Annotated in this window: 118 protein-coding genes, 2 pseudogenes and 1 riboswitch (1 of these 121 running past the window's edge); of the genes and pseudogenes, 31 read left to right on the forward strand and 89 right to left on the reverse strand. The window is 42.3% G+C overall.

The genetic code is table 11. The features are described from left to right. The 15 genes and pseudogenes from ABGU93_RS10935 to ABGU93_RS11005 all read right to left on the reverse strand — a co-directional run. A partial coding sequence (locus ABGU93_RS10935) for a recombinase family protein (RefSeq protein WP_347413493.1) occupies window positions 1–832 on the reverse strand: 832 nt, incomplete at its 3' end. Further along, entirely contained in the window at window positions 829–1,224 is a 396-nt protein-coding gene (locus tag ABGU93_RS10940) for a recombinase family protein (RefSeq protein ID WP_347413494.1), read from the reverse strand. The genes ABGU93_RS10935 and ABGU93_RS10940, both read right to left, overlap by 4 nt. Continuing rightward, window positions 1,178–1,306: pseudogene (locus ABGU93_RS10945) on the reverse strand (HTH domain-containing protein); the annotation flags it as partial. The pseudogene ABGU93_RS10945 and the gene ABGU93_RS10940, both read right to left, overlap by 47 nt. Window positions 1,307–1,741: 435 nt before the next feature. Further along, complete coding sequence (locus tag ABGU93_RS10950; RefSeq protein WP_347413495.1) at window positions 1,742–2,656, reverse strand: ketopantoate reductase family protein; 915 nt, start codon at window positions 2,654–2,656, stop codon at window positions 1,742–1,744. 222 nt (window positions 2,657–2,878) lie between these two features. After that, the gene (locus ABGU93_RS10955; protein WP_347413496.1) at window positions 2,879–3,358 is read right to left on the reverse strand and encodes a hypothetical protein; all 480 of its coding nucleotides are present in this window, start codon (window positions 3,356–3,358) and stop codon (window positions 2,879–2,881) included. Window positions 3,359–3,565: 207 nt separating this feature from the next. Then, on the reverse strand, window positions 3,566–3,829 hold the full coding sequence (locus ABGU93_RS10960) for a DUF6429 family protein (protein ID WP_347413497.1): 264 nt from the start codon (window positions 3,827–3,829) through the stop codon (window positions 3,566–3,568). Between the two features lie 109 nt (window positions 3,830–3,938). Next, complete coding sequence (locus ABGU93_RS10965; protein ID WP_347413498.1) at window positions 3,939–5,609, reverse strand: SWIM zinc finger family protein; 1,671 nt, start codon at window positions 5,607–5,609, stop codon at window positions 3,939–3,941. A 128-nt stretch (window positions 5,610–5,737) separates the two neighbouring features. Next, a complete protein-coding gene (locus ABGU93_RS10970) occupies window positions 5,738–6,292 on the reverse strand; it encodes a hypothetical protein (protein WP_347413499.1) in 555 nt (184 codons plus the stop codon). 2 nt (window positions 6,293–6,294) lie between these two features. After that, the gene (locus ABGU93_RS10975) at window positions 6,295–7,965 is read right to left on the reverse strand and encodes a recombinase family protein (protein ID WP_347413500.1); all 1,671 of its coding nucleotides are present in this window, start codon (window positions 7,963–7,965) and stop codon (window positions 6,295–6,297) included. A 62-nt stretch (window positions 7,966–8,027) separates the two neighbouring features. Then, window positions 8,028–8,198, reverse strand: coding sequence for a hypothetical protein (locus ABGU93_RS10980; protein ID WP_263992343.1), 171 nt, complete (start codon window positions 8,196–8,198; stop codon window positions 8,028–8,030). 107 nt (window positions 8,199–8,305) lie between these two features. Then, complete coding sequence (locus tag ABGU93_RS10985) at window positions 8,306–8,662, reverse strand: type II toxin-antitoxin system PemK/MazF family toxin (RefSeq protein ID WP_263992344.1); 357 nt, start codon at window positions 8,660–8,662, stop codon at window positions 8,306–8,308. A 427-nt stretch (window positions 8,663–9,089) separates the two neighbouring features. Next, window positions 9,090–9,329: a helix-turn-helix domain-containing protein gene (locus tag ABGU93_RS10990; RefSeq protein WP_263992345.1), complete on the reverse strand. Its 240-nt coding sequence runs from the start codon at window positions 9,327–9,329 to the stop codon at window positions 9,090–9,092. Continuing rightward, a complete protein-coding gene (locus ABGU93_RS10995) occupies window positions 9,322–9,747 on the reverse strand; it encodes a sigma-70 family RNA polymerase sigma factor (RefSeq protein ID WP_263992346.1) in 426 nt (141 codons plus the stop codon). Before ABGU93_RS10995 ends, ABGU93_RS10990 begins: the two co-directional genes overlap by 8 nt. A 460-nt stretch (window positions 9,748–10,207) precedes the next feature. Beyond that, entirely contained in the window at window positions 10,208–11,188 is a 981-nt protein-coding gene (gene rlmN / locus ABGU93_RS11000; protein WP_263992347.1) for a 23S rRNA (adenine(2503)-C(2))-methyltransferase RlmN, read from the reverse strand. A gap of 46 nt (window positions 11,189–11,234) precedes the next feature. Beyond that, entirely contained in the window at window positions 11,235–11,405 is a 171-nt protein-coding gene (locus tag ABGU93_RS11005) for a cysteine-rich KTR domain-containing protein (RefSeq protein ID WP_263992348.1), read from the reverse strand. A gap of 438 nt (window positions 11,406–11,843) precedes the next feature. Here ABGU93_RS11005 and ABGU93_RS11010 point away from each other — a divergent pair, with 438 nt between their 5' ends. Beyond that, window positions 11,844–12,197, forward strand: a complete 354-nt coding sequence (locus ABGU93_RS11010) for a helix-turn-helix transcriptional regulator (RefSeq protein WP_347413501.1) — start codon at window positions 11,844–11,846, stop codon at window positions 12,195–12,197. 248 nt (window positions 12,198–12,445) lie between these two features. On the opposite strand, the gene ABGU93_RS11015 is transcribed toward ABGU93_RS11010, so the two are convergent. The 42 genes and pseudogenes from ABGU93_RS11015 to ABGU93_RS11220 all read right to left on the reverse strand — a co-directional run. Then, complete coding sequence (locus ABGU93_RS11015; protein ID WP_347413599.1) at window positions 12,446–13,846, reverse strand: relaxase/mobilization nuclease domain-containing protein; 1,401 nt, start codon at window positions 13,844–13,846, stop codon at window positions 12,446–12,448. 67 nt (window positions 13,847–13,913) lie between these two features. Continuing rightward, window positions 13,914–14,942 carry a hypothetical protein gene (locus tag ABGU93_RS11020; RefSeq protein WP_347413502.1) on the reverse strand — a complete coding sequence of 343 codons (1,029 nt, stop codon included), beginning with the start codon at window positions 14,940–14,942 and terminating at the stop codon, window positions 13,914–13,916. 206 nt (window positions 14,943–15,148) lie between these two features. Then, complete coding sequence (locus ABGU93_RS11025) at window positions 15,149–15,433, reverse strand: CD1845 family protein (RefSeq protein WP_347413503.1); 285 nt, start codon at window positions 15,431–15,433, stop codon at window positions 15,149–15,151. 83 nt (window positions 15,434–15,516) lie between these two features. Continuing rightward, entirely contained in the window at window positions 15,517–15,852 is a 336-nt protein-coding gene (gene mobC, locus ABGU93_RS11030) for a plasmid mobilization relaxosome protein MobC (RefSeq protein ID WP_347413504.1), read from the reverse strand. After that, on the reverse strand, window positions 15,852–22,238 hold the full coding sequence (locus ABGU93_RS11035; protein ID WP_347413505.1) for an SNF2-related protein: 6,387 nt from the start codon (window positions 22,236–22,238) through the stop codon (window positions 15,852–15,854). The genes mobC and ABGU93_RS11035 overlap by 1 nt, the downstream gene beginning before the upstream one ends. Continuing rightward, window positions 22,166–22,525, reverse strand: a complete 360-nt coding sequence (locus tag ABGU93_RS11040) for a TnpV protein (protein ID WP_347413506.1) — start codon at window positions 22,523–22,525, stop codon at window positions 22,166–22,168. Before ABGU93_RS11040 ends, ABGU93_RS11035 begins: the two co-directional genes overlap by 73 nt. A 1-nt stretch (window position 22,526) precedes the next feature. Then, a complete protein-coding gene (locus tag ABGU93_RS11045) occupies window positions 22,527–23,285 on the reverse strand; it encodes a hypothetical protein (RefSeq protein ID WP_347413507.1) in 759 nt (252 codons plus the stop codon). 110 nt (window positions 23,286–23,395) lie between these two features. Then, window positions 23,396–24,202, reverse strand: coding sequence for a hypothetical protein (locus ABGU93_RS11050; protein ID WP_347413508.1), 807 nt, complete (start codon window positions 24,200–24,202; stop codon window positions 23,396–23,398). 102 nt (window positions 24,203–24,304) lie between these two features. Further along, window positions 24,305–24,523: a transposon-transfer assisting family protein gene (locus tag ABGU93_RS11055; protein WP_347413509.1), complete on the reverse strand. Its 219-nt coding sequence runs from the start codon at window positions 24,521–24,523 to the stop codon at window positions 24,305–24,307. Window positions 24,524–24,525: 2 nt separating this feature from the next. Continuing rightward, complete coding sequence (gene radC, locus ABGU93_RS11060; protein WP_347413510.1) at window positions 24,526–26,139, reverse strand: DNA repair protein RadC; 1,614 nt, start codon at window positions 26,137–26,139, stop codon at window positions 24,526–24,528. Continuing rightward, on the reverse strand, window positions 26,126–26,311 hold the full coding sequence (locus ABGU93_RS11065; protein ID WP_347413511.1) for a hypothetical protein: 186 nt from the start codon (window positions 26,309–26,311) through the stop codon (window positions 26,126–26,128). Before ABGU93_RS11065 ends, radC begins: the two co-directional genes overlap by 14 nt. Before the next feature lie 3 nt (window positions 26,312–26,314). Further along, a complete protein-coding gene (locus ABGU93_RS11070; RefSeq protein WP_347413512.1) occupies window positions 26,315–28,387 on the reverse strand; it encodes a DNA topoisomerase 3 in 2,073 nt (690 codons plus the stop codon). Between the two features lie 156 nt (window positions 28,388–28,543). Continuing rightward, entirely contained in the window at window positions 28,544–29,275 is a 732-nt protein-coding gene (locus tag ABGU93_RS11075) for a DUF4366 domain-containing protein (RefSeq protein ID WP_347413513.1), read from the reverse strand. After that, window positions 29,262–29,513, reverse strand: coding sequence for a DUF4315 family protein (locus ABGU93_RS11080; RefSeq protein WP_347413514.1), 252 nt, complete (start codon window positions 29,511–29,513; stop codon window positions 29,262–29,264). Before ABGU93_RS11080 ends, ABGU93_RS11075 begins: the two co-directional genes overlap by 14 nt. A gap of 10 nt (window positions 29,514–29,523) precedes the next feature. Beyond that, window positions 29,524–31,284 (reverse strand): CD1108 family mobile element protein, encoded by a 1,761-nt coding sequence (locus tag ABGU93_RS11085; protein ID WP_347413515.1) that lies wholly within the window; start codon window positions 31,282–31,284, stop codon window positions 29,524–29,526. A 69-nt stretch (window positions 31,285–31,353) separates the two neighbouring features. Continuing rightward, window positions 31,354–32,151, reverse strand: coding sequence for a hypothetical protein (locus ABGU93_RS11090; protein WP_347413516.1), 798 nt, complete (start codon window positions 32,149–32,151; stop codon window positions 31,354–31,356). 50 nt (window positions 32,152–32,201) lie between these two features. Continuing rightward, window positions 32,202–34,601 carry a VirB4-like conjugal transfer ATPase, CD1110 family gene (locus tag ABGU93_RS11095; protein WP_347413517.1) on the reverse strand — a complete coding sequence of 800 codons (2,400 nt, stop codon included), beginning with the start codon at window positions 34,599–34,601 and terminating at the stop codon, window positions 32,202–32,204. Continuing rightward, window positions 34,552–34,953 (reverse strand): PrgI family protein, encoded by a 402-nt coding sequence (locus tag ABGU93_RS11100; protein WP_347413518.1) that lies wholly within the window; start codon window positions 34,951–34,953, stop codon window positions 34,552–34,554. Before ABGU93_RS11100 ends, ABGU93_RS11095 begins: the two co-directional genes overlap by 50 nt. A 23-nt stretch (window positions 34,954–34,976) precedes the next feature. After that, a complete protein-coding gene (locus ABGU93_RS11105) occupies window positions 34,977–35,846 on the reverse strand; it encodes a VirB6/TrbL-like conjugal transfer protein, CD1112 family (RefSeq protein ID WP_347413519.1) in 870 nt (289 codons plus the stop codon). Window positions 35,847–35,859: 13 nt separating this feature from the next. Beyond that, window positions 35,860–36,075 (reverse strand): Maff2 family mobile element protein, encoded by a 216-nt coding sequence (locus tag ABGU93_RS11110; protein ID WP_347413520.1) that lies wholly within the window; start codon window positions 36,073–36,075, stop codon window positions 35,860–35,862. A gap of 45 nt (window positions 36,076–36,120) precedes the next feature. Continuing rightward, window positions 36,121–37,896 carry a VirD4-like conjugal transfer protein, CD1115 family gene (locus ABGU93_RS11115; RefSeq protein ID WP_347413521.1) on the reverse strand — a complete coding sequence of 592 codons (1,776 nt, stop codon included), beginning with the start codon at window positions 37,894–37,896 and terminating at the stop codon, window positions 36,121–36,123. After that, entirely contained in the window at window positions 37,893–38,372 is a 480-nt protein-coding gene (locus ABGU93_RS11120; protein WP_347413522.1) for a PcfB family protein, read from the reverse strand. The genes ABGU93_RS11115 and ABGU93_RS11120 overlap by 4 nt, the downstream gene beginning before the upstream one ends. Before the next feature lie 68 nt (window positions 38,373–38,440). Continuing rightward, window positions 38,441–39,352, reverse strand: a complete 912-nt coding sequence (locus ABGU93_RS11125; protein ID WP_347413523.1) for a DUF6017 domain-containing protein — start codon at window positions 39,350–39,352, stop codon at window positions 38,441–38,443. Window positions 39,353–39,436: 84 nt separating this feature from the next. Then, on the reverse strand, window positions 39,437–40,360 hold the full coding sequence (locus ABGU93_RS11130; protein WP_347413524.1) for a ParB/RepB/Spo0J family partition protein: 924 nt from the start codon (window positions 40,358–40,360) through the stop codon (window positions 39,437–39,439). Next, the gene (locus tag ABGU93_RS11135; RefSeq protein ID WP_347413525.1) at window positions 40,317–41,138 is read right to left on the reverse strand and encodes a ParA family protein; all 822 of its coding nucleotides are present in this window, start codon (window positions 41,136–41,138) and stop codon (window positions 40,317–40,319) included. The genes ABGU93_RS11130 and ABGU93_RS11135 overlap by 44 nt, the downstream gene beginning before the upstream one ends. 102 nt (window positions 41,139–41,240) lie before the next feature. Then, a complete protein-coding gene (locus tag ABGU93_RS11140; protein WP_347413526.1) occupies window positions 41,241–42,965 on the reverse strand; it encodes a DUF2326 domain-containing protein in 1,725 nt (574 codons plus the stop codon). Continuing rightward, window positions 42,956–43,183 carry an ABC-three component system middle component 6 gene (locus ABGU93_RS11145; protein ID WP_347413527.1) on the reverse strand — a complete coding sequence of 76 codons (228 nt, stop codon included), beginning with the start codon at window positions 43,181–43,183 and terminating at the stop codon, window positions 42,956–42,958. Before ABGU93_RS11145 ends, ABGU93_RS11140 begins: the two co-directional genes overlap by 10 nt. Next, a complete protein-coding gene (locus ABGU93_RS11150) occupies window positions 43,167–44,141 on the reverse strand; it encodes an ABC-three component system protein (RefSeq protein WP_347413528.1) in 975 nt (324 codons plus the stop codon). Before ABGU93_RS11150 ends, ABGU93_RS11145 begins: the two co-directional genes overlap by 17 nt. 25 nt (window positions 44,142–44,166) lie before the next feature. Further along, the gene (locus ABGU93_RS11155; RefSeq protein ID WP_347413529.1) at window positions 44,167–44,385 is read right to left on the reverse strand and encodes a helix-turn-helix transcriptional regulator; all 219 of its coding nucleotides are present in this window, start codon (window positions 44,383–44,385) and stop codon (window positions 44,167–44,169) included. A 124-nt stretch (window positions 44,386–44,509) separates the two neighbouring features. After that, complete coding sequence (gene rlmD / locus ABGU93_RS11160) at window positions 44,510–46,177, reverse strand: 23S rRNA (uracil(1939)-C(5))-methyltransferase RlmD (RefSeq protein ID WP_347413530.1); 1,668 nt, start codon at window positions 46,175–46,177, stop codon at window positions 44,510–44,512. A 60-nt stretch (window positions 46,178–46,237) separates the two neighbouring features. Further along, window positions 46,238–46,837, reverse strand: coding sequence for a TetR/AcrR family transcriptional regulator C-terminal domain-containing protein (locus ABGU93_RS11165; RefSeq protein ID WP_347413531.1), 600 nt, complete (start codon window positions 46,835–46,837; stop codon window positions 46,238–46,240). Window positions 46,838–46,965: 128 nt separating this feature from the next. Next, window positions 46,966–49,077 carry a YhgE/Pip domain-containing protein gene (locus ABGU93_RS11170; protein ID WP_347413532.1) on the reverse strand — a complete coding sequence of 704 codons (2,112 nt, stop codon included), beginning with the start codon at window positions 49,075–49,077 and terminating at the stop codon, window positions 46,966–46,968. A gap of 204 nt (window positions 49,078–49,281) precedes the next feature. Further along, window positions 49,282–49,602, reverse strand: coding sequence for a thioredoxin (gene trxA / locus ABGU93_RS11175; protein ID WP_347413533.1), 321 nt, complete (start codon window positions 49,600–49,602; stop codon window positions 49,282–49,284). Window positions 49,603–49,631: 29 nt separating this feature from the next. After that, window positions 49,632–50,198: a flavodoxin family protein gene (locus ABGU93_RS11180; protein ID WP_347413534.1), complete on the reverse strand. Its 567-nt coding sequence runs from the start codon at window positions 50,196–50,198 to the stop codon at window positions 49,632–49,634. Window positions 50,199–50,439: 241 nt separating this feature from the next. Continuing rightward, window positions 50,440–50,931: a hypothetical protein gene (locus ABGU93_RS11185; RefSeq protein WP_347413535.1), complete on the reverse strand. Its 492-nt coding sequence runs from the start codon at window positions 50,929–50,931 to the stop codon at window positions 50,440–50,442. Window positions 50,932–51,019: 88 nt separating this feature from the next. Then, complete coding sequence (rd, locus tag ABGU93_RS11190; protein WP_347413536.1) at window positions 51,020–51,181, reverse strand: rubredoxin; 162 nt, start codon at window positions 51,179–51,181, stop codon at window positions 51,020–51,022. Window positions 51,182–51,372: 191 nt separating this feature from the next. Next, the gene (locus tag ABGU93_RS11195; protein WP_347413537.1) at window positions 51,373–51,540 is read right to left on the reverse strand and encodes a 4Fe-4S binding protein; all 168 of its coding nucleotides are present in this window, start codon (window positions 51,538–51,540) and stop codon (window positions 51,373–51,375) included. Between the two features lie 69 nt (window positions 51,541–51,609). After that, window positions 51,610–52,449, reverse strand: a complete 840-nt coding sequence (locus tag ABGU93_RS11200) for a stage 0 sporulation family protein (protein WP_347413538.1) — start codon at window positions 52,447–52,449, stop codon at window positions 51,610–51,612. Between the two features lie 5 nt (window positions 52,450–52,454). Further along, a complete protein-coding gene (gene holB, locus ABGU93_RS11205) occupies window positions 52,455–53,441 on the reverse strand; it encodes a DNA polymerase III subunit delta' (protein WP_347413539.1) in 987 nt (328 codons plus the stop codon). Window positions 53,442–53,464: 23 nt separating this feature from the next. Continuing rightward, window positions 53,465–53,785 (reverse strand): DUF2007 domain-containing protein, encoded by a 321-nt coding sequence (locus tag ABGU93_RS11210; RefSeq protein ID WP_347413540.1) that lies wholly within the window; start codon window positions 53,783–53,785, stop codon window positions 53,465–53,467. Beyond that, on the reverse strand, window positions 53,778–54,473 hold the full coding sequence (locus ABGU93_RS11215) for a thymidylate kinase (RefSeq protein WP_347413600.1): 696 nt from the start codon (window positions 54,471–54,473) through the stop codon (window positions 53,778–53,780). The genes ABGU93_RS11210 and ABGU93_RS11215 overlap by 8 nt, the downstream gene beginning before the upstream one ends. 84 nt (window positions 54,474–54,557) lie before the next feature. Continuing rightward, window positions 54,558–55,934 (reverse strand): annotated as a pseudogene (locus tag ABGU93_RS11220) (aminotransferase class V-fold PLP-dependent enzyme); the annotation flags it as partial. 119 nt (window positions 55,935–56,053) lie between these two features. Between ABGU93_RS11220 and trxA (ABGU93_RS11225) the strand changes: the two are divergent. Next, the gene (gene trxA, locus ABGU93_RS11225; RefSeq protein ID WP_347413541.1) at window positions 56,054–56,380 is read left to right on the forward strand and encodes a thioredoxin; all 327 of its coding nucleotides are present in this window, start codon (window positions 56,054–56,056) and stop codon (window positions 56,378–56,380) included. A 95-nt stretch (window positions 56,381–56,475) separates the two neighbouring features. Here the strand turns inward: trxA (ABGU93_RS11225) and metG are convergent, their stop codons facing one another. From metG to rpmH, 25 genes are all read right to left on the reverse strand, one after another. Further along, a complete protein-coding gene (gene metG / locus ABGU93_RS11230; protein WP_347413542.1) occupies window positions 56,476–58,425 on the reverse strand; it encodes a methionine--tRNA ligase in 1,950 nt (649 codons plus the stop codon). Between the two features lie 33 nt (window positions 58,426–58,458). After that, window positions 58,459–59,301, reverse strand: coding sequence for a 16S rRNA (cytidine(1402)-2'-O)-methyltransferase (rsmI, locus tag ABGU93_RS11235; RefSeq protein WP_347413543.1), 843 nt, complete (start codon window positions 59,299–59,301; stop codon window positions 58,459–58,461). Next, window positions 59,302–60,690 (reverse strand): FAD-dependent protein, encoded by a 1,389-nt coding sequence (locus ABGU93_RS11240; protein ID WP_347413544.1) that lies wholly within the window; start codon window positions 60,688–60,690, stop codon window positions 59,302–59,304. A 12-nt stretch (window positions 60,691–60,702) separates the two neighbouring features. Then, on the reverse strand, window positions 60,703–62,058 hold the full coding sequence (dnaB, locus tag ABGU93_RS11245) for a replicative DNA helicase (RefSeq protein ID WP_347413545.1): 1,356 nt from the start codon (window positions 62,056–62,058) through the stop codon (window positions 60,703–60,705). Between the two features lie 14 nt (window positions 62,059–62,072). After that, window positions 62,073–62,522, reverse strand: coding sequence for a 50S ribosomal protein L9 (gene rplI, locus ABGU93_RS11250; protein ID WP_347413546.1), 450 nt, complete (start codon window positions 62,520–62,522; stop codon window positions 62,073–62,075). Continuing rightward, window positions 62,519–64,492: a DHH family phosphoesterase gene (locus ABGU93_RS11255; protein ID WP_347413547.1), complete on the reverse strand. Its 1,974-nt coding sequence runs from the start codon at window positions 64,490–64,492 to the stop codon at window positions 62,519–62,521. Before ABGU93_RS11255 ends, rplI begins: the two co-directional genes overlap by 4 nt. Then, window positions 64,489–65,442: a DUF2232 domain-containing protein gene (locus ABGU93_RS11260; protein ID WP_347413548.1), complete on the reverse strand. Its 954-nt coding sequence runs from the start codon at window positions 65,440–65,442 to the stop codon at window positions 64,489–64,491. The genes ABGU93_RS11255 and ABGU93_RS11260 overlap by 4 nt, the downstream gene beginning before the upstream one ends. 281 nt (window positions 65,443–65,723) lie before the next feature. Next, window positions 65,724–65,951 carry a 30S ribosomal protein S18 gene (gene rpsR / locus ABGU93_RS11265; RefSeq protein ID WP_026394929.1) on the reverse strand — a complete coding sequence of 76 codons (228 nt, stop codon included), beginning with the start codon at window positions 65,949–65,951 and terminating at the stop codon, window positions 65,724–65,726. Window positions 65,952–65,968: 17 nt separating this feature from the next. Continuing rightward, complete coding sequence (ssb, locus tag ABGU93_RS11270) at window positions 65,969–66,412, reverse strand: single-stranded DNA-binding protein (RefSeq protein WP_347413549.1); 444 nt, start codon at window positions 66,410–66,412, stop codon at window positions 65,969–65,971. Window positions 66,413–66,423: 11 nt separating this feature from the next. After that, a complete protein-coding gene (gene rpsF, locus ABGU93_RS11275; protein ID WP_026394927.1) occupies window positions 66,424–66,711 on the reverse strand; it encodes a 30S ribosomal protein S6 in 288 nt (95 codons plus the stop codon). 112 nt (window positions 66,712–66,823) lie between these two features. Then, the gene (locus ABGU93_RS11280; RefSeq protein WP_347413550.1) at window positions 66,824–67,456 is read right to left on the reverse strand and encodes a stage II sporulation protein M; all 633 of its coding nucleotides are present in this window, start codon (window positions 67,454–67,456) and stop codon (window positions 66,824–66,826) included. Continuing rightward, window positions 67,453–67,659, reverse strand: a complete 207-nt coding sequence (locus ABGU93_RS11285) for a DUF951 domain-containing protein (RefSeq protein WP_347413551.1) — start codon at window positions 67,657–67,659, stop codon at window positions 67,453–67,455. The genes ABGU93_RS11280 and ABGU93_RS11285 overlap by 4 nt, the downstream gene beginning before the upstream one ends. Then, window positions 67,649–68,545, reverse strand: a complete 897-nt coding sequence (locus tag ABGU93_RS11290) for a mechanosensitive ion channel family protein (RefSeq protein WP_347413552.1) — start codon at window positions 68,543–68,545, stop codon at window positions 67,649–67,651. Before ABGU93_RS11290 ends, ABGU93_RS11285 begins: the two co-directional genes overlap by 11 nt. A 9-nt stretch (window positions 68,546–68,554) precedes the next feature. Beyond that, window positions 68,555–69,208, reverse strand: coding sequence for a CvpA family protein (locus ABGU93_RS11295; RefSeq protein ID WP_347413553.1), 654 nt, complete (start codon window positions 69,206–69,208; stop codon window positions 68,555–68,557). Next, complete coding sequence (locus ABGU93_RS11300) at window positions 69,205–70,287, reverse strand: hypothetical protein (RefSeq protein ID WP_347413554.1); 1,083 nt, start codon at window positions 70,285–70,287, stop codon at window positions 69,205–69,207. Before ABGU93_RS11300 ends, ABGU93_RS11295 begins: the two co-directional genes overlap by 4 nt. Window positions 70,288–70,332: 45 nt before the next feature. Further along, entirely contained in the window at window positions 70,333–71,229 is an 897-nt protein-coding gene (locus ABGU93_RS11305; RefSeq protein WP_347413555.1) for a ParB/RepB/Spo0J family partition protein, read from the reverse strand. 2 nt (window positions 71,230–71,231) lie between these two features. Further along, window positions 71,232–71,996 carry a ParA family protein gene (locus ABGU93_RS11310; protein WP_347413556.1) on the reverse strand — a complete coding sequence of 255 codons (765 nt, stop codon included), beginning with the start codon at window positions 71,994–71,996 and terminating at the stop codon, window positions 71,232–71,234. A 233-nt stretch (window positions 71,997–72,229) separates the two neighbouring features. Then, on the reverse strand, window positions 72,230–72,952 hold the full coding sequence (rsmG, locus tag ABGU93_RS11315) for a 16S rRNA (guanine(527)-N(7))-methyltransferase RsmG (protein ID WP_347413557.1): 723 nt from the start codon (window positions 72,950–72,952) through the stop codon (window positions 72,230–72,232). Then, window positions 72,945–74,846, reverse strand: coding sequence for a tRNA uridine-5-carboxymethylaminomethyl(34) synthesis enzyme MnmG (gene mnmG, locus ABGU93_RS11320; RefSeq protein WP_347413558.1), 1,902 nt, complete (start codon window positions 74,844–74,846; stop codon window positions 72,945–72,947). Before mnmG ends, rsmG begins: the two co-directional genes overlap by 8 nt. A gap of 10 nt (window positions 74,847–74,856) precedes the next feature. Beyond that, a complete protein-coding gene (gene mnmE, locus ABGU93_RS11325; RefSeq protein ID WP_347413559.1) occupies window positions 74,857–76,236 on the reverse strand; it encodes a tRNA uridine-5-carboxymethylaminomethyl(34) synthesis GTPase MnmE in 1,380 nt (459 codons plus the stop codon). A gap of 145 nt (window positions 76,237–76,381) precedes the next feature. Next, window positions 76,382–77,011 carry an RNA-binding cell elongation regulator Jag/EloR gene (gene jag, locus ABGU93_RS11330; RefSeq protein ID WP_347413560.1) on the reverse strand — a complete coding sequence of 210 codons (630 nt, stop codon included), beginning with the start codon at window positions 77,009–77,011 and terminating at the stop codon, window positions 76,382–76,384. 31 nt (window positions 77,012–77,042) lie between these two features. Continuing rightward, the gene (locus ABGU93_RS11335; protein WP_347413561.1) at window positions 77,043–78,005 is read right to left on the reverse strand and encodes a YidC/Oxa1 family membrane protein insertase; all 963 of its coding nucleotides are present in this window, start codon (window positions 78,003–78,005) and stop codon (window positions 77,043–77,045) included. Window positions 78,006–78,038: 33 nt separating this feature from the next. Further along, window positions 78,039–78,251: a membrane protein insertion efficiency factor YidD gene (gene yidD / locus ABGU93_RS11340; RefSeq protein ID WP_026394914.1), complete on the reverse strand. Its 213-nt coding sequence runs from the start codon at window positions 78,249–78,251 to the stop codon at window positions 78,039–78,041. Window position 78,252: 1 nt separating this feature from the next. Next, window positions 78,253–78,594, reverse strand: coding sequence for a ribonuclease P protein component (rnpA, locus tag ABGU93_RS11345; RefSeq protein ID WP_347413562.1), 342 nt, complete (start codon window positions 78,592–78,594; stop codon window positions 78,253–78,255). Between the two features lie 61 nt (window positions 78,595–78,655). Next, window positions 78,656–78,790 carry a 50S ribosomal protein L34 gene (rpmH, locus tag ABGU93_RS11350; RefSeq protein WP_041669680.1) on the reverse strand — a complete coding sequence of 45 codons (135 nt, stop codon included), beginning with the start codon at window positions 78,788–78,790 and terminating at the stop codon, window positions 78,656–78,658. A 463-nt stretch (window positions 78,791–79,253) separates the two neighbouring features. Between rpmH and dnaA the strand changes: the two genes are divergently transcribed. The 10 genes from dnaA (at window position 79,254) to ABGU93_RS11400 (ending at window position 90,458) form a co-directional block, all read left to right on the forward strand. Continuing rightward, window positions 79,254–80,609, forward strand: coding sequence for a chromosomal replication initiator protein DnaA (gene dnaA / locus ABGU93_RS11355; RefSeq protein ID WP_347413563.1), 1,356 nt, complete (start codon window positions 79,254–79,256; stop codon window positions 80,607–80,609). Window positions 80,610–80,805: 196 nt separating this feature from the next. Then, entirely contained in the window at window positions 80,806–81,918 is a 1,113-nt protein-coding gene (gene dnaN / locus ABGU93_RS11360; RefSeq protein WP_347413564.1) for a DNA polymerase III subunit beta, read from the forward strand. 249 nt (window positions 81,919–82,167) lie between these two features. Then, window positions 82,168–82,407 (forward strand): RNA-binding S4 domain-containing protein, encoded by a 240-nt coding sequence (locus tag ABGU93_RS11365; RefSeq protein WP_347413565.1) that lies wholly within the window; start codon window positions 82,168–82,170, stop codon window positions 82,405–82,407. After that, on the forward strand, window positions 82,389–83,504 hold the full coding sequence (gene recF, locus ABGU93_RS11370) for a DNA replication/repair protein RecF (RefSeq protein WP_347413566.1): 1,116 nt from the start codon (window positions 82,389–82,391) through the stop codon (window positions 83,502–83,504). The genes ABGU93_RS11365 and recF overlap by 19 nt, the downstream gene beginning before the upstream one ends. Before the next feature lie 33 nt (window positions 83,505–83,537). Then, window positions 83,538–85,454, forward strand: coding sequence for a DNA topoisomerase (ATP-hydrolyzing) subunit B (gene gyrB, locus ABGU93_RS11375; protein ID WP_347413567.1), 1,917 nt, complete (start codon window positions 83,538–83,540; stop codon window positions 85,452–85,454). Between the two features lie 22 nt (window positions 85,455–85,476). Continuing rightward, the gene (gene gyrA / locus ABGU93_RS11380) at window positions 85,477–87,978 is read left to right on the forward strand and encodes a DNA gyrase subunit A (protein WP_347413568.1); all 2,502 of its coding nucleotides are present in this window, start codon (window positions 85,477–85,479) and stop codon (window positions 87,976–87,978) included. Next, window positions 87,978–88,430, forward strand: coding sequence for a PTS sugar transporter subunit IIA (locus ABGU93_RS11385; RefSeq protein ID WP_347413569.1), 453 nt, complete (start codon window positions 87,978–87,980; stop codon window positions 88,428–88,430). The genes gyrA and ABGU93_RS11385 overlap by 1 nt, the downstream gene beginning before the upstream one ends. A 34-nt stretch (window positions 88,431–88,464) precedes the next feature. After that, window positions 88,465–89,115: a ribulose-phosphate 3-epimerase gene (gene rpe, locus ABGU93_RS11390; RefSeq protein WP_347413570.1), complete on the forward strand. Its 651-nt coding sequence runs from the start codon at window positions 88,465–88,467 to the stop codon at window positions 89,113–89,115. 27 nt (window positions 89,116–89,142) lie between these two features. Continuing rightward, window positions 89,143–89,427: a PTS sugar transporter subunit IIB gene (locus ABGU93_RS11395; protein WP_347413571.1), complete on the forward strand. Its 285-nt coding sequence runs from the start codon at window positions 89,143–89,145 to the stop codon at window positions 89,425–89,427. A 275-nt stretch (window positions 89,428–89,702) separates the two neighbouring features. Next, window positions 89,703–90,458, forward strand: coding sequence for a TMEM165/GDT1 family protein (locus ABGU93_RS11400; RefSeq protein ID WP_347413572.1), 756 nt, complete (start codon window positions 89,703–89,705; stop codon window positions 90,456–90,458). A 99-nt stretch (window positions 90,459–90,557) separates the two neighbouring features. Here ABGU93_RS11400 and ABGU93_RS11405 read toward each other — a convergent pair whose 3' ends face one another. After that, complete coding sequence (locus ABGU93_RS11405; protein WP_347413573.1) at window positions 90,558–91,361, reverse strand: HAD-IIA family hydrolase; 804 nt, start codon at window positions 91,359–91,361, stop codon at window positions 90,558–90,560. Window positions 91,362–91,590: 229 nt separating this feature from the next. On the opposite strand from ABGU93_RS11405, the gene ABGU93_RS11410 reads away from it, so the two are divergent. The 5 genes from ABGU93_RS11410 to ABGU93_RS11430 all read left to right on the forward strand — a co-directional run bounded on the left by ABGU93_RS11410 (window position 91,591) and on the right by ABGU93_RS11430 (window position 94,897). After that, window positions 91,591–91,875 carry a hypothetical protein gene (locus ABGU93_RS11410; protein WP_347413574.1) on the forward strand — a complete coding sequence of 95 codons (285 nt, stop codon included), beginning with the start codon at window positions 91,591–91,593 and terminating at the stop codon, window positions 91,873–91,875. Between the two features lie 162 nt (window positions 91,876–92,037). Beyond that, window positions 92,038–92,232, forward strand: a complete 195-nt coding sequence (gene thiS, locus ABGU93_RS11415; RefSeq protein ID WP_347413575.1) for a sulfur carrier protein ThiS — start codon at window positions 92,038–92,040, stop codon at window positions 92,230–92,232. A gap of 86 nt (window positions 92,233–92,318) precedes the next feature. Continuing rightward, the gene (locus ABGU93_RS11420) at window positions 92,319–93,083 is read left to right on the forward strand and encodes a thiazole synthase (RefSeq protein ID WP_347413576.1); all 765 of its coding nucleotides are present in this window, start codon (window positions 92,319–92,321) and stop codon (window positions 93,081–93,083) included. 1 nt (window position 93,084) lies between these two features. Next, entirely contained in the window at window positions 93,085–94,239 is a 1,155-nt protein-coding gene (gene thiH / locus ABGU93_RS11425) for a 2-iminoacetate synthase ThiH (RefSeq protein WP_347413577.1), read from the forward strand. Window positions 94,240–94,312: 73 nt separating this feature from the next. Then, window positions 94,313–94,897: a thiamine phosphate synthase gene (locus tag ABGU93_RS11430; RefSeq protein ID WP_347413578.1), complete on the forward strand. Its 585-nt coding sequence runs from the start codon at window positions 94,313–94,315 to the stop codon at window positions 94,895–94,897. Between the two features lie 67 nt (window positions 94,898–94,964). Here the strand turns inward: ABGU93_RS11430 and ABGU93_RS11435 are convergent, their stop codons facing one another. Next, the gene (locus ABGU93_RS11435; RefSeq protein ID WP_347413579.1) at window positions 94,965–97,802 is read right to left on the reverse strand and encodes an EAL domain-containing protein; all 2,838 of its coding nucleotides are present in this window, start codon (window positions 97,800–97,802) and stop codon (window positions 94,965–94,967) included. A gap of 163 nt (window positions 97,803–97,965) precedes the next feature. Then, window positions 97,966–98,081: riboswitch (FMN riboswitch) on the forward strand. 181 nt (window positions 98,082–98,262) lie between these two features. Here ABGU93_RS11435 and ribD point away from each other — a divergent pair. Genes ribD through ribE form a run of 4 tightly spaced genes read left to right on the forward strand, consistent with a single transcriptional unit; the run spans window position 98,263 to window position 101,712 of the window. After that, a complete protein-coding gene (gene ribD, locus ABGU93_RS11440) occupies window positions 98,263–99,330 on the forward strand; it encodes a bifunctional diaminohydroxyphosphoribosylaminopyrimidine deaminase/5-amino-6-(5-phosphoribosylamino)uracil reductase RibD (RefSeq protein WP_347413601.1) in 1,068 nt (355 codons plus the stop codon). A 3-nt stretch (window positions 99,331–99,333) separates the two neighbouring features. Continuing rightward, window positions 99,334–99,984, forward strand: a complete 651-nt coding sequence (locus ABGU93_RS11445) for a riboflavin synthase (RefSeq protein WP_347413580.1) — start codon at window positions 99,334–99,336, stop codon at window positions 99,982–99,984. 44 nt (window positions 99,985–100,028) lie between these two features. After that, window positions 100,029–101,231: a bifunctional 3,4-dihydroxy-2-butanone-4-phosphate synthase/GTP cyclohydrolase II gene (locus tag ABGU93_RS11450; protein ID WP_347413581.1), complete on the forward strand. Its 1,203-nt coding sequence runs from the start codon at window positions 100,029–100,031 to the stop codon at window positions 101,229–101,231. 13 nt (window positions 101,232–101,244) lie between these two features. Continuing rightward, window positions 101,245–101,712 carry a 6,7-dimethyl-8-ribityllumazine synthase gene (gene ribE / locus ABGU93_RS11455; RefSeq protein ID WP_026395627.1) on the forward strand — a complete coding sequence of 156 codons (468 nt, stop codon included), beginning with the start codon at window positions 101,245–101,247 and terminating at the stop codon, window positions 101,710–101,712. A gap of 45 nt (window positions 101,713–101,757) precedes the next feature. Here ribE and ABGU93_RS11460 read toward each other — a convergent pair whose 3' ends face one another. Then, window positions 101,758–102,387: a DUF975 family protein gene (locus ABGU93_RS11460; RefSeq protein ID WP_347413582.1), complete on the reverse strand. Its 630-nt coding sequence runs from the start codon at window positions 102,385–102,387 to the stop codon at window positions 101,758–101,760. A gap of 85 nt (window positions 102,388–102,472) precedes the next feature. Beyond that, window positions 102,473–102,847, reverse strand: a complete 375-nt coding sequence (locus tag ABGU93_RS11465) for an LIM domain-containing protein (protein ID WP_186894701.1) — start codon at window positions 102,845–102,847, stop codon at window positions 102,473–102,475. A 137-nt stretch (window positions 102,848–102,984) separates the two neighbouring features. Between ABGU93_RS11465 and ABGU93_RS11470 the strand changes: the two genes are divergently transcribed. The 5 genes from ABGU93_RS11470 (at window position 102,985) to ABGU93_RS11490 (ending at window position 107,462) form a co-directional block, all read left to right on the forward strand. Beyond that, complete coding sequence (locus ABGU93_RS11470) at window positions 102,985–103,215, forward strand: DUF1653 domain-containing protein (RefSeq protein WP_347413583.1); 231 nt, start codon at window positions 102,985–102,987, stop codon at window positions 103,213–103,215. A gap of 4 nt (window positions 103,216–103,219) precedes the next feature. Continuing rightward, window positions 103,220–104,485 carry a Sapep family Mn(2+)-dependent dipeptidase gene (locus ABGU93_RS11475; protein ID WP_347413584.1) on the forward strand — a complete coding sequence of 422 codons (1,266 nt, stop codon included), beginning with the start codon at window positions 103,220–103,222 and terminating at the stop codon, window positions 104,483–104,485. A gap of 56 nt (window positions 104,486–104,541) precedes the next feature. Beyond that, a complete protein-coding gene (locus tag ABGU93_RS11480; protein ID WP_347413585.1) occupies window positions 104,542–105,807 on the forward strand; it encodes a Sapep family Mn(2+)-dependent dipeptidase in 1,266 nt (421 codons plus the stop codon). Window positions 105,808–105,901: 94 nt separating this feature from the next. After that, window positions 105,902–106,882 carry a biotin--[acetyl-CoA-carboxylase] ligase gene (locus ABGU93_RS11485; protein ID WP_347413586.1) on the forward strand — a complete coding sequence of 327 codons (981 nt, stop codon included), beginning with the start codon at window positions 105,902–105,904 and terminating at the stop codon, window positions 106,880–106,882. Between the two features lie 10 nt (window positions 106,883–106,892). After that, window positions 106,893–107,462, forward strand: coding sequence for a biotin transporter BioY (locus ABGU93_RS11490; protein WP_347413587.1), 570 nt, complete (start codon window positions 106,893–106,895; stop codon window positions 107,460–107,462). Window positions 107,463–107,515: 53 nt separating this feature from the next. On the opposite strand, the gene ABGU93_RS11495 is transcribed toward ABGU93_RS11490, so the two are convergent. Next, on the reverse strand, window positions 107,516–108,874 hold the full coding sequence (locus ABGU93_RS11495) for a HAMP domain-containing sensor histidine kinase (RefSeq protein WP_347413588.1): 1,359 nt from the start codon (window positions 108,872–108,874) through the stop codon (window positions 107,516–107,518). After that, window positions 108,871–109,590: a response regulator transcription factor gene (locus ABGU93_RS11500; protein WP_347413589.1), complete on the reverse strand. Its 720-nt coding sequence runs from the start codon at window positions 109,588–109,590 to the stop codon at window positions 108,871–108,873. Before ABGU93_RS11500 ends, ABGU93_RS11495 begins: the two co-directional genes overlap by 4 nt. A 145-nt stretch (window positions 109,591–109,735) precedes the next feature. On the opposite strand from ABGU93_RS11500, the gene ABGU93_RS11505 reads away from it, so the two are divergent. Genes ABGU93_RS11505 through ABGU93_RS11515 form a run of 3 tightly spaced genes read left to right on the forward strand, consistent with a single transcriptional unit; the run spans window position 109,736 to window position 112,137 of the window. Continuing rightward, window positions 109,736–110,650: an ABC transporter ATP-binding protein gene (locus ABGU93_RS11505; protein ID WP_347413590.1), complete on the forward strand. Its 915-nt coding sequence runs from the start codon at window positions 109,736–109,738 to the stop codon at window positions 110,648–110,650. Further along, window positions 110,647–111,399, forward strand: a complete 753-nt coding sequence (locus ABGU93_RS11510; protein ID WP_347413591.1) for an ABC transporter permease — start codon at window positions 110,647–110,649, stop codon at window positions 111,397–111,399. Before ABGU93_RS11505 ends, ABGU93_RS11510 begins: the two co-directional genes overlap by 4 nt. 3 nt (window positions 111,400–111,402) lie before the next feature. After that, complete coding sequence (locus ABGU93_RS11515) at window positions 111,403–112,137, forward strand: ABC transporter permease (protein ID WP_347413592.1); 735 nt, start codon at window positions 111,403–111,405, stop codon at window positions 112,135–112,137. A 127-nt stretch (window positions 112,138–112,264) separates the two neighbouring features. Here ABGU93_RS11515 and ABGU93_RS11520 read toward each other — a convergent pair whose 3' ends face one another. Then, window positions 112,265–113,368 carry an MBL fold metallo-hydrolase gene (locus ABGU93_RS11520; protein WP_347413593.1) on the reverse strand — a complete coding sequence of 368 codons (1,104 nt, stop codon included), beginning with the start codon at window positions 113,366–113,368 and terminating at the stop codon, window positions 112,265–112,267. Between the two features lie 376 nt (window positions 113,369–113,744). Between ABGU93_RS11520 and ABGU93_RS11525 the strand changes: the two genes are divergently transcribed. Next, window positions 113,745–115,229 (forward strand): arylsulfotransferase family protein, encoded by a 1,485-nt coding sequence (locus tag ABGU93_RS11525; RefSeq protein WP_347413594.1) that lies wholly within the window; start codon window positions 113,745–113,747, stop codon window positions 115,227–115,229. Between the two features lie 33 nt (window positions 115,230–115,262). Continuing rightward, window positions 115,263–115,343: the 5' end (the start) of an arsenate reductase family protein gene (locus tag ABGU93_RS11530; RefSeq protein WP_347413595.1), read on the forward strand. It continues 291 nt past the right edge of the window; the window shows 81 of its 372 coding nt (coding positions 1–81); the start codon lies at window positions 115,263–115,265; its stop codon lies off the right edge, out of view.

Genomic DNA, 115,343 nt, shown 5'->3' on the forward strand with positions numbered 1-115,343 from the left:
TAGCTTCACGCTTCTTTTCAAGAATATCCACCGTATAGGTCTTCTGAAGCAAAGCATCTCCGATGTACTTCTCGTTTCTAAGTATCTGCTTTATATTGCTTTCATGCCATTTTGCATTACCGGCACCGTTTAAAATTCCATCAGCCTCCAGCGACCGTTTGATTTGAAGAAGGCTCCTCCCGCTGATGTACTCCCGGTAGATACGCTTCACCACCTCAGCCTGCTCTGGATCAATGATGAGGTGTCCATCTTCATCCTTGGTGTAGCCCAAAAACCAGTTATGGTTGACCTGGACTTTGCCTTGCTGGTATCGAAACTGTAATCCAAGTTTTACGTTTGCCGATAGAGACTCACTCTCCTGCTGGGCAAGCGATGCCATGATGGTCATCAAGACCTCGCCCTTGGCATCCAGGGTATGGATGTTCTCCTTCTCAAAAAACACTCCGATGTTCTTACTCTTTAAGGCTCTCGTGTAATTCAGGCAATCCACCGTATTTCTGGCAAACCGGCTGATGGACTTGGTAATCACCATATCGATCTGGCCATCATGGCAGTCGTTTATCATACGCTGAAATTCATCACGCTTCTTTGCATTCACACCAGATATACCGTCATCGGCATAAATTCCTGCCAGTACCCAATCAGGATTGCTTTCGATGTATGAAGTGTAATGCTGAATCTGTGCATCGTAGCTGGATTCCTGTTCTTCACTATCCGTACTGACCCGGCAGTAAGCTGCAACTCTGGTTTTCTGCTTCTTATCGGTTGCTTTTTGCGTTCCTACCGTTTTCTTTGCTGGTATGACAGTTACATTGCTGGCAAGTGAAATCATTTTTCCACCTCACTTTCGATCAAGCTGTAAGCGTACTCAGCCTGTTTGAATGGATCGTTGAAAATCTTTCCTGCTTTAGGCATGATAAATTTCGTAGCTGGTCTACATTCTGCTACCGGCTTATCCGGAAAAATTCTGCCCAATTTTCGCTGCCGCTTGAACCGTTCTGCTTCAGCTCTTTCAAAAGTCTCTTGATCGATAATGGCAGGATAATACTTGTCACCAAGGTAGCGTTTATTCTGCAGGATTCTTTTTACACTTGGGTGAGAAATCTTTATCCCCACTGCTTCAGCTGCTGCAACGTAGGCAAGGCCAGACAAGTAGCCCTTGAAAATCCTCCTAACAACAGAGATCTTCAATGTCTCTGTTAATTGTTCTTCTAGATACTTCAAAGGTCTCAGCTAGTTCCGGAGCGGTACTACTTTCCTGCTGCAGCAAAACAGAAAGGATTCCGATTTGTCTGTCTATCTTCATTTCATACTCCTATTTAGAATACTATCACAGCAAACGTGTCAACAGTATGTCATGTTTATCATATCACTTCTGCAAATAAAAAAAAGCCTGCTGTGGTCGCAGATCATCCGGATAGTCCCGCTCCCACAATGGCTACATCACCGCTTCACAATAAGTAATGGCCCAGTTTGCATGGGTTTCTTTACTCTGGGTTTCGATTAATCTCCGCAACGATTGAATGTATGGTGTGTCCCAATCATTAAACATCTTTCTCGTTTTTGACATGTTTATTCAGTCTCGCTTCGCTCTGGTATGCTAAATACTGAAGTGATAAAATCTTTTCAAGATCTGCTTTTCCAGCTTTTATGATTTTCATATTGATCTCCTTCCCGGGTATTGCGGGGATGCTCCAGAAATCTAGTTCACGTGACAAAGGGATAAAATTCAGTCGAACAATTAAATATAGTCCTTTTCAATTGCCATGATGTTATCATAAAGCATGGCATTTACCGGGGTCTTGATCCCATGCTTTTTCCCAAGTGCCACCACCGTTCCGGAGAAAAGTGCTACCTCGCTGGGTCGTTTGGCTTCGATATCCTGCCGCATGGAAGGCTTTCCGGCATCACTCAGGGCATCCACCACGCCCAGCCAGTAGGTGATATCCGCCTCATTGAGCGCAACCCCCTCCTGCTTCGCCACCGGAATGACCTCGGCCATGGCGGCAATCATCAAGTCCCGGGCCTTACCAGGTTTTTTGACACTGCCAAAGTTCTGGCCATAAACTGAAACCACCTGATTAACCCCAACGTTTAGCATAAACTTAGACCAGATTTTACGATCCATCCGGTTATCAATCTGATAGGCGATACCCACCCGATCAAAAAACCGTTTAACCCGCATTACTTTCTCAGCGGGCTGATCATCGGCCCGATTGCCAAAACAGATCATCCCGGCATTGGTATAACTCAGGGCATTGCCTGATTTAAGGGTGTCCATGCCCTGGGCACAAGACCAGATCAGATTTTCTTCTCCATAGGCTTCCCCGATAATGGATTCACTGGTAATCCCATTTAATAACGACAGCATCAGGGTATTCGGCCCGACACACGGCCGGACGGCCTCGATGGCATCGCTTAACCCGTTTATTTTAACCGCAAAAATAATCAGATCAACTTTTTCAGTCTGTTCCGGGGTTTTATAATGAAACCGGCAGGGTACCCCATTACAGGATACGCCGTTATCCTGATAGTTTTTAATCCGCTTTTCATCGGCGATGATGGTCAAATCATCCCCGATCTTTTGGGCAATCTGGGCTCCGAACAGAATACCCAGAGCACCCAAGCCAATGATTGCTACTTTTTTTATTTCCATGATTTCCTCTCTTTTTAACTGCATCAGCTCACATAACACATCAGTCGATAACGGAATGGCTAAGAATGTAAAATTCTTCCTGACTAGGCTGGTATTTTTTCTCCAGGTTTTCTAATCGGCACCAAAGCGCTAGGCTTCTTCTTCATTCCTGATCTTGATTACTTTGTTCATTTTCGGCATATTTACTCCCCTTTTTATTAGCATCGTCAACACAAACTTTTATTATAAGTGATTGATTATCGCCGCGACAAATTTTTCGACACCTTGTTCAATCGTATTGATCAATTGCGCCGGGTTTTCAAAATCAGGTGTGCCTATCAATACGCACTCGGCGATAGCATCCTGATTATTCCCATCATGAAAAACATTGATTTCATCTGAAAGACTATCAAGTATCGCTTGATGGGTCCTGGCAATATCGCGATTCCGCGCCGAAAGCCACACTTCAAAGGATCCTTTTTCATGTAAATATACAATCGCAATTTTTAACCCTTTTTCTTTTAATGGCTTCGTACTGACAGAAAAATAGGACATATCCAGATATCCCTGATAGATGTTGCTGACATCGTAATGTGGATATTTTTTGACAAAGTCTACTCTTAATTTACCGGTAAACGCCAGTATCCCTCTGTACGCAATTTGGATTTCACCCAGCTGCAACTGCTGCGTATACGCCGCTATTTGTTTATTAAGCGTTTTCATCCTTTTGCCTCCAATAAATTTAATTTTTCTATTTTGAATGTATGACCGGCGAAATATTTCTATTTCGGGTTGCTTCACCAAGGAATTTATGCAACGATACGTTACAAAAATTTATAATTCGTCTAGCATTTCAGTAAGCTCCGCATATACTTTAAATTTCTTCCAGAGAATCTGCTTATTTCTCATAACAAGCGACTTTTCGTCATTCTACTCCCAATCCGAAATATTATATTTATTCAATAAGCTTTGTGACAATTTTAGCCCCTCTTCAGTAATTGCTACTGACTTGGAACGATGCTTTCCCTGTCTGATATAATCCTCATCATCCAGTTCATTGATGATATTAAAATCATAGCCTTTCCAGGTTATATCCAGACTCGAGCCAAAACGGTCGCTTTCATTAAACCGTGTTAAATACATCAACACCATTGTCAACTCTTTAATTGCCTGCTCTGGGTTTGTCTTGTTCATATCAAATTTCTCCTTTACCTACACCCTAATAAAATTTGGCCCTTGATCACTCATTTTAACTTTTGCTTCCAGTCGCTACTTAAAGTTTTTGCTTTTCCCGCCTTATCGTTTATACTTTACGGAGTTCATCGACAAATGCTGGCCTTTTTTTATAATAAACGACTAGCTCCTGAATAATCTTGTCCTGATTTTTTTGACCAGCGATCTTTTTGTACTGCTTGATGATTCTGCAAATGCCCTGATAATCTCGCCTGTTTCGGGCCACTCCGGCAGCTCTTTTGATATCGGCTTGATAAATTTCAATGACTTCATCTTTATACTTTTTCTTCAACATCTCGGCATAACTTTCAATACTTTGGGGATTTTCTCTGACATAATCCATGATCGCATCCAAATCTTTAGCCTCGACAATCAGTTTGCAATACAACTCTCTGCCACGCCAGTCTTTAAGGGCTTTTAACTCCTGCTTTAAGCTGTGGTAGAGTTCGGTTTCGTTCCCGGGATTTAATACTTTAAGTTCCTGATAATACTCAAAATTTCCGTCGAAAAACAGTTCTTTCGCCAGCTGCTGCTGTTCCTTCTCCTGATCGAGTCGCTTGTAAGCCATATATCTGATCTTTTTCCATCGGGCGACCAAACCGGCATGATTCCGATCCTTTTTTTCTCCTTCCAATGCCAGCTCAATCACACTCTGGAAATCTTTTTCCTTTGTATATTTATCAATCAGGGCTTGTCTAAACGATGAATACTTGAGATTTTTTCTGATAAATTCTTCAACCTCTGCTTTCGTCCCATACCGACTTTTTATTTCCAACTCGATCCGCAGCAAAGCTTCAACTGTGTATTGCTTATACACATCACCCGATATTTTACCGATCATCGTTTCAATTTTCTGATTTAACTTGTTTCTCAGACTTTCAACATCCGCAAATTCAATAACGATTTTAAGCAGCTCGATTCTGAAATCCTCCCAGCCATCAAAAACGTTCTCATCAGACAGTTTAAGCAACTTCTCAAATAACTCAATTTTTAAACCAATATCAAGATCCGGGTTATTGGTAACAATTGTTGCGATGGTATCGATGGATGCTGATACTAATCCCCCAATGCTACCATCCGAATCATCGGCATATTGAAACGCATCAACCGCCTCAATCAGTAGCATCGATGCAATATCCATACCTAGACAGCGATCTTCGGTATCGTTTGCCGCTTGCAGCAGTTCTTCCATTTCAGCAGCGAATTCATCAGCATCCCTGTATTCAATATAGCCGCTCCGCCCCTGATATTTTCTGACGATCGATTCCATCAGCCTTTGGCATTTTTGTAGTTCCTGTTTCGTATTCCCCTTTGAATATCTCATCATCAGACTATTTTTTAAGATTTCATCCTTTTCTGCCATCTCGATGACAATCGTAATTAATTGTTCTTTTGAGAGTCGATCTAGTGCTTCTGTAAGGAAACTCTGATGAATTGCCCGTTCAATCTTTAGACCTTCACTTTGTCTGTTATCAACAATATCAGCTAGCGCATAAAAAGCCGCCGCCTGATGTTTGCAGATTGGCCCAAAATCATAAGGACAGTCACAACCCGTTTGCATAATTTCGCCCTGATCATCGAATTTAACAAAAACCTGATAGAGTTCAGTTCCTGCTATTATAAACAGATAATCCCGATCTCCCTGCTTGATCACTTTGCTGATTCGTCCCTCGTCATAATAATCATAGCCCCGATCCAGGATCGTCTCGTCGATATAGTTCTCAAAATCGTTGAGTTTCATCGGTCTTCCTCCCTGTCGTTTTAATTTGGCAATTTCTCTGGCTTTATTCAGCTATTCATGAAAATCGATCGATCCAGTCCGAACCAATGTGAAAATTTGCACCGTAGCTATAATCCAACGCTTATCTACTACAACTTATACGGTATCGTTAACGCTTCTTCCAAACTCCAACCCTCTTTTATTCGATCTTTAAAGATATAGCTTTTGATTCCCCAATAAGCACACATATCTTTCTCGGTGTCAAACTTCTTACCCAAATGATCAACTACCGCATTCGGATTTTTACCTTCTAACGCTTCTTCTAATGACCACCCATCCTTTATCCGATCATTAAAAACATACTCCTTAACACCCCAATATAAACACATTTCAGACTTTGTTTTAAAACCCCGGCTTAGGTGATCCTTAATGCTATCCGGTTGTCTACTTTCCAAAGCCTCTTCCAATGTCCAATTTTCAGAAAGTCTATCTTTAAACACATAATACTTAACACCCCAATAGTTACACATCTCTTCTTCTGATTTATAGCCTCTGCCGTTATGGTCTACGACCCTAACCGTTAAACAATCTTCTAAAGACCAATTTAGACTTCTCCGATCAAGAAAAACTGCATAACTGATATTGTATGCTGAACACATCTCTTTAACGCTCTGATAACTCTTTCCTAAATGATCTTTAACCATCTTTAAACCCTCGTTACCAATACCACCGTTTCAACGGTATTACCTTTGTCCCACAAAAGTTCCTGAATTTCATGACCATCTTTATACACTGGAAAGTTAAATGATATAGATTTTAAAGGTACTTCTGCCTCCTTACGAGTATATATCTGGATTTCTTTGATTAATGAAGATACGAGAGCTTTTCTTTCTTCATCGCTTATTCTATGATAGACTTTTTCAAAATTAATCATTAACTTATAAACATTATCCAATGTGATTGCATCACACTCAACAGAATGTCGCCTTAATTTTGCATCTTCAATTTTTTCTTCTAACTCCACAATAATATCATACAGACCATCTAATCGAATAGTCATATCATGCAATTTTCTCTCACGATAACGGGTATCTTCTGGCAGCGTATCAATTTCATTTTCTAACCGAGCTTTATTTAAATCTACCTCTCTTAGCTTAACTTCATAGTTTTTAATCTCTTTATCAATATTTGTTGTATCAATCTGAGTACCAATTCTTGCTTTTACTTCCTTTGCAAATGTTTCATTACTGACCAATTCTCTGATTGCCTCAATAACAATAGGCTCAATGTCCGTTTTCTTAAGCATAGCTTTGTAATCACAATTTCTGCCACGTACCGCTCGATTACGGCTACATACATAATAATATACTTCTTTATATGTACCGTCCTTATTTGTCCATGCATGTTTATTGGTATACATTGGACCGCCACACCCAGGACACTTCAAAATACCTGTCAATAAATGTGCTCGATCCTTACCAACCTTTGACGGCTGTTTTACTCCTGTTTCAATTCTTTTTTCACGAGCCTTATTCCATAATTCTTCACTAATAATAGCTTCATGCTGCCCATCCGCCAAAATATAATCTTCTTGCCTAGTTTGACGATACTCATTTTTTGTCCCTTTCACTTTTTCTCTTGCTCGTCTACCAAAAGCAATTTTTCCACAGTAAACAGGATTGTCTAAAATCATCCTTACAAAATGACCACTCCACTCTTTTAGTGTTCCGTTTTGTCTTTGTATTTTCTTAATACCTTGTAAGTTAAGATATTTTGCTATTCCTCCGTACCCTATATCTGAATTTGCAAATTTATCATATATTAAGCGAATCACCTCTGCTTCTACCTCTTGAATAAATAGCATTTTATCCTTCAAATAGTAGCCATACGGCGCAAAGCCACCATTCCAACCACCTTGCCTAGCTTTTTCCTTGCGACCATTCATGGTCTGTTCAATGATGTTTTCTCTTTCAATTTCAGATACAGCAGAAAGCACTGATATAAGTAGTTTTCCACTTGTCTGTGATGAATCAATCCCTTCTTCAATGCATATTAGATTTATCCCAAAGGATTGCACAAATTCCAATGAATTTAAGATGTCAGCAGCATTTCTTCCAAATCGGGATAGTTTATAGACTAAAATATAATCAATTTGCAAGCCATTTTCAATATCTGACAACATTTTTTTAAAAGCAGGCCTACCTTCAATGGATTTCCCCGACTTTCCGGCATCTTCATAGATGTCCACCACCAACATTTCTTCTCTATCGGCAAAGCATTTTAAGCTGTTTATTTGACCATCCAAACTAAATCCGTCCACCTGCATTTCTGTACTAACACGAGGATATAGAACACATTTCTTCCCTCTCCTATTCATAATCCTACCTCCTGACATAATTTTATAGATGGAAAATATCATTATGTAATGTGCTGTGTAAACTACACAACACAATCTAATTCTTTTAAAAGCTCAGCTCCATGCTTTTCTACCACACTTGCCAATGTGTTCATAAAGGCATTGTATTCTTGAGATTGTAGCTGAAAATCTTTTTCTTTTGGAGCAGCCTTGTTAGTAGTTGTATCTTCTAATACCGTTTTGATATTTTCCATCTGTAAGCACCTCCGTGATTACATTACTCAATTATAAATAGGTTTTAAGTATATGTGAAATGTGTCGATTTCACATGTAAGCTAATATTATGAAAAAAAGGGTATAATTATAGGCCCTTCAATCCTACACTGATTGTGAGAGCCTTGTTGACATAAAAAATTTCTTCCTCACTTATTCTACCAACGTATCTTTTCAACCGCTTTTTGTCTATTGTAATAATCTGTTCTAGCAATATCATTGATGGATCTGATAGTTCGCAAGGATATTTTAATAGGCAATGCGTTGGTAGTCTGGCTTTATAATGACTTTTCCCGGTGATTACAGCTACAATGACCGTCGGACTAAACCGATTGCCTATATTGTTTTGAATCACTAGAACCGGACGATATCCTCTTTGCTCAGAGCCAATCCGATTATTCAAATTAGCATAGAAAATATCCCCACGCACAATGCAGTTATCCATGTTCCCATCTCCTTTCCAAGTAATAGGGAATAACTATATAAGTAAATTCTCAGTAAAATCGGACGGCTGTTGGCACAGCTCCACGGGAGTTTAACCCTATCGGCGGTCTGCCGAAACCCTATCCATTGCCTGCGACGCTTTTAACGCTCGGACTGTGGCTATAAGGGAGTATCATTGTCCCATCTATATGTCATCGCCCGCAAATTGCCACATTTACTTTACCGCTTGATATTGTTCGCTCGCTCTGAAAAGAGGTCATGGCGTATACGCAGCTTGGCTCGATATAAATGGAATGTATCCGTTTTACTTTATACTGCAAAGTCGTTATCTGACCTGCGTTCTTTGTCAAGGAACAGTTTCACCTTAGCAAGAAAACTATAAATGGGAAGAACGAAAGGGGTGCGTACTTCCCTTATTGATTTACCTGTTAAGCGACATTGAAAGTCAAAATTTTGGTGATCAGCTTGGTTTCCAATCTGCGCCTTAATGCCTCATCCACACATAAGTGCGGATTACCGCTTTCATCTAAAAGCTGTCTTGTGGACAATGCAGCAATGTACCCTTCATAATATTTCAGAACAGCATTGATAGCATCCACATCACCACTTGCAGCCAATACAATGACGGGGTAGGAAACTAGAGGATTACCTGTTGTCTTATTACTCATTGGCATCTCCCTCCATAAATTTTTTTAGCCGTTGCAACGCTCTCGTCCTTTGGTACTGGACAGTGGCACGGAGCATATTAAGCTTGTCCCCAATTTCTCGGTCGTTGAGATCAAGGAAGTAGGAAAGCAGAATAATATCTCGTCTTATCTCCGACAAACTCTTCAATGACTCGGCAATGTCCTCATCTGTCACAGCGACATCAAGACCTAAAACATTGAAAATCTGCTCAGTAGCAAAGTATTGATCCTCTGTATAAATCTGCTCCAGTTGCTTTGCCGACAACTCGGAAAAGGATACTTCTCGACTACGCTGTCGTTTCAGCTCATCGTAGTAGTCTCTTGCCTCGTGCTTTAGTATCTTCTTGCAGAAACTGTCAAAGGCATGTTTTTTGCTTTGTTCGTGGTTATTGAGTTTCACATTCTCACCCCCTTTCGGGCGGTGACTCCGCGGTTCCCCTTTCGCCACTATTACGGTGAGAATCTTAAAATTGCAAAACTCAAAATTACTTTTTTGAAAAAAACTTATACAAAACGCAAAAATGCCCGACTGAAAATACAGTCGGACATAAATAGAGCTATTTACCTTTATTTGTTGATGTGTGTGTTCATATTCGCCGCCATAATATCCCGTTGACAAGTAAAGGGCTTTTTTAACAAGATACTACTAATTATCGAATTGTGTCGAAATAAAATGAACACGACGCTACCTCCCAAAGATACCGCCATATCCTTAAAAAGGGCGACTTTATTATCCCCCCGTAATTCTATTCTTGAAAAGAAAACAGCGGCTTTGCATTCGTTGCCATAAAAAAATAAAGAGCCAATAACTGTGATTTTACTCATAGTTATTGGCTCTGCGACCTTGCAACTGGCACTTTTTATTCATTTGTTTCATTGTATTTACTAGCCAACTGTCCACAAGCCGCCTTAATATTTCTGCCATGAGAAATTCTCATTGTAACTTCAAGCCCAGCTCGTTCCAACTGCTGTTTGAATACAGCCATTTCCTGTTTTACTGGCTTTTTAATTTGCGTATTACTTGTAGGATTGTATTCAAGTAGATTGAGCATGACATTTTTGCCACGGAACCAATTTGCTAGTTGCCTCACATCAGAAGGTCGGTCATTTATTCCAGGTATAATCAAATACGCAAACACGACTTTTCGATTATGCCGTTTGGCGTAAGACAATGCTCCATCGACAACATCGCTGATTTGCGATAGGTGCATATTGGGAATAATACGATTTCTTACAACCTGTGTTGTTGCGTGCAGAGATATTGTCAGTTGAATTTTCAGATGTTCCTCACGCAATTTTTTTAATTGTTTAACCGGACCAACGGTTGATACAGTGATGCCGTCCGTGGGAAAATTCATACCGTTTCTATCCCGTAGAATGTGAATTGCCTTTATAAAGTTGTCATAGTTGAATAGCGGCTCTCCCATACCCATAAAAATGATACGGTTTACCTTTCGCCGTAGTAGTATAACTTGCTGAACGATTTCTGCTGGTGTCAGATTACGAACAAATCCATTCCGCCCAGATTCGCAAAAAATACAACCAACGGAACAGCCGACTTGTGTACTCACGCAAACCGTTCCGCCACCTCGACGTTTAATAAAAACTGTTTCAATGTATTTGCCATCCAACAGTTCATAAACATATTTTTCGGTATCACCATCCTTGTATACTGTTTTTAGCGACATATTTAGGTATTCTTTTTTTGGTGAATGCTTATATAGTGACGAGTATAAATTTTTCGCTTCTCTCTCACCAATGACTTCCACCATTTCTTTGTAGGTAAATCCATATGGAGCACTCCAAATATCTACAGGATTATGTTTTTGTAAATTTTTCATTTTCCAAGTCCTTTCTCCGCAAAGGGTAAAATATAAGCTCTGCGACTTAGCGACTGGCACTTTTGATTACAATTTTCAGTTCTTCTACATCTATAATGTGTATTTTTTTGCATTTGGGGCAAAAAAGAGGAAAATCTTTCAATAATGTATTCTTAAATATTTGAACACGAGTTTTTCCATTGCAAACTGGACACACAATCCAATACTTTTCATTCACTAACTTCACTTCCTTATCAATTGATTTTTTTAATGGAATATAAAAAAGGCAATAAAAAATGCAGGTCAATTCTCAATGTGAGCATTGACCTGCATATATAGTGCGAGTATTAACACAACAAACATAGGTATAATTTTATAAATTATACCTAAACAAAAATTACTTGTTTGCTATTCATACATTCGCAAAATAGGCATGACAAAAAAAGCTCACATAAAAATGGAAACTGCTTCTTTTATTGCCTATATTTTTAAATGTAATCGTAGCTCATAAGTAATTACTCCTCTTCCTCTAAATTTATACTCATTATATACAAAAAATGGTGTTCCGTCAACCTCCACCAATAACCAATATGATCTATTGCAATCATCACTATGATATGTACAATCATATCCAAACCAAAATTCGAACAGTAAAATGTAGTAGGGTGAAATAATTATGATACGTAAAGTTGAAAAATATGATTTTAAGGCTTTCGGCCAAGCCATAAAAGCTGCAAGAAAAGAAAAAGGATTGTCAAGAAATCAATTAGCAGATCAAATAGGTATTGCTCCTCGATATATTGCGTCCATTGAAAACAGTGGACAACATCCAAGCTTACAAATCTTTTATGAACTTGTCACTCTTTTAGATGTATCGGTAGATCAATTCTTTTTTCCAAAAAAAGATATATATAAATCTACGCAACGCAGACAAATTGAAAGCTTACTTGATGATATAAGCGACATAGGATTGCGAATTGTTGCCGCCACAGCAAAAGAGATTAAGGAAGTCGAAACAGGGAACGAATGAATGTCTAATACACAATCGAGTTTAGATTGAAAAACGTTGCATCCAATATTGCTTTGCAGCGTTTTTTCTTATCTCTGTCACCAAGGTATTCACTCTTCTGTCTATAATAATAAAGTAACGTGGCAAGCAGGGCAAGGTGGTACACACCTTGCATTTTTGCTTGTTGGGGAGTATCCCCAATCCCCATTGAACACACAATAACTTGTGTGGCTACGCTCCCTTTGGGAGCTAAAAAAACACAGGAAAGATTATCTCTGTTCCTGTGTCTTTTCTTTTTCTTTCTTTACCATATCCCGACCTAAAAGATGGTCAACATTTGCCTTTGCAGTTAGTACATTCTGCATTTCTTTTTTTGCTGAATGGTAATTTGCATAAGCTTTTTTCTTTTCAGAAAGCAGTACAGAATATTCCGCTTGCAGAGCCTTAACAGTGGGCAATTTCTTACTGTCTAATTTATCAAAAGCCGCCTTTGCTGCTTTATGCAAAAGCAAATCCACAGTATGCTCTTCATAGAATTTCTTAGAGTATCCTGCTTTACGATAAGCAGTATAAACCTCACGGGTTTTGGAATAGTTGATGATATGAGCTTTAAGGTTTCCTATCTCCTTCATACGCTTTTCAGCAGCTTTAATTTGAGCCGATAATTGATTGAAATTATCTGTAACAGCCTGTGCCTTTTTCTCCAAATCTTCATAGGAAAGCAGATTTTTTTCCGTTAGAAAATTAATTGTCTGTGCCATCTGTTTTAGATTGAAAATCTTTGCCCACCGTTCATAACCAGCACCTTTTCCAGCCTGCAATTTTGCTTGTATATCTACTAAAAGGTTGACATGAAATTGCGGTTTTTCACTTACTTTTTTTCTATCAGCAAAAGGCCTTTTCCCATCAATAACATTCTTGATTTCTTCCTCAGAAAATCCTTTTCCCAAAGAACGCAGGCGAATGAATTTCTTTTGATTTTCACTCTTAAAACTGACATGTTTTCCTGTCTTGATTTCATAGCCTGCCAGTTTCATTTCTGATAAAAACGCTTCAAAATCGGTAGGCTTTTTTCTAAGAATTTCATCTATAGCAAGCCTTAATTTTCCGGAATGGGAAACAGGCTTCTTATCCCCAAGCCATTTGCCATAATGGTTTTTTCCTCGCTTTGGATTTTCAATAATAGATAATCCATTTTCAAGACAAATACGGTCAGATATTTTACGGATAGCTCTGCCCGAACCTAAGAAATCACGAAATTTTTTGGTGCAGTCCAGTGAGGTAGAATTAAAAATTATATGGTTATGAATGTGAGCCTTATCTATGTGAGTAGCAACAAAAAAAGCATGATTACCTTTTGTAAACCGCATACCCAATTCATAGCCCACTTGATTAGCAAGTTCCGGTGTAATTTCCCTCGGTTTAAAAGACTGGCGTATCTGATAAGCTATCACATCGTTTTTTTGTTCTCTGCCTGTAATGTCGGAGTAAATTCTCTTAGATAAAAGAAATTCTCCTTGTACAGTTTTGGGGTCACACTCATAAGAACTAATATATTCACCATCATTTGTTTTGTCAGGATTTTTTGCATAATCTGTACGATCTGCAAGACAGTCAGCAATGGACTTCCCTTTATTTTGGTGCATAGAAATTAAACGTGTAGTTGCTATGAAAAACACCTCCTCATAACATGAAAAAGAGCTACCACATGGTAACTCTTAATGTAAATTATTTATATTAAAGTGCATTTGTTTGGTAAATCCAAATTAAAACAGCTTCTGTGGCTTTTAATGCCATGAAAGCATCTTCGAGCGTTACATCTTCAAAATCAACAGTTGCATCGGATACATTACCTTCATTTATATGTGCTCCTAATGCACAAGTGAATGAATATAGTTTATATATAAAATTAAATCTTGGATACTGGTATCGTGCGTTAACATCAGGGCTATTAGCATTATAATTATATTCACCTATTTTATTAGCCTGTACATTTATGATGTTTTTATCCTTATAACAAACTTTTTTAAGTCCATCTAACCATTTTCTTTGTTCGTCTTTTTTGTAAGTAAAAATACCTGTTATTATATTCCTGCAATGGCTAATACAAGCTGCATCATCGCTATTGCTATATGCTTTAATTGCATCAGTATAACTCATTGCAATATTAGGGTATTTTAATGACAACCACTGCATCAAAATTGAATTATCAAAATCTTTTTCAGTTATGCTACCTGTAAAAGGAAGAACACACAATCCTTCTTCGTCAAAACATATATCTAATGCTAATATATTAAAATTATTTCTTAGTAGTTTGAAATTCTTATTACTATATTTATTTAAAAGTATGTTTTTCTCAGGTAATTCTACTTTTTTTAAGTATTCGTCTATATACATATCCTTGATTTTAGGAACTTCTTTTTTTATTTCTTTTTCAATATTTTCGATAAATACGTTGAATATGGATATTTTTTCTGTAATATTATTAAAAAGTTTCAATAGTTCCTCTCTGTTATACTCTAATTCTTTAAATGACTCATGAAGTCCATTATAACATTTCTCATTATGGTATAAGTTTTTATCATCTGATCCGTATCCATATACCTCTACTATTGTTGTAAATTGTGGTGCTCTACTCTCATATAATTCTGATAGCCCTGCATTATTAAAAATTTTCTTCCAAATGTCAACTTGTGGTATTATTAAATTTGTACTAGATAAAATATCTGCTATTTTGGAAATAGCTATTTTCTGTAATGTATCCATAAAAATCCCTCCATATTGTACTTAATTAATAATTAAGTAAATTATAACTGTGCTATATAAAAATAGCAACAATCGAAAAATAACAGGAGTACCAACACAGCACAAGGGTCGAGATAAACGGCTTTGCCGCCCTTGTTCTATGCTAGCACTCCTGCTTTGTGGCAAGTAAGGGGAAAAGCCTAAAAGTGCTTTCGCCCCTTTCATCATTAAATAGATTTTAACCGTTCATTGACTGCCTGTAGTTTTCCGATAAGCCCTCCAGCAAGCAAAGGTATTCCATAAGGACTAATGAGATAGGCAAATACCATTGCTTTTAATCCGTCCTGTGCTTCGCCTAAGAAAATCATAATGCCTAGTGCTAAGGTAAATAGAAGCAATGCCAAGATCGAAAGCAGCATTGTCCCAAACAGACATATAAACTCACAAATCAGCAACATAACGCTAAATAGCAAGGTAATTGGAAATAAAATTATCTTTAGCAGTATTCTCATGGTACAGACCTCCTTTTCATTGCAATCCTCTCTTATAAAAAAAGCATATCAAAATCCGAAAAAGTAGTCCATGATACCAATATTTATATTGCAGCAAGGCGGGAGAGAATTTCCCCCGCCATATCCCATAACTTATCATAGCTTTTTTGTAAGTCTTCCAAATCTTCACCGTAGATATGTCCTGTTTCATGAACTCGTTTGGTAAGCTGATTAAGATTGTTACTTGTGCGTCTCAGGAGTGTAACAAGTTCACGAATATCAGATAAGTCAAGCTGTATCACATAACCGTCCACTGCCATTTTACGAAGATATGCTCCCATATTTTTTGTGCCAAGCTGTGCCATCTTTTCATCTATAAATTTTCGTTCCTGCTCTGATACCATAAAATGTAACTGTATATCCCTTTTTCGCTTCGCCATTACCGAACCTCCACATATTTGTTTTGCTTTTCCTTGGTTGCTATACCTGCAGTTGCGGGCTGCTTTAGGCTATCTAATACCGATGGTCGTTCTTTTTTAGAAACTTGCCTGTCAGCCTGCTCCTTTGGCATAGAAACACCCATGTTTAGCTCAGCATCAAGAATCGCAAGACGGGAAACCTTGTCTTTTAATTCCTGCTCCTGCGGAAACGGTTTGCCAACCTCAGACTTGGCTGCCTCTTGCTGTTTATATAGATTATCAAGTTGATCCGTAACGGCTTTTAATCTATCAGGCATAGCAGTAAGGACATTGTCAATCCGGGTAAGATTTCCTCTTGCGTCCATACCCAGCTTTGTGGCATGACTCATTGCTCCCTTTAATGTAAGCTGAAATTCATTGTAAAAGCCGTCATAAGATAGGTGTATGGTAAAGCCTCGATAACTGCCGATTTCTACAGGTTCTTTACCTTTTATCTCTTTGCAAGCCTCAAGTAGACCAGCTCCCGCATTTTCTTTATCTATCAATATGTTGCCTTTAATTATCATCGGCAAAAAAGCACCTTCAACAGGCGTATTCTCAGCAAGTGTCTTTAAATCTTGCTCAAATCCTTTAATAAAGCCTTTGTTCTTCTCAATGTTTTCAGGAAAGTATTTCAAAAGGTTATCTTCCAGTCGATACTGGTTACTTTGGTGGCTTGCTTTTAAAAGTTTGAGCTTTGACACCTCAATATCCAGATCCATTTTTTCCTTGATCTTTGGATTGCCGGCACAAAGAGCCTTGATTTCCGCATAGGACAACGCTGCCTCATCTACGTCCTCACAGGAACGGACAGGACTTTTGGATGTCATTATCTGCGAAATAAATTTCTGCTTATTTTCTACTGTCTGCCATAAATATGCGTCAAAAGTTGCCTCTGTCACATAGCGATAAATATTCACTTCCTCGTTTAAATTTCCTTGTCGTTCAATTCTTCCGGAACGCTGGGTCAAATCCCCTGGGCGCCACGGGCAGTCAAGGTCATGGAGAGCCACAAGACGATCTTGGATATTGGTGCCCGCACCGCATTTCGCTGTACTCCCAATTAGTACACGGACATCACCACTACGCACTTTGGCAAATAACTCTTTCTTCCTAACTTCAGTATTTGCCTCATGAATAAAAGCTACTTCATGGGCAGGTACACCTTTTTTAACCAGTTTATCGCGTATATCATCATAAACATTGAATGTAACGATATAATCAGCTTCCTCCTGAGCTAATATGTCCTCCAAAGCATAAAGCTCCGTACCATTAATCGTTTTGTTTCCTGCTTCTGCTACCCTTTGCTCCTGAGTTGTTCTTCCTTTTGGTGTAGAAATATCACAGAATACAAGTTGTGTCAGCTTTTCCGATGTACCTTTATCCCAAATACGGTAAATATTATCGACACAAGCATTTACTTTGCTGCTTTCATCATCTGGAAGAAGTGCATTAATGATCCGCTGGTCAAGCCCCAACTTCCGTCCGTCAGAAGTTATTTTTAACATATTGTCAACAGAAGGGTCCACTTTATTTGCTTGAACTTCGGCGGCTCTCTCCGATAAATCCTTAACCATTTCCTGTTGTATTTCCGTAGGCTTTACTGCAATAGTATGGTAGTAGGTTTTTGGGGTAGGCAAATTTAACTGGTCGGCTGTCTTAATATCAGCAACCTCTTTGAACATTGCCATAAGTTCGGGCAGATTAAAGAACTTTGAAAACCTTGTTCTTGCCCGATACCCTGTCCCTTCAGGAGCAAGCTCAATAGCTGTCACCGTTTCTCCAAATGTGCTTGCCCAACTATCAAAGTGAACAAGTCCGTTACGCTGGAGCGTAGAGTATTGTAGATACCGCATCATGGTATAAAGCTCTGTCATGGAGTTTGAAACAGGCGTACCTGTAGCAAAAACAATGCCTCTTCCCCCAGTCAACTCATCCATATAACGGCATTTCATAAACATATCACTGGACTTTTGGGCATCGGTGGTAGACAGTCCTGCCACATTACGCATTTTCGTATATAGAAACAGATTTTTGTAATTGTGTGCTTCATCTACATAAAGCCTATCAACCCCAAGCTGTTCAAAGGTTACAACATCATCTTTCCTTTCCTGTGATTTTAGTTTTTCAAGCCTTTGCTCTAATCCTTTTTTAGTCCGTTCCAGCTGCTTGACGGTAAACTTTTCTCCGCCGCTTGCCTTGACTTCCCCAATACCATCTATAATTTCATCAATCTGCTCACGAAGCAGTCGTTCCTGGCGTTCAAAGGACATGGGAATACGCTCAAACTGGCTGTGTCCAATAATAACCACATCATAATCGCCTGTGGCTATCCTCGCACAAAATTTCTTTCTGTTCTTTGTTTCAAAATCTTTTTTCGTAGCTACCAAAATATTAGCGGCAGGGTAAAGTCTTAAAAACTCACTTGCCCATTGCTCGGTTAAGTGGTTTGGTACAGCAAAGAGAGGCTTTTGGCAAAAACCAAGCCGTTTGCTTTCCATTGCAGCGGCTACCATTTCAAAGGTCTTACCTGCCCCTACCTCATGGGCAAGCAATGTATTATCTCCATAAAGAATATGTGCAATGGCATTGACTTGATGAGGACGAAGTGATATTTCTGGGTTAATCCCCACAAAGTTGATATGCTGTCCATCATATTCACGGGGACGAATAGAATTAAATTTTTCATTGTAGGTTCTTACTAAGTTCTGCCTTCTGTTGGCATCCTTCCAAATCCAATCTCTAAATTCGTCCTTGATTGCCTGTTGTTTTTGTTGTGCCAAAGTGGTTGCATCTTTATTCAGAACACGCCTTTCCTTACCATCTGGATCTGTCACAGTATCATAGATACGCACATCACGAAGATTTAAGGTATCCTCTAAAATACGGTAGGCATTGGCACGGTCTGTACCATAAGTGACATACGCTGCCACGTTATTATACCCAATGGCATTTTTATTGGTAATACTCCATTCAGCGGTAAAAGCTGCGTATTTTACCTCAATTTGCACTTGCTGCCTGTAAGGAGTATCAAACAAATCATACATAAACTGCTGAATGTATTCCTTGTCAATCCAAGTCGCCCCAAGACGGACATCAATTTCAGAGGCATCAAGGTCTTTTGGCTGGGCAGCCTCTAAAGCCTCCACATTAGGAATGTATCTGTCCGATGTTTGTGCCGCCAGTTTAGCAGTATGCAGCTTTTCCCTTACATTTCCGGAAAGATACTCATCAGCAGTTACATAGCGTGTAGGCGTGCTACTGTCATAAGGCGTGGGAACAGGGAAAATAACGCCCCTTAAATCACCAGCAAGCTGTTCTTCTGAAAGACCTGTCAGCCTTCCCATATACTCCATATCAACCTTTGCTTTTTCAGAGATGGATAGTGCCAGTGCTTCACTTGCTGTATCTACAGAATTTACAGCCACACGTTTTTTGATAGTACGTTTGGTAAACATATCAGCTTTGGCTTTTAAATTTCCGTTTTCGTCCACATCTTCAAGAGAGCAAAGGAGATAATAAGAGTTGTCATCACTAAAGGCAAGGCTATTCCAACGGCTATTAATCAAGCCGTACTTTGCCGTAAAGCTATCATAAAGTCTATTTAGAGTTTCCTGCTCCTGCTTAATGGTTTCTTCGCTGTAATCTTCAAGCTGATAACAGATAAGATTGTTCACACAATCCCTAATGTCTACCATTCCCATAATGCGTTCCTTTGCTGTTTGGCTCAAATTCTGCTTTACCATACGGGAATTTTCACGATAATAAACTTCATCATCTACGAGGGTATAGGAAAAGTTCTTTACCATAGGGTCGGCAGGAATTGCAGTATCGGTGCTGACCTCCATATCGGGCAGCGCTGTTTCGGATATGCTGCCTTCAATGTTTTGGATAGCAAATTTTAGCTGTTCTGCAAGGTCGCCATCAGGAATTGGTATGCAGGTACTTTCCATTCCAAACGGACCGCTTTTCATTTCCATTGTTCCCAAAATCATTTCAGGGTGGTCGGGAAAATAGCTGTTTAGAACAATGCCGTCCTCGTTTGTATTAAGGTGAATCCAATCTCCATCCACATCAATGGGTCTATCACGCTTTTGTAGAAAGATAATGTCACTTGTAACTTCTGTTCCTGCATTTTTTAGAAAAGCATTGTTAGGAAGTCTAATTGCACCAAGTAGTTCTGCTCTCTGTGCAAGATACCGACGAACATCAGTACTTTGTTTATCCATCGTTCCCTTTGAGGTAACAAAAGCTACCACACCTCCTGGGCGAACTTTATCTAACGCCTTTGCAAAGAAATGATCGTGAATAAGAAAATTGTTGTTGTTATACCTTTTCTCACTTAATTTGTAGTTTCCAAAGGGTACATTTCCGATAGCAAGGTCAAAAAAATTGTCGGGAAGTTCTGTTTTTTCAAAACCAGCAATGGCGATGTTAGCATTAGGATAAAGCTGTTTTGCAATCCTTCCCGTAATACTATCTAGTTCAATACCATATAGGCGGGAACTTTTCATACTATCAGGGAGCATACCGAAAAAATGTCCCGTTCCACAGGCAGGCTCTAAAATATTGCCTGTGGTAAATCCCATATTCTCTACTGCATCATAAATAGCTTTGATGACCACAGGGCTTGTATAGTGGGCATTGAGGGTGGATGCCCTTGCCATTTTGTACTCTTCTTCAGACAACAAAGATTTTAACTGTGCATACTCATTGCTAAAACTACTGTTATCCTTCTCAAAAACTTCAGGCAAACCGCCCCAGCCAACATAATGAGATAGGATTTCCTGTTCCTCTTTTGTAGCGATGCGGTGCTCTCTTTCTATAGTCTGCAAGGTTGTAATCGCAGATATATTTCCTACAAGCTTCTCACGCTTACTGCCTTCGCCTATATGGTCATTTGTAATTCGGAAGTTCTCTGCCTTTTCCTGTGAGACTTCAGATTGAGGGTAACGTTCCAAAAGCCTTAAAAACCTCTCTTTGCTTTCTGCTCTAAGGATTGGATAAAAAAGAGATGGATCAAGCAAGGTAACTTGATAATCTGTGATTTCCTCAATTAAAAAAGGCGTACCGTTTTCAAGATAGACGGTATCGCCCTTTTCAAATGGGATCATTTTATTTTCTGCCTGTTCTTCGGCTTGATGTTCTTTTTCATCTACTGAAAGAGAGGGAACAGGCTGTGTTTCTACAAGTCCTGCTTTCTCTCTTTTCATTTGGTTAAATCGTTCCTTTTCTTCAGCCGTCAGATAACGATCAGCGGAAATCAGATAATCAATACGCTTAGACACTTTATTCCAATTTAATAGTAGTTTATCATCACTATCTCTGCGGCTGTATAAAATTCCTTTTCCATCATGCTGCTGATTGCTGTTGTCTGCTCCGGAAAGCGCATGACTTCTCCCTCCTGTTCCATATTCATTTTTCAAAAAATCATCTTTTTCTTTTGGAGTATGAGGTTGTGTAAAGTAATCATAAATACGATATTTCCCGTCTTGAAAACTACTTCCTCTTGCAAGTTCCTTATCAACTTCATCTTGTGTGATGAACATTTTTAGATCAGAATGATTAGATATTGTAGAAGTAAAATCTCGTCTAGGCAAATTCAACTCCATAAAATCCAAAAGTAATTTTTGTGGTTTATGAAAATGAAAGCGTAAAAGTTCCCTGTCCTTCTGGTAAGCAACGGTAAATTTCCCCAATGCATCTATGAGAGAATTTGTCTTTTGGGGGTCATTTAACTGTTCTGCAATATAGCTAGTAGCATGGGGGAAACCGCCCTTAAAAAGTTCCTCGTCAAAAAAAGCTTCTCCTGCTTCATCAGAAAAATCCTGATGTAGATACCAAAGCCTTTTTGCAAGCTCTAGCTTTTCATATCCTTCTGCCGCATCCAAAGTATCTTGAGGAACAAATTGTCCATCCCTTAACAGTTCCTCGATTCTATTCGCCACATCTGCCCAACTAATCACTTGCTTAGGATGGGCATAGAGGGCCGTATCTCCTTTTGCAAGATGAATACCCTCTGTATGAAACCATACAGATACCTTTTCTTCATCAAGATAAAGTCCTTTTCCACCTTGATATTCCTTCTGCAAAAAATCAGCTTTTTCTTCTAGTGTTTTGTCCTTTTGATAAAAAGTAACAATCCGTAGCAAACTGTCATTCCTATTACTCCCTGTTCTCAAAATGTTATCAATCTCTTTTTGTGGCATAGAAAAAGCGGAGATATGAAAAGGCTTATCAAGCCTATCCTTCTCCGCTATATTTTGTATTTGCTCCTGCTCCGTGGGGAACATAGTTAGCTGTATATAAGTTCCGTCAGTAAGATTTCCTCCGCCTGTGCTTTGAGGTTGTTCATGTAGCCTACCCATTCCATCTGATGCGTCATCTTGTCGGGTGGTACCTGTGTTTTCTGTAGATTCGTCATAATCTGTGTGAGCCTCCTGTTGGCTGTCTGGTCGATCTCCAACAGGTGAGGAAACAGTTTCTCCGACAGGAGAAGGGAATGAAACAGGGGTGTCCTGTGTGCCTGAAGATATTGTTTCCTCATTCTCCCATATTTGCCCAAGGGACTCTGATCCTTGCTGACTGTTGAATGTGTTAATGTGAGGTCGGGTATTAGATAATCCCCGTTCCTGCTGTAAGTGATTTCGCTCATTTTACTTACTCCTTTCACGTTCCGTTTTAATAATGGTAATAGAGATTTGCCTAAATATTTGCTCCGATTGTTCGCTTACTGCCGTTCCTAACAGGGCAACGGCGTCGGCAGTGTTAAAGTCATAAATACTTGAAAAATCATCATGTGCAAAATATCCTTCTGTATCCAGTCCACACCGTTTCATTAAAGTGTATGCGGTGCTAACAGTAGCAGCATCTTCAAAAGCTAATCTTAGATTGTCCTCATCGTATTCCTCTAAAAAGCTGTTTTCTATAAGGTAACGAATATCGGCTTTGTGATTATTATAATACTCTTTGGACATATTTCTTGCAATGTTATAAAAAGCATCAGCAAGGGTAATATCCTCTGCTCCATATCTGTCCATTAACATTTCCAAAACCGGTTCTTTATGATACTCCTGCATTTCCCAAAGAAAAGGGCGACGGGAATTTTCCCTGCCGCCTGTATCAGAAACATCAAAAACATATTTTAATTTTAGTGTATCGCCTGTGGGGTTAAGCAGCGCAATTCCCTTTGAACCACGGCGAACATATCGATTCATCGTATTGTTCCACAAGTCATATTCCGCACAAGCCGTTGCATCGGGTCTTTGTGCGTAAATCATGAGCTGTTCATGATAGGGGTATTTATACAGCCGTCCTATCGTGATAAGAAAACTTGTCCAGTTTTCAATACTGCTTGTTACCCTTTTTGCTGTTTCCTCTGCTAGTTCTGACAACAATTGCAATTTTGTAGGCATAACGCTCCTCCTTATTTTTCAAAGCAAAAAGCAACGCCATCAAGAAAGACAGCGTTGCCCATTAAATGCATTATTTCATTTTGATTTTAATCGAAAATAAATTACTATCATTAAGAAACTTCTGCTACAACAATTTCTACTTCTTCTTCAATTAAATTGTCCACCCTACAAATTTTTTTCCCTATGCCATTTAATGAAGTTCCCATAATAAATCCTTTTACATTTTCCACACAAATCCAAAATCTGTCATGAATATCTTCTCTATCTCTGTGTTCTAATTCTATACCAATTGTATTTAAATAACGGCAAACACTACTAAATAGTTCAATATTTAATTTGGCTTTTGGAATATAAGTAATTATTTTTCTCGAATGACTTGCCTCTAAAATATTTTGAATCATTCTTTCATAATTTGAATCGCTATTTTTAGGGAATAGATATGGATCAGTTATAATTAAAGTGTTATTAGCTGGTGTTAAATTATTTAAATAAGTAACAATGTATGCTTCGTAATCTGTATAATTATCTGGAATAAGAACATCTTCTGTCAAATAAATACATTTACTATATAATCTCGTTTGTATATTTTCATAATCTAATCTTGCTTTTATTTCTTCCACTCTTAAATTACACTTCTTATGGGCAAATTCAATTATTTTCCGTTCTATTGCTAATAATCTATCTAACTCCCCGTTAATATCAACTGGATAGATAAAAGTATAAGCAATATAAGAGTTATTAATAATAAAAATTCCGTACTTTTCTAATTCTTCTTTTTTAGAAAAACCTTGAACCACTTTAACATTTTGATTATCCAAGTAATTAAATAGTAATGTCAATCGCCCGTCTCCCATTCTATCACTTGGATCATCAATTAAATCAATGATTGAATAATATCTTTTTATTTTTTCTTCCATTTCTCCTCCAAATATATTAATCTAAGTAATTTTACCTGTCATATTTCTAATTTTGTTTGCATTTAAAATGCTATCACAAAGATAGTTCAATCGCAACAAGTACTATTCAAAATCCGCAACCAATTCTATTACTATATTGTCAAACTCATTGTCGCTCATGGTACTCAGCTTCCTTACAACAGACTCTGTAAGCTCTAGAAGCTCAGTTTCGTCTTGTTCTAAATGCCTCTGCATTTCAGACAGCTCAGTAATCAAATCTGCCCTCGTGCCACTATGATAGATACACATTAAATTGGTTTCTTCTACAGTAAATTTGATCATAATCACCGCTCCATTTCCGCCCCCATTTTAGGTGCTGTTTTTTGTTGTTCCTTGGTTACAGATGCTTTGGTTTTAAGCTGCTCAACCAGGGAAGTTCGCTTATCCTTTTTTTCTTCTTTTAATGGAGGGACGGGATCTAAACCTGAAATCTGCCTCCCTGTCTTTACGGTCTGTTCAAGTTCTACCACTGCAGGCTGATTGTTGATAATACCGTCAATCTGATTATAATTTTGCTCCGTAGACTTTTCGGCGGTTTCTAAATAGTTTTTTTGAGGAAGAAAGTTAGGCTGTTCAGTAAAACCAAAGCTGTCTACGTAATGGAAGGATAGCCTACCAGTTACTTTTAGAGCAACCATGTCACTGACAGATAGGGAATGTCCTCTAAAGTCGGTAGGGTGGTTAATGTTAAACTGTTCATAGAGCCTGTTAAGGGTTTGGCTTTGGCTTCCCTTAAAATCGATCAGAGGTGCAGTATAAACCATCTCATAATTATCATGCTCTACAGAAAGTCCTGCCTTTTGTAATCGCTCCAACCCTTCAAAACGATAATCCCTCAATTCTTCACCGTTTTTTAGCTGATAAATAGCAAAAGAATCGGCAGGGCTGTCTAAAAACCTTTGCTCCAGCTCTGATATAGAAAACTTTTCAGCCTCTTTCATTACCTCATAGTCTTTAAAAGCAATCCAAACGGTATACTTTATGCCAAAAATACCGTCATGATTAGTTATATCTTCTCTATCAAATGCCATCGCCTCGGTATTGTCCTCATAAAGTAGATATACCGTTAAGTCTTGTTCAAACAGTTCTGCAGCACGTTCCCTTGATAAGGGCAACATCTCATCATCAAAATAACCATAGGCATTGCGGTCTGAAATGCTTATATCAGGGTCACGCAAAGGATAGGTATGCTCTTGTATTGGCACATTTAAATCAGAGTGTTGCTCCTTTGCAACCTTTGAAAAATTATAGTTAGTTTCCTCATTCAGAACTGATGTCGTGATACTATAGGCTCCTGTGGCTTCCAGTATGCCTTGAGCTTTAAAGGAATAGTGTTCATGCTGATTGATGCCGTTTATAATTAGATGGTCTACAACTTGAATGCCTAACAGATTTCCGGTATCTTTAAGGCGTTGTGTAATGCTAATATCCTCTTTACTGGGATGTAGATCTCCCGATGGGTGATTATGACAGAGAATCACGGAATTTGCCTTATTGATGATTGCATTCCTAAAAACTTCTCTAGGGTGTACGATAGAACTGTTAATAGTTCCAACGGATACAACTTCATGGTCGATGACACGATTCTTGGTGTTGAGAAATGCCACTACAAAGGCTTCCTTATCGTGAATTTTATCCATCACTGAATGAAAAAAGTCGGATGCTTTTTCTGGCGAATTGATTATAGGTTTTCGAGGGTTAATGGCATTACTCATTCGGTACAGATCGAGAAAAGCTTGATGCTTTTCCCGTTGAACTGGAGTGGCAAGGAGCTGTGCGGCATTGTCCACCAATGCATTTAATCCCTTTCTTTCGGCATACTCTATGGCATCATCCTCTTTTACGCCGATAATTCTAGAAAATGCTTGAATATAACGAAGCTCATCATTGGTTGTCATCTTCATCCACCTCCTGTCTCTTTGCCAAATCCATGAGCAAGAACAAATCATTTAGCTTTTCAGCATCCTCTACTTTAGTGACATATTCCTTAGGATTTTCACGCAGCTCTAATATGTCCACGGTGTTCACTTCTATGTCTAAAAGTATCTTAATAAAATTTTTGATACTCATGATTTACCTTCCTTTCTTTGTAGGAAACTCCATTGTAAAGTTCACAAACTGACTGCCCGTATCATCAAGAATAATAACGGCATCATAGGTCTTACCTGTCTTTTGGGAATAGCAGCCTGTAAGGCTGGTTTTTCCTTTTTTTAATAGGTCTGTGGCAATGGCTTTAGTCAAAACCTTTTTCTTTACAGTAAAAAACTTATTATCTTTCCATAAAGCAAAACTGCAATCCCTGTTCTCACAGCAAAAACCTTTCTTATTCTCTGTAACCTGACTTTTACAACGAGGACATTGGCCAATGCTCTGACTTTTCAATGGAAAGAGAGTATCCGCCTCTTTTATGACTTCATAGGTAGATACAAGGTCCTTTGTCATATCAGAAATATCCGCTAAAAAGTCTTGTGAAGAAAGTGTCCCACACTCAATCTGTTTGAGCTGTTCCTCCCATTCAGCGGTAAGTTGTGCTGATTTTATCGCCTCCGGCAAAACAGCGATAAGGGAACTGCCTTTCTGTGTCGGTATAAAATACTTTGTCTTCTTCTCTCCTTTACGCTCTGCCAGTCCCGTTTTGATAAGTTTTTCTAAAATTCCTGCACGAGTAGCTGGAGTACCAATACCTTTACGCTCCATTTCCTCTATTGCATTATTGGCATTTTCCATAGCAGAAAGCAGGGTATCATCTGTAAGATGCTTTGGCGGACTGGTTTTGCCCTCCTTAATCGTTGCTTTAGCAGAAAAGACTTCGTCCTGGATAACAGGTGGCAGGGCTGTGTCTTTCTCCACTTGTGTCTGTTCCTTTTTACTTATCAGATAGAGCTTTTCAGCAGCTTTCCAGCCGTCCTCAAGGACAGTTTTTCCCTTCGCAGTAAACACAGAACCGTTGCACTTTGCTGCTATAATAGTTTCAGCATATCGACAGCTATTACCAACAGCACAAACCAAGCGCAAGGCAATGAGCAATAGAATTTCCCGTTCTCCAAAAGGCAGAGAGTGAATATTACAATCCTTTACGCTCATTGTTGTGATGATAGCATGGTGGTCGGATACCTTGCTGTTATCTATGACCTGTTCCATTCTCACAGGTGGATTGTGTAGCGAAAAAAATCCTGCGGCGATTTCTACCACAGCAGGAATACTATCTTTCATATCCTCCGTTACATAACGGCTGTCTGTACGGGGATATGTGACAAATTTCTTTTCATAAAGGCTTTGAACGTATTCTAAGGTCTGCTCTGCGGTAAATCCAAGCTGTCTATTGGCCTCTCTTTGCAATGTAGTAAGGTCATAAAGTTTGGGCGGTTTTTCTAATTTTTCTTTGTACTCCACCCTATCAATGGTTGCATTGTGACCATCACAAGCATTGCGTAAGGTTTCTGCCGTTTGCTTTTCTTGTAGCTTTTCTCCGGATAAAATAAATCCACCTAAATCAAGCTGCACCGTATAAAATGGTGTTACCTTAAATGTAGCGATCTCCTCTTCACGTTCTACCATCATGGCAAGGGTCGGGGACATCACTCTACCCACATTTAAGGTCTGGCCATATAAAACAGAAAACAATCGGGTAGCATTAATTCCAACAATCCAGTCCGCTTTGGCTCGGCAAAGTGCAGACTGGTACAACAGTTCATAATCTGCCCCATCGCGAAGATTTTGAAATCCCTCTACAATTGCACTTTCCTCCATAGAAGAAATCCAAAGCCTTTTGACAGGCTTTTTACAGAAGAGTTTTTCATAGACCAATCGGAAAATGAGTTCTCCCTCGCGTCCTGCATCGGTGGCGGCAATAATTTCCGTAACCTCGGCGCGTTTCATCAGCTCTCCGATGATTTTCATCTGTTTTTCTTTACCCTTTGAAATCACATATTTCCAATTAAGGGGCAGAATTGGCAAATCTTCATATTGCCACTTGGCATACTTCTCATCGTAGCGATCAGCAGAGGAAAGTTCTACTAAATGCCCCACGCACCATGAAACCATATAGCCGTTACCCTCCATATATCCGTCTTTTCTAACATTAGCACCAATAACCGTGGCAATGCTTTGTGCCACGGACGGTTTTTCTGCTATCACTAACTTCATACTTTCATGCTCCCTTCTTTAGTGTTGGGGATAGGCTCTTTATTCGGTTCATCCCTTTCTTCCCAGTTTCTCTCATTAGGGACGGGAGTTTTTTCTCCCGCACCTTCTTAGGCTTTTGCATCATCATTTTTTCATAAACACTGACAGTAAAGTAGGTCATCGGCTATCAGCATCGCTTTCTTCCTCGTCATCGGTTTCATACTCTTTTTCATATTCGTCCTCGTCAGTCTCCTCATCATCTTCAAAATCATATTCTTCTAGGGCTGTATTACCTTTCGTATTTTGCTTATTTTTTAGTAATTTGAAATAGTAAAATGCACCCCCGCCTATCATGCCCACAATCAGTAAAAGAAGCAATGTTCCACCTGTACCATTACCTTTTTCTTCCGTAGGCTCAGGAACTGGTGTAGAGGTTGAGGTCTTTCCTGTGCATTTAGTCAGATCATTTCTGCAAAGAGGACAATTCGTATCTACCTTTCCTTCTTCACAAATGTCGGTACAATTACATAACTGTGTTGCTGCTTGTGGCTGTTTTGGAATTTCTCCCTCAATCAAGGCAAGCAAATCTGCTTCATCTACAAGGTTTAAGAAATGGACATTTTCTTTATCGCCTGCTCGGTCAATGATTAAGTAGAAGTAATTGCCATTCTTTGATACAAGGGTTACAAACTGTTTGTCCTCGGCTTGTTCCCCTTCAATATCATCTCCAAGGGTCAAATTTCCATTGGGAGTAAGTGGGACATTGGCAGACCTTGTCGGTTCTGTCACTTCTGGAATGAGTGGAATTTCTTCTTCCCCACCTCCTGCAAAAGCTGTGGCTGGAAAGATGGTAAGACAAAGGAATACTGCAAGCAAGACAGTAAAGATCCGAATATTAATTTTCTTCATGGTTTATTCCCTCCTGTTTTTGATTGAAAAAAGACGTATCGTTTTTATCTCGATACGCCTTTAAAAATGCCGATAATTCACTGGTATTCATTTTGGTACTGCGAACAAGTGCCACAATCTCAGTATTTTCTAGTTCTGTTTTTTGCTGTTCCAGTTCATGAAGTTTTTCTTGCAACTCTACAATTTTTTCTTTTGTTTTTGATATGTCCAAAAGAAGTCTTTCTCTTTTTTTGCTCATGATTTCCTCCTTAATTTAAACGCCCATAGGCATAGAAATGTTCGGTCCAATAAGGGGTATTCACAGAGGCATACTGTATTGGATTTCCAGCATGGATCATCATTCCATTGCCTACATAGATACCCACATGGGATACTGCACCACTACTTGCATAAGTGCCTGTGAAAAAGATAATATCACCAGGTCTTGCCTCACTCGGGGGTATTTTAGCAGATTGGTTGAAAATGCCCTGTGCTGTTGTTCGGCTCATAGGGTATACTCCTGATTGGTTTAATACCCATGTAACAAAGCCGGAACAATCAAAACTGGTGCTTGGAGAGCTGCCGCCCCATACATAGGGATACCCTAAATATTTTTCTGCCTCTCTAATAAGGGCAGCAAAAGCAGGATCAGTCAGTGCATCAGGCGGTATATCATAATCTGTGTATTCACCTTTGTTATGGACATAAATATTACCCTCAAACAAGTAAGGCTTGTTACCCTGTGTTTCCATATACACCCCAAACATTTCATATTGCTGAGCGGTCAACTGGCTCTCTGCAAGAATACTAATGTCCTTATTTTTCAGAGTGATATGGAGAATGTAATAATCATAGGGGACTTCCACCGTATAGGTGTCGCTTTGAGAATTTCCATCCTCATCTGTCCATGTATCTGTGTATGTTTCTGTTCGGTAACGCACCTGTACTTCTTCCCGAATAGTAAGGGTATATTGCTGGTCAAATAAGCCTCTTAACTCTGCCTGCACCTCAGACCTTTTATATACCTGTAACTTTGCCGTTAGAAAAGACGCTAGCGTAAATGGATTATGACCGATTTCGTCTAAATGATACTGGTATTCATCATAATCAGGATATTCATTTTGGATGTTGTCTATACGTTCCTGTAATGCCCGTTCCAATTGGTCATAATCCTTATCAACGGCTACTATGTCCTCGTCCTCGGATGTGTAGGAAGTGCCTACTATGCTTTTCAACCCTCCTTCCATCATTATGGAGAAGGAAGATATTGCACTGATCAAAAACATTAACGCTACTCCAACTCCAAGAATGATTAATATACCTTTGGGATTTCTGACAATAAATTGTGTTATTTTTGATGTGGCGCTAACTGTCTTTTCTGCCGCCTTTTTTGTGTTTTTAGTAACCTGATGTGCAGTCTTAACACCATTTCCATAACGCCTTGTAAGGTATTGTTTTTTAATTGTCTGCTTTTGCTTCCAGCGTGAAAAAGGATTGGTCATAGGGGTAGGGTTATCTCTCAAACTCTTTTGGTACAGATAATTAACTTCAGCTTTCACCGTCTGCTTTTCTGCTTTTGCAAGCTGGCGATAAGGTTTTAATTTATGACTACGGTAGGCGCTTTGTATCCTTCTTGCTCCAAATTCCATCCCTTGCTCCGTCTTATGAGCTGCTTCTACACCCACATTATCCTGTTCACCTTCACGGATTTCCTTATGAATTTTATTAAGCAACGCCCTCCCTGGAACAGTCTTAACTGTTTGAGATAGCTTAGAGGGTGGTTTGGGTTTATCATTCTCTTCAAAACATAAACGCACTTTTGCTTTGCCTGTTTTGGCATCAAAAGTGCGTTCTGTGACCAGCGTTTTTTTCTTTGGGATTTTCGCCTGTGCCTTTTCTAATTTGTCCGCTGCTTTTTCCACTTTTTTCAGCGGTTTTTCAAGTTCAGGGTCAGCACGTTCTTCCTCCGTAAAGGTAAGCCTTGATACCTTGCCTGCAGGGCGGAAGGGGCGTTTGCTCTTTTGACTCATAGGATACCTCCTTGTTTTAGAATATAAAAAAACCCGTCACAATTAACGGGTAAATCAAAAGTAGTTATTTTATACAATTAGTTCTTTTTTCATGTAATTTTCTTCTTCAATCCGGTCTAATATAGTTTGAAACCATGGATTAAATGCTAATTGAGTATCCAAAGCATCTTTATATGAAAAACCCATTGTTAGCATCATCATTCTTAAGCCATGTAATTGGACTTCAAACCATTCGTATGTTGGATTTCCTGCAAGTTCTCGTATAGTACTTCTTGAAACAAGAAAATTCTGCGTATCTCCCATAGAAAATGCTTTAATAATTTGAAGAAAGTTGCCTTTAGTAGCAAATTTACGAGCATAGACATCACCACCGACTCTATTCCATGGTGGAATATCCCCAGTAGACATTCTATATGACTCAATCAATTGTCCCTCTGCTAACCGGATATGCTCTAAGCCTTCTTCACCTACATAACTCCCGATAGGCATACCTTTAGGTTTTTCTAAAAATTTTCTATACATTCTTTCGTTTCGTTGTACGATTGGTTGTGATAATGGCGATTGGACTAAAATTGTGTATCCTAGTTTTTTGTGTTCCTTGAAGTAATTTTGTATTTGCTGATATTTACAAGCATTATCATCTATTGGTAGCATTCCATTATGTTGTTTAAATCGTACATATAGATCCGAGGCTAAACCGATATAAAGAATTTCTTTTGTATTATAGTTCCAGAATGAGTATATTCCTGCAGATGCCCAACCTACTGTGTCAAGTGGCGAACATATTTCTTCTATATATTCAGCCATGTTCTTTATTTCATCGCTTGTGTATGCATCTAAAATTATTGTTCCAAATACAGCAATCACCCCCTAATGTATTTTTATTATAGCAAGTTTTTTATACCAGCAAAAGTATTTTATAAATCAGTGATTTCTGTCAGTTTAGTGGTCATAATACGATAAAGCTCTGTGTCTTTCGGGAATTTATCAGCAAAAGGTAAAATCACGTTGCCATAAAACAATAGCCCTTCGCCTTCGCCCGATTGAGTCACATAAGAAAGCTGATGTGGAGAGATGTTAAGCTGTTTTGCAAGAATCTGTCTATCTCCCGATGCTTGGTTAAGCATATAAATGAAGTCGGAGTTTTCAAAGATATTCTCCACTTCACGAGAGGATAAGAGGTCTTTCACATTTTGCGTTATGCCCGTTGGAATTCCTCCCCATTTTCTAAACCGTTTCCATATCTCCACCGAATAAGCGGCAGTCTGCTCTTCCTTAAGCAATAAATGGAACTCATCCATGTAATAACGGGTGGCACGTTTCTCCGCACGGTTTACCGTTACCCTGTTCCAAACCTGATCTTGCACCACAAGCATACCTAGTTTCTTTAGTTGCTTACCTAATTCCTTGATGTCAAAGCATACAAGACGGTTGGTAATATCCACATTGGTACGATGATTAAACACATTTAAGGAGCCTGTTACATAGATTTCAAGAGCGGCTCTGATATGTTGTGCTTCTTTTTCTTCCTGATTTTCAAGGGCATTATACAAGTCCTCCAAAATTGGCATCTTTTCGGGTACGGGGTCGGCAAGGTAGTCAGCATAAATAAGTCGGACGCAACGGTCTATAATACTTTTCTCCACAGGCTGTAATCCCTCTTTACCTCCCACAATCAGTTCACACAAAGACAGGATAAAGTCCGATTTTAAAGACAAAGGACTTTCATCTTCGCTATAATTTAAGTTGATATCCATAGGATTTACATAGTCTGTACTTGTAGGAGATATTTTAACTACCTGCCCATTCAGGCGGTTGACTAGGGGATAATACTCAGCTTCAGGATCACAAATAATAATGTCATCGGTTGTAATAAGAAAGATATTGGTAATCTCACGCTTTGCAGAAAAGGACTTACCACTACCCGGCGTTCCCAAAATTAATCCATTGGGATTTTTGAGCTTTTTTCGGTCTACCATGATGAGATTATTGCTAAGGGCATTCAATCCGTAATACAGTGCCTCTCCACTTGATTGGAATAATTCCTGGGTGGTAAAGGGCACGAAAATTGCCGTAGCGGAAGTAGTCAGACTTCGCTGTATACTTATCTGGTTTAATCCAAGGGGCAAAGAGGACATAAAGCCTTTTTCTTGCTGAAAATCCAGTCTTACCAATGTACAATTGTGTTTTTGGGCTATCCCTGATGCCTGAAAAGCAATGTTTTCAAGCTGTTGTTTGCTGTCAGCAGTGTTCATCACAAGAAACGTCATAAGGAACATTCTCTCGTTTCGACTCTGCAAGTCTGCAAGGAGCTTTTTCGCTTCTCCTCCATAGGTGGCAAGGTCGGATGGAATAATATCCATGTCATAACCGGAACGGACAGCTTTTTTCTGTTCTTCAATCTTCATTTTATCAAGGTCAGTTATCTTTCGCTTGATGGTCTTAATTGCCTTTGTTTGGTCAACAGACTGAATATGCATGGTAATTAAAAGGTTGCTTTCCATATCAAGAAAGTCTGCAAGTACCCTGTCATTGAGTTCAGGAGCCAATATCTGTAAGAATGAAACTGCACCGTATTTACCATCTGTTTTAAATGTCCTACCCTCACGAAATTCAAAAGAAGATGGGGCAATAAAATCTTTGGTAGATAGTCCTGATGCCACAAGCCATTTCCAATCAAAACGAAAAGACTCATTCCCGTCCATTCTGAGAATATTGTGGCAGAGCTTTAACCGTTCCTTTCCGTTAAGAGACTCCACCGATACCCCCATTCGTTTTAGTCCATTCCACAGGTCATTTTCAATTCTCTCTAGCCTTGGTTTTGCAATTTTAATGCTGTCTGCTTCAATGCCAAAGGTCAAATACTTGGTTTTTGTCAAACCGTTATTCCCCTTTTCAAGCTGATTATGGAGCATATCTGCATATTCAGTACGGATGGTGTCAAAATCATCCTGTTGTGGTTTAATAGAAATACTGCTTTCGTAATCCTTTGCATTGGCAGTCATGTTAAGAAAAGAAAGCTGAAACTTAATAGAACTATCAAAGTAGTTAAGGAAATCGCACCAGCTTTCAAAGATAGCGGTCTTATCCTCATTTTGTGCGAGCTGATAGTTGATGTCTTGAAAGCGTATAGTCTTTGTATAAAAACGATCCCTAACATGGCAAATACCATCGGGGAACATATGCAAATAGGGAATACTGTCCTGTGCGGTTTTTTCTTTTTTATTTGTATTTTTTGCCCGTAATATAGCAGCGTTAATTTCTCGTCTATCTGCTTTTGTCAGCTTTGAACGGTTTGCTTTGTTTACGTGTAACAATGTGCTTTACCTCCTTATCTAGGCTTTCTTGCCGCATGATGACGGCATAGAAATTATTTGTTTTATAGGGTCTTGGTTTTGGATTTAAAAAATGCAGCTCCAAGTAATGCTTTGCGATTACTTCAAGGGGTTGCCCATGCTTTTCATACATGGCGAGCATGAAAAAAGGCAGCATAGAAAAAATCATGATAAGAGTTGCAGCACTTGTTCCTGTTCTATTTTTAAATAGAAAAAACAACGGCAGTCCTACCAAAAGGGCACTGGAAAAACAGATAAGCTGCCGTTTAGTAAGGTTAAATACGACCTTTGTTTTGACGTTGCTTAAATCTTTTGGTACTGGTACATAAGCCATAAAATCCTCCTTTCTGTCTTGCTTTAATGGGCATTAAAAATACTCTTAGCCAGTGAGCCTGTCTTAAACAGGGTAAAACACAGGAGTACCGTATACCCTACACAAGTCCAAACAGCACCCATAATATCACTGTCAGTGGCAATGGATTGTACTAATACTGCATAAATACCTACGCATACCATAATGAGAAAGGCTTGAAAGCCAAGAGCCAGCATTGCCCTCAGATAGTTCTGCCCCATAGTTCCCCATTCACGGTTTATCATAGTTGCAAAAGGGATTGCTCCCAGGGAAGTCATAAGATAAATCTCAATCATACGACCATAGATGATTACAAAAATGCAGATAGATAATGCATGCATGGTCAGTCCTACAAACATACTTTGAAGCCATAAGCCAAACAAAGGACCAAGCTCCATTTCCATAAGCCGGGTTTCCATATCTGCTATGACAGTGGTAATGTCTATACTGGTTTCTGAAATAATTACACCTGCTGCATTGGATACGACGTGCTGTGATACATCAAAAATCCCCATAATGATGTTAAAGGTGTTAGTGATAATCATCACAGCTATAAATGTTTTGAAAATCCATTTAAAGAACATGAACGTTTCAATATCATGAAGATTATTTTTTTCAATGACCATTTGTATCAGTTCGTAGCACATCACAAAGGTCAAGATAATGCCGGCAATGGGGATAATCACGGTTTCGGATAGGGATTGTATCATGGAAAAGACACCGCCATTCCAAGCTGACGGTGTCATTCCTACTTCCCCTGCGATTTCGCCAACCCTTTGGTTGACGTTATCGAACATCCCCGACAAGTTTTCCGTAATACCGCCGACTAAAAGCTCTTTGAGCCATTCGGTAATGCTGTCGATGATGCTTTGCATAATGCTTTACCAATTAACCGAATAATCCGGAAAGCAAAGGCACAAGGGTAATGCCAATCAGTGCTACGCCACCGCCGGCCATGAGTTGTTTCATACCTTGTGATTTTGCACCGGGATTGTCATTTCCATATCCCTCTAAAAGATTGATAACTCCCCAAATACCAAGTCCTGCTCCAAGAGCAATTACAAGTGTCTGCAATACATTTACTGCCTCATTAAAAAATGCCATAATTAATCCTCCTAAATATTTATTTTTTAGTAAAAAAATAACCGCCTAATCAGCGGTTTGGTTCTCATCTGTAAGGTTGATTTCGTAAACATCATATACCTCATCAGGCTTTGGTTTCAGTTTTGTGGACAGATACTTTTCAATATTAAAGGTGTTTCTTTTATCAAAATCCGATAAGTATTTGTAATTAGGATGCTTTGTAATGTCATACTTCTCGGAGAGAAACGGGCGAACACCTCGTAGCTGTAAGATGCACTTGCCTCCGTCCATGACAGCAAGTTCATCCATACTCATAAGCTCCTTTCCCAGCTTTTGATAGTTAAGCCCGTAACTTCTTTGTGACCCTCTGGTGTCGGAAGTGTTAAACATATCAATGGTTTCTTTACCGAGGGTTTCTGATAAATCCTTGAGGGTTGTTTTTTCCTTCCCCCCAAGGAAGATCATACTGTCGCAATTTCCGATAATGGTATCGGCGTTGTCTTTATACAAAGCCTTAAGTTGGCTCTGTGCCTGTAACACAAGGCATGCGGAAATTTCTCTTGAACGAATGGTCGCCATCAATTTTTCTAGTTTAGGAATTTGGCCGATGTTAGCAGCCTCATCAATCAAACAGCGAACATGTACAGGTAGTCTCCCACCGTAAACATCGTCTGCCTTATCGCAAAGGAGATTAAACAGTTGTGTATATGCCATAGATACTAGGAAATTAAAGGTATCATCGGTATCGCTAATGATAATAAACAGGGCAGTTTTTCTATCACCCAATGTATCAAGCTCTATTTCATCATAAGCAGTCAGCTCACGCAGTTCTTTTATATCAAAGGGCGCGAGTCTTGCCCCGCAGGAGATAAGAATGGATTTTGCAGTTTTTCCTGCTGCTAGTTTGTATTTTTTATACTGTCTTACGGCAAAGTGTTGTGGGTCTTTTTCCTCCAATTGAGCAAACATTAAATCCACAGGATTTTGAAAGTCCTCATCATCTTCCCTCACCTCAGAGGCATTGATAAACTCAATGAGGGTAGAAAAGTTCTGTTCATGCTCGGGAGCTTCAAAATAGATGTATCCAATAAGCGCTGTATAAAGCAAAGTTTCTGCTTTTACCCAAAAGTCATCCCCTGCCTTTCCTTCACCTTTGGTATTGGCTATAAGGGTGGTAACTAGCTTTAAGATATCTTTTTCGCTTCTGATATAGGCAAAAGGGTTGTAATGCATGGATTTCTTAAAGTTGATGGTATTAAGGATTTTGATTTTGTATCCTTCACGATGCAATAACTTCCCGCATTCCACAACAATACTGCCTTTTGGATCAGTGACTACATAAGAACTATGACACTGCATCAGATTTGGCTTTAGCCAAAATCTAGTTTTTCCGGAGCCAGAACCTCCCACAATAAGTGCGTTTTTATTTCTTGCGTTCTTAGGGTTTTTGGGGCGGTTTGACATCATAAGACGTTCTGTTTGTGTGTGTATCACGTTGTTTTGGAATACGGGGTCTACAAAAGGGCGGATATCCACGGCATTGCCCCATCTTGCAGAACCATACTCAACTCCTTTTCTATATTTTTTAGCGTTTTTCCCCTTGATATAAACCACAAGGCGGATAATAAAAGCAATCAGTATGCCTATCCATAAATCCTGGGTGTATAGACTTGGCAGTGGATTTTTAAAAGCAGCTGAAAAGCCGTCCATTAAATTTAGAATTTTATCTGCTATCTCAAAGCCTACAGCATACCTCCATGACTGAGACACCTTTGTAAAGAATAAAGCAAGAAACAGATAAGGAATATTCAAAATAAGGAGCTTTTTTATTTTTGTATTCATCGGCTTTGCTCCTTTTCCCTGTTTTTCACCCTGTCGGTAATCGTGTTTTTCACTAGCACGGTAAACTTTTTAAGCTGCTCCAGTACAGAGGGTCTTGCCGCTTTCTTCATGGTCTTTGCTGTAAATTCAGTAAAAGCAGCCGTAATAGCATCTGCATCCCTGCCTTTGAAAAAGACAAGGTACTTTGACGGGCTTACGATTTTATCTTTTTTGATGGCAAAATCCACACCATATTTCTTTGCCACACGTTCAAAGCTCTTAATGTTTTTATCCGTCACCTCAATGTTGCTCAACCCTTGATTTTGCTTAGCAAGGTCTTTAACGCTCTGCTTTCCATGAGGGATTTTGGGACTATCCCTCCCTTTATTCTTTTGTGCTTCCAGGTATTTAAGAATCGCTGACTTTAGAACACTTGCTGTCAGTTTGCTGGTGTTGATAGCCAGTGCTACCGTCCTGTTTTCTACTTCTTCTTGCATGATAATCGCCTCCTTTCAGGCACAAAAAAGACGCTTTGCAATTCCTGTAAATCAGGTACAAAACGTCGTTAATCTGCTCCATATAAATCGTGTTTTACAAGCGCGGAATAGTAATTGTCTATGGTTGAGGGTGCATTAAATAGAGTGGCTAGCAAATATCTCTTGATGTTGCGGACATATGTGGTCGTCTTTTTCAGACATTCAAATACATATCCAATGTGCAGGCTGTTAATCCGTAACAGCTTTTCTTTGACAAGCTGTGCAGGATAATCATCGCCTGAAACGTTTATAGTATCTTTTGTGGAGCAAAGCGTCTCCACCATAAGGTCAATAATTTCATTAAGCTGGTCACAGTTATGGTCATGCTTTATATACTCATACTCAATATTTTTTAATACCAGCTCTTTTACTTCATTTGCGCTATTACATCCAATCTCATCATATCCCATCTTCTTTTTTATCTCCGTACTTGATGGATGCGGATTTGATGGATGGATACTTAATCCCTCTTTATTTAATAAATCAATTTTTAATTTATTAGTACTTAATTGGTGGGGATTTCCCAAAATAGGTTTGTCCTGTTTAGGGTTCTCCAAGATTGGAGTTTCCAGTATTGGCTTTTCCAACATTGGATTATCCAAGATTGGTTTATCCCGTTTAGGTGGACCATCAGTAGTATCAAGCTTTTGTGGCTTTTCAAAAATCGTATATTCTGTTGTAGTAAGCTGTCCCTTGTCATTACGGATACGCCTACGGACTAAGTAGCCACTTGTCTCAAGCTCTTTTATTGTAGCATTGATACTGTCAATTCCGTCCTTGCAGATACAGGAAAGTCCTTTTGTGGTATAGTCCCAATTATCTGGCAAGGAAAGCATAAGCGATAACAACCCTTTTGCCTTTAGGGAAATCTCTGTGTTTCGCAAGTGGTGATTCGCCATAACTGTATAATCTTTTGTCTTTTCCACTCTAAATACTGCCAATCATATCACTTCCTTTCATGCTGAAAAATAAAATAGTCGCAGACAGTTTAGCGACTATTATCAGCGTATTAAATAGTTCCCCTTTTATCGTTCCTGTTGTTGTGTGCGTTTTTTGTGCCATCCTTCAAGCAGTTTTATAATGGTAGCCTCCATCTGCTGTGTCGTGTAGCTTTTAGGGAAGTATTTTTTTATTTTATCTCCTGCCAGCGTTACCTTATCTACTTCGCCTTTCTTTTCTTCACTCATAATAGCACTCATAACCTCAAGGCTTAACTTACCCTCAGCACTAAATTTCTTTAATCGCTGTGCCTGTGAAAGAGATGGAGTAGCCTGTTCCATATCCATAGCCTCAAGTAAGTCGGTCTGTTCCTCTTTTTTGAGATAAGACAGTTCCACGGCAGGATTAAAAGCAATTTTCTTTTCATCTACCATTGAAAGTAGTTCAGGGATAAGTTCAGTTAAACGGATAAAACGGCGTACTTGATCTTTACTAACCCCTGCATCTTGACCAACTTTTTCAGCAGATAACTTCTGTGCAACTTGCGTAGAAGTTAAATCTGACCTTGCACCTTGTCGTTTAATAGCCTCCAATTTCAGCTTAAATGCAAAAGCACGTTCACTTGGCAAAATGTTTTCTCTTTGCAAATTGCTGTCAACCATAATAATAGTAGCTTTATCATCATTAAGATTACGGACAATTACGGGCATGGTAGAAAGTTCGGCAAGTTCACAGGCTCGTTTTCGGCGGTGTCCTGCCACAAGTTCATAGCCACCCTCATCACGGGGTCTGGCAATGGCAGGAACAAGAACACCATACCGTTTGACGCTTTCAACCGTGTCAAACATAGCTTCATTGTCAATGACTTTAAATGGATGGTCTTTGAATGCAAATAACTCGTGCAAAGGAATCTCTACAATTTTTTCCCTATTTTCATCGGCTCTGCTTTCCTCTGTAGAAAACAAATCATCTACCGATGTCAGCTTTATGTTTTTTGCGGAGCTTTTCAATTTTAAGAACCTCCTTTGTCAGATTTTTATAACCTTCTGCGACCTTACCTTTCGGATCATGGGCAAAAATACTTTTCCCTTCAGCACTGATTTCAGCTGCTCTTACAGAGTGGGGAATATCTGTGGCAAATATTTTAATACTCCCTCCGTAAGTTTCTCTAAGCAATGAACTGATGTCCTTTGCAAAGTTAGTGCGATTGTCTACCATTGTAAGCAAAATACCGTCAATCTTTAATTTTGTGTTAATTTGCTTTCGCACCTTACCAATGGTCTGTAAGAGTTGTTCCAAGCCCTTTGCGGGTAGATACTGCGCCTGTACTGGTATGATTACACTGTCAGCAGCAGCTAAAGCGTTGACAGTCAGCATACCTAAAGAGGGCATACAATCCAAAAGAACATAGTCATACTGCTTTTTTACTGTATCAAGATACTGTTTCAAGACAGTTTCTCTGCTCATAGCATTAACAAGTGATACCTCCATACCAGACAGTTCAATGTTGGCAGGGAGCAGATCTACATTTTCCTCGTGTCTTAATATTCCCTCCTTCCTTTCAATAGGTGTATCGGTAATTACCTTACCCATGACAGTAGCAAGTGTGGTGGAAATAGCGTCTGGTTGGGAGTGCCCTAAACTAATAGACAGACTGCCTTGAGGGTCACAGTCTGCAAGCAAGACTTTTTTGCCCTCCCGAGCAAGTCCTATGCCTAAATTGGCACAAGTTGTGGTTTTGCCTACGCCACCCTTTTGGTTGGCAATGGCGATTACTTTTGCGTTCAATTTTGTTCCTCCTTTCAATTTTTGGATACAAAAAAAGAGCTAGTCATATAAACTAACTCCTCTAAAATGTATATAATGATATAAAAATCATCTTAATTAAAACTATTCTGTTTCTTCAATTTTAAAAAGTTTATTATCTTGTGAAAGTTCAACTGCAATATGAGCATGGTCTAAAACTTCTTTAGGAAGCTTATCCTTTAAGATAGATACAACCAATTGAATATTCTTTCCTTGGATGAATTCAGCCACTTTGATCAATTGATTGTCGTGCATCAATTCCTTTTTATCATTTAGTAAGAAATGAAGACATGGTATTTTTTCATCATCAGCAAAAAGAACATATGCTAAGTCAAAACATAAAATTTCACCTTGCTTTTTACCGGAACTCATATTTGCATTGAAGGCACTAAATTTATATACCTGTTGATTATTTTTATTTATCACTCGGTCATATTTTAATGCGTACTTTTCACCATAGAGCTCCTTAGAAATTGTGGAAAAATACTTATTAAACTTTTTAATCTGAACTTTTAAAATTTCTTCAAAGTCATTAGAAAATAATAATTCATCTATATTCTTTATGTCTTCATTTAAGTCATTTATGTTGTTATCTACCTCATCTAACTGTGATATAATACTTTCATATTCACCTTTAGAACGATATTTTTCATTTAAATCCACGATGATTTTTTCAAGTTCTTCAAAAGAGTCTCCCTTAGCAACTTTCTCTGAAAGTTGCTTTTCTTGATTTAGCAACTCCGACATTCTCTTTTCTTCTTCATCTATCTTAGCAATGAGAGAAGGTAAGTCTGCTGCAATAAACTTTGCTTTTTCAACTAACATATTGTTATGATAGGTTACTAAATCCGAAAAAGTTTTTTGTATACCTGAAATATTCATTGTGGCTTCAGAATATAGAATCTCTAACTGCCTCAAATCAATAGATGAAGCACTATCTTCTAACTCCTTTTTCGCTTCCTCAATGAGTTCCTTGCGAATCTTCATTTTGCTAATAGACGAACTACATTTATTAATTCTATATTTAACAGAATTAAGCATTTCCAAATCTTGTTCAAAATTTTCATTCAAGTTAAATCTGGACTTTTTCTCGTTTAATACAGCTATTTCATCTTCAAGCATTGATAATGCAATTTCATATGCCGTCTTAGTTTGTTTTTTTTCCAATCTCTCTTTGAATGTTTCTTCCTGCTTTAATTTTGCAAACAATGCTTGTTTTTTAGCACCATCATCAAAAGTACATCCTAACAAGAACAAATATAAAGTTTCATACTCTACATCAGATGTATACCGATCTAATGTTTTTAACGTATTATTTATATTTTCATCTTTATATCTTATATTGTGAGAAATTATTTGTCTGAATGTTGGTTTTTCGGCTTTCTGATGCGGTACTAATAGTTTGAGTAATTCATCCTCAAACTCCTTATCTAAAACAGCTTTTCCGTTAATGCTACGTATAGCCTTTTTCCTTGATAAAAAATTTCTTTTAATTACAATTTCTTTAGAATAAGGATTATTTAAATCATCGACTAAAGTTAGAGTGACCGTTATCTCATAATCAATCAAATAGTCTTTAACTAGACTATAAACTTCCTTTTTGTTTTCTGTATCGGTATAAATAATTGACGGTTTACCACCTAAACAAAAATCAATCAACTTTAACACAGTTGTCTTTCCAACATTATTGCCTGTAAGTTTAACTTCAGTTGTAGGTGTTTTATCAATAATTAGATTTAATCCTGCTTTAAATTCAATTTCCCTAATTGTTTCGGTTGGGCTGGCTATAATGAGAGATTTTATAAACATAACGCTACCCACCCCTTTTCATCTATTTTTGCAATATCTATGATATATAGCCAATCTAAACTTAACATAAAAGTAGGAAATGACATATCATTTATTGCTTTTACTTTTTGATACAAATCAAAAACCGGTTGCTTATCTTTTAGCTTCAACTCCTGCATAACTATAGAACCATTATAATAAATACTATGTTCTGGATGCATATTATCTGGTAATAACATGGTTATAGCCCTCCGGATTCTTGAATATTTTACACCTTATAAATGCATCTACTACCAAGATATGAACGCACATTTCCAGTTCTTCATAGGGTATCTCTACGTAATTTTTGCTTTTAAAAATAATGTCTATCACACTATCAATAATGGCATAAAATAAATCATGCGATTCTTTTCCAGTAGCTAAAAGCCTGGTGTACTGATTTTTTATAACTCGAAAAACTGATAGGCTTTTATTGACGCCTTGCTTATCGAATTCCTCATATTTTTCATTTAATTTGCTGTAGTATATTTTGTATTCATCAATTGTATCTTGTACTGACAACAAATTATTAAATCCTATCTTTTTATTAATTTCAAAAGAGTTAATTTCAGGCGACTCGATACCATCTCCTAAGTTTTCATTCGCCAGTATATTTAATATAGCTGCTAAATTACTATCAATTTTAACAATATCTATGTCGTTACCAAGCTCTTTTTTTATAAATTCATAAAATGATTTTTGTTGATCTATTGTCATAGTTAAAACAATATTTTGAACAGAAGTCATATCAATTATATCAACTCCTGGGTCAAATAAAGCGTTATGTGGATTAGTAAACGTAGCTAATCTCAACTTATCAGCATTTTTAGATATAGAAATAAATTTAAATCGATAACCACTGTACTCATTAAAGATTTCTTTCTCCAAAGAAGATTCTACCTTTTGCTTTGTGCATGTTGAGGAGACTTGTGCAATGATTTCACTTTCTGTATCTACCAAATCAATACCCTCTACGTTCTGCTTTATAATATTAAGATTTTTTAACCGATATCCAAGCAGCATATTCAACGTATCTGCAAAAAATGTTTCAGAGTAAATATTTAAATCAAGCAAATTAATTTTTCCTCTTTTATTAATACGAAACGCTAGAAAACTTAATTTTTCATCAATATAGTTAAAATAATGGCTTCTATTCATGAATATGCCCCCTTTCTAAACCTTATTAATATTGTTTACTATCCATAAATAACAAATAAGTTTCTATTTCAAGAGCATCAGCAATTTTTTGAATATTATCTAATGCAATACTTCTTTTCTCGCGCTCAACCGCGCTAATATAGGTTCTGTGCAGACCTGCTTTATCAGCAAATGCTTCTTGCGACAAACCTTTTAAAGTTCTATATTTTTTTACGTTAGAAGCAAATACCTTAACAATATCCATAACCGAAAACCACCTCATATTCAATATTAGCAAAGATGAATACAATAAGTCAACATACAATAAGTCACGTTTGCAAACTAAGTAAAAGAACTACATATACAAAGTAGTTCCTTTACTTAGTTTTTTATATTACACCAAAGTGTTGCAACGCATCCTTAATTGCTTCTACTTTTTCAGGTGTAGGATGTTTTCTTGTATTTTTCAATTCTTCCACCGCATTAGGAGCATCATACATGGGTAATCCCAAGTCTCTTTTCACTTCTGCGATATAAGCCGTGTGCACTTTGAAACCATATTTACTTTCAATATACTCTTGTATCATCTTATAGGTAACTCTTTCACTTGGCTTTTGCTCCTCAGTTTTTTCAACTATCTTACCCACAGGAATTTTCCCTTCACCTTCGCCAAACTCCACATTTACGTTGATATGTGTGTCTGCTTTTTTGTGGGAAAGAAGTACAACCGTCTCAACATGCCCGGTATGCGGAAACATATCCACACACTTCACTTTCTTCACCTCATACCCCACTGCCACAAAAAACGGCAGATCCCGGGCCAGCGAGGTCGCCTTACAGGACACATAGACAAAAGTTTTGGGCTTGAAATCGAGAATCTTAAAGATCGCTTTGGGATGGATGCCGTCCCGGGGTGGGTCTAGAATAATCACATCAGCCGGGTCATGGAGGTTAGCCACCTCCACCATCACGTCGCCAGCGATAAACTGGCAATTGTCCAGGCCGTTCTTGGTGGCGTTGGCTTTGGCGGCTTCGACCGCTTCGGCAACCAGCTCGATACCCACCACCTTTTTAGAAACGGGCGCCAGTACCTGGGCAATGGTACCGGTCCCGCAGTATAAATCATAAATGACTTCGTTCTGTTCCTGACCGACGAAATCCCGGACCACCGAATAGAGTTTTTCGGCTCCTAAGGTATTGGTCTGAAAAAAGGAGAAGCTGGTGATTTCAAAGGTCAGTCCTAAAATTTTATCTTCAATTTTGTCTTCACCATACAGGGTTTTGGCCGTTTCGGCCTTAACCACATCGGCAATGCCATCGTTTTGGGTATGAAGAATTCCCCGGATCTGGCCGATAAGCGATAGATCCAACAGGCATTTGACAAAGGCCGCTTCGTCCAGGGTTCCCTGGGTGGTGGTGGCCAGATTGATCAGCAGATCACCGGTGTGTTTGCCTTTTCTCACCACCAGATGCCGTAAAAAACCTTCGTGGCTGCGTTTATGAAAATAGCTGTCCCCGGTTTGGGCAAAATAGCCCAGCACCGCCGTTTGAATCTGGTTAAAATCCGCGTCGGTAATCTGGCAGCCATCAGTTTTGACAATATTATAGAAACTGCCCTGTTCGTGAAGTCCCAGCATCAGCGGGCCATCTTTTTCGTTATCGCCAAAGGAATACTCCATCTTGTTGCGGTAACCAAAAACCTCGGGACTGGGAACAATCCCCTCATAGGCAAAACCCGCGATCCCGGCCTGATTAAGCAGGTTTAAGACATAGCTTTCTTTGAGCTTGAGCTGTTCTTGATAGGGCAGGTTCTGATAGGTACAGCCCCCGCATTTATCAAAGACATCGCAGGCGGCGGGGATTTCGTTGGGGGCTTTTTCCAGCACTTCCAGAATCCGGCCTTCATATTTCTTGCGTTTCTTGGCAATGTTCACCAGGACCCGCTGACCGGGCAGGCCGTTTTTCATGACGACTTTTTTTTCACCGTGCATGCCCCAGGATTTACCGGGAAAATTAAATCCCGCTATCGTTAACTCAATTGTTTCATTCTTTTTCATATGGACTCCTTAAATTTTTTGTTTCATTATGCGAGGCGGTTATCCCGCTGGTCTTCGCTGTTACGCTTTGGTCAGTTCCTGAAAATAACGGGAAACGGCAAACATCCGGGCCCCGTTGATAATCTCTTTGATGCTGATGGTGATTTCCTCTGGTGATTGCTTCATCCCGTTTTGGGCCCAGTCGATAATCATCCCCACCACCCCATAGGATAAAAACTCGGCAGTAAAAGTTTTCTTCTCGGGCGTCATGACCGGGGCAACATCCGGGTTCATTTTACGATCACTGGACAGGTGTTCAATCATTTCGATAAAAATTTCCTTGGTGACGGTAAACAGATAATTCTGGAACTCGGTGCCATTGATATCTTTTAAGGTGGTTTGATAAAAATGACCATCATTTTTCATGGTCGTTAATAGCTCCAGCACCTTGATGTCCCAGTTTTCGATGGTGAGATCTGTTCTGATCACCAGGATCGCCTCCTGATAAACGATCCAGTTGATCAGATCGTATTTATCGTGAAAATGATAATAAAAGGTCTGGCGGTTCAGACCGCACTCGGTGGTAATTTCGGCAATGGTGATTTTTTCAAAGTTTTTATTATTAAGAATATGTTTAAAGCCTTTGGCGATGGCCTTTTTGGTTATTGATGCGTCGGACATGCGGACACTCCTCGTGATCTTTTTTTGAAAATAATTATATCATTTCCGCTCCTTATTTCAAAGTGATCCGCCCCAAATAAAAAGAACCCCGCATTTTAATATGCAGAGTTCTTTCGATCTTGGTCGTTTTAAAATAATTGATCCGAGTTCAATTCGGCTTTAACGGTGACATCCTCTTTCTCGGCCTTCTTTTTCTTCATCATGGTCAATAAGATCGTGGCGGCAAAGAACACCACCAGATAAATAACCAGAATCAGGAAACTGTGCCAGAAATCGCCGGAGATGGCACCGGTGATGGTATCCTTAAACACCACTACCGAATAAGTCATCGGCATAAAGGGATAAAGCACCTGGAAGAACTTCGGCACCGTTTCGATCGGGAAGGTGCCACCGCAGGAGGTCAGCTGCAGAATCAGCAGCGTCAGCGCCACAAATTTTCCGGCATCGCCCATGTGGATAATACAGAACTGGACAATCGCCAGGAAGGTCATCGAGACCAGGCAAACCGAAACAAAGTACAGGCCGGTATGGGCGATTTCCAGCCCTAAAGCATATTTAATGATGCTGCCCAACAGCACCGCCTGGGCCAGGCCCAACAGCAGGTAAATAAAGCTACGGGCGGTCTTATTGCTGCTTTCCCGGGACAGGATCTTAAATTTCTGATCGGCATCAAAATAGATCCCGAAGAAGATAATCAGACCGCCAACCCATAGCGACAGGGACATAAAGTAGGGCGAAAAGTAGGTGCCATAATTGGCAATCGGGTCAATGACCTCCTCGTCCACCGTAACCGGTTCGCTGACATAGGTGCCCAAACCATTTAATTTGGCAGTGTCGGCATTGGCGTCATTCACGGCGGTGGTAACGCCATTCTGGGTGGTGGTAATGCCGTTGTTAAGCTGCTGCTGACCAGTGACCAGAGTCGTGGCACCACTGGCCAGGGTGTTGGCGCCGTCGGCCAGGGTATAAACCCCATTGGTCAGGGTGGTGGCTCCGTTTGACAAAGCGGTCGCACCGTTTGTCAGTGATGAAGCACCATCTGAAACAGCACTGGCTCCGGACGAAATACTATCGGCGGCATTGTTTAATTGACCGGCGGCGGCACTGACGGTGGCTATCCCATCATCCAGATTGCTGGTTCCGGCGGCCAATGCCTGGGTCCCGGCGGCGATGGCATCCGATGCTCCGCTTAGTTGACTGCCGGCGGCTTCCAGTTGGGCAATACTATCGGCATTGTCGCTGGAGGCCATGTTCGAAATAAAGGCCGAAAACTGCGGGTCAGCCATCAATTCCGGATGTTCGCCAACAAAGGCCGAGATAAAGGCTGAGGTCTGATTGACGTTACCGATCAAAGTATCCACCCCAGCGGTGTAGGCTTGAATCCCCTGATTCAACTGATCGGTTCCAGCTGCCAAACTTTCTGCACCATTGCTCACTTGGGCCGAACCATTTTTTAAGGTGCTGATACCATCGTTAAAATCAGAAAATTTGGCGGCAAATTGTGATGTTCCAGCGGCCAGGGTTTGAGTGCCGGAGGCCAGGGTCTCGCTGCCGGCGGCTAACGCCTGAGTGCCGGAGGCCAGGGTTTCCGAACCGGAGGCCAATTCCTGGGAACCGGCGGCCAGCGAATAAGTGCCATTGGCTAAAGTCTGAGAGCCACTCAACAATTGCGCTGAACCGCTGGAAAGCTGGGTTAAGCCATCATTAAGGGTGCCCAACTGACCAGGCACCTTGGCCACTTGATCGGTCAGATTGTTGACGATTTCGCCAGAAATGCTTTCTCTTAAGCTGGTTTCCATTTGCATCTCAGCTTTTCCCAGGATCTGACTGGCCAGATAATTTCGTTTTTCGTTGGGCGAAAAGATAATGCTGGCGGTTTGCTTATTGACCGTCGCCGCCGAGGCAATATTGTTTGAGAAATTCTGCGGCACCACGATCATGGCATAATAATCATCGGTTTCGGTACCGGCTTTCCCGGTGGCCTCATCCGTTATCACATACTTAAAGGTACCATCCTTGATCAGTTCATCGAGGAATTCGTCCCCCAGATTTCGCTGCTGATTATTGATGGTGGCACCAGTATCGTTATTGACCAATGCCACCGGCAGGTTATTAAGTTTTGAGTAGGGATCCCAGAAGGCACTGAGATAGAAAAAACTATACATCAGGGGTATAATAATAACCCCGATAATGACAATTAATCGAACCGTATTGGCTTTGTTAACTATTTTTTTATTCATTTTTCGCTCCTTTCGTTTGCTTAAAGGAGTATAGCACTGCGAGTTTCGCTTGTAATTATACGATTGTCTGGACTTGTCCGAAATCCCGACAAAACGGGTCATTTGTCGGAAAATGAAAACGGTCTCCTTATTTTTTTTAAGGATTACGTCCATAAAAAAAGAACCACTTCATTATAAAGCGATCCTTTTCTCGGGCCTGGTATATTAACCGGCATAATAATTCAGCTTATCCACTAAAACACTTTTGGACTGGAGTCCGACGATGGTTTCCACCACTTCGCCATTTTTGAAGATTTTCATGGTTGGCACACTCATCACCCGGTATTGCTGGGCCAGGCTCTGGGTCTGATCGATATCAACCTTATAAATACTTACCTTGTCTTTTAACTGCTCTGCCACTTCTTCCAAAACGGGAGCCAATGCTTTACATGGTCCACACCAGGTGGCAAAAAAATCTACCAGAACAACGCCTTTTCCTTTTAATACCAGATTGTCAAATTCAGTTTGATCGATTATCTTTGCCATTTTTTATCTCCTTTATTTCTTAATTTTTTCTATTTTTTCGCCATTGGCGTATTTATATTCTCAGCAATTGCTTCCAGTTCTGCCAGACTCTTCTTATTATCCAATGCCGGCAACTCATCGGTATGGGAAAATTGGACAAAGCCAATTTCATCACAGCTAAGGGTTTTTTTGTACCATTCCAGGGTGTTATCCATGGCCTGGAACTGCCGCGGATAATAAGGCGCCCCACCGATACCAATGATCAGAATTTTTTTCTTTTTAATGGCAGACTTATCTTTAAGGTTATAAATCATTTGGGTCCGATCAATCAGGGCCTTTATTTTTGATGGAAATGCACTGAAATAAACCGGACTGGCCACGATCAGTAAATCACAGCTTTCCATTTTCTGATAAATTTCGGTCATATCGTCTTCAATGACACATTCACCCTGATGCGGAATACAATAATCACAGGCAATACAAGCCTGAACATCTATCTTATTGACATTATATTCAAATAATTCATGTTCAACTTTAATTTTGCTGATAAAATGGTCAATGGCCTTCTGTGTATTCTGACCATTCCGATGACTTCCCATAATTACTACAATTTCCATTGGTTTTCCTTTCCTGGTAGATCCTTTAATTATTTAGGAGTATTATACCCGATTTATTGTAGCATTAACAATACCTAATCGTTTGGAGAAAAATCTTATTACTTGCTAGGAAAATTTATTTCAAAAAAGAAAAAAACCGAAGCCGTGTGAAAAGCGTTCGGTTTTTTCTAAAAACTTTGAAAGAGGGTAACTTGTTATGGCTAAATAATACTCTATTTCCCTTAAGTTTTCCTTAAGGCTATTATATTTTGACCTGTTTTTTTAAAATTTCGTGGAATTTCCCCGAACATTGGATCTTTACAGAGCAAATTTTTCCCTGTTCTTCATATTGAATCATATATTTTCGTTTTCCATCCATATTTGTCAAAGTAAAGTTACGCATTTGCCCTTCGACTTTTTTTGCTTCTTCAATTGGTAAAATTTTTTTGATTTGATCAAGTTTTACTGTTAAGACCGTTTTTTTCCAAAAAAATATTTTTCGGTCAATAATTAAGTGGTCATGGGTGATGACCATTTCATAAACGGTTGTAATATAACGAAGTGAAATCAAAAATCCCCCCATCATAATAACCAGACTGATCACACCGACAATTGTTTTTAACCGATAATCTTCCAGGGTATTGGCAAACTGATTATAGAGAAGTGTATATCCCACAACCACCACCATTAAGATGCCCAGGGTGGTGATGCTGATTTGTTTGCTTTCAAGGGTTTCTCGTGCTTTTACTGCCATATGTCCTCCATGTTTTTGTAGTCATTTTCATTATAACCCATTGAACTCATAAAAAAAAGAGCTTTAGCTCTTTTTTGACTGTTGTTTTCTAGTCTTCTGGTGAAAAATCTTCTTTGCCGACGCCGCACAAAGGGCAAACCCAATCATCCGGAATATCTTCAAATGCTGTTCCCGGACTAACGCCGCTGTCAGGATCCCCCACTTCAGGATCATAAACATAACCACAAATATCGCATATGTATTTCTGCATTTCTTCCTCCTCCAGAATTCATCTGAAACTGACTTTATTTCTTGAATATATTTATACCCAGGTCTTGCCGGGTCTAACACCCTACTTAAAAAAATAAAATGGATTTAATATAGAAAGTTAGCTTTAATGTGATGACATGTTAAAGGCACCTTCCAGAAAATCTGAAAGGTGCCTTTTCTCAATACTTCTAACTAGTCTTGAACAATTGCTTCTACTGGACATTGTTCTGCACAAGTACCACAGTCAGTACATTTAGCAGCATCGATAACATAGATATCGCCTTCGGAAATTGCTTCTACTGGACATTCGTCCATGCAAGAACCACAAGCAATACATTCGTCTGTAATTTTATAAGCCATCTAAAAAACCCTCCTTTTAGCATTAACAACATATTTATTATATCCTTTTTTGTTGTGAAATCAAGATGATTATTTGTCTTTTTTGACTTTTTCGAATTTTTTTACTTCAATTTCTTCCAGAAAATATTTTTTCACTTCCGTTTCATCCTTATTTACCTGAATTTTAACGAAAACGGTTTCTTCCAGAATGCTCAACTTGAATACTTCACCCTCACCATCGGCGGTGATGACTCTTTGTCCAACCTTTGGCAGCTTTTTGGAAACTTCTTCATAAAATTCCTGTTCATAGGTCAGACAGCATAAGAGCCGACCGCAGATCCCTGAAATCTTAGTAGAATTAAGGGAAAGATTTTGTTCCTTGGCCATTTTTATCGAAACCGGGGTAAAATCACCCAGCCACTGGGCACAACAGGTGGTTCGCCCGCAAACTCCCAAGCCTTTGAATATCTTGGCTTCATCCCGAACTCCAATTTGCCGGAGTTCAATCCGCACCTTAAAGATGGAAGCCAGGTCCTTGACCAGCTCTCTAAAATCGACCCGACCTTCGGCGGTAAAATAAAAAATCGCCTTTTTCTGATCAAAGGTGTATTCCACATCGATGAGTTTCATTTCCAGTTTATGTTTTTTGGCCTTAGTAATAAAAACCGCTTTGGCATCCTGTTCATTTTGCTTGAGCTTATTAAACTCCATGGTATCTGTTTCCGTCGCTTTGCGGATCACCGGTTTTACCGGCGCCACCATTTCTTCTTCATCCACAACTCTGGCTGTCAAAGCGATTTCGCCATACTCAATGCCTCTGACGGTTTCCACAATAACCGGATCAAACTGTTCAAACTCAATATCCAGGGGATCAAAATAATATATTTTGCCCACTTTTTTAAATCGTACGCCGACGACTGATTTTCCCATTGGATTTATCCTTTCTGAATTTTCATTATCTTAATGAAACACTTTTCCCATTGTAATCTTAAATTAACATTATATTGTATCGCAGCCATCATTTCAAATAAAGTTTTGATAATGGCCTGATTTTTTTCATTTTTCAGCAATTGATGGTAGGCTCTATGAGCGGGATTCGGCTCCCCATGGTTTGGTAGCGGATGACCTTCCAGCAGCAGGTTGATCTCATAAAACCAGTGAATTAAAAACTCCAGCATCTCCTGACTGGTAGCCTTATCCTTGGATAAAACCTCGGCCAGGGTAAAAACTTTTATTTCATCCCCTTTTAAAAGGCTGTACAGCTCCCTGAGATAATGGGTTCTTTCTTTTTGGATCTCGCTGTTATTCAGCAGATATAAGGCCAGTCCCGGAGATCCCCCGGCGGCCCGGACGGCCTCAGCCACCGCTGTCTTATCAAACCCGCCTTCCTGAAAAATGATTGTCTCCATATCGAAAATGCTCAGCGGCTGAAAATGATAGCACTGACACCGGGAGCGGATCGTCGGCAAAATGGACTGGGTTTGACTGGTGATAAGAATAAAAATATTATAGCTGAGCGGTTCTTCCAAAGACTTTAACAGGCTGTTCTGGGCCTCCGGCGTCATTCTTTCGGCCCCATCGATGATATTAATCCGCCAATTTCCCGAGTAGGGTTTAATTGAGAGCTCACTGATCATTTCCCGGACCTGGCTGATCTTTATGCTGGCTTCCCCGGCTTTGGGCCCAATAACTTTGACATCCGGATAGTTTTCATGGTCGATCTGGGTACAGACCGGACAATGGCCACAGGCCTTGCCAGTCTGATCCTGACATAAGAGTGCCTTAGCAAATTCCCGGGCGGTTTTCTTTTTCCCGATGCCATCGATTCCTGAAAAAAGGTAAGCATGGCTTACCTCACTGGATTTTATTTCTTTGGCAAGATGATTGGTGATGGTTTGATGACCCTGTATCTTTTCAAACATGGTTTTCCTCTCAAAGTCCGCGGTTAATTCGGTTTGTTCTTTTTGTTTTCGTTATCATCATTGTCATCCCAATCATCCGTATCCAGTCCCAGCTCCGCATCCAATTCGGCGCTAAATTCTTCGTAATCCAGTAGTTTAGCAGCCGCTTCGTAATCACTGTCTTTGACAAAAACCTCGATATGGGCCGGTGTAAAATTGCCCATGAAGATGCTGCGGATCGGTCCGCCAAATCCTTTTTCTTTGGTGATTACCTGAATCCCATTGGCATTGAGATAATTCTTAAGCAAAATAAAACCCATATCTGAGTCGGCCATGGTTAAATAGGTATATTGATCTTCAATCATTTGATTTACGCTCCTTAATGCATTCCCAGATTTCCTCATGGATGCTTTTGATGCTTCGCAATTGGTTATTTTGAACACAATTTATTTCTGTCCATCCGTATTCCGCCAACAGCGCCAAGGCACTGTGGTAGGAATCCCTAAGATGTTCGGGGCTACTTTCGTGAATATCTTTTTGCTGCTTTCCGGTTATTTTATTATTTCGGTTCTTGATCAGCTGTTGGTTGATCTCCGGGGGGATGTTCAGAAAAAACACCCGATCCGGAATCGGCAGACCATAAAGATTAAATTCATAATCCCACAACCAGTCAAGAAAACGTTTCCGTTCTTCAGGATCCTTTATTTTTCCCGCCTGATGCACCATATTAGAGGTGGTATAGCGATCTACCAGCACCAGTCCCCCCTGCGTAAGAAAGTCCTCGTAATCTTCCTTATAAGAAGCATAACGGTCTGCTGCGTAAAAGGTGGAAGCAATATACGGGCTGACGGTCCCGGGATCTTTCCCGAAGGCCCCTTCCAAGTATAATTTTACCATGGCTGAGGATTTTTTGTCATAGCGGGGGTACGAAATTTTCATGACTTTTTCCCCTGCTTTTACCAGCCGGTCATAGAGCAGTTGGGTTTGGGTTTGTTTCCCGCTGCCATCCACCCCTTCGATGACGATCAATTGTCCCTGATGATTCTTTTCCATAATAACCGGCTCCTTTTTTATAATCGTTACTGCTCTGTTGGCATCGATCCCCACCACCGCCACCTGGTGATCCAGCAGATAGTTTAAATAAACCACCATTTCCGGGCTGATCCGGCTACCGGGCAGTAATACCGGAATACCCGGCGGATAGGGAATAATAAAATCCCCGACCAGCTGACCCACGGCCATGTCCAAGGTTGTCTTACCCCGGTGTTCGGAAGCCAGGGCTTCCCACAGCGGTATTTCGGTTTGTACCGCGGCGGTAAAATCAATGTTTTCCCAAAAACGGGTTGGGGGCTTTATTTCTTTATCTTCAGACTGATCCAGCCTGATGGTTTTATTTATATCACAGATAGCTTGGGTTATTCTTGCTAAGTCAGCTTGAGTTGTTCCCATCCCGGTCATCGCCAGCACGTAGTTATCGCCGGACATCTCACATTGAATGCCGTACTTTTTGGCCAGCTGGGCTGCCACTTCGGTTCCGGCGATGCCCCGGGTCTGAAAAAGCCACTTACTGCGATCATAATCATTGGCCGGGTCATTTCCGCCATACAAAGTAATGGGTTCCTGCCCATTCTGATTCTGGCAGAATTCCCGATGGGCCGCCACAATCGTATTAAAAATAATTTCGCCCTTTTCATAAGCCGCGTCTACCGCCTCTTCCACCGAGATCATCAGTGGATAGCTGGGTGACGAGCTTTGCAGCAGGCTAAGATAGGATTTGATCTTCTGCCGGTCGACCCGGCTGCCCTGAAAATGGAGCAGCGAGCTTTGGGTCAGGGATCCCAGTATTTTATGGGTGCTCTGAATCACCACATCGGCCCCGGCTGACAGGGCGTCTTGCGGCAGTTTGTCACTAAAGTGCAGATGCGCGCCGTGGGCTTCATCAACAATTAAGAATTTCCCCTGGTCATGCAGGATTGCGGCTATTTTCGCGATGTCGCTGGTGGTGCCATAATAGCTGGGGTTGGTTAGAATCATGCCCCCGATTTTGGGATTTTCGGCCAGCGCCTGGTGCACCGATGCGACGCTGATCGAGTGGGCAAAACCCAAGTTTTTGTCAATCTCCGGGGTGATAAAAACGCCTTCAATGCGCCCCAGCCCCAGCGCGCCAAAGACGGCCCGATGACAGTTAATTGGTACCAGCAGCTGAGTGCCTGGGGAGCAGCTGCCCAGGATGGCACTGTGAATGCCAGTGGTGGTACCGTTGACGAGAATGGCCGCTTCATCGCTTTGATAGATCGCAGCCAGTTTTTTCTGAGCCTGGGCAATGATCCCCTGGGCATCGTGAAGGTTGTCAGCGCCGGGTATCTCGGTGATATCATAGTCATATAAGGCAAAGGCTTCGCCCCGGCCCTTATGTCCGGGCATATGAAACCGGCACTGGTTGTGGCTGTTAATTCTATCGAGTTCGTTCTTTATGATACTTTTTTTTATATCGATCTTTGTTATTTTTTTCATGCCTTTATTTTAACACAACTGCCTACCTATAAACTGAGAAATTTAACTTTTGTCCTTTTAACTTGCTGGGAATTATTATATAATGTTTGAGCAAATACATTTATGAGGTGAAGAGAAAAATGTCCAGTGAAAAAATTATTAATATCAATATGGAAAATTTCGAATCCGAGATTTTATCCTATAATGGTGCTGTCATGGTAGATTTTTGGGCAGAATGGTGTGGTCCTTGTAAAGCGCTATCCCCGACAATCGATGAAATTTCTCAGGAGCTGGGAGCTGATATGAAGGTTTGTAAGATCAATGTGGATGAAAACCAGACCCTGGCCCAACAGTTCCGGGTTATGAGTATCCCCACGGTGGTTTTCTTTAAAAACGGTGAGGCCGTGAACCGCTTTGTCGGTGTTCGTGAAAAAAATGAATATATCGATACGATGAAGAGCCTGTAATTCCGGCCCTTTTAAAAAGCCTAAACAGAATTTTATAATTCTGTTTAGGCTTTTTTTATTTACGCTATTCTATTTATCTTATTTTAGCACATTAATTACGAAACTTTTCCACCGGAGGGAATGCCATCGACGGTGACCAGGGATAATTTTTTGCCTTTGGTGGCGGCCAGGATCATGCCGTTGGATTCCAGTCCCCGCAGATTGACCGGTTTCAGGTTAGCGACGAGGATGACAGTTTTGCCGACCAGGTCTGCCGGGGCATAGTATTTGGCAATACCGGATACCACCTGGCGTTTTTCCTGACCGACCATCAGCTGTAAGACCAGCAGGCGGTCGGCATCCGGATGGGGTTCGCAGGCGACTACCTCGGCCACCCGCAGCTGCACCTTGGCAAAATCATCAATGGTGATCAGGCCTTCCGGCAGTTCTTCCGGACTTGCGCTGTCATTTTCTTTTTTGGCTTTTTCGGGCTTGACTTTCGCTTCTTTGACTGGCTGTTCGGCTTTCTTTTCCAGCTCAATCCGCGGGAACAGGGCGTCGCAGCGTTCGATCTTGAGACCTTCCGGATAGCCGCCAAATTTCTGGATGCTGTCCCAGGTTAAACTATCCGCAGGACATTTTAACTGTTCGCCGATTTTTCGGGCGGTTTCCGGCATCGCTGCCGAAATCAGCACGGTGACGATTCGCAGCGATTCGGTCAGGTTATACATAACCTGAGCCAGACGGGCCTGTTTTTCCGGACTTTTGCCGAGTACCCAGGGTTGAGTTTCATCAATATACTTATTGGAGCGGGAAACCAGCTTCCAGATTTCTTCCAGGGCCCGGCTGAAATCCAGCTTGTCCATATAATCACTGACGATCGCCGGGGTTTTTTCGGCCAGTTCGATAATCTCGCTATCGATTTCTTCTTTTTTCCGTTGATTGGGAATAATCCCGCCGAAGTATTTATCGGTCATCGCCAGGGTGCGGCTGAGCAGATTACCAAGGTCATTAGCCAGGTCGGAATTGATGTGGCTGACCAGCAGGTCTTCGTTATAAACACCGTCAGAACCGTAGCTCATTTCCCGCAGTACATGGTAGCGCAGGGCATCGACGCCATATTTATCGACTAAGACCACCGGATCGACCACGTTACCTACCGATTTGGACATTTTTCCGCCTTTTAACAAGATCCAGCCGTGGCCGTAAACCTGTTTGGGCAGGGGCAATTTTAACGCCATCAGGATAATTGGCCAGTAGATGGTATGGAAACGGATAATATCTTTGCCAACCAGATGGACATCGGCCGGCCAGTATTTTTCCATCAGGTCGGGCTTATCATTGAGGTAGCCCAAGGCTGAAATGTAGTTGGGCAGGGCGTCAATCCACACATAGACGACATGACCGGGATCAAAATCCACCGGTACCCCCCAGCTAAAGGAGGTCCGGGAGACGCATAAATCCTGGAGCCCGGGTTTAATAAAATTATTGACCATTTCATTTTTTCGGGATTCCGGCTGAATGAAATGGGGGTTATCTTCAATGTATTTCATCAGATCATCGGCATATTTGGACATTTTAAAGAAATAGGCCTCTTCCGAAGCTTTTTCAACCGGCCGGCCACAGTCCGGACAGTTACCGTCAACTAGCTGACTTTCGGTCCAGAAGGATTCACAGGGGGTACAGTACCAGCCTTCGTAATTGGATTTATAAATATCGCCCTGATCATAGAGCTGCTTGAAAATCCGCTGAATGGTTTTTTCATGCTCGGGATCAGTGGTCCGGATAAACTGATCATAGCTGATGTTCATGGTGTCCCAGAGGTTTTTGATGCCGGTGACAATTCCATCGACATAAGCCTGGGGCGCGACCCCGGCAGCCTCAGCGACCTTCTCAATCTTTTGGCCGTGTTCATCGGTGCCGGTTAAAAAGTAGGTATCATAACCCTGCAGTTTTTTAAACCGGGTAATCGTATCCGCTGCCACCGTGGTGTAGGTATGACCGATATGCAGGTTTCCACTGGGATAATAAATGGGGGTCGTAATATAAAATGTTTTTTCTGTCATAAATTTCTCCTTAATTCCAGATTTTTATGGGCTTTATCGTTTTACCGCGTTATAAACATCCCGTCTTGAAATATTCCGGTCTTTGGCCACGGCTTTCATCGCTTCTTTTTCCGGTAGTCCCGTATTCAGATAATATTCGAGGTGTTCTTCCAGACTCAGGCTTTCCAGTTCCAGACCGGCCGCGGCGTTGCCTTCATCGGCGGTTCGGCCTTCAATACAGAGCACATATTCGCCCCGGGGAGACTGTTGCTGATAATAGTGAAGATGTTCTGCGATGGTGCCATAGCGGGTTTCCTCGTAGCGTTTGGTAATTTCTCTCGAAATACTCATCTGCCGATGGCCCAAGCCATGCTGATCAAGAATTTCCAGCGTTTTTGGTAACCGGTGCGGCGATTCGTAAAGGACAACGGTAAACTCCGATGCTTCGATTCGTTTCAGGCCTTCTTTAACGGCTTTGTTTTCTTTGCCTAAAAAACCGAGAAACAAAAACGCGCGGGTATCCAGACCCGACAATACCAGGCCGCAGAGCCCGGCGTTGGGGCCGGGGACCACTTCCAGAGCAATGTCATTGGCGACGCAGTTTTTTACCAGCACCGATCCCGGGTCGGAAATCAGTGGCATCCCGGCATCAGAGATCAGAGCAATATTCTGGCCCTGTTTCAGCAGTTCAATGAGTCCTTCGCTGGACTGTTGTTCATTATGCTGATGATAGGACACCATCTTTTTGGAAATCTCGAAGTGATTGAGCAGCTTAATCGAATGTCTGGTGTCTTCGGCGGCGATCAGATCAACCTCCTGCAAAACCCGCAAGCCGCGGATGCTCATATCATCCAGATTTCCGATCGGGGTACCGACAATATATAGTTTTCCGGACATCTATTCGTTATACAGGTTTCTGGCGACATACACCCCATTGGCGGATGCCTGCATCAAACCCCTGGTTACCCCAGCGCCGTCACCCAACACATAGAGATTCTTGATGCTGGACTGGAAGTTTCTATCAACGGTTACCTTATTGGAATAGAACTTGACCTCGACCCCATAAAGCAGGGTTTCGTCGCTGGCCAGACCGGGTGAAATATGATCCAGGGCCTGAATCATTTCATCAATGTCCTTCATAATCCGGTAAGGCAAGACTAAACAAAGATCACCAGGCACCGCATCGATTAAAGTCGGCCGGATGTTATTTCGCATCAGCCGTTCCTGGGTGGTACGGCGGCCTCTTAAAAAATCGCCGTAGCGCTGAACCATGATCTTGTTGCCGGTGAGCATATTTCCCAACCCGGCAATGTGCTTGCCGTAGGCGACCGCTTCCTTAAAGGGTTCGGTAAAGCTCTTGGAGACCAACAACGCAAAATTAGTATTATGGGTTTTTAATTTATCAGATTTGTAGCTGTGACCGTTGACCACCGCCAACTGGTTATCATAATATTCAGTCGACACGACGCCCCCGGGATTGGAACAGAAGGTCCGGACGCTGTCATCAAAGGTTGGCGTATAATAAACCAGTTTACCTTCGTAAAGGGCGTCATTGATTTCCTGCATGACCTCGTTGCGGGTTTCCAGACGAATCCCGATATCGATTTTTCCGACCTTGGTTTCGACCTTGTATTCTTCGCACATGGTGGTAAACCATTCCGAGCCATCCCGGCCCACGGCCACCAGTACCTTGTCAGCCCGATAGGTTTCGCCCTTGGCCACCACGCCGACCACGGCATCATCCTCGACCACCAGACTTTGTACTGGGGTCCGGAATTTAATATCGATACCCAGATCGTTGATTAGATAGTTCTGAATCCGCTGGTAGATGGTATAACCCACCTCGGTACCCATATGACGGACCGGGCATTCAATCAGCTTCAGATTACTCTGGATCGCCTTGGTGCGGATGTCGCGGATCTTGTCAGGATTATCCAGCCCATGGACCCGTTTGTCGGCGCCAAATTCGATATAGAGGTCATCCACATATTTAATCAGATCGACGGTGGTGTTATAGCCGATATATTCCGGCAATTCGCCGCCAACATCTGGTGAAAGCGACAGCTTACCGTCAGAATAGGCCCCAGCACCGGCAAAACCGGTGGTAATATTACAGGGCTTACAGCCAATACAAACGTTGGTCTGGCGTTTGGGACAGATCCGTTTTTCAATGGAATTACCCTTTTCCAGCATCAGGATCTTCAGTTCCTTATTTTTTTTAGCCAGTTCCATGGCCGCGAAAATACCGCCTGGTCCAGCCCCGATGATTATCACATCATATTTCATGTTATTCTTCCTTTATGCAAACGCATCCGGGCCGTAGTCATCTTCATTATAACCCACAGCCAGATCGTTGAATTTTGTATATTCGGGAATCCATGCCAGACGAACGGTTCCGGTTGGACCGTTACGTTGCTTGGCGATGATTACCTCTGATAAGTTTTTTAATTCGGGGTTTTTATCGTAATAAAATTCCCGGTACAACAGCATGATGACATCAGCATCCTGCTCGATCGAACCAGACTCACGCAAATCCGACATGACCGGATGATGATCGGTTCGGGCGTCCGGGGCCCGGCTGAGCTGGGATAAAGCAATCACCGGAGCTTCCATTTCCCGGGCCAGGGCTTTTAAGCCCCGTGACATTTCGGAAATTTCATTTTGCCGGTTTTCGCTGCGGCTGCCGCCACTCATCAACTGCAGGTAGTCAATCACAATCAGATCCAGGGCTTTTTCTGTTTTTAGCCGCCGGCATTTGGAGCGGACTTCAGAAACTGTGATCCCCGGGGTATCATCTATAAAGATACTGGCCCCGTAAAGAGTATTGTACCCCACGACCATTCGCTCCCAGTCTTCCTTGCTCAGGTTACCGGTTCTAACGTTGTTACTGTCCACCAACGAGGCGGCGCAAAGCATACGCTGAACCAGTTGTTCCTTGGACATTTCGAGACTGAAAATAGCCACCGAGCGGTTATCTTTGATGGCGGCATTTTGGGCGATATTCAAGGCAAAGGCCGTTTTTCCCATCGATGGCCGGGCGGCCACAATAATCAGATCGGAGGGCTGTAAACCGGAGGTAATATGGTTAAGCTCGGTAAAGCCGGTTTCGATGCCGGTGAGCTTGCCTTTTTTACTTTCAATGGCCTCAATCTGGGCCAGGGTGGTGCTGAGGGTTTCCTGAATACTCTGAAAATCACCGGTCCGCCGACCCTGGGAAACCTTAAAGATTTCCTGTTCGGCGCGGTCAATCACATCTCCGATATTATCGTATTGGCCATAGCTGTCTTCCAGAATCTGGGTCGCGGTATGGATAAGATTGCGAATTACTGCCTTCTCATGAACGATCTGGCAGTATTCCAGATAATTTCGATTAATCGGCACCATCTCAATCAGTTCACTGAGATAGCCAATCCCACCGATTTTTTCCAGCACCCCACGATTTCTGAGCGAGTTGATCAGGGTGACGGTATCGATGGGTTTTCTTTCATTGTGAAGATCCAACATCGATTCGTAAATTTCTTTATGGGCCCCGCGATAAAAATCATGGGGTGATAACAGCTCTTCAGCCCGGGCAATATTTGACTCATCCATCAGGATGGCGCCTAAAACAGACTGCTCTGCTTCGATATTATGGGGAGGGACTTTGGAATTCATCACCACTTGGTCTCCTAGGCTTCGCCTTTGATGATCACGGTCAGTTTTCCAATCACGCCCTGATAGGTTTTAATTTTAACTTCAGCCCGGCCCACATTGCGTAGCGGCATTTCCAGCTCAACCTTGCGTTTATCGACCTTGATACCTTTTTGTTTTTCCAGCGCTTCGGTGATGTCTTTGCTGGTAACCGAGCCGAACAGCTTACCGTCTTCCCCAGCTCGTTCGGTAATGGTAATTTCCGTTTCATCAATTGTTTTTGCCAATTCGACCGCGGCCTGTCGTTCTGCTTCCATTTTCTTTGCTTCGTCAGCCTTGGTTTGTTCAGCCATGGCAATGTTTTCTTTATTGCCGATGACACCCTTGCCGGTTTTAATCAGGAAGTTCCGGCCGTAACCATCCTTCACTTCGACAATATCACCTTTATTTCCAACACTTTTTACATTTTCTAATAAAACTACTTTCATGATCCATTCTCCTTCTTATATGTTTTAATGGCCGTGAGTAACAGCTCTTTTCCGGTTTCAAGATTCTTTTCCCCCGGGAATTGTGCTCCGGCAATGGCCAAATGCCCACCGCCGCCAAGTGTTTCCAAGATTACCTGAACATTGACTTCGCCCATCGAACGGGCACTGATAGCCAGACCCTCGTCATTTTTCAGAATGATGAAAGAGGCCACAATCCCTTTGATGTTCAGTAGTTCATCAGCAGCCTGGGCGGCAATAACCTTGCCATAATCGGTGTTGTTCTCAAAGGTTGAGATGGCAATGTTATCAAAATATATTTTGGCGTTCTTGACAGCATCTGATTTGGCCGTATAGGTATTGAGGTCATCCTGCAGCAAAATTTTGCTGACTAATGTATCGGCACCCTTTCTTTTTAAATAGGAGGCCGCCTCAAAGGTTCGCACCCCGGTTTTCAGGGTAAACATCTTGGTGTCCATGCAGATCCCCGCCATCAGGGCATTGGCTTCAATGGTAGTGAGCTGATTTTTCTCATCAAAATACTGGAGCAGTTCGGTGACCAGTTCACAGGTGGAAGAAGCATAGGCTTCGGTATAGGTCAGCAGGGTTTCTTTAATGGCTTTCCCCGATCGTCGATGATGATCAATGACGACAATTTTAGGGATCTGATCGACCAGATCTGGCATTTCCAGATAATTCACCGTTTGGGTGTCTATAATAATTAACAAGGTATTTTTTGTGGCATAACTTTCGGCTTCTTTGGGGGTAATAAAGGCATCCTGATAGGCTTCATTTTCCAACAGATAGTCAAAAAGCGATTTAATCGAGTAGTTGATCTCCCGAATCACAATTTTGCCTTCTTTCCCCAGCGATTTACAAGCTCCCAGCAACCCCACTGCCGAACCCAGACAATCCATATCCGGGTTTTGATGGCCCATCATCAGGACGTGGTCCGACTCTTTAATCAGCTCTTTTAGGCCGTAAGCCTTAACCCGGGCCTTGACCTTGGTTCGCTTTTCGGTGGCTTCGGTTTTGCCGCCATAAAAAGACATTTTTTCATCCTGACGGACCACTGCCTGATCGCCCCCGCGAGCCAGGGCAATATCCAGGGCTGAATGGGATAATTCCTGAGATTCAGTAATTCCCAGAATACTCTCCGAGATACCAATACCAATACTGAGGGTAATGGGAACTTTTTCATCATTTTCAATTTCCCGGACCTCATCCAGTATTTTGAAATTTTCTTTTTCGAGCGCACAGATTTTGCCGCGTTCAAAAATCATCAGATAGCGGTCACTTTCGTATTCAATAATAACGCTGCCCAGCTGTTTTGCCCATTCGTTCAGCTTGAGATCGACCTTACCCAGAATCGCCGAGCGCTTATGACTGGGAATCTGCTCGATGATATCATCATAATTGTCGATCACAATATAGCAAAACAGGGGCGAATTTTTTCGATATAGTTGCCGCTGCTTGCTTTGTTCGGTGATATCAAAAAAATGGAGCAGCTCAAAACTGTGAACCTTGTCCGAGAAGGCATTGGTAACCACCCCATAATCCCGTTCTTCGTAATGGAAGGTGAATTCATCGGCCTTTACCGCTTCATCCAGTTTAAAATCCAGTTCTTCGATAATACTCTTTTTGAATAAGCCTTCTTTTTCTTTCTTGAAGGCCTTTCCAAAGGCCTGATTATACCAGTAAATCATCCCTTCATTATCAACAATGGCCATGGCGATGGGCATTTCATACATTCGCTCCTGGTTGATCTTATCGAGATCGCTATATATTTCATCAATGGCCTTATCGATTTTAATTTCGTCGATGCTGGTATTTTTGGTATAGTAGATAATCAGAATCACAAAGACTATAACCCCGGCAATTCCCAGGAAGATATTATAAAAACCAAGTGCAATGGAAACCATCAACTGCGCCGCGATAGCGAACCGGACAATATCTTTCTTTGATTCTTTCATTTTATCTGGGACTCCCTTCTAAAAATCCGGCGAATTCCGATATAAGTATCAGCTACCCCCACAATGGTCACGATCGAACTTATTAAAAAACCCAGAAAAACGACCAGCACTTTGAGTCCTTTGTTCGACAGTTGTTTATATTCCATATAATTAAGCATCAGCGACAGCCCCATAACGAAGAAAATAATATTGACAAAGTTCATCACTGTCACAATGTATATCTGCGGTATACTGGATAACTGGAACATACTGACCATAAAATCACCAAGCAACAGCACCATTAAAAAGTATTTGAGGGTTACCGGCATTTCCCATTGGCTAAGGGGCTTAAAGGTTTTGACCGGATACCCGATTCGTTTTAGAATCATGTCTGAGACCACAACATTGACCATCCCAAAAATAACGGGCAGCAGTAAAAATGCGCTGGGCAGTACCAGCTTCATCATTTCGATATTTTTTTCCATGGTGGTTTTCGCGATTGCCAATTGTTCCGCATCCATGAGATTGGCGGTTTCATAAAATGTCATTACCTCGCTGGTGCTCTGCTCCAGGGTCTGGAACAGCAGACTGGTAAAACCGATCCCCATTACCAGCTCGTAGCTGGCTACCACGGCAATCAACAGAATTGAAAAACCAAGAACTCCGATAACGACTTTTTTGAATGACGACAAATCCCGATTATAGGCAAACCCCAGACTGCATCCCACAAAGAGCATCAGCGCTCCGAAGGAAATCGCATTGAGCGGTCCCAGAAACAGACCGATCAGAATAGTGGCGGCAATACTGGAAAGTACACTTACTTTCAGTCCCTGGCGCTTTCCCAGCACAACCATCGGTACCGGTATAAAAAATACCAACAATACAAAGAAAGGCAGATAATAACTAACTAAAGTAAGAATTACTCCCAGTGCGCAAAACATGGCACCTTCTGTTATTCCACGTGTTTTCATTGATCCTCCAAATTGGCAACTTAGCTGTTCCCATACGCAGTTTATTTATGCGTAAAAAGTTACTGAACCATTATATCACAATAAAAGAAAATGCCCATTATTTTTGTTTGTCTTTATCTTGAATTTCGGTGTAAAACTCGTCACCAGATGCGACTGTTGTAATTGTGATCGATCCGGTTTTATTCAATGTGCCAGCTCCTAATTGGTGGACCCTGATTATCCATGACATAGAAAAAGCTGTTCACCTCAGGTCCTTCCTGAAATAAACAGCCTTAAAATTTTTAGTTATTTGAGCTATATGGTAAAAGGGCAACGTTTCGCGCACGTTTAATCGCTTCAGTTACCTTTCTCTGATGTTTAGCACAGGTGCCAGTGGCTCGTCTTGGTAGAATTTTCCCACGTTCAGAAACGAATTTCTTCAGTGTGATTACATCTTTATAATCTACATTTTCTACTTTTCGTTCGCAGAACTCACAAACTTTTCTTCTCTTTTTAAATGGCTTTGGCATTGTATTTTCCTCCTATCTTAAAAAGGTATATCGTCATCATCGGCCATCAGATGAAAATCTTCATCCAGTCCCATGACTGACATATTGTTATTATTATCTACTCGTGGCGCTGAAGTTTGCTGGAATCCGGCGTTGGAATCTTTCCGGCTGGATGACAGGAAATTAATCTCATCGGCAACAACTTCCGTCACATAACGTCGTTGACCATCCTGTGCGTCGTAACTTCTTACTTGTAGTCGTCCTGATACGCCAATTTGGCTCCCCTTTGACAAATATTGTCCGGCAAATTCTGCCTGTTTTCCCCACACAACGATTGGCACAAAGTCTGCTTCTTTTTGACCATCTTTGTTTTTAAAACGACGATCCACCGCTAAGGTAAATGTAGCTACCGCTTTGCCCGTTGTTGTGTTTTTTACCTCAGGATCTCGGGTTAGTCTTCCTACTAGAATTACTTTATTCACAGAACTGCCCCCTATTTCTCTTTTTTAATAACGATGCTTCGAATAAACTGTTCGTTAATTTTGTATAAATGATCCAATGCATCAAGTACTGAGTTCTCAGCTTTGAAGTCTACTAATACGTAGAAACCTTCTTGATACTTTTTATCGATTTCGTAGGCTAATTTTCTTTTGCCCCATTCGTCGACTTTTTCAATTTCTCCAGCTGCTTCAATTACAGCCTTTACTTTGCCTACTAATTCTTCAATCGCTTCTTTTTCAAGATCCGGTTTTAAAACAAATAATGTTTCGTATACTCTCATTCCATTTCACCTCCTCATGGACTATGGCTCACTTTTCCAGCGAGCAAGGATTACAGCTTTTAATTATATCATATCTTACAATTCATGCAAGGGTTTTCTTTTTATTTTTTATTTACACCGGCACAACCGCATTAAATAGAATTGGCGTCATAAATGTTTCGATGAATGCCGCAATTAAAAAGAGCGGTATCAGCCATAATAGATATATCCGTAAACATCCGATCACTGCCTGTTTTAATTCCCCTTTAATACTTCTTCTTAAAATGGTCTTCGAAAGTTTGTAACAGAGATGAACTCCCAGCGTTACTCCTAAAACCAGGGCCGGAATCTCAATCATTCCATGGGGCAAAACGCCCACCAGAAAAGCAAACCAGCCAATGCCGTTGGTTTGATAAACGGCTCCAATCAGTCCAATAATGATGGCATTAGACGCCAGCGAAAACATCGGCAAAAACAAAAAAGGAATAGCACCCAAAAGGCTGCTGATTCCACTGGCAATAACATTATTTAAAAAAATGCCGAACCAGAGGTCGATACCAGTACCATCTAGAAATTCCTTCTGATTAAACAGCGACTGCAACTCATTAAAATAGCTTTGACTCAAGGCTGGATCACTGAGAAAAAGCAGGGAATTTAACACAATCATAATGCCAAAAAAAGCCAGACAAAAATAAAATGTTGATTTAAGATTTTTTTCAAAGTAGGTTTCTGCGCCATGCCATTGGGTCATAAAAAAAGTTTTCATACTTCTCCTTTGCTCTCGCCGCTCAGAATTTTCTTGATCTGTTTATTGAATTTTGACCGTTGCAGCATCACAATATGGCCGCAGCCCAGGCATTTTATTTTGATATCTGCTCCAACCCGGATAATTTCCCATTCAAAACTCCCACAGGGGTGCTTTTTTTTCATTTCTACCCGATCCCCTAATGCATAAACCTTAGCTTCCATGTTTTACCTCTGCTTCTTTTATCTTCACGTCTATAGCTGAATCACGATTGTAAATGACGGTTTTATTATAAGGAATTTCAATTCCTTTTTCATCAAAAACTTCTTTGATTCGCTGCCTTAGTGCATTTTCTGCTGCAAACTTTGACGATGCATCCTCATCACAAACCACACGAATAATAACTGCTGAAGGATCCAGTCGTGTTACGCCCTGAATTTCCGGTCGCGTTTTAAATAGTTCTTCATGATTTTTATATAAATCCTCACAAGTCTCTTCCAGTATTTTCATTACCTTATTTACATCTTCCTCATAGGCAATACTTACTTCCACAATTGCTTTCATATGCCCCTTGGAATAATTTACTAAACGATCAATCTTTCCGTTGTGAATGATAAAGAGCCCCCCATTAAATTCCCTGATGCTGGTGGTACGGATGCCAATGGTCTCGACAATCCCGTAATGGGTTTCGTCAATGATCACATAATCACCGACACTGAATTGATTTTCAAATACAATCACAAATCCGCTCATGACGTCTTCGACAATGCCCTGAGCCCCAAACCCAATCGCCAGGGTTCCGACGCCGGCTACCGCCAGTAGCGATCCTACATTGATAAACTGGCCCAGGATAATCAGCCCGGCCAGGGTCCAGATGCTGGCTCTGGCAGCAGTTTTGGTGACGTGGTTTAAGGTCGTGATGCGCCGGGAGTCTCGGGGTTCCAGGCCAGCCTTTTCCCCGTCAAAGATCCGGTCGACAACACTAAAGGTAATTTTTAAACTGATCACAACTGCGATCAGGACAATTCCCGAAACCAGACATTTTTGCAAAAGATGTGAAAAGTCGATTTGATTAAAATAGGATGTTAAACTTGTTGTTAGATATTCCATTATCATCTCCTATTGAATTCCCATATATTTAAATACCATTGGTGCGGCAAGCTGTAGCAGGCTGCTGTTTTCGGCCGTTGGCAGATTTGACACGCCACCGGTTGAAAGATTGATGACTGAAAATACCCACAGCGTAACCGCAATGATTGCCCCTCCTAAAATCAGTCCAATCACCATTCCCGCCAGTCGATTGATGGTTCCGATGATTGGAAGCTTTGTTATTCCCAGAAAAATAATCTGCAGGATCCAGCAAAAAACTGAAACTCCCAAGACAATGATTCCGAAGCCGATGCTTTGGGCAATACCATGCTTAATCAGCTCAGTCATGGTGATAAGGCTCTGATCGATGATGGCTTCACTACCGGTGATGTTGGCGAATCCCAACAGCGCGGTGGTTAAACCGCTTTGCTGGGCACCCAGATCCATCAGCGACTGGGAAACGGCTTCCACATTGATGGTTGCGAATAAGCTGTCTAGTACTCCCGACTGGATCAGCCAGTCTGCCAGCAGCGGTGAAAAAATCCAGGCGATTACAAAAGATGCAATAAATCCCCCGAAACTGATCAGGGTATTTATTGCACCTCGTTTGAATCCTATAATTCCCGAAAACAAGCAGATCAGGATGTAAATGTAATCAAGTGATGTCAATGCTCCAAGACTCATTTTTTATTCCTGTAATATTCTTCGATGTCTTCTTCGTTGATAATCCGCACCGCACTTGTTTCCATTAAAAATGACTTATCGTCGGTTTCTTCGTGTTGGTTCAGCCCTTGATTCAGATTTTTTAGATCAACGGGTTGAGACCGGTTCCAATCGCCGACTGTTTCTGACTGAGCTTTGTTACTTGCTGTTTCTATTTTAATTTCCGGAATGGCAGCTGGTTTTATTTCTGTCTCATAGGATTGTGGAACCTTTTCTGAAGAAAATTTACTTTCTTCTCCGACCGGATTGATTTTTTCAAAAAGTCCGGTTTCCGATTTGATCCGGCGGCTTTTTTTGTAATCTGTCCGTTCTGACCCGGCAGCGGTATCATCAAAGATTACTTCAGTCATGTTCATCGTTTCAGGTGCCTCGGGGGTGAATCCTTCATTAATCTGTTCATTGGAAAGACCTTCCAGACCAATACTTTCACGCTTTGGTGTGCGCGATTTTTTTCGGTTTTTTTTCTTGTCTTTCTTCGTTTCCAGATCATACTCCAGATCCCGCTGATCTTCGGCTTTTGTTTCTTCCCAGTACTTGCGACCCAGGGCGCGTCCTAAAACGATCCCAAACACCTGAAATGCGATGGTAAGTGCTAATGCAATCCCAAAGAATGCAAAAATTGATATCTCACTACCAATTAATTGATAAATTAGTCCGTATGGCAGATACCAGAAAATAGTAGGTGCGGCAATAAAGGCAAATTGGTTCCAGATACTGTTCGTATCCTGCCCTGGAAATATGCTGGAAACGACGGTTAATGTTACCGTTAAAACGATAATCGGAACGAGACTGTAAAGGACATATCTGAATGCCTTTGGTTTTTCATTTCCACTGATACTCTTAAAGCAGATTGCAAACAAGGTAATCCAGAATACCCCAATCGTCAATAACTGGATGCCGTTAAACAAATAGTTGAAATCGCTTGTTCTGATCACATCAAACACATTTTTAAATATCAGAACAATCACAATATAAAGAATATTCCCTAATACTGCCGCTTCAAGAGCAGACAATCGTCTCTTTCTTTTGATTTGATTCATTATTATCTCCATTTCATAATTGAATTGTCATAATTTGACTGATCATTAGTTTGTTTTTTCATATCCCAATTGTTCGAGCAGGCGATCCAATTCTTCCAGTGACGAATAGACAAACTCAATTTTTCCTTTTTTACCACGGCTGCTTAAATGCACTTTTGTTGCAAATTTTTTTTCCAATGCATCCTGGATTTCGATGATGTACCCGCTCGTATCTTCTTTTTTCTTCTGCAGCGGTTTTGCCAAACCTTCGGTTTGCATTTTTTTGATGCGATTTTCGGTTTCCCTGACACTCATTCCTTTTTCAATGATCTCATTGGCAAAGGCTTCCATTCTTTCCGGGTCTTCCAGAATCAGAATGGCCCGGGCATGGCCCGATGTAACCAGGCCCTGAGCCAATTGGTCCTGAATGCTTTTCGGCAGTTTTAACAGTCTGAGGGTGTTGGCAATAGCGGTTCGGCTTTTTCCGATCCGGATGCCAATTTCTCCCTGGGTCAGATTAAAGTTCTCCATCAAAGCTTCAAAGGCCAGGGCTTCTTCGATGCTGTTCAGGTTTTCCCGCTGAACATTTTCAATAATGGCAATCTCCAGCACTTCTTCTGGCGGTAGATCTTTGACGATAACCGGAACCTCTTTCAGACCGATCATATTTGCCGCCCGCCAGCGTCTTTCTCCCGCAATAATGGTATAACCCTTTATTTCCGGTTTGACCACCAGTGGCTGGACAATGCCATGTTCTTTGATTGATGCGCCCAATTCTTCCAATTTATTGCGATCAAAGGTTTTGCGGGGTTGTTTCGGGTTTGGTCGAATATTATTTGTTTTTACATAAAAAACCAGCTTTTCAAGGTCAACCTCCAACAATTCATCTTCTTGTGAAGTTACCACCGCTTCTTCGGGAAACAACGCTCTCAGACCTTTTCCTAAACCTGTATTTTTTCCCATAACTACTCCTGTCTCTGTATAAACTCTTTTGCCAGTGCCAGATATGCTTTTGATCCTTTTGATGCGTTAGCATATTCAAAAATAGTCTGTCCGTAGCTCGGTGCTTCGGCCAACCTTACATTTCGGGGGATCATTGTTTCATAAACCTTATCTTTAAAATAGTCAACCACTTCATCCACAACCTGATTTGATAAGTTAGTGCGACTATCGAACATAGTCATCAACACGCCCTCGATTTCCAGTTGCGGATTCAACCCCTGTTTGACCAGACTAATGGTATTCATCAATTGACTCACCCCTTCTAAAGCATAGAACTCGCATTGGATCGGTATCAATACCGTATTTGTCATTGCTAGGGCATTAATGGTCAATAATCCTAATGATGGCGGGCAATCAATAAATATATAATCATAGAAGGGTTTAATATTTTCGATGCTATTTTTAAGGCGCAACTCTCGCTGAGGCATATTGGTCAATTCAATCTCTGCCCCGGCCAGATCTGGATGGGATGGTAGAATATGAAGATTCTCATAGGAAGTCGTCAGAATGATCTCTTTAAGATCATCGCCGTGGATTATACCATTGTAGACGCTTTTTTCCAGATTGTTCTTTTCGATTCCGAATCCGCTGCTGGTATTCCCCTGGGGGTCGATGTCGATAACCAGGATCCGGTATCCTTCCAAACTGAGGGCAGTGGTTAAATTTATATTTGTGGTTGTTTTCCCAACCCCACCTTTTTGATTAAATACTGCCACGATTTTCGCCATATTCCACTCCTTAAATTTAATCACTCGTTCTTTGTTTACAAAACAGCCATAAAAGCATCTGTCCCGTTTAGTTCTAATGCTCTTGATTTTTGTCTGTTTAATGTTTCACGTGAAACATATGCGAAGTTTTACTCTCTCCGCATTTCCTTTTCGAGATGTTTCACGTGAAACATCTCGAAAACCAGGTCAAATGGTATCATATAACCCTTTATTTCTTCTTGTCATTTTAACCCTTAAACTGGGAAAGCTTCCTTCTTAATCTTGCCATTTATTCGCGGAAATAGAATTGGTGTTGGTTTTATTTTTTCCACATTCATTATAACATGAACATAATCGCTTTGCAGTAATAAACCCTTTTCTATTTCAACTATTTTCCCACCCAAAACGGCGATTGGTTTTCTGGCTGCTGCCAATTCTTCCTGATAGTCTCTTCCTTTCATCGATAAAAACTGCCCGCCGACCTTTGTCAGCGGCAAACAATATTCCGAAAGAAGAGTCAGATTTGCCACTGCCCGGGAAGTGACAACTTCATATTTTTCCCGATAAGCGCTGTCCTGCCCTAATTCTTCGGCTCTGCCGTGGAGAATTTGAACGTTGCTAATCCCTAACTCCTGGGCAATAGACTGAACCACATTCAGTTTCTTTTTAGTGGAATCCATCAGCGTAATCTCCGCTTTTTCTAGTAGAATTGCTAACGGAATGCCCGGGAACCCACCACCGGTTCCCACATCCAGAATGCTTGCCTGAGAGTTTTTGATCAGTTTAAGCAGGGTTAGGGAATCGAGTAAATGGAGCTTAATAAACTCATCTTCATCGGTAATCCGGGTCAGATTGATGTGTTTATTCTTTTCCAGCAATTGATCCATATACGCAATCAGCTTTTCGGCCTGTTTTTCATTAATGGTTATTTCAACCTCTTTGCCCATGGCAATCAACTTTTCGATACGACTATTCATGATCTGTTCCATCCTTATCTGAACTCCTGCGACGCTGTTCCAATGCAATTAATAAAACCGAAATATCCGCTGGAGAAACTCCGGAAATCCGCGACGCCTGCCCCATCGATAAGGGCTTTATTTCTTGAAGTTTTTCGGCGGCTTCGATCCGTAATCCACCAATTTTAGTGTAATCAAGTTCCGGGGGGATCAGTTTATGCTCAAGTTTCTTAAATTGTTCCACCTGTTGCAGTTGTTTTTTAATATAGCCTTCATATTTGATCTGAACTTCAACTTGTTCAACCACGCTCCAGTGCAGGGCTGGTCGCTCTGGGTCAAAGATCTCGGTTTGTAGGTATTTAACTTCCGGCCGTCTGATCAGTTCGCCGATCGATAATCCATGCTGGATCTCTGAGCTGCCAAAGGACTTAAGCACCTCATTTTTTTCCTGATTGGGTTTGACGATGACCTGATTGAGACGAATAATCTCCTGTTTGATCTGTTCCTTTTTCGCCAGAAACTTCTGATAACGATCCGCGCTGATCAACCCGACCCGATATCCGATCTCAGTTAAGCGCAGATCGGCGTTATCCTGTCGCAACAATAATCGGTATTCGGCCCGGGAAGTCATCATTCGATAAGGTTCGTCGATCCCCTTAGTGATAATATCATCGATGAGTACCCCAATATAACCTTCGGATCGATCGATAATCACCGGTTGTTCACCCCGTAAATAGAGCGATGCATTAATGCCGGCGATCAGCCCCTGAGCTCCCGCTTCTTCGTAACCGGAGGTACCGTTTATCTGTCCAGCAAAAAACAATCCCGCTACCTCCTTAGACTCCAGGGACGCCTTTAATCGGGTTGGATGAATGCAGTCATATTCGATGGCATAGGCTGAGCGCATAAACTCCACCTTTTCCATTCCCGGCACCGTTCGGTATAGAGCGATCTGTACATCCTCCGGCAGACAGGAGGACATCCCCTGGACGTAGATTTCATTGGTATTTAATCCTTCCGGTTCCATAAAAATCTGATGTCGGTCCTTATCGTGAAAGCGCATCACCTTGGTCTCAATGGAAGGGCAGTAACGGGGACCAATCCCCACTACTTCGCCGGTGTACAGCGGTGATCGTGTGATATTGGCATTGATAATATTATGGGTTTCCGGATTGGTATAGGTCAGGTAGCAAGGTACCTGGTCGATGTCAATCTGATCGGTTTCAAAGGAAAAGGGCACGATATGTTCGTCACCTTCCTGGATAATCATTTTGGAATAATCAAGGGTTTTTGCATCAACCCGGGCTGGGGTTCCGGTTTTAAAACGCTGAAGCGCGATGCCATTTTTCTCCAGACTGTCGGATAAATACATGGCCGGAAATAAACCATTAGGTCCGCCATCGTATTGGACATCACCGATAATGATGCGACCCTTTAAATAGGTGCCACTGCAGATGATCGCGGCCTGACAGTTATAAACCGCGCCGGTATTAACCATCACACCGGTGATCTTTCCATCTTTGACAATAATTTCGGTAGCTTCCTGCTGTTTTAAGAGAAGGTTCACCTGGTTCTCGATCACTTCTTTCATCCGGAACTGGTAGGCTTTTTTATCAGCCTGAGCCCGCAGTGAGTGGACCGCCGGACCTTTTGCGGTATTTAACATCTTACATTGAATCATCGTTGCATCAATGTTTTTTCCCATTTCACCGCCAAGGGCATCAATTTCTCTAACCAGATGTCCTTTCCCGGTGCCACCAATGGATGGATTGCAGGGCATCATCGCCACCGAATCCAGATTGATCGTCAATAACAGGGTTTTTAGTCCAATTCTGGCACTGGCCAGTGCTGCTTCAGAACCCGCATGGCCGGCGCCAATAACGATAATGTCGTAGTCTCCTCCAGGGTATGTCATTTTCTCTCCTCTACTTTCCAATACAAAAATTCTTAAAAATCTGATCGATGATATCCATGCCAACGGCCTTGCCGGTAATGCCCCGGAGTGCCTCTAACGCTTCCATGACGTCAATACTGACAAGTTCCAGGGGCATTTGGCTGGCCATGGTGTTAATGGCATTTTCCAAACTTTTTTGGGTTGTTTCTAATAATTGAATGTGTCGGGTATTGGTGATCAGGTAGTCCGCATCCTGATTAACCGTTCCTTCAAAAACCATTTCCAGCATTTTCTGTCGCAGCGTTTCGATCCCCTGATCTTCCAACAGCGACATCGGAATCCAGGGCTCTGGGATCGCGATATCGGTTCCGCTGATGGCATCGGTCTTATTGGCAATATAAATGGTTTTGCGGTTTTTCAGCAACTCGATCAGTTCCTTTTCACCGGCGGACATTTCCTTTGAAATATCACGCATAAAGATTACCAGATTGGTTTGGTTTAAAAGCGAGCGGGATTTTTCCACCCCGATTTTTTCGACCAAGTTATCGGTTTCTCTGATCCCGGCGGTATCGATAATTTTAAAGGGAATCCCTTCGATATTAATATATTCTTCAATGGTATCCCGGGTTGTTCCGGGTATATCCGTGACGATGGCTTTATTTTCCATTAATAAGGTATTTAATAGCGATGATTTTCCAACATTCGGCTCACCGAGAATTGCGGTGGTGATACCCTCCCGGTAAATTTTACCGGTTTCTGCCACCACCAGAATTTCTTTGATTTTGGAAAGTAGTCCCAAGATCTGGCTATTGACAAAATCATAGGAGATTTCTTCAATATCATATTCGGGATAATCAATATTGACTTCCATATGGGATAAAATCCCGACGAGCGTCTCATCCAGTTCTTCCAGTTTCTGCGACAGTCGCCCTTCCAATTGGGCCACCGAATACTCCAGACTTTTTTCGGTTTTGGCATTGATGATATCAATGACGGCTTCGGCCTGGGTCAGGTCCAGGCGTCCATTTAAAAAAGCCCGTTTAGTAAATTCTCCGGGTTCGGCCAATCGGGCACCAGCTTGAATGACCAGCTTTAATATCTTACGCATCGGGACAATTCCCCCATGACAGTTAATCTCGACCACATCTTCGGCTGTATAAGAGTGGGGACCCATCATTTTAGAAATGAGGACCTCATCAATATCTTTGCTTTCAGTTGGATCCACAATTCGTCCGTAAATTAATTCATGGCTTTTAGCTGCGGCCAGAGTTTTTCCCCGGGGATTGACAAACAGCTTATTGCCCAATGCCACTGCTTGAGATCCGCTGATTCGGATAATGCCAATTCCAGCGCCGCCCATTCCGGTGGCTACCGCGGCAATGGTATCTTCGTTTTGTAATAAGACTTCCAATTTTTTCTCCTGTCTCAATAATCGTTTCCTAATCTATTATAATATAATAAAACCCCGAGCTTGACAAGTATGGCCCAATAAAAAGGCACTTTACAATTAACTCTTAAGCTAACTTGCAAAGTGCCCTGCTATTTGTTTTAATTTATTAGTTTTTATCTTTTAATTGGATAACAACCCGGCGATAAGGCTCTTCCCCTTCACTAAAGGTAAAGACCTTGTCGTGATTTTGAAGTTTCGCATGAATGACACGCCGTTCAGAAGGGTTCATCGGCTCCAACAGCATTTTCTTTTGATAATAAACGGCTTTGTTGGCCATTTTTTCACCCAGATCTTCCAGTGTCTTTTCCCGCTTAGCCCGGTAGTTTTCGGTATCCAGAATAACCCGAACATATTCTTCATGCTGTCGATTGATAACTAAACTGACTAAATATTGGAGAGAATCAAGAGTTTGACCACGACGTCCGATTAAAACGCCCATATCCTGACCTTCCAGATCAATGAATAATACTTTATCCTCGAGACGAGTATGGATTTTACAGTTGATTTTCATAGCGTCAAGGACATCATTTAAAAAATCAAGGGCCCGCTGTTCAGGATTATTTATGAGTGATACCTCAACAATGGCTTCTTTTTTTCCAAAAATCTTCATTAACCCACTGTCTGGTACTTGCAATACATTTGTTTCAACTTGTTCTTTCGTCACACCAAGTTGTTGCAAACCATGATTAATAGCATCTTCTACGGTTTTACCAGTACCCGTTACTGTCTTATTCATTTTCCCTCTCCTTAGCTTTCAGTCATCATTTTTACTTGTTATCATAACGTTCCTTGGCTTTTTGATAGGCTTCTTCCTGAGCCGCGTCGCGCTCGGGAATTTCAACTGATGGTTTCTTTCGCTGTTGCTCCGCTGGCTGATAGGATTTTGAACTTTGTATTCTTTTATGAGAAGCCGGCCGTGTTAAGGGTTTTTTCGGCTCATCACTCGGATTCTTTTTACTTTCTTTAGGGGCATTCGGATTGGCTGCCGCCCGTTTGGCCGCTAATTCAGCCTTTCGTTCTTCTTCCGCTTCGCGAACCCGTCGTTCAGCTTCTTCGATGGAAATATCCGGTTCGGGAATTTTCATCATAATAAACTGCTGGACAAAGGTAAAGATATTCTGAACGACCCAGTAAAGCGCGACCCCAGCCGGCATGGAAATGGAGATGTATCCAATCATAATCGGCATGGCATAAAGCATAATTTTCTGGGTTTTAGCATTGGGATCGTCCGGATTAGTGACCGGTTGTGCTGCCATCGTAAATTTCTGAGTGATAAAGGTAAATAAAGCAGCTAAGATCGGTAATACATAAATTGGATCCGGAACGCTCAAACTCTCCATCCATAAAAAGGACATGTCAATTCCGCTGATGGTTCCATTGACAAACACCCAGGTTTCCGGATGTAGTAAAGTCTGATAAAGCCCAATTAAAATTGGAAATTGCAATAAAAGTGGTAAACAACCACCGGCTGGATTAACCTTAAAGGTTTTGTATAGTTTTAAGGTTTCTTCATTTAATTTTTCTTTATTATTCTTGTATTTTTTATTAAGTTTCTGTAATTCCGGCTGAAGGCGTTGCATATCCTTCATGGATTTGGTTTGTTTAATATTAAGAGGCAGTAATAACACCTTCATAAATATTGTAAAAATGATGATTGATAATCCATAACTATGGACAATCCCATAAATCTGGAATAGCATCCAACCAAAGATCTGGTATAAAAACTCCATTCATTAACTCCTTAAGTTTTTCTCCCTAACGTTCTAAGGAAGGGGATCATATCCCCCGGGATTAAAAGGATGGCATCTAAGAATACGTTTTCCACCCAAATAGGATCCCTTTATGACACCGTATTTTTCAACGGCCAAAATAAAATATTCCGAACAAGTGGGACTGAAACGACAATTATTTCCTAATAACGGTGAAATAAATTTCTGATATCCCCTAACAATTAAAACTAGGAATTTCTTGAACATCCTATGGCCTCATGAGATTCTTCTTATAAAACAAATGTTTTAGCGATTTTTCCAAACTACTATATGGCACTTCTTTAATGGATTCCTTAGCAATTAGAATAATATCATAACCTTTTGAAAAAGAATCTTCATTAAGACGATATGCCTCTTTTATTCGTCTTTTTACCTTATTTCTAATCACAGCTTTTTTAGAAACTTTTTTGCTGACTATTATTCCCAAACGATTGGTATTCTCTTCGTTCTTGATATAATAGATTACAAAGACTTTGTTTCCGAACACATCCCCGGCATTAAAAACACGTTTAAATTCATTTTCCTTACTCAGGGACTCTATTTTTACCAAAGGAATTCTCCTTAATTTTTATTAAACAAAAGACCGCTTTTGAAAAACGGTCTACAAAGGATTATGCTGATAATTTTTCTCTTCCTTTTTGTCTTCTCTTCTTCAAAATAAGTCGACCGCTTTTGGCAGACATTCTTTTTCTGAAACCATGTTCTTTTTTACGTTGTCTAACTTTTGGTTGATAAGTTCTTTTCACTTCGACACCCCCTGACTAATACTTTATATTCATTTGTTTATAAGCTAATAAGACTTTTACCCTAGAATTATATAATCTCGCTTATTTTATGTCAAGTTATATTATCAAATCTGGGGCGTTTTCGCAAGCTTTATGTTTATTTTAATTATATTGAATGCCTCATCGCAATTTGTTATACTAGGTTTATCAACCGAAATGTGGATAAGTTCACTGAAATTGTCCAATTAATCCACAAATTTCGGGATTCTGTGGATTAATTGGGGATAACTTGTCGATATTTTTCAACTTTCCGTTTATTTTCGTCTTTTTTTGTTGGTAAAACTTTTTTAAGTTATCAACAATTATTCTTATAATTTGCTTGATTTATTTGGCTATTCACATTAAAATAGATTCTCTGTGCATAAGTTAATATTTTATCCACAATGACACGACTTAAATTTATTAGAAATTGGAGGTTCATTTAATGGACACTTCCTTTAAAAAAATATGGGATGCCGCACTTGAAATTATCAAACCGGATATTAGTCCAACCAGTTTTAACACCTGGTTCTTAAAAATAAAACCCATAAACTACGTCAACAATACCTACTATTTTTTATCAGAAAATGAATTCGAAAAAGGAATCCTGGAAAGTCGGCATATTCCTTTAATCACCAATGCTCTGGCCGAGGTTACCGGAAAAACCGGTCAAGTGAAAATCGTTTTAAAAGAAGAAGATGCGATGATCTCGCAAAATGACGCTTCACCACAGATCTCCATCACCAATGTAGAGGATAAAATATCCAACTATCAGAATAACTCAATGAATCCCAAGTATACCTTTGATAGTTTTGTTATTGGTGAAAACAACCGTTTCGCCCACGCCGCCTGTGTGGCTGTTTCCGAAGCACCATCAGAACGTTATAATCCACTCTTTATTTATGGTGGCGTTGGTCTGGGAAAAACCCACCTGATGCAGGCTATCGGACATTATATTTTATCTTATGCCCCCCATAAAAAAGTTGTTTACGTGTCTTGTGAAAAATTTACTAATGACTTTATCGATGCGATCCAGAATAAAACCAACATCTCTTTCCGCAATAAATACCGAAGTGCTGATATCCTTTTAATTGATGATATTCAATTTTTAGCTAAAAAAGAAGGAACCCAGGAAGAATTTTTCCATACCTTTAACACGCTTCACCAGGAAAATAAACAGATTGTTATCAGCAGTGACCGCCCCCCAAAAGAAATTCCAACCCTTGAAGAACGGCTCCGTTCCCGTTTTGAAAGCGGTCTGATCACTGATATTTATGCTCCGAATTTTGAAACTCGGATCGCCATCATTAGAAAAAAAGCCGAATCCTTCAGTGATGAGATCCCCAATGAGGTCCTGAGTTTTATCGCCGACAGTATCCATTCCAATATCCGGGAACTTGAAGGCGCCTTGACCACCGTATTCGCTTATTCAAAACTGCATAAAGTTCCGATTAATTTGGAGTCAGCTAAAAATGCCTTAAAAGATATCTTTAGAAAAAAAGAAGATATAGTCATTACCGGTGAATATATTAAGGAAGTCACCGCCAAATACTTCAATATTACGGTTGAAGATATGAATTCCAAAAAAAGAACCCGTTCCATTTCCCTGCCCCGTCAGGTGGCCATGTTTATTACCCGGGAAATAACAGATCTTTCCCTGCCCCGGATTGGCGAAGAATTTGGCGGCCGTGATCATTCCACGGTAATTCATGCCTGTCAGAAAATCGCTGAAGAAATGGAAACCAATACCGATTTTAAAAATCTGATTTTGCGAATTGAACGGGAAATCAACGGCAATTAACAACTAACATTCTTTGCCGGACGTATGAAGAGGTTATCCACAATTTATCCCCCGACTATTTTAGGTTTTTTTTGTACTATCAACTCATTTGCCGAGTTATTAACAGTATCAACACCCCCTACTACTAATACTATTAATTTAATCTATATATTTATATATAAAAAGCGGTTTCAAATTCAAAAAGGAGCGATTACTTATGAAATTCAATTGTTCAAAAGAAAGTTTAATGGCTGCGTTGTCCGTTGCTCAAAAAGCAGTTTCATCAAAAACAACAATGAAAATATTAGAGGGTATTCTATTTAGTGCCACTGATAATAAATTATTATTAAGAAGTACCGATTTGGAAATCGGTGTGGAAGTCACAATTCCGGCTGAAGTGGAAAGCGGTGGTGAGATCGTTTTAACCGCCTCCATCATTAGTGAGTTGATTCGGAAAATGTCTGGTTCTGATATTTTCTTTGAAAGTGATGAGCATCATCAAATAAAAATTGAGTGTCTATTATCTAATTTTACGTTAAAAGGGTTATCGGATGAAGAATTTCCGGACTTCCCGGAAGTGATCGACGACCATATTTTTACCATCGATGCGGCTGTTTTAAAAGAACTGATCAAAGGCACCTTATTTTCAGTTGCCACCAATGAGAATATTCCGGTTTTGACCGGCGTAAAAATAGAGCTTCATGATGATAACATCAATTTGATTGCCCTTGATGGCTATCGGTTGGCTCTCAGATCCGGGAAAATTAAAAATCCGGTAGCGGAAGACCTCAGTGTGATTATTCCTTCTAAATCCTTATCTGAAATAAATAAGGTGCTGGCCAGTTATAATGGTGATGTGATTGTTAAGTTTTCCAAAAATCAGATCTTTTTTGAGATGGATAATACCCAATTCACCTCCCGATTGCTGGAAGGAGACTTTATTAATTACAAACAGATTATTCCGGCTGAAAAAGCCACTCAGGTTAAGGTCAACCGTCGCCTGCTGCTGGAAAGCAGCGAACGGGCCGCATTGCTGGCCCGGGAAGGTAAAAATAATTTAATCAAAATGGATTTTAACCAGGATCAGCTGATTTTAACCTCCAATGCCGAAATCGGTGATGTTTTTGAAGTAATTCCGATTGAGAACCGCGGCGAGTCTCTAAAAATAGCTTTTAATTCGAAATTTTTAATTGAAGCTTTGCGGGTCATTGAAGGGGAAGAACTGATGATTGATATGACAACCTCAGTGGGGCCCGGCGTTTTACTTCCGACCGAAGGAAATGATTTTATCTATTTAATCCTGCCGGTTCGGATTGCTGAAGAAAATTAAATAATTAATTTAAAATAATGATTTAAAATAGTGAAGAAAACATCGATTTTAAAATAGCATTAAAAGTAGTTTAAAAGATCAGAATTATGTAAATGATTCGTTGAAATTTTAGACTATTTTTTATTTTTATGTTATAATAGTTTGATTCGTAGATAAATATATAAAAATTTAATCAATTTTGGCATAAATAAAGGGGATTCGTGTAATGCTCTTTCATTTTTGCCAAAAATATAATGCGCGGGGAAAAATATGCAAATAATTGAAATTAACACAGAGTTCATAAAAATTGATCAGCTGATAAAATATGCCGGCATTGTCGGCAATGGCAGTGATGTTAAATTTATGATTTTAGACGGCTTGATTCGGGTGAACGGGGAGTTGTGTACCCAGCGAAACAAAAAAATAAGAGATGGCGATCTGGTAGAAATTGAAGATTATGATACCCTGCAAGTAAAAGGGATCGGGAAACCATGTTTATCGAAGAATTAAAACTCATTCATTATCGCAATTATGAAAATGAATGCATCATTCCTCAAAGAGGAATCAATATTATCATGGGCGAAAATGCCCAGGGAAAAACAAATCTTATTGAAGCTATGTTTTTTTTATCCCGAGGTTACAGTCATCGTGCTTCAAATGTGGCAGAACTTGCCCAGTGGGATCATGATGATTTTTTTATGAATGCCCGGGTTGTCAGTGAAGGTGTCAAACATACCCTCTCGGCCAAGAGCCATCAGGGGAAACGTCAATTTTTACTGGATGGCAAGGTAAAAAAAAGAGATAAGATCAATGGGATTTTTAACACCATTCTCTTTGAACCGGATGATTTAAAAATTGTCAAAGAAGGGCCTGATAAAAGACGGCGGTTTCTTAATCAGGAAATTTCCGGTTTCCGGCCGGAGTACCATTATATTTTAAGAGATTACGAAAAAATATTGAATCAGAGAAATTCCCTGTTAAAAAATATTCATTATGAACCCAGTCTGATCACGACCCTGGATGTTTGGGATGAACAGCTTATTCAAACCGGGGTACGGTTAATGAATCACCGGATTCGCTATCTGCATCGACTTAACCGGGAAGCAAATAATCTGCATCAAATACTCAGTCTTGGAAAAGAAACTCTTTCATTATCCTATCTGAACAATATCATCGATTCTTTGGAAGAACTGTCAGAATTAAAAAATTTATACAAAAAACGGTTAGAATTCAGCCGGGAGGAAGAAATTTCACGGGGCTCCACGATTTATGGACCTCACGTGGACGACATGATCATTCAAATTAACGGAAAAGATGCCAGGCGCTATGGATCCCAAGGTCAGCAGCGTTCAGCTGCCATTTCCCTTAAATTGTCCCAAATAGAGATATATTATGATAACACCGGAGAATATCCAGTAGTCCTTTTGGACGATATCTTTTCGGAATTGGATGAACACCGCCGCAAAAGCATTCTCTCGCTTTTAAATAAAACCCAGGCCTTTATAACCTGTACTGAAGATATCTTAAACGATGGCGAAGGTGCCCCAAAAAACCGACACATCATTGAGATTGTTCAGGGCAAGGCCCAGGTAATCATTAAGGAATAATCATTAATAAACCATGAAAATCAGGAGGAAAACATGCCAGAAAACAAATCAGATAATTATACAGCTGATCAGATACAGGTCCTCGAAGGATTAGAGGCTGTTCAAAAAAGACCGGGAATGTATATCGGTAGCACCGGGTCCCGGGGCTTACACCATTTAGTTTATGAGGTGGTGGATAATAGTATTGACGAAGCCCTGGCCGGCTATTGTAAAAATATCAGTGTCACCATCCATCAGGACGATTCCATTACGGTTGTCGATGATGGCCGGGGAATTCCCACCGGGATGAACCATGCCCAGGGTAAAACCGGGGTTGAACTGGCCTTAACGGTTCTCCACGCCGGTGGTAAATTCGGCGGCGGCGGCTATAAGGTATCCGGTGGTCTGCATGGGGTTGGGGTATCGGTCGTTAATGCCCTATCGGAAAAACTGACCATCGAAGTCAAACAAAAAGGCCAGGTCTTTTTTCAAACCTATGAAAAAGGGAAACCAACCAGTGATCTGACTGTGACCGGCGCCACCAACCGCACCGGAACTACCGTTTATTTTAAACCTGATAAGGACATTTTTGACGAAACTGAATATGACTTTGATATTTTGGAGCATCGTTTAAGAGAATTGGCCTTCTTAAATAAAGGGGTTTCAATTAGTCTGGCAAATGAAAAAGAATCACCTAAACGGAAAGAAACATACTATTATACCGGTGGGATTCATTCTTATGTGGAATACATGAATCGGAATAAAGATCCACTGTATGATAAAATTACTTATTTTGAAAAAGAACAGGACGATTACTCACTGGAAATCGCCTTTCAATATACCACCGGTTATTCGGAAAATATTTTTTCTTATGCCAACAACATTAATACCCCGGAAGGGGGAACCCATCTTAATGGATTTAAGAGCGCGCTGACCCGGACGGTTAATACCTATGCACGTAAAAATGGCTTTTTAAAGGGAAATGATAAAAATCTCACCGGCGAGGATGCTCGGGAAGGTTTAACAGCGATTGTCAGCATCAAGCTGCTGGATCCGCAATTTGAGGGTCAGACTAAATCAAAACTGGGAAATACCGAAGTCAAGGGAATTGTTGAAACCATTGTTGGTGATCAGCTGTCAGCGCTGATGGAAGAAAACCCGGGTATTGCCAAAAGTATTATTGAAAAAACATTATCAGCAGCCCGAGCCCGGGAAGCCGCTAAAAAAGCCAGAGAATTTACACGCCGCAAAAGTGCCTTAGATTCCACTGCGCTACCAGGAAAGCTGGCGGATTGCCGGGAAAAAGATCCGGCTCTTTCAGAAATATATATCGTTGAAGGGGACTCGGCGGGTGGTTCGGCCAAATCCGGCCGAGACTCTAAAACCCAGGCGATCTTACCCCTGCGTGGTAAGATCCTGAACGTTGAAAAAGCCCGATTGGATCGGATTCTCACCACGGATTCCCTAAAATCAATGATCATTGCCTTTGGTACCGGAGTTGGGGATGAATTCAATGTTGAAAAATCACGTTATCATAAAATTATCATCATGACCGATGCCGATGTCGATGGAGCTCACATCAGAACCCTTTTACTGACCTTCTTTTACCGCTATATGCCAGGTCTGATTGAAGCTGGCTATGTTTATATCGCCCAGCCCCCACTCTATAAGATTACCCGGGGAAAACAGGTCGATTATGCCTACACCGACCGGGATCTGGAGAAGAAACTGGAAGGCGTGGAAGATCGCTCCCGGATCAATCTGCAACGATACAAAGGTCTTGGGGAAATGGATGCTCAGCAGCTCTGGGAAACCACCATGGATCCCAGTGTGCGAACCTTGCTTCAGGTCAATATAGAGGAAGCTTCCTATGCCGACGAAATCTTTACCATTCTGATGGGTGATAAGGTTCAGCCGCGTAAAGAGTTCATCGAACGGAATGCTAAAAAAGTTAAGAATTTGGATATCTAGTCAAGAAGGAGTAAATAATTAAATGGACGAAATAATTGAATTTGATCGGGTAAAATCGATTAATATTGAAGAAGAAATGAAAACTTCCTATATTGACTACGCCATGAGTGTTATTATAGGTAGAGCCTTACCAGATGTCCGGGATGGTTTAAAACCAGTTCATCGCCGGATCATTTATGCCATGAGCCAACTGGGCTTAACCCCGGATAAAACCTTTCGTAAATCAGCCCGTATTGTCGGGGATGTTTTAGGTAAGTATCACCCCCATGGCGATTCATCGGTCTATGATGCAATGGTGCGGATGGCCCAGGAATGGTCGATTCGTTATCTGATTGTTAATGGCCAGGGTAACTTTGGTTCGGTCGATGGTGACAGCGCTGCGGCGATGCGTTATACCGAAGCGAAAATGGGCAAAATAGCCGCCGAACTGCTGCGCGATATTAATAAGGAAACCGTGGACTTTGTTCCCAACTTTGATGAGTCGGAAACCGAACCTTCGGTGCTGCCATCTAAATACCCGAACCTTTTGGTTAATGGATCCTCGGGGATTGCCGTTGGGATGGCCACCAATATTCCACCCCATAATCTGGGTGAAATCATCGATGGTACCGTAGCCTTTATTGATGATCCGGAGATTACCATTGACGATCTGATGAAACATGTCAAAGGACCTGATTTCCCCACCGCCGGGATTATCCTTGGCAAATCTGGCATAAAAAGTGCTTATCGCACCGGCCGGGGCCGGATTAAGGTTCGTGGTAAGGTTGAGGTCGTAACTACCAAAAAAGGCAAGAAACAGATTGTGATTACTGAGATCCCCTATATGGTCAATAAATCCAAGCTGGTTGAAAAAATTGCCGAACTGGTTAAAGAGAAAAAAATCGAAGGAATTTCTGATTTAAGAGATGAATCTGACCTGAAAAAAGGGATGTCGATCATCATTGATTTAAAAAGGGATGCCAATGAAACCATTATTTTAAATCAATTATATAAACATACTCAGCTCCAGGAAACCTTTGGAGTAATTATGCTGGCTTTGGTCAATAATGAACCCAAGGTGCTTAATTTAAAAGAGATCCTCTTTCACTATATTGAACATCAAAAAGAAATCATCACCAGACGAACTATTTTTGATCTAAAAAAAGCCGAAGCTCGAGCGCACATTTTAGAGGGTTTAAAAATTGCCCTGGATCATATTGATGAGGTCATTAAGTTAATTAGAGCGGCTGCTGATGGAAAAGTCGCCAAAGAACAGTTAATTGAACGATTCAGCCTTTCTGAGATACAAGCTCAGGCGATTCTGGATATGCGTCTCCAGCGCTTAACCGGTCTGGAACGGGAAAAAATTGAAGAAGAATACCGGGAACTGATGCTTACCATCGCCAAATTAAAAGCTATTTTAGCTGATGGTCAGCTGGTTCTGAATATCATCAAAGAAGAACTGATCGAAATTAAAGAAAAATATGGCGATAAACGTCGCACCAATTTTGATATTGATGTCGAAGACTTTGAAATCGAAGACCTTATTGAAGAAGAAGAAGTGGTTATTACGATGACCCATATCGGCTATGTCAAGCGGATTACGGCTGATAATTATCGGTCACAAAAACGCGGTGGTAAAGGTATCACCGCCCTCAGCACGAGAGAGAATGACTTTGTCGAACACCTCTTTACGACGACCACCCATCACTATCTGATGTTCTTTACCAATCTTGGTAAGGTCTATCGTTTAAAAGCCTTTGAAATTCCTGAAGGTGGAAGAACTGCCAGAGGAACCGCCATTGTCAACCTCTTGCCATTGGAAGCAGGCGAACAGATTGCCACCATGATTCCGGTTAAAGAATTCACGGCGGATAAATACCTGATTATGGCAACCAAGCAGGGGATTATCAAGAAAACCGATTTAACTGAGTATGACACCTCCCGTAAAAATGGGATCATCGCCATTAACCTGCGTGAAGGGGATGAGCTGATCAATGTGCGGTTGGTTGAACAGGATGAAGAAATCGTCATGGGCACCCAGTGCGGTTATGCGATCCGTTTCAACTCAGAAGAAGTCCGACCGATCAGCCGAACTTCCATCGGCGTTCGCGGAATTGATCTGCGCGAAGATGATGTGGTCGTTGGGATGGATATTGTCAAAGAAGAACTGTTTGTCCTTTGCGTCAGCGAAAACGGCTATGGCAAACTCAGTGCTTCTGATTTATACCGTCCGCAGAAACGCGGCGGGAAGGGAGTCCAAACCTATAAGGTCACCAAGAAAACCGGTGAGCTGGTGGGCTTCTGCGTGATCAGCCGGGATGGCGAAATTATGATGATCAATAATCAGGGGGTCGTGATCAAGCTGGAAGGTAACGATATTACCGCCGTTGGCCGAAATACCCAGGGGGTCCGTCTGATGAAACTAAAACCTGAAGAATCCATTGCCACCATTTCTAAAGTTTATAAGGAGGATCCAGTGGATGATCTCGACGACGAAGGCGAAAATCAAATGACACGTGTTGACACCACTGAAAAAGAATAATGGACTCATTAATCCATATCGATCGCATTCAAGTCAATTGTACGGTCAATGATCAGTTTGATGCCATTGCTTTAGCAGCTAAACCGTTGCTTAAGCAAGGGTGCATCACTGAAGATTTTGTTGAAGCTGCCGTGGAAAGGGAAAGAACCTTTCCCACCGGCTTACCTACCAAAATAGGGGTGGCTCTGCCCCATACTGAAGCGAAATATGTATTAAAAGAAAGCATCTCCATTATTACCTTAAAAAATACCATCGTTTTTGCCGGCATGGGAAACCCCAAAGAAAGTATTCCGGTTCAGATAGTATTTTTATTGGCCATTAATAATCCTGAAAAACAACTCAGGATATTACAGACAATTATTACCATTATTCAAAATGAAAAAATGTTAAAAAAAATAAAAGCTGCAAAAGAACCGCAAGTCATTTACAATCTCATTAAGACCTTTTTATAATCAAATTACTGGAAGAAAAAGAAAGTGAATACCAATGAATATTAAAATAGCACCCTCCATGCTCAGTGCAGATTTTGCCAATCTGGAACGGGATCTAAAAGAAGTAGAAAAAAATGGCGCTGATTATCTCCATGTGGACATTATGGATGGTCATTTTGTACCCAATATCACCATGGGCCCGGATCAGCTGGCACAGTTGCGAAAGGTGGTCAAGATTCCTTTTGATGTCCATTTAATGATTACCGAACCACTTAAGTATATTGATCGGTTTGCTGATGCCGGTGCCGATATTATTACCGTTCATGTGGAATCGGATGGGGATATCCAGACGTGTCTTGACGCCATTGTCAAGAAAGGCGTCAAACCGGGATTGGTGGTGTCTCCAGATACCGATATAAATGTGATTGAACCATATCTTGATCAACTCAGTATGATTCTGATTATGTGTGTTTATCCCGGTTTTGGCGGACAAAGCTATATTCCGGCCAGTACCGAAAAAATAAAAGCCTGTCGTAAAATGATTGGTAACCGGAGCATTGATCTTCAGGTTGATGGCGGGATTAATTTTAATACCTTAAAAGAAGTGGTGGACGCCGGAGCAAATGTGATCGTTTCCGGATCCTGTTTATTTAAAGGCGATATGAAAGAAAATATAGGACAATTTAGAAAAATCATCCAGCGATAAATTCTCAAATTGAAAGAGGGAAAAACGATGAAACTTGTTTTAGTTGCGTGTGGAACAGCCCTGGCAACATCAACAGTGGTTGCCAAAAAGATTGAACAGATTGCTCAGGAAAATGGTATTGAGTGTCGGACAGTTCAAGCCAAAGCGGTTGATGCATTTAAAAAATATCAAGAATTACATCCGGATGCGATTGTGTGTACCTGTCAACTGGAAGGAAATATCGATATCCCGGTGATTAATGGCCGTGCTTTTTTAACGGGAATTAATCTCCAGAGTACGATTGATCAGTTGATTGAGATATTGAAAAAATAAAATCAGGAATGGCTGACTTGGCTCATCGATCCAAGTCAGTCATTCACATAAAAATGTTTTTAGGTTGACAATTATATTGCTGATATTGTAAAATTAAAATATTAAGAGGGAGTAGTTGTTATACAAAGTCAACATGCTGGTGAGTGATCGCCTGGCTTTGTAGCCAATTCTGGTAGCGAGACTTTTAGCGTAGTCCATTTGCGGGTGGATTATGCTAAGAGTCTTTTTATTTGGAAGAAGGTTTGCTGCTTAAATACGCTTGGAAGGAAAGAGAAATGTATTTGAATTTTGTCGCGTTTTTAGTTGCTGTCGGGGCGGTGGTACTGGCTGAAATGGGGGACAAGACCCAACTGTTAGCGATGGCCTTTGCCACCAAGTATAAGGCTTCCAAGGTAATGATCGGGGTTTTTATTGCCACGGTATTTAACCATGCCCTGGCGGTGGCAGTGGGAAATTATATTACCCGCTTTGATGGCGCCCAGATCTGGATTCAGGGAATTGCTTCGCTGTCATTTATTTTTTTTGGATTATGGACCATCAGAGGAGATAAGCTTAATGGTGAGGAAAATAGGGCGACTAAATTCGGCCCGATTATCACCGTTACGATCGCCTTTTTTATCGCTGAAATGGGTGATAAAACCCAGCTGGCGACGATTGCGCTGGCCACCAAATTTCCCGAGAATGCCATTGGCGTTTTGGTGGGAACGACTACCGGGATGTTGATTGCCGATGCCATTGGAATTATCATCGGGGTGGTTCTATGTAAAAAAATACCTGAGCGGACGGTTAAGTTGGTATCCGCCGGGGCTTTTATGTTATTTGGATTTATTGGCACCTATCAGGTAGCCACCCAGCAGCTCCATTGGGAAATAGGAACGATTATCATCGTAATGATTGGTCTTTTGCTCATGACTGGTGGCGCATCCTATTATCTGGTTAAAAAAGATCGGGAAGAAGCTGGAAAAGAAGATGATCCGTCATGTCTATGCAAAAAGGATGAGATCGAAGCCAAAGAGGATCAAGACAATTAAAAAAAGTGCGGCTCTGTTTAAATAAAAAAACAGAGCCGCGCTTTTTTGTTGTTAAGCTATTGAAACGATCAGAAATACTTATTTCGATATTAGGGAGTTTTAATGTAAGCCAAGTCCGGCGACAATCTCATCAATACCGGTGAGGATATAGTTAGGACGGTAGGGGAAATCTTTAACCGTTTCACGGGTGGATACACCGCTGAGAACCAGAAAGGTGGTTAGTCCGGATTCGATCCCGGCGATAATATCAGTATCCATGCGGTCGCCGATAATCAGGGCATCGTCGCTATGAACCCCCAGTCGTTTAATACCGGTACGCATCATCAGCGGGTTGGGTTTGCCAACGTAATAGGCTTCCTTACCGGTGGCCAGTTCGATCGGAGCGACGAAGGCCCGACAGGCCGGCACAATGCCGTCTTCGGTGGGGCCGGTTAAATCTGGGTTGGTGGCAATGAGTTTAGCGCCTTTTTGAATCAGCTTCACGGCGCGGAGGACAGAGTCATAATTATAAGAGCGGGTTTCACCAAAAACAACGTAGTCCGGATCCACATCATTCATGGTAATCTCGACATCATAAAGGGCATTCACCAGTCCCGGTTCACCAATGACATAAGCCGAACAGCCAGGGGATTGATCTTTTAAAAATTTAGCGGTCGCCAGGGCGCTGGTATAAAAATGGCTTTCATCAATATCCAGTCCCAACCGCGCCAGCTTTTCTTTTAGTTCAATGGGTGAACGTTCGCTGGAATTGGTCAGGAAAAGAAAGTTCTTATCTTCAGCATAAAGCCAGTTGACAAATTCTTTTACGCCCGGTAGCAGTCGATTCCCGTGGTAGATAACACCGTCCATATCGCAAATAAAGCCTTTTTTATCTTTAATTAATGCTAATAATTCTTCATTCATTTTTTTACCTCCAATTGATTTTCAGTTATTTACATTATTATACCCTATTCTAGCGAGATTCATCTTAAAAATTAGGTTAATTTATGTAAAAAGATGTAAATAAATGTAAAAATTTGATTTAAATCAGGAATAGCAAAATTTTTTCGTTTTCGCGTAAGTATTTGCACGGGCAACTGTGATAAACTCAAAGAACAGGAAAATACTATTTCAGGAAGGCAAAGGAAGTCAAATGGAGACAATCTTAAAAAATTATGATGATATGCGTGTTATGCGGATGATTAAAAAACAGCTGATTAATTGTGAAGCGACGCTGGAACTGCTCCGCAAAGAATATGAGGAAAAAGACGATCAGCTTTTGGCACTGGGGATTAAAAAAGAAGTGACCAACCGTTCGGTTGACGAAGAGGAAGTTGGTTCCCTGACAGCCCGACTGGAAGCTTTGAAAAAAGAAATCCAGGAAATTGAAGAAGATAAGAGTAAAATGGCGGCCTTCAATGCCTACACCCGACGCTAGCTGAATCCGGATTTAAACCAGGGCTTGACTTTAGCGATGTGATGTAATAAAATACAGAACAGCAAGAGATAAATAGTAGCACAAAATGGGGTACACCACCGAAAGGGTGTAATCGCGTTTTGTGCTTTTTTTGCGTTTAAAATAGCCAAGGAGAAAAGTGAAATGAAAGTTAATGGAAAAGAAATGACCCTGGGTAACAATCAGAGCCTATTACAATTTTTGGAAGTCAATCAGTTTGATGTGGCTACCCTGGCGGTGGCCAGAAATGGGGAAATCGTCCCGAAAGCGACCTATGATGTGGTGATGCTCGGTGAGGAGGATATCCTCGAAGTGGTTCGTTTTGTGGGTGGGGGTTGATCGTCACTGGGCAACTGAACACCGGTAATAATTGTTCGAATGAGATGTTTTATAAATAACAATAATAAAGTCACAAAGGAGAAAAAATGACAGATCAATTAGTAATTGGCGGACACCCTTTTAATTCCCGGTTTATCTTGGGGTCGGGAAAGTTTTCACTGGAAATTGTGAAGGCGGTGGTTGAGAATGGCGGCGCAGAAATGGTAACCCTGGCGCTACGGCGGGCCAATCTGGGGGGCGAAGAAAATATTCTGGATTATATCCCCCCAAATGTTACACTACTGCCCAATACCTCTGGAGCCAGAACGGCTGAGGAAGCAGTTAAAATCGCCCGGCTGGCGCGGGAAATCAATTGCGGGAACTTTGTCAAGGTCGAAGTTATCAGGGATTCCAAATATCTGTTTCCCGATAACTACGAAACCATTAAAGCCACAGAGATCCTGGCCAAAGACGGTTTTGTCGTGATGCCCTATATGTACCCGGATTTAAACGTAGCCCGGGATTTAGTCAGTGCCGGAGCGGCGGCGGTAATGCCGCTGGCTTCGCCGATTGGCAGCAACAAGGGACTAAGCACCCGGGATTTTATTGAGATTCTGGTCAATGAAATCGCGGTTCCGATTATTGTCGATGCTGGCATCGGGCGGCCATCTCAGGCCTGTGAGGCGATGGAAATGGGGGTCGATGCAGTGATGTGCAATACAGCGGTGGCCACGGCCAAAAACATTCCACTGATGGCCAGGGCCTTTGGTCAGGCGATTGAATCGGGCCGAAATGCCTATCTGGCCGGACTCGGCCGGGTCTTAACTCAGGCGGAAGCATCCAGTCCCTTAACCGGATTTTTGGAGGATTAGAATGGCAACGATGCGAACAGATCCGATGAACTATCAACCCGGGATGGAGATTATCGCTTCGGATATTCTGGATAAGGTCTTAACAAATGTGGATAACTATGACTATTCCAAGGTGTCAGCTCGGGATGTGGAAGCGGCTTTGAAAAAAGATCATTTATCAATAGAAGACTATGGAGCCTTATTATCACCGGCAGCGACACCATATTTAGAAGAAATGGCAAAAAAAGCTAATATAGAAACCAGAAAACATTTTGGCAACAGCATTGGTCTGTTTACCCCTCTTTATATTGCCAATTACTGTGAAAATAACTGTGTATACTGTGGATTTAATTGTAAAAATAAAATCCGTCGGGGCAAGCTTAGTCTGGCTGAAATGGAGAGAGAACTGGAAGCCATTGCCAGAACCGGATTAAAAGAGATTTTGATTCTAACCGGAGAATCCCGGCATCATTCCGGGGTGGAATATATCGGGGCCGGGGTTAAGCTGGCGGCAGCGTACTTTTCCACCGTGGGGATTGAAATCTATCCCCTGAATGTCGATGAATATGCTTATCTTAAAAAATGTGGGGCAGATTTTGTCTCCGTCTATCAGGAAACCTATAATATCAGTAAATATGAACAGGTTCACTTAAGTGGTTCCAAGCGGGTCTTTCCCTATCGCTTTGATTCCCAGGAGCGGGCCCTGATGGGGGGAATGCGGGGGGTATCCTTCGGGGCGTTGCTGGGCTTGGGTGACTTCAGAAAAGACGCCTTTGCCACCGGACTGCATGCTCTGTATATTCAGCAAAAATATCCCCATGCTGAAATCGGCTTTTCCACCCCCCGGCTCAGACCGTATATTAATAATGCCGATAACAATCCCAACGACGTCCATGAGAAACAGTTGCTGCAGGTGATGCTGGCCTACCGCTTGCTGATGCCCTTTGCGGGGATCACCATTTCAACCCGGGAACGGGCCGGTTTTCGGGATCATGTCATCGGGATGGTGGCCACAAAAATATCCGCCGGCGTCAGCGTTGGGGTGGGTGGTCATGATCAGGAAGATAAAGGCGATGAACAATTTGAGATTTCTGATCCCCGCAGCGTCAGCGAGGTGCATCAGATGATTTTAAACCGGGGGCTCCAGCCGGTATATCGTGACTACATTTGGGTATAAAGCTAACCAATTGGCGGTTTTCTTTTTCCCCAAATATGATAGACTATAAACAACAAGAATGAAGGAGCCTATTATGCTGATTTGTATAACTAACCAGAAATTGTGCCAGGATGATTTTTTGAATCGTATCAGTGAAATTGCCAGCGGCAAACCCCATGCCATTATGCTACGAGAAAAAGAACTGGGTGAACCAGACTATCAGGAGCTGGCTAGCAAAGTGAAAGAAATCTGTGAAAATCATCAGGTGAACCTGATCATCAATCATAATCTGGAAACGGCGGAGCGATTAAAGGTGGATGCTGTTCAGGTGTCGATTGACGATCTCCGAAAAAAGGGTGAAGCAATCAAAAATTTTGAACAGGTTGGGGTGTCGGTTCACTCGGTGGAACAGGCCTGCGAAGCCGAAGCATGGGGAGCCAATTATTTAATTGCCGGTCATGTTTTTCCCACTGACTGCAAAAATGGCCTGCCAGCCCGGGGACTGCGTTTTCTCAAAGAAGTATACGACTCCGTCAGCATCCCGGTTTTTGCCATCGGCGGTATCAGCGAAGTCAATTACAAAATTGCCTTGATGGCCGGTGCCAAAGGGGTCTGCATCATGAGCGAAGCGATGACCACCGATCACCCGGAAACCCTGACGCAGCGATTTGTTTTTTAGTAAGTTGTTTTTAATCCAGCCATAACAATTGAAGAGGATCGGTTTTAAATAAAAAAAGGGATATGGCTTAGCCATTATCCCTTTTTGATTGTTCCATAAAAGCCAGCAGTTCGTCTTCGCCAAGTGGTTTGGCATAGTAGAAGCCCTGGGCGATATGGCAACTATTTTTGAGTAAAAAGTCAATCTGTTCTGGGGTCTCGACCCCTTCGGCAATGACCTGGAGATTGAAATTGCCAGCCAGTTCAATGATAACCTTGGCAATGGTGCCGTTATCAAGATGGGGAATTCCTTTAATAAAGGAGCGGTCGATTTTGATCTTATCTACGGCAAATTTTTTCAGGTAGCTCAGGGAGGAGTAACCCGTTCCAAAATCGTCAATGGAGACCTGGATCCCCATCCCGTGGAATTCGCTGATGATGGATTCACATTCATCCTCATTGTCCATCAAGATCCCTTCAGTAATTTCCAGCTCCAGCAGCTCTGGTGGCAGCTTGGTTCGGGTCAAAATGGATTGGATCAGTTCACCGATATACGGGGCCTTAAACTGGAGCATCGACAGATTAACCGCAATCGGGGTTTGATAACCCAGGGCAGCCAGTTTGTTCCCGAATTCGCAGGCGTTTTCCAGCACCCATTCACCAAGGGGGATAATCAGATTCGATGCTTCAGCAATGGCAATAAAGCTTCCCGGGGGAACCATACCATTGGGGCTGTTCCAGCGGATTAAGGCCTCCAGACCAATGATCTGATTGGTGGTCATATCGACCTGGGGCTGGTAGTGGAGAATAAACTCCTGGTTGTTCAGGGCATTTCGCAGTTTGTTTTGCATCTCATATTTTTGAATCGAGAGGCTGTTGATTTCCTTGTCATAAAACTCAAAACGGCGGCCTTTATTGGCTTTCACATTATTCAGAGCTGAAGCGGCGGTTTTTAGAAGTTTGGCATAATGGTTGGCATCACTGGGGTAGAGACTGATCCCGATGCTGACGTCAATGATAAGTTCTTCAGCATTAATGGCAATCTGTCTTTCAAGCTCCTTGCTCAAGTCCAGAATATACTCATATAAATCTTCATTGGAAGAAACATGGGCTTTCAGAATGCCAAACTCGTCATTACCCAAACGGGCCAGCACATCCTGATCGCTGATCAGATTTTTAAGCCGATTGGCCAGGGCAATCAGAACCTTATTGCCGAAATCAAAGCCTTTTGCCTCATTGATAATTCTGAAATTATCAATGTTGATCAGGATCAGGGCATGGCTGCCGGCATTGTCGGTGTCTCCGCTGATGAGTTCCACTCCCGATTCATCCAAAAATACCTTGTTGTTCAGTTTAGTCAGATGATCAAAATATTTCAGATAGTAAATATCTTTTTCTATTTGCTTATGGGCCGTGAGATTGGTGATATTACCGATATAATAATCAGTACCGCCATTTTGCACCTTGCTGATCTGCAGAAAAAGAAACAGGGTCTCCTCGGAATTTTGAGCATATTCAATTTCACCGGACCAGACCGGATTCATTTGCAAGCTGTCAATCAAGGGTTGATCGATCAGAATATTTTTTTCTGATAAGTTCAGTACCGGGATTTCCGCTTCCGGAATACCGATCATCCGGGAAAAGGCGGCGTTGTGGTAGATACAGAAAAAACTGTCATTCAGGATAAAAATACCTTCATCAGTGCCGGACAATAATTCCAGGATCATTTCCAGCTGGGATTGCACGCCCCGGCGTTTGTCAATTTCTTCGTTCAGAGCCTCATTGTTGGTTTGGACTTCTTCAATATATTGGGTGATCCGGTGACTCATCATTTTCAGCCCCCGTGATAAAATACCGATCTCATCCTCGCGACTATAAAGCGCATCTGGCAGATTGATTTCCTGATCTTCCTGGCTGAAGGTTTCGACCGAGTCCGAAATGGTCACAATCGGTTCGGAAATAAGCCGGGTCATCCGTTTGATAAACAGAGCGATCAAAAAAAGCAGCGCCAGTGAAATAAAGAAGAGGCTGAAGATAAACTGGTTCAACGGAGCCAGGACTTCGGAGCGGGGTATGACGGTGGCCACAATCCAGTTGGATGACTGGGTCGGCACATAGGCAATATATTTGGCATTATTCCCCAGGCTGTATTCAATGACGCCGCTGTCACCGGAGGTGATCTGGCTCATATAGGGTTCGAGATAGGCATAGGGGTCAGTTTGCTCAACAGTTGCAACCTGATGATCATCAGGATGGTAAAAAATACTACCATCTTTATTAATCAACAGGGTGTAACCATTAGTACCGACCTGATAGGTTTTCATCAGCTCAGAAATATCCGATACCAGTAAATCAATGCCCATGGCGCCAATCACGTTGTTATTTTTGAGGATCGGGGTAGTGATGGAAACCACCATCTTTTCGGTGACAAGATCAATATAGGGACTGGTGACCGTTACGCCCCGGGATTTCAAGGTTTCAATATACCAGAGCCGCTTGTTCAGGTCATAATCTGGTTTGGGATCAAACTCGGGGGTCGAAGAAATCAGATCGTTGGACTTGGTGATGCCGAGGTAAGCCAATGAAATATTAGGATCGGAAGCCTTAATCGCCTGGAGTTCCTGGGTTATCACATTGAAGAGCGGATGCTGCCGTTTTTCCGCCCGGGTATTAAGGGCTTCGGTAATTGCCTGATAATCCTGGTTGGTTTTCATCTGTTCGACGATGACAACATTTTTTTCAATAAACTTGTCAATTTCGGTGGCAATCTGTTGAGCATCCTGGGATAATGCTTCCTTACTGTTGGCCTCAAAAAAATCACCCAGCATTTGGATGGAAATGATTCCATAAACGGCAAAGGCAACAAAAATAAATCCGATAACAATTGTTCCAATCCGTCGGATCAGGCTTTTTTTAAACCACTGCACTGGCGTCCATCCTTTCTCTGAAGGTTCTGTCAAAATAAAATATGTTAGTTTTAGCTTGCTTTTTCATGTTCCTATTATAAACGAAAAAGATCATAAAGAAAAATAATTTTTAATGTATTGACAGTAATATATCAATTATGTTAAAGTTTAATCAATTAAATTATGAAGTCTTCAGGGCAGGGATAGTTTCCCTACCGGTGGTATAGCCCACGAGCCGCAAGGTATGATTCGGTGTAATTCCGAGGCCGACAGTTAAAGTCTGGATGAAAGAAGATAATAAAGTTTTGCATGTTGTTTTGCATATATCTTTGTTTATTTAGCTCTGAAATGGTAATCATTTCAGAGCTTTTTTTATACAAAGAATAAGTAAATCTGTAAATAAACCCTTTGCCCTGAATGAATGTTCAGGGTATTTTTCTTTTTTGAGAGAGGAGAACGTGTGGAAAATCATCAAAAATATATGGATCTGGCCATCGACCTGGCGAAAAAAGGCCGCGGCCAGGTAAATCCAAATCCCCTGGTGGGAGCGGTGATCGTCAAGGATGATGTGATTATCGGCAGCGGCTATCACGAAAAGTATGGTGGGCTACATGCCGAACGCCAGGCTCTGGCGGCCTGTACCCAGTCGGCGGCCGGGGCAACCCTTTATGTAAACCTGGAACCCTGCTGTCATCATGGCAAAACGCCGCCATGTACCGAGGCCATCATTGAAAATAAAATCAGCCGGGTGGTCATTGGATCCGTCGATCCCAATCCGCAAGTCAGCGGTAAGGGGATCGAAATTCTGAAACAGCAGGGCATCAAGGTGATAACCGGAGTGCGGGAAGAGGCGTGTCAGGAGCTGAACAACGTTTTTTTTCACTATATCAAAACGAAAACCCCTTATGTGTTAATGAAATACGCCATGACCCTGGATGGCAAAATTGCCACCCACACCGGGAAATCTAAATGGATTACCGGGGAGGAGGCCAGGCAGGCAGTCCAGCAGACCCGCAGTGAAGTTACCGGAATTATGGTAGGAGTCAACACCATTTTACAGGACGATCCCCAACTGACCTGCCGGATTGAAGGCGGCAAAAACCCCAGCCGGATTATCTGCGATACCCATTTGCGGACCCCGCTGACAGCCCAGGTCGTGGCAACGGCCCGGAAAATACCAACCTATCTGGCCACCTGCTCTCGCGATCAGAACAAAATAAAGCGGTTTGAAATCATGGGCTGCAAAATTTTAACTGTTCCACCAGCCGGGGACCATCTTGATCTCCGGGAACTGATGACGCAATTGGGGCAGGAAGGGATTGACAGTATTCTGCTGGAAGGCGGCGGCACCCTGAACTTCAGTGCTTTAAAAAGTGGCATTGTCAATCAGCTGCAGGTTTACCTGGCCCCCAAAATATTTGGCGGTGCCGCAGCCAAAACACCGGTGGAAGGCCCGGGGTTGGAAGATCCAGGAGAGGCCTTCCAGTTTACGGACCGAAAAATAAAAATATTCGGGGATGATATCTGCCTTGAGTATGTGAAGAGGTAAAACATGTTTACAGGAATTATCGAAGAAGTTGGCAAAATCACGGCGGTCATCAAGGGGCAACGGTCTTCCCAGCTATGGGTTCAGGGAGCGGTCATCATCGACGATTTAAAACTGGGCGACAGCGTGGCGGTGAATGGGGTGTGCCTGACGGTGTCCCAGCTCAGTGGCAATAAGTGGATGGCCGACGTGATGAGCGAAACTCTGAACCGCAGCAATCTGGGCGACCTAAAAGGCGGCTCAGCTGTCAATCTGGAACGAGCCATGCCCGCCAATGGTCGTTTCGGGGGACATATCGTGGCCGGTCATATTGACGGCACCGGTCATATTGTTCAAATCACCAAAGATGATAACGCCGTGATCTTTGAGATTAAGGCACCGCCGAAAATACTCCGCTACATCATCGAAAAAGGCTCCATTGCCATTGATGGAATCAGCTTAACGGTGATCGAAATAACCGCCGACAGCTTTAAGGTGTCCATCATTCCCCATACGGTTAAGCAGACGATTCTGGGCATCAAGAAGGCTGGCGATCCGGTCAATCTGGAAAACGACCTGGTCGGCAAATACATCGAAAAGCTGTTGTTGAATCCAGCCCCAAAAATGGAAAAATCCGCTGGTTTGACCATTGATTTTCTGACCGAGGCCGGGTTTTAAGAAAAAAATAAAAAAATAATATAATTAAAATAAGAGAGGGTACTATGTTTAAATTTAATACCATTGAAGAAGCACTGGAAGATTTACGAGCCGGTAAAATTATCATCGTGACCGATGATGATGACCGCGAAAACGAGGGCGATTTTGTCTGTGCGGCGGAATTTGCCACCACCGAAAACGTCAACTTTATGGCCGTTTATGGCAAAGGGCTGATCTGTATGCCGATGAGCGAAAAACTGGTCAAAAAATTAGCCGTTCCCCAAATGGTCACGGATAATACCGACAACCACTGTACTGCTTTTACCGTATCCATCGACCACGTCGATACCACTACTGGCATTTCCGCGGCAGAACGTTCGGTTACCGCCATCAAGTGTGTCGATGACAATGCCAGACCCGAAGATTTTCGCCGACCCGGCCATATGTTTCCGCTGGTCGCCCGGGAAAACGGAGTGCTGGAAAGAAACGGCCATACCGAGGCCACCGTTGATCTGGTTAAACTGGCCGGGCTGAAAGAATGTGGTCTGTGCTGCGAAATTATGCGGGAAGACGGTAACATGATGCGGACCCCGGAATTGATTGAGTTTGCCCAGACCCATCAGATGAAATTTATCACCATCAAGGATCTCCAGGACTATCGCAAACAAAATGAAAAACTGGTCGATTGTGTAACGATCACCAAAATGCCCACCAAATACGGTGATTTTATGGCCTATGGTTATGTCAATAAGCTTAACGGCGAACATCATGTGGCCCTGGTTAAGGGCGATGTCAGCGGTGATAGCCCGGTCCTGTGTCGGGTTCATTCTGAATGTTTAACCGGCGACGCCTTTGGTTCGATCCGCTGTGATTGTGGTGATCAGTTTGGGGCCGCAATGACGGCCATTGAAAAAGAAGGTCGGGGTGTGCTGCTCTACATGCGTCAGGAAGGCCGGGGCATTGGTCTGATCAACAAATTAAAAGCCTATGCGCTTCAGGATATGGGGATGGATACGGTTCAGGCCAATATTGAACTGGGCTTCCCGGAAGATCTGCGGGAATATTATATCGGCGCCCAGATTTTAAGCGACCTGGGGATAAAACAGCTGCGGTTGCTAACCAATAACCCAAAAAAAATGGACGGGCTGTCAGAATTCGGGCTGGAAATGGTGGAGCGGGTTCCCATTCAAATGGAAGCATCTAGCCATGACTTGTTTTATTTAAAAACCAAACAGGAAAAAATGGGCCATATTTTAAATTATAACTAAAAGGAGAAGCAAGATGAATGTATATGAAGGAAAATTAGTATCAAAGGGAATTAAAGTGGGGATTGTAGTGGCACGGTTTAATGAGTTTATTGGATCGAAGCTGCTGGGTGGAGCCATTGATGGCTTGAAGCGTCATGATGTGAAAGAAGAGGACATTGACGTAGCCTGGGTACCGGGGGCCTTTGAGATTCCGCTGATTGCGGCCAAAATGGCCAAGCTGGGAAAATATGATGCCGTCATTTGCCTGGGGGCCGTGATCCGCGGTTCGACCACCCATTATGATTATGTCTGCAGCGAGGTCTCAAAGGGTGTCGCCCATGTCTCCCTGCAGTCAGAAATACCAGTGATCTTCGGGGTGCTGACCACCGAAAACATTGAACAGGCCATCGAACGGGCTGGCACCAAGGCTGGTAATAAAGGCTACGACTGTGCTCTGACGGCGATTGAAATGGTCAATCTGATTAACGAAATAGCAAATTAAAAAACAGCGGGCCGGTGATTTCCGGCCCGCTGTTTTAGATAAAAGTTAAGCTAATTCGTCAAGGCTGACCACGCCATTTTGAAGCGCCAGTTCCTTAAGATCTTGATATTGTCCAGCGACGCTGACATAGAAGTAGGGGTTCACATAAAAAATACCAAGAATCCCAAAGGTAAAGCCATTGAGTAAAAACCAGCCCAAAAAGCTCAAGGACATCATAAAAATTTCGCCCTTGTGGCCTTGGGTCATCCGCATCGAAATTTTAACAGCTTCAGTAGCTGGCACATTGGGGTATTCAGCTAAAATATAAGGGGTGAATGAATAGGCAATCGCCTTGATAATACCGGGTACCACAAATAGCAGGGACCAGAGAAAAATAAATAATTCCATCCACAGCATCCCCCCCAGTTTTCGTCCAAAATCGGAAAAGCCGGTTTTAAACATGTCTTCAATGGTCGGGGCGGGCAGTTCACCGCGATAAATCCACAGCGAAAAAAACTGCAAGCCAACCATCATCGGTGCCCAGACAATCAGACCGCCCAGACCGCCGACAAAGGATGTCACCCCGGAAGCGGCACCAATCACCACAAAGGCCAATAACGTGGCGCCGACGCAGACCCAATAATTCTCAGAAAAGCTCTGCTTGGCAAGCGCTTTGATTTCCTGTCTCGTTTTCATAAAAATCTCCTTTTGTAATTTTTTATAATCAACAATAAAAATGCCGGCTGAAAAATCACCCAGCACCTCTATTGGTATTAAAAAGTCAAGATTCCCAGGTTACAAAATAAACGCCGTCGGCTCTTTTTTGTCCTTTGCCCAGTTCGGAATGTCTTAAAACACTGAGCTCCGCACTGACTTCCTCGGGGGTCAGACCAAATTTTTCAACAAACTGGGGAACGGTGACCCCATTATTGGCGACAATGTATTCATAGAATTCTTTTTGGCGAGGAGTCAGCCCCTGGGTTCCGGTGTGGCCGGACCGCTGGCGATCAAGCTTGGCGCTATGAACCGCACTGGGGTCACAGGTTTGCACCAGTTTATGCTGGCCTAAGGCACAGTCATCACAAAAAATCTTACCTTTAACTTCATAGATATCGTCGTCTTCAAGTTCAGTACCGCAGGAAAAACATTTTTGCATAAGAAGCTCCTTTGTATAAAAAAGTAATGAATCATTTGATTGAAACGCTTAAGAAAAGTTTGGTAATTTCTTAAGAATCTTTGTATATAATATCACGACTTACGGCAAGAAGAAAGTGAAAGTTGAGCGATCAGTAAATGAAACAAGAGATAATCAAACCCGGCCGTTATCGGCATTATAAAGGCAATGACTATGAAGTGATTGGGGTGGGCAGCCATAGCGAAACCCTGGAGGCGATGGTCATTTACCGGCCCCTGTATGGTGACGGCGGGCTGTGGGTTCGTCCTGCCACGATGTGGAACGAAATCATCGAAAAAGACGGCGTTACACAAAAACGTTTTGAATATATGGGAGAGGCATCATTATAAAAAGATGAACTATAAATTTAGCGAAAAAGACCTGTTAAATGACCTGAAAGGGCTGTTGCAAATTGATTCGACCAATGCCGATGCCGGACCGGTGATGCCGGAGGCCCCCCTGGGGATTGGCATTAATGCGGCCATCAACTATGTTTTGGAACTGGGTGAGCACTTTGGTTTTAGAACCAAAAACTGTGACGGCTATTGCGGTTATATTGAAATGGGTCAGGGTAAAGAAATGATCGGCATCCTGACCCATGTGGACACCGTTCCGGTGGGCGACGGCTGGTCGGTTAATCCCTTTGATCTGACCATTGACGGGGACAAGGCCTATGGTCGTGGCACCATCGACAACAAGGGGCCTACTCTGGTGGCACTTTATGCCATGAAGGCCCTGGCTGATAGCGGCGCCCTGATTAATAAACGGGTGCGGCTGATTATCGGCGGCGATGAAGAAGGGGAAAAATGGCATTGTATGAACCGCTACAAGGCTACCGAAGAAGCGCCAACCTATGCCTTTTCGCCAGATTCCGGGTATCCGGCGATCTTTGCCGAAAAGGGCATTTTGAATATCAGTATCGAACGGGAGCTGGATCCGGCCATTCATAATCTGGGCTTTTTCAGCGGCGCTCAGATTAATACGGTGCCGGATTATGCCAAAGCCATTGTCAGTGATGCGGTTTACGAGCGTATTGGTAAGCCGGCCCATGCGTCCCAGCCTCACGAAGGGGTCAATGCGATGTTGTTGTTGGCCCAGGAGTTGAGAGTGCTGGGGCTGGACCATCCCTTTCTGGATCTGATTGATATTGCCAACGCTGAGGGACTCGATATCGATTTTGAAGATGAAATCTCCGGAAAGCTCACCATCAATCCCTCGATTGCCAATGTCAACCACGAAAGAGCCGTGTTGAAATGCGATATTCGTTACCCGGTGACGATGAATGGGGCCGATATCGGAAAAAACATTGCCAGAGCGGTGGAACCCCTGGGATTCCGGTTTGAAATCAATCACGATCTGGCACCGTTGCATATTGAAAAGGAAAGCTACCTCATTGATGCCCTGCAAAAAATATATGAAGACTATACCGGTGATACGACCGGTCCCAAGGTTATTGGCGGCGGTACCTATGCCCGGGCTTTTGACAACGCGGTGGCCTTTGGGGGCCGATTCCCTGAGGAACCCAACACCTGTCATCAGACCGATGAATACTGGAGCATTGTCAGCATGAAGAAGAATTTTGATATTATCACCAAAGCCCTGGAAAGTCTGGTACAATAATAGCAGGGGTGGCCATGCGCTAACCCTAAATCGTAGCAACAGAAATGGGGGAAAACATGACCATTCATTTTGATAAACAAGCAGTTTTAGAGGCCTTACGAGGGCTGTTACAAATAAAGTCGGTGAACGCCAACGCCGGAGCGATCACATCAGAAGCGCCTTTGGGAACCGGGATCAATGAAGCCATCAATTACGTGTTGGCGTTGGGCAAAAGTTTTGGTTTGACCACCAAAAACTGTGACGGTTATTGCGGTTACGTGGAATTCGGCACAGGGCCGGAAATGGTGGCAGCGATCACTCACGTCGATACCGTCGAAGTAGGCGACGACTGGACCGTGCCACCGTTTGACTTAACCATTGACGGTGACAGGATTTATGGCCGGGGGGTGCTGGATGATAAAGGCCCGACGATCGTTGCCCTGTTTGCCTTGAAAGCGCTTAAAGATGCCAAGGTCCCGATCAATAAACGGATTCGCCTGATTATCGGCGGCGATGAAGAAGGCGGCAGCTGGGCCTGTATGAAACGCTACAAAGAAACTGAAGAGACACCGGTCTACTCCTTTTCGCCGGATTCCGGTTACCCGGTCATTTTTGCGGAAAAGGGCATCATGAATGTGATTTTTGAAAAAGAATTGGATGCTGGCCTACCCGTGTTGAATTTAAGCAGCGGCAAGCAGATTAATTCAGTTCCGGATGTTGCTCAGGCAGTTTACAATGGCCAGAGCTACGAAGCCAGGGGCAAATCTGCCCATGCTTCCGAGCCGCAAAAAGGTGACAATGCGCTGCTGAAACTGGCGAACGAATTACGGGCGGCGGGCATTCAGCATCCGCTGCTGGAGCTGCTTGAGCGGGCGACGCCTGAGGGTTTTGGAATTAACTTGTCTGATCAGGTGTCCGGGGAGCTCACCCTTAATCCAGCGATTGCTTATGGGGATGATCATATCGCTGTGCTCCGCTGTGATATCCGTTATCCGGTGACGATGAATAGCAGCGAACTCTGCGCAGCGATTCAGAAAGCTACCGGAGATCTGGGTTTTTCCCTGAAAATGGATCACGAAACCCTACCCCTGCATGTGGATCGGGAAAGTTTTCTGGTCACCTCGCTGCAAAAAGTATATGCCGACTACACCGGGGATACCAGCGGTCCGATTGTCTCCGGGGGCGGAACCTATGCCCGGGCCTTTGATAATGCTGTGGCCTTTGGCGGAGCTTTTCCCGGTGAAGCCAACACCTGTCATCAGACTGATGAATTCTGGAGCATTGACAGCATGGCGAAGAATTTTGATATTATTGTCAAGGCGCTGGCGGTGCTGGCCCAGTAAGTAAGCAAGCGACAAAAGCGATTGTCGACCATTGAATTTAAAATGGTTGACAATCGCTTTTTTTTTGGTTAGAATACCAACAAGAGGTGATGAAATGTCGACAAAACAAAAATTATTAAAAACCTTGGAAGAAAATCGCGAAACCTATCTCTCCGGAGAAGTGCTGGCCAGCACCATGAATGTCTCCCGGTCAGCCATCTGGAAGGCCATCAAGAGCTTAAAAGAAGCAGGTTATGAAATAGAGTCCACCACCAACAAGGGCTATCGGTTAAAAAGTGAATCGGATCTGATGTCGGCCGAAGGAATACAGCCCTGGCTGTCTCCAACCAACCAGGAGCTTGAGCTGATTGTCTATCAAACCGTTGGCTCTACTAATCAGGAAGCCAAGAAATTGGCCCTGGAAGGGGCGAAAACGGGAACCGTGATTATCGCTGAAGAGCAAACCCAGGGGCGGGGCCGGATGGGCCGTTCCTTTTATTCACCGCCCAAAAGCGGGATTTATTTAAGTCTGGTGTTGCGTCCCGATGTTGCCGCCCGGGATGCGGTGCTGTTAACCACTGGGGCATCGGTGGGGGTTTGCCGGGCTATTAAAAAAGTGACGGGTATTGATACCCAGATCAAATGGGTCAATGATGTTTTTATGGGCGACCGGAAAATTGTGGGTATTCTGACCGAGGCAGTGACCAACTTTGAAAACGGCCAGTTCGAATTTGTGATCATTGGTATCGGCTTGAATTTCAAACAGCCGGAAGCTGCTTTGCCCAAAGAACTGGAAGACATTGTTGGTACTTTATTTAAAGAAAAACCGGACGCCCTGACCCGTAATCGGCTGGCGGCGGAAATTATCAACGAGGTCTTAACGATCTGTGACGATCTGACTAATCGGAATTTTTTAGAGGAATACAAAACCCACTCGATGGTATTAGGAAAACAGATTAAGGTTTTCCGGAACAATGAGTGGGAAGTGGCAACCGCTCTGGACATCAGTGACGAAGGCGGATTAATTATTAAAAATCAATTTGGGCAGACGGAAACCCTGAATTCAGGGGAAATCAGTATTAGAAAATTAGAATAGGATGGAAAAAATGATTGAAAATAATACCTTTAATATAAGAATGCTGGTGCTGTGCGGATTATTTTCCGCATTGATCGTGGTGGGGGCGATGATTAAAGTGCCGCTACCGGGAATACCCTTAACCCTCCAGACGATGTTTGTACTTCTGGCCGGGATGCTGCTCGGATCCCGAGGGGGGCTGATTGCGGTTTTGGTTTACATTTTTATGGGTCTGGTCGGTTTACCGGTATTTACCGGTGGCGGCGGATTAATGTATCTTTTTAAACCAACCTTCGGCTATATTGTCGGCTTTGCGCTGGGGGCATTTGTCACCGGGTGGTTGGTTGAAAGAAACCCTGATAACTCAACAAAGCAGCTAATTCTCGCTGCGGTTGCGGGAACAGCCGTCATCTACGCCGTGGGATTGCCCTGGTATTATGTGATCCTCAATTATTATCTAAATACGCCAGTGGGAGCGGCAACGGTCATGATGTCGGGATTTGTGATGACTCTACCGGGGGGGATAATCAAGATTGCATTGAGTGTTCTTCTGGCCAAACGCCTGGCACCGGTGATTCGGCAAAGTGTGATGACAAAATAATTTTTGGGGCGGCCTGTGAGTGAGGATATCTTGCGATCGAGCTAACAAACGTATTAAGAGCTAAAAACAAGTGCAGCCGCACAGCCCCCATCAGACAGATTTTCAAAAACAACTTTCCCGCCATGGATTTTCATGATCCGACGAACAATGATCAGTCCCAAACCGTGGTTACCCAATAAGTGTGATTCATCCAATCCCCCTGAATTTTCGATAAGTTCAGGGGGATAGCCTTTGCCGTCGTCACTGACTTTAATCACCAGACGATCCGTCGATTGGGTCACGGAAAGCCGGATATCACAGCCCCGGGGATTGTGCCGGATGCTGTTGTCAATCAGGTTGGTCAGAGCCCGACGAATCAGGGCCTGGTCACAAAGCAAAATGGGACCATTGGCTTCCTCGGTCACATCGACAGTGAGGGAATAGGGGGCGGGGAGACCATCGTTGATAAAATCCACCGCCGCACTCCGGATTAAGGCGGCGGGCGACACCCGGGCCAGTTCCATCGGTTGGGCATGGTACTCCAGTTTGGAGGCCAGGTTTAAATCGCTGATCAGGGACTTAATTCGTTGGCTCTGCTGACGGATAATCCGGGCCTGATTTTGTTCGGCAGCAGGTAGACCGGGGTTGTTTTCCAGTTCACTGGCGTAGCCCATCACCATCGACAGCGGCGTGCGGATATCGTGGGAAACCCCGGCAATCCATTCTGTTCGGGCCTGATCCCGGTGAGCCAGTTGTTTTTCCTGCTCGCTGAGAATCACCGATGTTTCATTAAGAATCCTTGCCACTTCCCCGGTGACACCACTGGTGGGCAGTGTCAGGGGTTCTTTTTTTGGTAGGGCGGTAATGCCATTATACAGGGGTTTCAGCTTGCGGTATAGCCATAGTCCCAAAAATAAGGCCAGCACCAGGGCCGACAGTACGTTCAAGATCAAAAAACCGAGCAGTAAACCGGGGATATGAGCAATGGTATCTTCGGTGGAGGTGATATTATATTTCCAGATGCTGTTTTTAGGGTCACCTAAAACCAGTAAACCGTCGGGATGCTCCCAAACCGAGACCGGGTAGTCGTTAAGATACCAACGGCTGAAGGAGGCCACATCGGTAAGGGTATACTGCCGGGGAATATCACCAGGCAGGTTTTTGTTCCAGACCACCTGGCCATCCCGGTTAATCAACATCGCCCAGGCATATTGTTCTTCCATCGTCGTGGTGGCAGCGGCATTAAGGGTATAAGTTCCATCGACGCTTGAGAGGCCATCGGAAACATCAGCAATGGCATATTTAAGGGGCTGACTGCCGGAGTATTTAAACATCCAGTTGGTGGTAAAAGCCATATTGATGGCGACCAGTAACAGCGCAATCATGGCGGTCAGCAGTATCGAACGGGTGATGATTTTTCGCAGACTCTTCATAGCCCGGTTTCCTTGGCCAGTTTATAACCCATACCCCGAACGGTCAGCAGGTATTGGGGTTGGGAGGGATCCACCTCGATTTTTTCCCGGAGTCGCCGGATGTGAACCATCAGGGTATTTTCATAACCGTAGAGATCATCATCCCAGGCGCTGCGGCAGAGGCTATCAGCGGTGACGATATTGCCCTGATTTTCCCAGAGCTTTTTCAGCAGGGTATGCTCCTTGGCGGTCAGGGTTTTTTCACCATCACCGGTCTGAACAATGCCGCTTTTAAAATTGACGGTCACTGTCCCCAACACCAGACATTCGTCCGTTAGCGGCTGAGTCTGTAGTGGCTGGTAAACCCGCCGCAGGATTCCGCTTAAGCGCAGCACCAGCTCCCGGGGCAGAAAGGGTTTGGTAATGTAGTCGTCGGCTCCCAGCCCCAGCCCCAGGAGTCGGTTTTCGTCCTCATCCCGGGCTGACAAAAACAGCATCGGCACATTTGATTGCTGCCGTAGCTCCTGCATCAGCGAAAACCCGTCGCCATCCGGCAGCGTCACATCGAAAATGACCCCATCGGGCTTTTCTAAAGCAAAAAGCGTCCGAGCCTGCTGGCAGTTTTCGGCGCTGATCACCTGAGTAAAGCCTGCCTGAAGGAGGATTGTTTTTAATAGATTGATTATTTCTGGTTCGTCATCCACAACCAGAAGTTTTGCGTCAAAGATTGTTTTCATCCGAATCACCTCTTCGTTATTATACCTGAAAAAATAGTTGCTGTTAGTGGATGAACTTAAAATTAAGGTAAACGTAAGGCCTGGGACAACCCGCCGTAAGGTTCATGGGCTATCATAAAGGTAGAAAAAAGAAGGAGTGCATATTATGAGCAATATTATCGAGACTGAGGGTCTCAGCAAACAATATGGGAATGTTTATCGGGTTAAGGATGTGGATCTGTCGGTTCCGGAAGGGGCGATTTATGGTTTCTTGGGGCCCAACGGCGCCGGGAAATCGACGACGCTGAAGATGATTCTGGGGTTGGCAAAGCCCACAGAAGGGGAGATAGCAGTTTTCGGAAAACGGGTCAACAGCAAAAACCGCCTGGAAAATCTTAAAAATGTCGGTTCGCTAATTGAGTCACCCAGCTATTACGGTCATCTAACCGGAGAGGAAAACTTGCAGATCTTTCAGACGCTGCGGGGGGTACCGAAACAAAACATTGCCGAAGTTCTAAAAATTGTCCGGCTGGAGAATCAGCAGCATAAAAAAGTCAGCCAGTATTCACTGGGGATGAAACAGCGGTTGGGGCTGGCCAGTGCCTTGTTGGGCTATCCCAGGCTGCTGATTCTGGATGAACCCACCAATGGGCTGGATCCGGCCGGGATTCAGGAAATGCGGGAACTGATTCAGTCGCTGCCCCGAGAATTTGGAATGACCGTGGTCGTCTCCAGCCACCTCTTAAGTGAAATTGATCAGCTGGCCACCCGGGTGGGGATCATCCGGGAAGGGGAACTGGTTTATCAGGACAGTCTGACTAAGCTTCACCAGTATAGTCAGCAACATCTGGCGGTGCGAACCATGAATAATGAGGTGACCAAATCATTCCTTAGTCGAAACGGCGTGGCCTGGGAAGCCGAGGATGATTATCTGATTATCCCGCAGATGAAAGATACGATGATGGCCGAAATCAGCAAGGCACTGGGACAGAATAATATTGGCCTGGTTCGGATAGAAGAACGAAAAAAAAGCCTGGAGGATATTTTCCTGGAGCTGACGGGAACGGCGGTGAGTTTATGAAAGCCGCAATCGGGATGGAGGTCTTAAAAACAAAGGGGCGCAAGATCTGGCTGGTGGTGGCGGTGATGATGGCCGTTCAGCTATTATGGGCGGGTTGGGCTATTTCTAACAAGGATGCCGATGACCTGATTCAGGGCTGGATGTTTTTTCTCTATCAATTTCCGATGCTCAACTGTATCATCATGCCGGTGATCGCCGCAGTGGTGGCTTCCCGTCTCAGTGACGTGGAGCATAAGGGTCAAACCTTTAAGCTGCTGGAAACCATTATTCCGGCGCAGCGGATCTTTGCGGCCAAGTTTATCTGGGGCAGTATCTATATGCTTGGCGCTGCCCTGGGACAGCTGGCCATCATGATTGGTATGGGCTTTGCGCTGCAGTTTGGCGGACCGGTGCCCTGGGGTGCGCTGGCGGGCTACCTGTTTTTTACACTGGTGGTGAGTCTGACCATTTATATCTTTCAACAGGGGGTCTCGATGCTCGTTGCCAATCAGATGGTGCCGATGACCCTGGGACTCGTCGGCGGTTTTATCGGTCTGTTCAGTATGTTTTTCCCCCAGGGTTTTCAAAAGCTGATTCTGTGGAGTTATTACGGGGTGCTGATGCAGGTTGGCATGAACTGGGATCAGGTCACCCGAGCCACTGATTTTTATTGGACGGCCATTGATTGGTCGGGTTTCGGTTTGATTTTAATTTTCTTTGTGCTGATTTATGGAATCGGCCGGACTTTATTTGTCAGAAGGGAGGTCTAAGCGATGTTACTACGTGTTTTAAAAGCAGAAATGATCAAGATGCGGCATAGTCCGGTGTGGCTGGCTTTTTTACTGATTCCCATTATTCCAGCCTTTATGGGCACCTTTAATTATCTCAACAATCTGGGCATGCTGGAGAATCAGTGGTACAGCCTGTGGACCCAGCATACGATCTTTGCTTGTTATTTTTTCCTGCCAGTATTGATTGGGATCTATGCGTCCTATCTTTTTCGGCTGGAACATGCCAATCATAATTGGAATGCGGTGATGACTGCCCCGGTTCCGATCACATTGGTATTTATGGCGAAACTGATAAGCGGTTGGCTGATGGTGATGTTGACCCAGCTCTGGATGGGACTGTTGTTTATCCTTTCGGGGTTCCTGGCAGGGCTGGCGGGACCGATCCCGCCGGAGTTACCAGTCTGGCTGTTGTTTGGAGCGTTGGGCGGCATGGTGGTATGCGCGCTGCAGCTTTGTCTGTCGCTGGTGATTCGCAGCTTTGCGGTCCCGGTGGGCATTGCTCTGATGGGCGGTATTGCCGGGTTGGCGTTGTTGTCGCAAGGCTATGGCATCTATTTTCCCTATTCGCTAATAACCCTGGGTATGCGGGCAAACGATCCGGCGGCACCGATGGCGGTGGGTGAAATTTCCTTTCTGATCGCCTGCGCTGTTTTTATGGCTGGGTTTTGTCTATTTGCCATCACCTGGTTAAAACGGCGGGATGTGGTGACGGGGTAATCAATAGTAGGTCAACATATTAAGTAAGAAGAACCGTAAAAATAAGTAAAAAAGCAAAGCCAAAAAAAGGCCAGTGTTTAGCGGCGACAATTATCGCTAAACACTGGCCTTGATGATTTCACACTTTTTAACTTGGCGGCTTACAAATCCCACAGGGGGTTAGGCCCAGGGAATGCACCTCGTCCAGACTGTTTAAATAAATCCGGTTGGATTCTTTCGGTAAGCCGGAACAGCTGGGCAGATGATAAACCTTGGAGTTTTTATTGCCAATATAACTGGCGTTTTCTGCCGTGGCGGTATTGGCTGGCGCTTCCAAAACGGGGTTGGTTGTTGCGATGAGGCCGTTATCCACCTCCTGATAAGGTTGAGTCGGGGTAAGGCCGGTTTTGTCAAAGCTTAGTTGATCGCCTTTACTGGTGACCACGATGGTTCCCAGCAGGTCGGTGCGAAAAATGGTCGCACCCGCATCGTTAAGCCGGCTCAGGGTTTCCTCATGGGGATGGCCATAATCGTTGTTTACCCCGGCGGAGATTACCGCATAGCGGGGATTCACCGTCCGCAGAAACAGATAGCCGGTGGAGGAATAACTGCCATGATGGCCGACCTTAAGCACATCAGCCGCCAGATCGAGGTTTTGAGCCAGCAGTTCCTTTTCGGCTGTCTCTTCCATATCACCAGTCAGCAAAAAACGATGGGTGCCATGGGTGACCTTCATCACCAGGGAATCGTCATTGACGTCCTCATGGGCATTGAGGGGGCCGAGAAAATTGATGACAGAGCTGCCAAAAGCCATCGCCGTTCCCGGGCTGGGGGTAGAAATGGGGATGTTTTTACTGGTGGCGGCGGCGACCAGGTTTTTGGAAGCCGTGGTTTCCTCAGAGTTGGTCAGATATATATTACCGACTTTCAGCCGGGTCACCACATCGGTCAGTCCGCCGGCATGGTCATTATGGTTGTGGGTAGCCACCACATAGTCCAGTTGGGTGATGCCCAGATCGGCAAGATAGTTAATGATCTCATTGCCGTTTTCCGGATTACCGCCGTCAATCAACATCGTTTCATTGTTATCCACCAGCAACATGGCATCACCCTGGCCCACATCCAGAAAGTGGACCGCCAGCGAATCCTCGGGGGTAAAGGTAGTCTGCGTACCGGTCAAAAACTGACAGCCGCTGACGATAAAAAGCAAGCTTAAAATAAGTGTGGTAATAAACAAAAGTCTTCGTTTCATTTTCAATTCCTCCGTGGCTTTATTTTAGCATATTTAAGGAAGTATTGCTTTAATAGATGAAGATCGTGTTATTTAGAACTATTTAAGGGAGCGATGAGGCAAGGTGGTTGATAATTGGTTGGCACGGGCATGTCAACAACCATCCAGCAATTAATAAATGACGCTAAAAACCAAGGGAAAATTTCCGGCCTTTACCTTTTTACGGGAATACGTTACAATAGTCTGATGAGTGGATGGATCGTTCATTTAAGAAAGTCGGACAGGTCACATGAAAAATTAAAGTAGATGTGATAAAATCATCCCGTTGCTTAAAATACAAAGGCGTATTTATTAAGAGTGGCATATGGAATGATGGGGAACAGAAGGAGACGAATTTATGGATAGTTCAAGAAAATTTATTATTGTATCAATCAGTGCGGCGGTACTGTTGATCATTTTAGTCAGTTGCACACTGGCCTACTCAGGGCGGGATAATACCCTGATGTCAGACAAAACCCTGAGCTTTGAAATCAACGGATTTAATGTGGAGCTGCCGCTTTCAGAAAACGACGCGGTGTATGACGCGGTGAGTTTGAGCAGTGTTACTGAAAATAGAATAAAATTACTCAACGAGGTCGGTGCCACCGTTAAAATAGACGGCAAGGGTATCGGCGCCGGGACAACCATGGATTTAAAGCTGGATGAGCTTTCGTCTGGCGAACTGATAAAAATTCAGGTGGGCAATGAAAAGGACGAGCGGGTGATTTATCTGAGAACCCTGTCATCCCAACTGCCGGAAATTATTCCTGCCGGAACAAGCAGTTACGATGGAAATTACTTTGCTGCCGTGGCAACCGGGGGCGCGGCCTTATATGAACTGAATAATAAGGGCGAGGTTGTTTTTTATATCGCAAAATCACCGGAAAAGGCCAACGGCGAATCCTATCGTGATTTCAAAAAACACGTTTATGAAAATGGCACCGTCCGTTACAGCTACCAACGGGTATATGGCGATAGCAATGGGATCGGTTATGCCGTCGGAGAACGGGTGATTCTGGATGATCGGTATGAGGAAATAGATGTTATTACCCTGGCCCAAAGTGATTTGGCTAAAGAAGGAGATCCAGTCGATGGCCGGGACTTCATTTTAATTGATGATAACCATTATATTGTCGAATCCTCTCAATTGGTGCTGGTGCAAAATGTGCCGGACGGGTTAGGCGCGAACAACATGGGATCAAAAGTGGTTCGCAATCTGATTCAGGAAGTGAAAGATGATCAGGTGGTCTTTGAGTTTACCACGGACTCCCATCCGGAATTTTATGGACTGAGCGTCAATGACCATGATTACAGCAATACGACCAGCCAGAGTCCCGATTATGCCGGATTGAATCGGATGATCATTGATCCCGCTGATAATAATTTGATTGTGTCCTTTGGAAACATGAATACGATTATGAAAATAGATCGGGAAACCCGGGATGTCATCTGGAAATTATCCGGTAATGGCGATGAATTTGGAATGTCTCCGGAACAAAAAACAGCGGGACAAACCGATTTGGCGATCACCGCCGAGGGGGAATTAACCGTATTTGACAATGCCACAAGCACCGGTCAAACCCGAATTCTGAAAATAAAACTGGATGAAGTTAATAAGAAAATCCTCGGATACCAGGAATATAAGGTGCCGGGAAAAACTGCCCTGGCCTACGGTAGTGCTCAGAAAATCGGCGATAACATTGAAGTCTATACGATCGGATGGGGCCTGCTCAAGGATGGCAATGTGACGATTTCCGAAATAGATTTCAATACCGGCAAAAAACTCCTGGAAGTTACCTTGCCTCAGGGCGTGGCCAATGACCGGGTTCAAAAGTTCAAATAGAAAAAAGTTTAGCTAAGAGAATTGAGGTTAATCATGAAACCATTATTTTTATGTTACCCCAAATGTTCAACCTGCCAGAAAGCGAAAAAGTTTTTGGCAGAAAATCAGATCGAC

Origin of the sequence: Acetobacterium sp. (assembly GCF_039830195.1) — a bacterium.
Taxonomy (GTDB): domain Bacteria; phylum Bacillota; class Clostridia; order Eubacteriales; family Eubacteriaceae; genus Acetobacterium.

Coding starts and splice junctions, on each gene's coding strand:
- ABGU93_RS11430 (WP_347413578.1), top strand. CDS start 94,313: ATGCTGATTTGTATAACTAACCAGAAATTGTGCCAGGATGATTTTTTG.
- ABGU93_RS11115 (WP_347413521.1), bottom strand. CDS start 37,896: ATGAATACAAAAATAAAAAAGCTCCTTATTTTGAATATTCCTTATCTG.
- trxA (WP_347413541.1), top strand. CDS start 56,054: ATGTCCAGTGAAAAAATTATTAATATCAATATGGAAAATTTCGAATCC.
- ABGU93_RS11295 (WP_347413553.1), bottom strand. CDS start 69,208: ATGAGTCTTGGAGCATTGACATCACTTGATTACATTTACATCCTGATC.
- ABGU93_RS11070 (WP_347413512.1), bottom strand. CDS start 28,387: ATGAAGTTAGTGATAGCAGAAAAACCGTCCGTGGCACAAAGCATTGCC.
- ABGU93_RS11240 (WP_347413544.1), bottom strand. CDS start 60,690: ATGAAATATGATGTGATAATCATCGGGGCTGGACCAGGCGGTATTTTC.
- metG (WP_347413542.1), bottom strand. CDS start 58,425: ATGACAGAAAAAACATTTTATATTACGACCCCCATTTATTATCCCAGT.
- ABGU93_RS11010 (WP_347413501.1), top strand. CDS start 11,844: ATGATACGTAAAGTTGAAAAATATGATTTTAAGGCTTTCGGCCAAGCC.
- ABGU93_RS11120 (WP_347413522.1), bottom strand. CDS start 38,372: ATGCAAGAAGAAGTAGAAAACAGGACGGTAGCACTGGCTATCAACACC.
- ABGU93_RS11185 (WP_347413535.1), bottom strand. CDS start 50,931: ATGGCAGTAAAAGCACGAGAAACCCTTGAAAGCAAACAAATCAGCATC.
- ABGU93_RS11155 (WP_347413529.1), bottom strand. CDS start 44,385: ATGGATATTGTTAAGGTATTTGCTTCTAACGTAAAAAAATATAGAACT.
- ABGU93_RS11485 (WP_347413586.1), top strand. CDS start 105,902: ATGTCGACAAAACAAAAATTATTAAAAACCTTGGAAGAAAATCGCGAA.
- ABGU93_RS11020 (WP_347413502.1), bottom strand. CDS start 14,942: ATGGATACATTACAGAAAATAGCTATTTCCAAAATAGCAGATATTTTA.
- ABGU93_RS11385 (WP_347413569.1), top strand. CDS start 87,978: ATGGACTCATTAATCCATATCGATCGCATTCAAGTCAATTGTACGGTC.
- ABGU93_RS11495 (WP_347413588.1), bottom strand. CDS start 108,874: ATGAAGAGTCTGCGAAAAATCATCACCCGTTCGATACTGCTGACCGCC.
- ABGU93_RS11195 (WP_347413537.1), bottom strand. CDS start 51,540: ATGGCTTATAAAATTACAGACGAATGTATTGCTTGTGGTTCTTGCATG.
- dnaA (WP_347413563.1), top strand. CDS start 79,254: ATGGACACTTCCTTTAAAAAAATATGGGATGCCGCACTTGAAATTATC.
- ABGU93_RS11255 (WP_347413547.1), bottom strand. CDS start 64,492: ATGAAAGAATCAAAGAAAGATATTGTCCGGTTCGCTATCGCGGCGCAG.
- ribD (WP_347413601.1), top strand. CDS start 98,263: ATGGATCTGGCCATCGACCTGGCGAAAAAAGGCCGCGGCCAGGTAAAT.
- ABGU93_RS11215 (WP_347413600.1), bottom strand. CDS start 54,473: ATGGAAAAGAATCATCAGGGACAATTGATCGTCATCGAAGGGGTGGAT.
- ABGU93_RS11520 (WP_347413593.1), bottom strand. CDS start 113,368: ATGAAACGAAGACTTTTGTTTATTACCACACTTATTTTAAGCTTGCTT.
- ABGU93_RS11515 (WP_347413592.1), top strand. CDS start 111,403: ATGTTACTACGTGTTTTAAAAGCAGAAATGATCAAGATGCGGCATAGT.
- ABGU93_RS11305 (WP_347413555.1), bottom strand. CDS start 71,229: ATGGGAAAAAATACAGGTTTAGGAAAAGGTCTGAGAGCGTTGTTTCCC.
- holB (WP_347413539.1), bottom strand. CDS start 53,441: ATGTTTGAAAAGATACAGGGTCATCAAACCATCACCAATCATCTTGCC.
- ABGU93_RS11505 (WP_347413590.1), top strand. CDS start 109,736: ATGAGCAATATTATCGAGACTGAGGGTCTCAGCAAACAATATGGGAAT.
- ABGU93_RS11475 (WP_347413584.1), top strand. CDS start 103,220: ATGAACTATAAATTTAGCGAAAAAGACCTGTTAAATGACCTGAAAGGG.
- ABGU93_RS11110 (WP_347413520.1), bottom strand. CDS start 36,075: ATGGCATTTTTTAATGAGGCAGTAAATGTATTGCAGACACTTGTAATT.
- thiS (WP_347413575.1), top strand. CDS start 92,038: ATGAAAGTTAATGGAAAAGAAATGACCCTGGGTAACAATCAGAGCCTA.
- ABGU93_RS10990 (WP_263992345.1), bottom strand. CDS start 9,329: ATGAGTAATAAGACAACAGGTAATCCTCTAGTTTCCTACCCCGTCATT.
- ABGU93_RS11285 (WP_347413551.1), bottom strand. CDS start 67,659: ATGGAAGCTAAGGTTTATGCATTAGGGGATCGGGTAGAAATGAAAAAA.
- ABGU93_RS11055 (WP_347413509.1), bottom strand. CDS start 24,523: ATGATCAAATTTACTGTAGAAGAAACCAATTTAATGTGTATCTATCAT.
- ABGU93_RS11025 (WP_347413503.1), bottom strand. CDS start 15,433: ATGAGAATACTGCTAAAGATAATTTTATTTCCAATTACCTTGCTATTT.
- rplI (WP_347413546.1), bottom strand. CDS start 62,522: ATGAAAGTAGTTTTATTAGAAAATGTAAAAAGTGTTGGAAATAAAGGT.
- ABGU93_RS11445 (WP_347413580.1), top strand. CDS start 99,334: ATGTTTACAGGAATTATCGAAGAAGTTGGCAAAATCACGGCGGTCATC.
- ABGU93_RS10975 (WP_347413500.1), bottom strand. CDS start 7,965: ATGAATAGGAGAGGGAAGAAATGTGTTCTATATCCTCGTGTTAGTACA.
- ABGU93_RS11210 (WP_347413540.1), bottom strand. CDS start 53,785: ATGATTGAAGATCAATATACCTATTTAACCATGGCCGACTCAGATATG.
- ABGU93_RS11400 (WP_347413572.1), top strand. CDS start 89,703: ATGTATTTGAATTTTGTCGCGTTTTTAGTTGCTGTCGGGGCGGTGGTA.
- ABGU93_RS11140 (WP_347413526.1), bottom strand. CDS start 42,965: ATGTTTATAAAATCTCTCATTATAGCCAGCCCAACCGAAACAATTAGG.
- ABGU93_RS11335 (WP_347413561.1), bottom strand. CDS start 78,005: ATGGAGTTTTTATACCAGATCTTTGGTTGGATGCTATTCCAGATTTAT.
- ABGU93_RS11145 (WP_347413527.1), bottom strand. CDS start 43,183: ATGTTATTACCAGATAATATGCATCCAGAACATAGTATTTATTATAAT.
- ABGU93_RS11105 (WP_347413519.1), bottom strand. CDS start 35,846: ATGCAAAGCATCATCGACAGCATTACCGAATGGCTCAAAGAGCTTTTA.
- ABGU93_RS11045 (WP_347413507.1), bottom strand. CDS start 23,285: ATGCCTACAAAATTGCAATTGTTGTCAGAACTAGCAGAGGAAACAGCA.
- ABGU93_RS11085 (WP_347413515.1), bottom strand. CDS start 31,284: ATGAGTCAAAAGAGCAAACGCCCCTTCCGCCCTGCAGGCAAGGTATCA.
- ABGU93_RS11290 (WP_347413552.1), bottom strand. CDS start 68,545: ATGGAATATCTAACAACAAGTTTAACATCCTATTTTAATCAAATCGAC.
- ABGU93_RS11490 (WP_347413587.1), top strand. CDS start 106,893: ATGATTGAAAATAATACCTTTAATATAAGAATGCTGGTGCTGTGCGGA.
- ABGU93_RS10950 (WP_347413495.1), bottom strand. CDS start 2,656: ATGGAAATAAAAAAAGTAGCAATCATTGGCTTGGGTGCTCTGGGTATT.
- recF (WP_347413566.1), top strand. CDS start 82,389: ATGTTTATCGAAGAATTAAAACTCATTCATTATCGCAATTATGAAAAT.
- ABGU93_RS10980 (WP_263992343.1), bottom strand. CDS start 8,198: ATGGAAAATATCAAAACGGTATTAGAAGATACAACTACTAACAAGGCT.
- rpsR (WP_026394929.1), bottom strand. CDS start 65,951: ATGCCAAAGCCATTTAAAAAGAGAAGAAAAGTTTGTGAGTTCTGCGAA.
- ABGU93_RS10960 (WP_347413497.1), bottom strand. CDS start 3,829: ATGAACAAGACAAACCCAGAGCAGGCAATTAAAGAGTTGACAATGGTG.
- rd (WP_347413536.1), bottom strand. CDS start 51,181: ATGCAGAAATACATATGCGATATTTGTGGTTATGTTTATGATCCTGAA.
- gyrA (WP_347413568.1), top strand. CDS start 85,477: ATGGACGAAATAATTGAATTTGATCGGGTAAAATCGATTAATATTGAA.
- ABGU93_RS11065 (WP_347413511.1), bottom strand. CDS start 26,311: ATGAGTATCAAAAATTTTATTAAGATACTTTTAGACATAGAAGTGAAC.
- ABGU93_RS11395 (WP_347413571.1), top strand. CDS start 89,143: ATGAAACTTGTTTTAGTTGCGTGTGGAACAGCCCTGGCAACATCAACA.
- rlmD (WP_347413530.1), bottom strand. CDS start 46,177: ATGAAAAAGAATGAAACAATTGAGTTAACGATAGCGGGATTTAATTTT.
- ribE (WP_026395627.1), top strand. CDS start 101,245: ATGAATGTATATGAAGGAAAATTAGTATCAAAGGGAATTAAAGTGGGG.
- ABGU93_RS11465 (WP_186894701.1), bottom strand. CDS start 102,847: ATGCAAAAATGTTTTTCCTGCGGTACTGAACTTGAAGACGACGATATC.
- ABGU93_RS11310 (WP_347413556.1), bottom strand. CDS start 71,996: ATGGCGAAAATCGTGGCAGTATTTAATCAAAAAGGTGGGGTTGGGAAA.
- ABGU93_RS11500 (WP_347413589.1), bottom strand. CDS start 109,590: ATGAAAACAATCTTTGACGCAAAACTTCTGGTTGTGGATGACGAACCA.
- ABGU93_RS11040 (WP_347413506.1), bottom strand. CDS start 22,525: ATGAGCGAAATCACTTACAGCAGGAACGGGGATTATCTAATACCCGAC.
- ABGU93_RS11075 (WP_347413513.1), bottom strand. CDS start 29,275: ATGAAGAAAATTAATATTCGGATCTTTACTGTCTTGCTTGCAGTATTC.
- ABGU93_RS11165 (WP_347413531.1), bottom strand. CDS start 46,837: ATGTCCGACGCATCAATAACCAAAAAGGCCATCGCCAAAGGCTTTAAA.
- gyrB (WP_347413567.1), top strand. CDS start 83,538: ATGCCAGAAAACAAATCAGATAATTATACAGCTGATCAGATACAGGTC.
- ABGU93_RS11080 (WP_347413514.1), bottom strand. CDS start 29,513: ATGAGCAAAAAAAGAGAAAGACTTCTTTTGGACATATCAAAAACAAAA.
- ABGU93_RS11180 (WP_347413534.1), bottom strand. CDS start 50,198: ATGGAAATTGTAGTAATTATGGGAAGTCATCGGAATGGTCAGAATACA.
- ABGU93_RS11420 (WP_347413576.1), top strand. CDS start 92,319: ATGACAGATCAATTAGTAATTGGCGGACACCCTTTTAATTCCCGGTTT.
- ABGU93_RS11470 (WP_347413583.1), top strand. CDS start 102,985: ATGAAACAAGAGATAATCAAACCCGGCCGTTATCGGCATTATAAAGGC.
- ABGU93_RS11450 (WP_347413581.1), top strand. CDS start 100,029: ATGTTTAAATTTAATACCATTGAAGAAGCACTGGAAGATTTACGAGCC.
- dnaN (WP_347413564.1), top strand. CDS start 80,806: ATGAAATTCAATTGTTCAAAAGAAAGTTTAATGGCTGCGTTGTCCGTT.
- rpe (WP_347413570.1), top strand. CDS start 88,465: ATGAATATTAAAATAGCACCCTCCATGCTCAGTGCAGATTTTGCCAAT.
- ABGU93_RS11510 (WP_347413591.1), top strand. CDS start 110,647: ATGAAAGCCGCAATCGGGATGGAGGTCTTAAAAACAAAGGGGCGCAAG.
- ABGU93_RS11050 (WP_347413508.1), bottom strand. CDS start 24,202: ATGGAAGAAAAAATAAAAAGATATTATTCAATCATTGATTTAATTGAT.
- jag (WP_347413560.1), bottom strand. CDS start 77,011: ATGAATAAGACAGTAACGGGTACTGGTAAAACCGTAGAAGATGCTATT.
- ABGU93_RS11460 (WP_347413582.1), bottom strand. CDS start 102,387: ATGAAAACGAGACAGGAAATCAAAGCGCTTGCCAAGCAGAGCTTTTCT.
- ABGU93_RS11100 (WP_347413518.1), bottom strand. CDS start 34,953: ATGGCTTATGTACCAGTACCAAAAGATTTAAGCAACGTCAAAACAAAG.
- ABGU93_RS11170 (WP_347413532.1), bottom strand. CDS start 49,077: ATGAATAAAAAAATAGTTAACAAAGCCAATACGGTTCGATTAATTGTC.
- rsmI (WP_347413543.1), bottom strand. CDS start 59,301: ATGTCCGGAAAACTATATATTGTCGGTACCCCGATCGGAAATCTGGAT.
- ABGU93_RS11410 (WP_347413574.1), top strand. CDS start 91,591: ATGGAGACAATCTTAAAAAATTATGATGATATGCGTGTTATGCGGATG.
- ABGU93_RS10955 (WP_347413496.1), bottom strand. CDS start 3,358: ATGAAAACGCTTAATAAACAAATAGCGGCGTATACGCAGCAGTTGCAG.
- ABGU93_RS11260 (WP_347413548.1), bottom strand. CDS start 65,442: ATGAAAACACGTGGAATAACAGAAGGTGCCATGTTTTGCGCACTGGGA.
- ABGU93_RS11035 (WP_347413505.1), bottom strand. CDS start 22,238: ATGGGTAGGCTACATGAACAACCTCAAAGCACAGGCGGAGGAAATCTT.
- ABGU93_RS11525 (WP_347413594.1), top strand. CDS start 113,745: ATGGATAGTTCAAGAAAATTTATTATTGTATCAATCAGTGCGGCGGTA.
- ABGU93_RS11150 (WP_347413528.1), bottom strand. CDS start 44,141: ATGAATAGAAGCCATTATTTTAACTATATTGATGAAAAATTAAGTTTT.
- ABGU93_RS10970 (WP_347413499.1), bottom strand. CDS start 6,292: ATGGTTAAAGATCATTTAGGAAAGAGTTATCAGAGCGTTAAAGAGATG.
- yidD (WP_026394914.1), bottom strand. CDS start 78,251: ATGTTCAAGAAATTCCTAGTTTTAATTGTTAGGGGATATCAGAAATTT.
- rlmN (WP_263992347.1), bottom strand. CDS start 11,188: ATGAAAAATTTACAAAAACATAATCCTGTAGATATTTGGAGTGCTCCA.
- ABGU93_RS11365 (WP_347413565.1), top strand. CDS start 82,168: ATGCAAATAATTGAAATTAACACAGAGTTCATAAAAATTGATCAGCTG.
- thiH (WP_347413577.1), top strand. CDS start 93,085: ATGGCAACGATGCGAACAGATCCGATGAACTATCAACCCGGGATGGAG.
- rpsF (WP_026394927.1), bottom strand. CDS start 66,711: ATGAGAGTATACGAAACATTATTTGTTTTAAAACCGGATCTTGAAAAA.
- mobC (WP_347413504.1), bottom strand. CDS start 15,852: ATGGCGAAGCGAAAAAGGGATATACAGTTACATTTTATGGTATCAGAG.
- ABGU93_RS11405 (WP_347413573.1), bottom strand. CDS start 91,361: ATGAATGAAGAATTATTAGCATTAATTAAAGATAAAAAAGGCTTTATT.
- dnaB (WP_347413545.1), bottom strand. CDS start 62,058: ATGAATTCCAAAGTCCCTCCCCATAATATCGAAGCAGAGCAGTCTGTT.
- ABGU93_RS11300 (WP_347413554.1), bottom strand. CDS start 70,287: ATGAATCAAATCAAAAGAAAGAGACGATTGTCTGCTCTTGAAGCGGCA.
- ABGU93_RS11200 (WP_347413538.1), bottom strand. CDS start 52,449: ATGGGAAAATCAGTCGTCGGCGTACGATTTAAAAAAGTGGGCAAAATA.
- radC (WP_347413510.1), bottom strand. CDS start 26,139: ATGACAACCAATGATGAGCTTCGTTATATTCAAGCATTTTCTAGAATT.
- ABGU93_RS10985 (WP_263992344.1), bottom strand. CDS start 8,662: ATGGATAACTGCATTGTGCGTGGGGATATTTTCTATGCTAATTTGAAT.
- trxA (WP_347413533.1), bottom strand. CDS start 49,602: ATGGCAAAGATAATCGATCAAACTGAATTTGACAATCTGGTATTAAAA.
- ABGU93_RS11280 (WP_347413550.1), bottom strand. CDS start 67,456: ATGAAAACTTTTTTTATGACCCAATGGCATGGCGCAGAAACCTACTTT.
- ABGU93_RS10965 (WP_347413498.1), bottom strand. CDS start 5,609: ATGAAACTCAACGATTTTGAGAACTATATCGACGAGACGATCCTGGAT.
- ABGU93_RS11480 (WP_347413585.1), top strand. CDS start 104,542: ATGACCATTCATTTTGATAAACAAGCAGTTTTAGAGGCCTTACGAGGG.
- rsmG (WP_347413557.1), bottom strand. CDS start 72,952: ATGAATAGTCGTATCGAAAAGTTGATTGCCATGGGCAAAGAGGTTGAA.
- mnmG (WP_347413558.1), bottom strand. CDS start 74,846: ATGACATACCCTGGAGGAGACTACGACATTATCGTTATTGGCGCCGGC.